Origin of the sequence: Dyadobacter sp. CY312 (assembly GCF_021390535.1) — a bacterium.
Classification (GTDB): Bacteria; Bacteroidota; Bacteroidia; order Cytophagales; family Spirosomataceae; genus Dyadobacter.
This window is the reverse complement of the sequence record NZ_JAJUXG010000019.1, coordinates 115,344-213,438: the sequence shown is the minus strand read 5'-3', so window position 1 is coordinate 213,438 and position 98,095 is coordinate 115,344. Positions and strand designations below refer to the sequence as shown.

100 protein-coding genes (1 of these 100 running past the window's edge) are annotated in these 98,095 nt (G+C 41.7%); 37 read left to right on the top strand and 63 right to left on the bottom strand.

Annotated features, from left to right (window positions below):
* Nucleotides 1–482: 482 nt before the first annotated feature.
* The gene (locus LZG71_RS25265; protein WP_233825186.1) at nt 483–2,057 is read left to right on the top strand and encodes a DUF4394 domain-containing protein; all 1,575 of its coding nucleotides are present in this window, start codon (nt 483–485) and stop codon (nt 2,055–2,057) included.
* Between the two features lie 379 nt (nt 2,058–2,436).
* Here the strand turns inward: LZG71_RS25265 and LZG71_RS25260 are convergent, their stop codons facing one another.
* Both LZG71_RS25260 and LZG71_RS25255 read right to left on the bottom strand, forming a co-directional pair.
* Nucleotides 2,437–4,260 (bottom strand): carboxypeptidase-like regulatory domain-containing protein, encoded by a 1,824-nt coding sequence (locus LZG71_RS25260; protein ID WP_233825184.1) that lies wholly within the window; start codon nt 4,258–4,260, stop codon nt 2,437–2,439.
* Between the two features lie 382 nt (nt 4,261–4,642).
* Nucleotides 4,643–7,087: a ribonucleoside-diphosphate reductase subunit alpha gene (locus tag LZG71_RS25255; protein WP_233825196.1), complete on the bottom strand. Its 2,445-nt coding sequence runs from the start codon at nt 7,085–7,087 to the stop codon at nt 4,643–4,645.
* Between the two features lie 479 nt (nt 7,088–7,566).
* On the opposite strand from LZG71_RS25255, the gene LZG71_RS25250 reads away from it, so the two are divergent.
* The 7 genes from LZG71_RS25250 to hemC all read left to right on the top strand — a co-directional run bounded on the left by LZG71_RS25250 (nt 7,567) and on the right by hemC (nt 14,103).
* Complete coding sequence (locus tag LZG71_RS25250) at nt 7,567–8,478, top strand: sugar phosphate isomerase/epimerase (RefSeq protein WP_233825182.1); 912 nt, start codon at nt 7,567–7,569, stop codon at nt 8,476–8,478.
* Nucleotides 8,479–8,610: 132 nt separating this feature from the next.
* Nucleotides 8,611–8,862 carry a type B 50S ribosomal protein L31 gene (locus LZG71_RS25245; protein ID WP_233825180.1) on the top strand — a complete coding sequence of 84 codons (252 nt, stop codon included), beginning with the start codon at nt 8,611–8,613 and terminating at the stop codon, nt 8,860–8,862.
* Between the two features lie 183 nt (nt 8,863–9,045).
* Nucleotides 9,046–10,251, top strand: coding sequence for a putative sugar nucleotidyl transferase (locus LZG71_RS25240; RefSeq protein ID WP_233825178.1), 1,206 nt, complete (start codon nt 9,046–9,048; stop codon nt 10,249–10,251).
* 43 nt (nt 10,252–10,294) lie between these two features.
* Nucleotides 10,295–11,413 carry a DNA polymerase III subunit delta gene (locus LZG71_RS25235; protein WP_233825176.1) on the top strand — a complete coding sequence of 373 codons (1,119 nt, stop codon included), beginning with the start codon at nt 10,295–10,297 and terminating at the stop codon, nt 11,411–11,413.
* A 90-nt stretch (nt 11,414–11,503) separates the two neighbouring features.
* On the top strand, nt 11,504–12,004 hold the full coding sequence (locus LZG71_RS25230; RefSeq protein WP_233825174.1) for a RimK/LysX family protein: 501 nt from the start codon (nt 11,504–11,506) through the stop codon (nt 12,002–12,004).
* 13 nt (nt 12,005–12,017) lie between these two features.
* Entirely contained in the window at nt 12,018–12,920 is a 903-nt protein-coding gene (rimK, locus tag LZG71_RS25225) for a 30S ribosomal protein S6--L-glutamate ligase (protein WP_233825172.1), read from the top strand.
* A gap of 253 nt (nt 12,921–13,173) precedes the next feature.
* Nucleotides 13,174–14,103, top strand: coding sequence for a hydroxymethylbilane synthase (gene hemC, locus LZG71_RS25220; protein WP_233825170.1), 930 nt, complete (start codon nt 13,174–13,176; stop codon nt 14,101–14,103).
* Nucleotides 14,104–14,175: 72 nt separating this feature from the next.
* Here the strand turns inward: hemC and LZG71_RS25215 are convergent, their stop codons facing one another.
* Complete coding sequence (locus LZG71_RS25215; RefSeq protein ID WP_233825194.1) at nt 14,176–17,088, bottom strand: TonB-dependent receptor domain-containing protein; 2,913 nt, start codon at nt 17,086–17,088, stop codon at nt 14,176–14,178.
* A 315-nt stretch (nt 17,089–17,403) separates the two neighbouring features.
* Here LZG71_RS25215 and LZG71_RS25210 point away from each other — a divergent pair, with 315 nt between their 5' ends.
* Genes LZG71_RS25210 through LZG71_RS25200 form a run of 3 tightly spaced genes read left to right on the top strand, consistent with a single transcriptional unit; the run spans nt 17,404 to nt 19,865 of the window.
* Nucleotides 17,404–18,477, top strand: coding sequence for a sensor histidine kinase (locus tag LZG71_RS25210; RefSeq protein WP_233825168.1), 1,074 nt, complete (start codon nt 17,404–17,406; stop codon nt 18,475–18,477).
* Nucleotides 18,474–19,211, top strand: coding sequence for a LytTR family DNA-binding domain-containing protein (locus LZG71_RS25205; protein ID WP_233825166.1), 738 nt, complete (start codon nt 18,474–18,476; stop codon nt 19,209–19,211). The genes LZG71_RS25210 and LZG71_RS25205 overlap by 4 nt, the downstream gene beginning before the upstream one ends.
* A 12-nt stretch (nt 19,212–19,223) precedes the next feature.
* Complete coding sequence (locus LZG71_RS25200; protein WP_233825164.1) at nt 19,224–19,865, top strand: GDSL-type esterase/lipase family protein; 642 nt, start codon at nt 19,224–19,226, stop codon at nt 19,863–19,865.
* Between the two features lie 113 nt (nt 19,866–19,978).
* On the opposite strand, the gene LZG71_RS25195 is transcribed toward LZG71_RS25200, so the two are convergent.
* Nucleotides 19,979–21,073: a chorismate mutase gene (locus LZG71_RS25195; protein WP_233825162.1), complete on the bottom strand. Its 1,095-nt coding sequence runs from the start codon at nt 21,071–21,073 to the stop codon at nt 19,979–19,981.
* 185 nt (nt 21,074–21,258) lie between these two features.
* Between LZG71_RS25195 and LZG71_RS25190 the strand changes: the two genes are divergently transcribed.
* Nucleotides 21,259–22,461 carry a proline dehydrogenase family protein gene (locus tag LZG71_RS25190; protein ID WP_233825160.1) on the top strand — a complete coding sequence of 401 codons (1,203 nt, stop codon included), beginning with the start codon at nt 21,259–21,261 and terminating at the stop codon, nt 22,459–22,461.
* Nucleotides 22,462–22,510: 49 nt separating this feature from the next.
* Nucleotides 22,511–23,284, top strand: coding sequence for a lipoprotein signal peptidase (locus LZG71_RS25185; protein WP_233825159.1), 774 nt, complete (start codon nt 22,511–22,513; stop codon nt 23,282–23,284).
* A gap of 34 nt (nt 23,285–23,318) precedes the next feature.
* Here LZG71_RS25185 and LZG71_RS25180 read toward each other — a convergent pair whose 3' ends face one another.
* From LZG71_RS25180 to LZG71_RS25145, 8 genes are all read right to left on the bottom strand, one after another.
* Nucleotides 23,319–24,920 (bottom strand): hypothetical protein, encoded by a 1,602-nt coding sequence (locus LZG71_RS25180; RefSeq protein ID WP_233825157.1) that lies wholly within the window; start codon nt 24,918–24,920, stop codon nt 23,319–23,321.
* 280 nt (nt 24,921–25,200) lie between these two features.
* Nucleotides 25,201–25,869: an OmpH family outer membrane protein gene (locus tag LZG71_RS25175; protein WP_233825155.1), complete on the bottom strand. Its 669-nt coding sequence runs from the start codon at nt 25,867–25,869 to the stop codon at nt 25,201–25,203.
* Nucleotides 25,870–25,879: 10 nt separating this feature from the next.
* On the bottom strand, nt 25,880–26,518 hold the full coding sequence (locus LZG71_RS25170; RefSeq protein WP_233825153.1) for an OmpH family outer membrane protein: 639 nt from the start codon (nt 26,516–26,518) through the stop codon (nt 25,880–25,882).
* Between the two features lie 50 nt (nt 26,519–26,568).
* On the bottom strand, nt 26,569–29,097 hold the full coding sequence (gene bamA, locus LZG71_RS25165) for an outer membrane protein assembly factor BamA (protein WP_409013672.1): 2,529 nt from the start codon (nt 29,095–29,097) through the stop codon (nt 26,569–26,571).
* 66 nt (nt 29,098–29,163) lie between these two features.
* Nucleotides 29,164–29,916: an isoprenyl transferase gene (locus LZG71_RS25160; RefSeq protein ID WP_233825149.1), complete on the bottom strand. Its 753-nt coding sequence runs from the start codon at nt 29,914–29,916 to the stop codon at nt 29,164–29,166.
* Nucleotides 29,917–30,235: 319 nt separating this feature from the next.
* Nucleotides 30,236–31,012, bottom strand: coding sequence for a LytTR family DNA-binding domain-containing protein (locus tag LZG71_RS25155; RefSeq protein ID WP_233825147.1), 777 nt, complete (start codon nt 31,010–31,012; stop codon nt 30,236–30,238).
* Between the two features lie 4 nt (nt 31,013–31,016).
* A complete protein-coding gene (locus LZG71_RS25150; protein ID WP_233825145.1) occupies nt 31,017–32,453 on the bottom strand; it encodes a histidine kinase in 1,437 nt (478 codons plus the stop codon).
* A 171-nt stretch (nt 32,454–32,624) separates the two neighbouring features.
* On the bottom strand, nt 32,625–33,257 hold the full coding sequence (locus LZG71_RS25145; RefSeq protein ID WP_409013671.1) for a DUF1080 domain-containing protein: 633 nt from the start codon (nt 33,255–33,257) through the stop codon (nt 32,625–32,627).
* A 98-nt stretch (nt 33,258–33,355) separates the two neighbouring features.
* Here LZG71_RS25145 and LZG71_RS25140 point away from each other — a divergent pair, with 98 nt between their 5' ends.
* Nucleotides 33,356–33,871, top strand: a complete 516-nt coding sequence (locus LZG71_RS25140; RefSeq protein WP_233825142.1) for a fasciclin domain-containing protein — start codon at nt 33,356–33,358, stop codon at nt 33,869–33,871.
* 68 nt (nt 33,872–33,939) lie between these two features.
* On the opposite strand, the gene LZG71_RS25135 is transcribed toward LZG71_RS25140, so the two are convergent.
* Nucleotides 33,940–34,359, bottom strand: coding sequence for a nucleoside-diphosphate kinase (locus tag LZG71_RS25135; RefSeq protein WP_233825140.1), 420 nt, complete (start codon nt 34,357–34,359; stop codon nt 33,940–33,942).
* A gap of 200 nt (nt 34,360–34,559) precedes the next feature.
* Between LZG71_RS25135 and LZG71_RS25130 the strand changes: the two genes are divergently transcribed.
* From LZG71_RS25130 to LZG71_RS25115, 4 genes are all read left to right on the top strand, one after another.
* Nucleotides 34,560–35,594, top strand: coding sequence for a bifunctional oligoribonuclease/PAP phosphatase NrnA (locus tag LZG71_RS25130; RefSeq protein WP_233825138.1), 1,035 nt, complete (start codon nt 34,560–34,562; stop codon nt 35,592–35,594).
* Between the two features lie 53 nt (nt 35,595–35,647).
* Complete coding sequence (locus tag LZG71_RS25125) at nt 35,648–36,547, top strand: FKBP-type peptidyl-prolyl cis-trans isomerase (RefSeq protein ID WP_233825136.1); 900 nt, start codon at nt 35,648–35,650, stop codon at nt 36,545–36,547.
* Nucleotides 36,548–36,634: 87 nt separating this feature from the next.
* Nucleotides 36,635–37,210, top strand: a complete 576-nt coding sequence (locus tag LZG71_RS25120) for a non-canonical purine NTP diphosphatase (protein WP_233825134.1) — start codon at nt 36,635–36,637, stop codon at nt 37,208–37,210.
* 27 nt (nt 37,211–37,237) lie between these two features.
* Nucleotides 37,238–38,128 carry a polyphosphate kinase 2 family protein gene (locus LZG71_RS25115; protein WP_233825132.1) on the top strand — a complete coding sequence of 297 codons (891 nt, stop codon included), beginning with the start codon at nt 37,238–37,240 and terminating at the stop codon, nt 38,126–38,128.
* Between the two features lie 59 nt (nt 38,129–38,187).
* Here LZG71_RS25115 and LZG71_RS25110 read toward each other — a convergent pair whose 3' ends face one another.
* From LZG71_RS25110 to eno, 6 genes are all read right to left on the bottom strand, one after another.
* Nucleotides 38,188–39,141 carry a hypothetical protein gene (locus LZG71_RS25110; protein WP_233825130.1) on the bottom strand — a complete coding sequence of 318 codons (954 nt, stop codon included), beginning with the start codon at nt 39,139–39,141 and terminating at the stop codon, nt 38,188–38,190.
* A 318-nt stretch (nt 39,142–39,459) separates the two neighbouring features.
* Entirely contained in the window at nt 39,460–40,068 is a 609-nt protein-coding gene (locus LZG71_RS25105) for a hypothetical protein (protein ID WP_233825128.1), read from the bottom strand.
* Between the two features lie 99 nt (nt 40,069–40,167).
* On the bottom strand, nt 40,168–41,700 hold the full coding sequence (gene gpmI / locus LZG71_RS25100; protein ID WP_233825126.1) for a 2,3-bisphosphoglycerate-independent phosphoglycerate mutase: 1,533 nt from the start codon (nt 41,698–41,700) through the stop codon (nt 40,168–40,170).
* Nucleotides 41,701–41,754: 54 nt separating this feature from the next.
* Nucleotides 41,755–42,264, bottom strand: a complete 510-nt coding sequence (locus LZG71_RS25095) for a low molecular weight protein-tyrosine-phosphatase (protein ID WP_233825124.1) — start codon at nt 42,262–42,264, stop codon at nt 41,755–41,757.
* A 66-nt stretch (nt 42,265–42,330) separates the two neighbouring features.
* Nucleotides 42,331–42,663, bottom strand: a complete 333-nt coding sequence (locus tag LZG71_RS25090; protein ID WP_233825122.1) for a septum formation initiator family protein — start codon at nt 42,661–42,663, stop codon at nt 42,331–42,333.
* 45 nt (nt 42,664–42,708) lie between these two features.
* Nucleotides 42,709–43,980, bottom strand: coding sequence for a phosphopyruvate hydratase (gene eno / locus LZG71_RS25085; protein ID WP_233825120.1), 1,272 nt, complete (start codon nt 43,978–43,980; stop codon nt 42,709–42,711).
* 128 nt (nt 43,981–44,108) lie between these two features.
* Here eno and LZG71_RS25080 point away from each other — a divergent pair, with 128 nt between their 5' ends.
* Nucleotides 44,109–44,819 carry a thioredoxin domain-containing protein gene (locus LZG71_RS25080; protein ID WP_233825118.1) on the top strand — a complete coding sequence of 237 codons (711 nt, stop codon included), beginning with the start codon at nt 44,109–44,111 and terminating at the stop codon, nt 44,817–44,819.
* Nucleotides 44,820–44,881: 62 nt separating this feature from the next.
* Here the strand turns inward: LZG71_RS25080 and carA are convergent, their stop codons facing one another.
* The 34 genes from carA to rpsL form a co-directional block, all read right to left on the bottom strand.
* On the bottom strand, nt 44,882–45,985 hold the full coding sequence (carA, locus tag LZG71_RS25075) for a glutamine-hydrolyzing carbamoyl-phosphate synthase small subunit (RefSeq protein ID WP_233825116.1): 1,104 nt from the start codon (nt 45,983–45,985) through the stop codon (nt 44,882–44,884).
* A 186-nt stretch (nt 45,986–46,171) separates the two neighbouring features.
* Complete coding sequence (rplQ, locus tag LZG71_RS25070) at nt 46,172–46,918, bottom strand: 50S ribosomal protein L17 (RefSeq protein WP_233825114.1); 747 nt, start codon at nt 46,916–46,918, stop codon at nt 46,172–46,174.
* Nucleotides 46,919–46,991: 73 nt separating this feature from the next.
* Nucleotides 46,992–47,981: a DNA-directed RNA polymerase subunit alpha gene (locus tag LZG71_RS25065; RefSeq protein ID WP_233825112.1), complete on the bottom strand. Its 990-nt coding sequence runs from the start codon at nt 47,979–47,981 to the stop codon at nt 46,992–46,994.
* 130 nt (nt 47,982–48,111) lie between these two features.
* Nucleotides 48,112–48,717, bottom strand: a complete 606-nt coding sequence (rpsD, locus tag LZG71_RS25060; RefSeq protein ID WP_233825110.1) for a 30S ribosomal protein S4 — start codon at nt 48,715–48,717, stop codon at nt 48,112–48,114.
* Between the two features lie 83 nt (nt 48,718–48,800).
* Nucleotides 48,801–49,196, bottom strand: coding sequence for a 30S ribosomal protein S11 (gene rpsK / locus LZG71_RS25055; protein WP_233825108.1), 396 nt, complete (start codon nt 49,194–49,196; stop codon nt 48,801–48,803).
* A 43-nt stretch (nt 49,197–49,239) separates the two neighbouring features.
* Nucleotides 49,240–49,617, bottom strand: coding sequence for a 30S ribosomal protein S13 (rpsM, locus tag LZG71_RS25050; protein WP_233825107.1), 378 nt, complete (start codon nt 49,615–49,617; stop codon nt 49,240–49,242).
* Between the two features lie 4 nt (nt 49,618–49,621).
* Nucleotides 49,622–49,738, bottom strand: coding sequence for a type B 50S ribosomal protein L36 (ykgO, locus tag LZG71_RS25045; protein WP_115830842.1), 117 nt, complete (start codon nt 49,736–49,738; stop codon nt 49,622–49,624).
* A gap of 44 nt (nt 49,739–49,782) precedes the next feature.
* Nucleotides 49,783–50,001 carry a translation initiation factor IF-1 gene (gene infA, locus LZG71_RS25040; RefSeq protein ID WP_015813810.1) on the bottom strand — a complete coding sequence of 73 codons (219 nt, stop codon included), beginning with the start codon at nt 49,999–50,001 and terminating at the stop codon, nt 49,783–49,785.
* 15 nt (nt 50,002–50,016) lie between these two features.
* The gene (gene map, locus LZG71_RS25035) at nt 50,017–50,811 is read right to left on the bottom strand and encodes a type I methionyl aminopeptidase (RefSeq protein ID WP_233825105.1); all 795 of its coding nucleotides are present in this window, start codon (nt 50,809–50,811) and stop codon (nt 50,017–50,019) included.
* Nucleotides 50,812–50,820: 9 nt separating this feature from the next.
* Nucleotides 50,821–52,134, bottom strand: a complete 1,314-nt coding sequence (gene secY / locus LZG71_RS25030; RefSeq protein ID WP_233825103.1) for a preprotein translocase subunit SecY — start codon at nt 52,132–52,134, stop codon at nt 50,821–50,823.
* A 60-nt stretch (nt 52,135–52,194) separates the two neighbouring features.
* A complete protein-coding gene (rplO, locus tag LZG71_RS25025; protein ID WP_233825101.1) occupies nt 52,195–52,641 on the bottom strand; it encodes a 50S ribosomal protein L15 in 447 nt (148 codons plus the stop codon).
* 13 nt (nt 52,642–52,654) lie between these two features.
* The gene (rpmD, locus tag LZG71_RS25020; RefSeq protein ID WP_131961029.1) at nt 52,655–52,834 is read right to left on the bottom strand and encodes a 50S ribosomal protein L30; all 180 of its coding nucleotides are present in this window, start codon (nt 52,832–52,834) and stop codon (nt 52,655–52,657) included.
* Nucleotides 52,835–52,868: 34 nt separating this feature from the next.
* Entirely contained in the window at nt 52,869–53,384 is a 516-nt protein-coding gene (rpsE, locus tag LZG71_RS25015; protein WP_233825099.1) for a 30S ribosomal protein S5, read from the bottom strand.
* 14 nt (nt 53,385–53,398) lie between these two features.
* Entirely contained in the window at nt 53,399–53,752 is a 354-nt protein-coding gene (rplR, locus tag LZG71_RS25010; RefSeq protein WP_233825097.1) for a 50S ribosomal protein L18, read from the bottom strand.
* Nucleotides 53,753–53,798: 46 nt separating this feature from the next.
* Nucleotides 53,799–54,356, bottom strand: a complete 558-nt coding sequence (rplF, locus tag LZG71_RS25005) for a 50S ribosomal protein L6 (protein WP_233825095.1) — start codon at nt 54,354–54,356, stop codon at nt 53,799–53,801.
* Nucleotides 54,357–54,377: 21 nt separating this feature from the next.
* Nucleotides 54,378–54,776, bottom strand: coding sequence for a 30S ribosomal protein S8 (rpsH, locus tag LZG71_RS25000; protein ID WP_138480894.1), 399 nt, complete (start codon nt 54,774–54,776; stop codon nt 54,378–54,380).
* 77 nt (nt 54,777–54,853) lie between these two features.
* Nucleotides 54,854–55,123, bottom strand: a complete 270-nt coding sequence (gene rpsN / locus LZG71_RS24995) for a 30S ribosomal protein S14 (RefSeq protein ID WP_221390098.1) — start codon at nt 55,121–55,123, stop codon at nt 54,854–54,856.
* Nucleotides 55,124–55,150: 27 nt separating this feature from the next.
* Nucleotides 55,151–55,711 (bottom strand): 50S ribosomal protein L5, encoded by a 561-nt coding sequence (rplE, locus tag LZG71_RS24990; RefSeq protein ID WP_233825094.1) that lies wholly within the window; start codon nt 55,709–55,711, stop codon nt 55,151–55,153.
* A gap of 75 nt (nt 55,712–55,786) precedes the next feature.
* The gene (gene rplX / locus LZG71_RS24985; protein WP_233825092.1) at nt 55,787–56,128 is read right to left on the bottom strand and encodes a 50S ribosomal protein L24; all 342 of its coding nucleotides are present in this window, start codon (nt 56,126–56,128) and stop codon (nt 55,787–55,789) included.
* A 48-nt stretch (nt 56,129–56,176) separates the two neighbouring features.
* Entirely contained in the window at nt 56,177–56,545 is a 369-nt protein-coding gene (gene rplN, locus LZG71_RS24980) for a 50S ribosomal protein L14 (RefSeq protein WP_026631237.1), read from the bottom strand.
* Nucleotides 56,546–56,547: 2 nt separating this feature from the next.
* Nucleotides 56,548–56,811: a 30S ribosomal protein S17 gene (gene rpsQ / locus LZG71_RS24975; protein WP_233825090.1), complete on the bottom strand. Its 264-nt coding sequence runs from the start codon at nt 56,809–56,811 to the stop codon at nt 56,548–56,550.
* Between the two features lie 15 nt (nt 56,812–56,826).
* Nucleotides 56,827–57,021, bottom strand: coding sequence for a 50S ribosomal protein L29 (gene rpmC / locus LZG71_RS24970; RefSeq protein ID WP_233825088.1), 195 nt, complete (start codon nt 57,019–57,021; stop codon nt 56,827–56,829).
* Nucleotides 57,022–57,063: 42 nt separating this feature from the next.
* Nucleotides 57,064–57,489 (bottom strand): 50S ribosomal protein L16, encoded by a 426-nt coding sequence (gene rplP, locus LZG71_RS24965; protein WP_138480884.1) that lies wholly within the window; start codon nt 57,487–57,489, stop codon nt 57,064–57,066.
* 46 nt (nt 57,490–57,535) lie between these two features.
* Complete coding sequence (gene rpsC / locus LZG71_RS24960) at nt 57,536–58,360, bottom strand: 30S ribosomal protein S3 (protein WP_233825086.1); 825 nt, start codon at nt 58,358–58,360, stop codon at nt 57,536–57,538.
* Between the two features lie 19 nt (nt 58,361–58,379).
* On the bottom strand, nt 58,380–58,769 hold the full coding sequence (gene rplV, locus LZG71_RS24955; protein WP_233825084.1) for a 50S ribosomal protein L22: 390 nt from the start codon (nt 58,767–58,769) through the stop codon (nt 58,380–58,382).
* 56 nt (nt 58,770–58,825) lie between these two features.
* Nucleotides 58,826–59,104: a 30S ribosomal protein S19 gene (gene rpsS, locus LZG71_RS24950; RefSeq protein ID WP_115830811.1), complete on the bottom strand. Its 279-nt coding sequence runs from the start codon at nt 59,102–59,104 to the stop codon at nt 58,826–58,828.
* Between the two features lie 9 nt (nt 59,105–59,113).
* On the bottom strand, nt 59,114–59,938 hold the full coding sequence (gene rplB / locus LZG71_RS24945) for a 50S ribosomal protein L2 (protein WP_233825082.1): 825 nt from the start codon (nt 59,936–59,938) through the stop codon (nt 59,114–59,116).
* 40 nt (nt 59,939–59,978) lie between these two features.
* Nucleotides 59,979–60,266 (bottom strand): 50S ribosomal protein L23, encoded by a 288-nt coding sequence (rplW, locus tag LZG71_RS24940; RefSeq protein ID WP_025764313.1) that lies wholly within the window; start codon nt 60,264–60,266, stop codon nt 59,979–59,981.
* A 2-nt stretch (nt 60,267–60,268) separates the two neighbouring features.
* Complete coding sequence (gene rplD, locus LZG71_RS24935) at nt 60,269–60,898, bottom strand: 50S ribosomal protein L4 (protein WP_233825080.1); 630 nt, start codon at nt 60,896–60,898, stop codon at nt 60,269–60,271.
* Nucleotides 60,899–60,903: 5 nt separating this feature from the next.
* Nucleotides 60,904–61,524, bottom strand: a complete 621-nt coding sequence (gene rplC / locus LZG71_RS24930) for a 50S ribosomal protein L3 (RefSeq protein ID WP_233825078.1) — start codon at nt 61,522–61,524, stop codon at nt 60,904–60,906.
* A 284-nt stretch (nt 61,525–61,808) separates the two neighbouring features.
* Complete coding sequence (gene rpsJ / locus LZG71_RS24925) at nt 61,809–62,114, bottom strand: 30S ribosomal protein S10 (protein WP_015813787.1); 306 nt, start codon at nt 62,112–62,114, stop codon at nt 61,809–61,811.
* Between the two features lie 141 nt (nt 62,115–62,255).
* The gene (gene fusA / locus LZG71_RS24920) at nt 62,256–64,376 is read right to left on the bottom strand and encodes an elongation factor G (protein WP_233825076.1); all 2,121 of its coding nucleotides are present in this window, start codon (nt 64,374–64,376) and stop codon (nt 62,256–62,258) included.
* A gap of 293 nt (nt 64,377–64,669) precedes the next feature.
* On the bottom strand, nt 64,670–65,137 hold the full coding sequence (gene rpsG / locus LZG71_RS24915; protein ID WP_233825074.1) for a 30S ribosomal protein S7: 468 nt from the start codon (nt 65,135–65,137) through the stop codon (nt 64,670–64,672).
* 116 nt (nt 65,138–65,253) lie between these two features.
* Nucleotides 65,254–65,667 (bottom strand): 30S ribosomal protein S12, encoded by a 414-nt coding sequence (gene rpsL / locus LZG71_RS24910; RefSeq protein WP_015813784.1) that lies wholly within the window; start codon nt 65,665–65,667, stop codon nt 65,254–65,256.
* A gap of 511 nt (nt 65,668–66,178) precedes the next feature.
* Here rpsL and LZG71_RS24905 point away from each other — a divergent pair.
* The 7 genes from LZG71_RS24905 to LZG71_RS24875 all read left to right on the top strand — a co-directional run bounded on the left by LZG71_RS24905 (nt 66,179) and on the right by LZG71_RS24875 (nt 74,283).
* Complete coding sequence (locus tag LZG71_RS24905) at nt 66,179–68,125, top strand: OmpA family protein (protein WP_233825192.1); 1,947 nt, start codon at nt 66,179–66,181, stop codon at nt 68,123–68,125.
* Between the two features lie 175 nt (nt 68,126–68,300).
* The gene (locus LZG71_RS24900; protein WP_233825072.1) at nt 68,301–69,488 is read left to right on the top strand and encodes a deoxyribodipyrimidine photo-lyase; all 1,188 of its coding nucleotides are present in this window, start codon (nt 68,301–68,303) and stop codon (nt 69,486–69,488) included.
* Nucleotides 69,489–69,625: 137 nt separating this feature from the next.
* A complete protein-coding gene (locus LZG71_RS24895) occupies nt 69,626–70,207 on the top strand; it encodes a LemA family protein (protein ID WP_233825070.1) in 582 nt (193 codons plus the stop codon).
* 114 nt (nt 70,208–70,321) lie between these two features.
* Nucleotides 70,322–70,756: a TPM domain-containing protein gene (locus LZG71_RS24890; protein WP_233825068.1), complete on the top strand. Its 435-nt coding sequence runs from the start codon at nt 70,322–70,324 to the stop codon at nt 70,754–70,756.
* 5 nt (nt 70,757–70,761) lie between these two features.
* Nucleotides 70,762–71,550, top strand: coding sequence for a YgcG family protein (locus tag LZG71_RS24885; RefSeq protein ID WP_233825066.1), 789 nt, complete (start codon nt 70,762–70,764; stop codon nt 71,548–71,550).
* A 150-nt stretch (nt 71,551–71,700) separates the two neighbouring features.
* Nucleotides 71,701–72,612, top strand: a complete 912-nt coding sequence (locus LZG71_RS24880; RefSeq protein WP_233825064.1) for a hypothetical protein — start codon at nt 71,701–71,703, stop codon at nt 72,610–72,612.
* Nucleotides 72,613–72,792: 180 nt separating this feature from the next.
* Nucleotides 72,793–74,283 carry a peptide MFS transporter gene (locus LZG71_RS24875; protein WP_233825062.1) on the top strand — a complete coding sequence of 497 codons (1,491 nt, stop codon included), beginning with the start codon at nt 72,793–72,795 and terminating at the stop codon, nt 74,281–74,283.
* Nucleotides 74,284–74,365: 82 nt separating this feature from the next.
* On the opposite strand, the gene LZG71_RS24870 is transcribed toward LZG71_RS24875, so the two are convergent.
* A complete protein-coding gene (locus LZG71_RS24870) occupies nt 74,366–76,006 on the bottom strand; it encodes a M28 family metallopeptidase (RefSeq protein ID WP_233825060.1) in 1,641 nt (546 codons plus the stop codon).
* A gap of 124 nt (nt 76,007–76,130) precedes the next feature.
* Here LZG71_RS24870 and LZG71_RS24865 point away from each other — a divergent pair, with 124 nt between their 5' ends.
* Nucleotides 76,131–78,173, top strand: coding sequence for a M13 family metallopeptidase (locus LZG71_RS24865; RefSeq protein ID WP_233825058.1), 2,043 nt, complete (start codon nt 76,131–76,133; stop codon nt 78,171–78,173).
* A 234-nt stretch (nt 78,174–78,407) separates the two neighbouring features.
* Here LZG71_RS24865 and LZG71_RS24860 read toward each other — a convergent pair whose 3' ends face one another.
* The 4 genes from LZG71_RS24860 to LZG71_RS24845 all read right to left on the bottom strand — a co-directional run bounded on the left by LZG71_RS24860 (nt 78,408) and on the right by LZG71_RS24845 (nt 84,507).
* Nucleotides 78,408–79,571 carry a DNA-binding transcriptional regulator gene (locus tag LZG71_RS24860; RefSeq protein ID WP_233825056.1) on the bottom strand — a complete coding sequence of 388 codons (1,164 nt, stop codon included), beginning with the start codon at nt 79,569–79,571 and terminating at the stop codon, nt 78,408–78,410.
* A gap of 55 nt (nt 79,572–79,626) precedes the next feature.
* Nucleotides 79,627–80,886 (bottom strand): MFS transporter, encoded by a 1,260-nt coding sequence (locus LZG71_RS24855; protein ID WP_233825054.1) that lies wholly within the window; start codon nt 80,884–80,886, stop codon nt 79,627–79,629.
* Nucleotides 80,887–80,990: 104 nt separating this feature from the next.
* On the bottom strand, nt 80,991–81,824 hold the full coding sequence (locus LZG71_RS24850; RefSeq protein WP_233825052.1) for an ROK family protein: 834 nt from the start codon (nt 81,822–81,824) through the stop codon (nt 80,991–80,993).
* Between the two features lie 88 nt (nt 81,825–81,912).
* Complete coding sequence (locus tag LZG71_RS24845; RefSeq protein WP_233825050.1) at nt 81,913–84,507, bottom strand: family 20 glycosylhydrolase; 2,595 nt, start codon at nt 84,505–84,507, stop codon at nt 81,913–81,915.
* 405 nt (nt 84,508–84,912) lie between these two features.
* On the opposite strand from LZG71_RS24845, the gene LZG71_RS24840 reads away from it, so the two are divergent.
* On the top strand, nt 84,913–86,013 hold the full coding sequence (locus LZG71_RS24840) for an acyltransferase family protein (RefSeq protein ID WP_233825048.1): 1,101 nt from the start codon (nt 84,913–84,915) through the stop codon (nt 86,011–86,013).
* 7 nt (nt 86,014–86,020) lie between these two features.
* Here LZG71_RS24840 and LZG71_RS24835 read toward each other — a convergent pair whose 3' ends face one another.
* On the bottom strand, nt 86,021–87,001 hold the full coding sequence (locus tag LZG71_RS24835; protein WP_233825046.1) for a nucleoside hydrolase: 981 nt from the start codon (nt 86,999–87,001) through the stop codon (nt 86,021–86,023).
* Between the two features lie 208 nt (nt 87,002–87,209).
* A complete protein-coding gene (locus LZG71_RS24830; protein ID WP_233825044.1) occupies nt 87,210–87,767 on the bottom strand; it encodes a Crp/Fnr family transcriptional regulator in 558 nt (185 codons plus the stop codon).
* A gap of 245 nt (nt 87,768–88,012) precedes the next feature.
* On the opposite strand from LZG71_RS24830, the gene LZG71_RS30735 reads away from it, so the two are divergent.
* From LZG71_RS30735 to LZG71_RS24820, 3 genes are all read left to right on the top strand, one after another.
* Nucleotides 88,013–88,441, top strand: a complete 429-nt coding sequence (locus tag LZG71_RS30735) for a transposase (RefSeq protein WP_409013670.1) — start codon at nt 88,013–88,015, stop codon at nt 88,439–88,441.
* Nucleotides 88,442–88,542: 101 nt separating this feature from the next.
* Nucleotides 88,543–89,595 (top strand): acyltransferase, encoded by a 1,053-nt coding sequence (locus LZG71_RS24825; RefSeq protein WP_233825042.1) that lies wholly within the window; start codon nt 88,543–88,545, stop codon nt 89,593–89,595.
* 309 nt (nt 89,596–89,904) lie between these two features.
* Nucleotides 89,905–90,675, top strand: coding sequence for a shikimate dehydrogenase (locus tag LZG71_RS24820; protein ID WP_233825040.1), 771 nt, complete (start codon nt 89,905–89,907; stop codon nt 90,673–90,675).
* Here the strand turns inward: LZG71_RS24820 and ribD are convergent.
* Complete coding sequence (ribD, locus tag LZG71_RS24815) at nt 90,672–91,739, bottom strand: bifunctional diaminohydroxyphosphoribosylaminopyrimidine deaminase/5-amino-6-(5-phosphoribosylamino)uracil reductase RibD (RefSeq protein ID WP_233825038.1); 1,068 nt, start codon at nt 91,737–91,739, stop codon at nt 90,672–90,674. The two genes, LZG71_RS24820 and ribD, sit on opposite strands and share 4 nt — an antisense overlap.
* 92 nt (nt 91,740–91,831) lie before the next feature.
* Between ribD and prmC the strand changes: the two genes are divergently transcribed.
* Both prmC and LZG71_RS24805 read left to right on the top strand, forming a co-directional pair.
* A complete protein-coding gene (prmC, locus tag LZG71_RS24810) occupies nt 91,832–92,695 on the top strand; it encodes a peptide chain release factor N(5)-glutamine methyltransferase (protein ID WP_233825036.1) in 864 nt (287 codons plus the stop codon).
* Between the two features lie 54 nt (nt 92,696–92,749).
* Nucleotides 92,750–93,703, top strand: a complete 954-nt coding sequence (locus tag LZG71_RS24805) for a MoxR family ATPase (RefSeq protein ID WP_233825034.1) — start codon at nt 92,750–92,752, stop codon at nt 93,701–93,703.
* Here LZG71_RS24805 and yidD read toward each other — a convergent pair.
* Entirely contained in the window at nt 93,700–93,909 is a 210-nt protein-coding gene (gene yidD / locus LZG71_RS24800) for a membrane protein insertion efficiency factor YidD (RefSeq protein ID WP_233825032.1), read from the bottom strand. The genes LZG71_RS24805 and yidD overlap by 4 nt on opposite strands.
* Before the next feature lie 196 nt (nt 93,910–94,105).
* Here yidD and lgt point away from each other — a divergent pair, with 196 nt between their 5' ends.
* The 3 genes from lgt (at nt 94,106) to LZG71_RS24785 (ending at nt 96,231) form a co-directional block, all read left to right on the top strand.
* Nucleotides 94,106–94,936: a prolipoprotein diacylglyceryl transferase gene (gene lgt, locus LZG71_RS24795; RefSeq protein WP_233825030.1), complete on the top strand. Its 831-nt coding sequence runs from the start codon at nt 94,106–94,108 to the stop codon at nt 94,934–94,936.
* A 93-nt stretch (nt 94,937–95,029) separates the two neighbouring features.
* On the top strand, nt 95,030–95,626 hold the full coding sequence (locus LZG71_RS24790) for a hypothetical protein (protein WP_233825028.1): 597 nt from the start codon (nt 95,030–95,032) through the stop codon (nt 95,624–95,626).
* Nucleotides 95,627–95,790: 164 nt separating this feature from the next.
* Nucleotides 95,791–96,231, top strand: a complete 441-nt coding sequence (locus tag LZG71_RS24785) for a hypothetical protein (protein WP_233825026.1) — start codon at nt 95,791–95,793, stop codon at nt 96,229–96,231.
* 96 nt (nt 96,232–96,327) lie between these two features.
* Here LZG71_RS24785 and LZG71_RS24780 read toward each other — a convergent pair whose 3' ends face one another.
* Nucleotides 96,328–96,867 (bottom strand): RNA polymerase sigma factor, encoded by a 540-nt coding sequence (locus LZG71_RS24780; protein WP_233825024.1) that lies wholly within the window; start codon nt 96,865–96,867, stop codon nt 96,328–96,330.
* Between the two features lie 581 nt (nt 96,868–97,448).
* On the opposite strand from LZG71_RS24780, the gene LZG71_RS24775 reads away from it, so the two are divergent.
* A protein-coding gene (locus LZG71_RS24775) for a PfkB family carbohydrate kinase (RefSeq protein ID WP_233825022.1) crosses the window boundary here: on the top strand, nt 97,449–98,095 show its beginning. The gene runs 1,279 nt beyond the window's last position; only the first 647 of its 1,926 coding nucleotides appear in the window; the start codon lies at nt 97,449–97,451; its stop codon lies beyond the right edge, outside the window.

Here is a 98,095-nt window from a genome sequence, read left to right as displayed (position 1 = left end):
TCAGAACTCGTTGTAGCGATCGTTTTCGCTACCGTTGTTCCCGATTGGGAGTGCAAAAGTGCAGCCTTTATTTTTAATACGCAAGTACAAGGCAAAAGTATTTTTAAAGTTTTTTGATTTTAATTTTCAAAGCGCTGAAAACCAATAACCTAATAAAGAAAGTTTTTTACAAGTTTTTGAAGGCAAGGAGCACAACCAGCACAATAGCGGCAGGAATGCGGTAAATGGTCCACAAGATTGGTTCTCTGCACCACATCATCTCTAGTAATCCTCTTCCCTCTGTGATTTCGGTCAGTGGTCAATCAACATAATAATTGGTTACTATATGTACAGCTGTACAGGGTGCCATCTATATATAGTAACGAGCCATCATTTGAGAGCATTAACTGAAATCTTAAAAAAAGTTACACGTATTTAATCCAAAGCCCTGGTTTTACCGTAGATGATAACATTACTCAGTACTCATCTAATTATTTAAGCTTATGAAATTTTTCAATCTACCAAGTGTTAGAAAGAAATCATTTTGGGGAATCATGCTTTTTGCATTGGCATTCCAGGCATGTGAAGATCACCGACTGCCACCAGCACAGGAAGAATTGCCTGACCAGATGTTTTACGCACTTACTGATAACAATACAATATATGAATTGAATGTTCGTAACACTACTAATGTAATACGTACTTTAACAGTAAGTGAGGGGCTGGTTGATAATGATAAACTAGTAGGGATTGATTTCCGCCCGGCAACTGGTCAGCTTTACGCAATTGGTAAAAACAGCCGGCTTTATAACATTAACTTAAACAACGTCTCCAAACCAGGACTTGCAACACCAATTGGCAGCATGCCTTTCGGTCCTGCTATTACCGCTTCCTCGATAGCTTTTGACTTTAATCCTACCGTGGACAGAATTCGTTTTGTTACCAATGCAGGTCAAAATCTTCGTTTGCATCCCGAAACCGGTGCTCTGGCTGTAACTGATGGTAATCTGAACGGTGTGCCCAATCCAATGGTAGGTGCTGTTGCATACACCAACAGCTTTTCAGGAACCACTTCAACCGGTTTGTACGATATAGATCCGGTTGCCAATAAGCTTTACTTTCAAAAGGATCCTAATGGAGGAGTTCTTGAAGAAGTTGGATCCCTTGGAATGGACATTGCTGATGTAGGTGGATTTGATATAGCTCCGTGGAAAACGCCCGCAGGTAAAGAGTACGCTATTGCATCTGTATTGTTCGACAACAAATGGGAACTGGATTTTGTGGACCTGGGAACTGGTAAACTTCAAAAGCTGGGAGATTTGCCTTCTGGTAACATCATCGGGATCGCAATTCCGTCGCCGGTTGCTTATGCTTTGAGCACTGACAACAAATTACTCATTTTTAATCCGCTAAGCTCCAACATCTCAGTTATTGAGAAAACAATTGGAGGGCTGCCATCAGGCGTATCTATCGAAGGAATTGATTTCCGTCCTGCGGATGCCACCATCTATGCACTAGGCAACGACAGTAAATTATACACTATAAACATACTAACGGGAGCTGCTACTTTTAAATCTACACTTTCGACAATGCTAAGTGGCGGAATGGACGCAAGTTATGGTGTGGATTTTAACCCTTTTGCTGATCGTCTCAGGGTAGTAAGCAATACAGGACAAAATTTGAGAATTGATGTCACAACAGGTGCAACCACCGTGGACGGAGCGCTTAATATAGCAACCGTTTCTCAGGGAGTAAATGGTGCAGCTTACACCAACAGCAATGTTGGATTAACTGCCGGCACACAAACTGTCCTTTTCGATATTGACAGTCAGACTAATAAGTTATACAGGCAGGATCCACCTAATGCAGGTGGACTGGTAAACATCGGAGATCTTGGCGTTGTAATTGACAAGGCAAACGGATTTGACATTGGTGGCATTTCCGGTAAAGGACATGCGCTACTTACAGTTGGCGGCTCCACCGGACTTTATATGATAAATCTATCAACCGGAGCTGCTACTAAAACTTCGAACTTCCCGAAAGCTGCCAAAGGGTTTGCATTAGGCTTTAACCTATAATTAAATTGAACTTTTAGTTTGCAGGAGCAGGTTTTCGGATCTGCTCCTTTTTTATTACAGTATTCTGGCAAATCTGAGTAACAACGTCATGGCAAAATATTTTCCCTTATATCCATGACGCTAAATCACACCATCCATACCTTATCCTAAAAAACTGAAAAGGATTAAAGTAAAAGTATCTTTGAAAAATAGGATTTGTGGGTAGTTGCCATGAATCCCGATGAGAAAATTTCAGGTCTCTTTTGCCATTAGAAATTCCTTTTATGGAAAAATAAATACAAACATTATAATTGAAGACTGATACCTAGTGACATACTATACGGGTTAACTTGTCTTACAAGGTCATCTGATGAAATATGAATTGATTTGTCAGAAAGTCTTATCCATTCTTTCTTGGTAATAAAAAAGTTTTCCTATGCTGTATAATCACATAGGCATCCTTCGTAAAAACTGGGGAGTATCCTCCCGTTATAAAATAAGAATATTTTCCTTTACGGTATTCCACACCTGCTTCCACGTAGCCTTGAATGCCTTTATTCCCAAGATAAACAGCTGCCCTATTTCCAAAATCCCTATTTTTGATAAGAAGTCTACTGTTTGTTTTCAGTTCTCCATATCTCTGCCCGCTTTTCATCCAGGAAGCACCGGCACCAGCGGAAAGAAAAATGGGGTTCCCAAATTCTTTGATCAGGAAGTATCGCGAATAACTCAATCGCTTTATGTCCAAGAGGTCCCTCTTTAAAACAGAATTCGTAATATCCAATCTTACCGAGGATACACGATTTAAAGCATATCCTATTGAAACAGTAAGGGCAGGGGAAAATCTACTATCAGATATTTTTTTCGTAGCCTCCAAACTTTGGTAACGAACAAACCCAGCTTCATTAGCATGCCTATTGAACCCAAGCCCATTGAGAGAATAACCAAGATTAATGCCTTTCAGTACTCTATAAACCTTATCTCTGTTACTTAAAGGAGCCCTTTCGTTAGATTTTTGGTAGTCTATCCCTCTTACATTATTATCCACATAAACGGATTTCGTCTGCTCTTTAAGCGACGAATCCCTTACAATAGTAGTATAAGAGTCCCAGAAATTTTCTGTTGGAGTACTTTCAATTTCCGAAAAAATAGTTCCCGGATCCATTCTTGACTTAACTGGGATGGATGCCAGAATATCATTTCCCGTGTTACACGCTGTGGTCACAAATTCCAGTTCATGAATACTCTCCTTTTGGGTTTTGGAATTTCTCCTACGGGCTGTCATAGAAGTGTAGTTCAACACATATTTTTCATTAACCAATTGGTACATTGTTAAGTACTCCTTTTTGAGTCGCTTTATGGGGCTTAATGGATTTGACTTAGATACTTTATTCTCTTTATATTGAATTTTTCGATAAGCCATGGAATTCTTATCGATCGCAATGCTTCCACTAATACCATCCATCTCATTTTTGGATTGAAATGTTATAGTGTAAAGAGTATCCTTGCCACTGTTATAGGAACTCACATTTTCCAAGTAATAAATATACTTTCTATTATAGGAAGCAGGATTTAAAAAGTCTTGCTTCATTTTTACCGGATCATTCCAGTTACCAATAGAAACGCCCCCATAATAGCGTACATGATCAATGGTGTCCCGGCCAGGAAACTTGCGCGCTCTGGCATGCAATATCTGGATCTGGGCATCTTCAATAGAATTTCCATAGCCGCTTTGTTGTAATCTGATAGCGGCTTCTCCAAAGTATAAGTATTTACCTTCGACTGACTTTTGAGTTTCTCTGTAAAAGCCTTCTAACTCAATGTGACTGAGCGGATAATTCGTATCAATAGCTTCATACGATTTCTTAATCACGTTTTTCAGAAAATTATCCGTAGTAACAATCACTTCGTTAAGATTTCTGGAGTCCTCTTCTAAATAGATGCTAACTCTTTGAGAAGAAGCCATAACTACAAGCTTCCTTTCTTTATAGCCAAGTGAACCAACAAGAATTTCATAATTGCCGTTGTTCCTTTTTACAGTTAACTTAAAAAAGCCACTATCATTTGTAACTGTACCCTCACTAGTTCCCAATACCTGAATGGAAGCAAAGGGAATCCCTTTTTCAGAGAAATTCAATACCTGTCCATGAATTGATACTGTTTGTGAAAATCCATAAGCAGGCATTATTAGTAATAGTAAAATGATTGCATATTGTTGAATCATATAGCCTTAGTTAATTTCATAAGGTCCCTATTGATATGTATCGATGACTAAATGGTATTTAAACAGACCTTAAGAAGAATAATTGAGATTAATCTCTGGTGCGATCAAAGTTAAACGCTTATGAAGCAATGGAATCTGCAAACCAGTTTCGAAATGGATGTTTGTAGTGTAATTCATGAATATAAAAAATGAGATGAAAAAAATCATTCATTTTTCATACGGCCGAGTAGGTAGGTATTAATCAAAATAATTGCATTAATAAAATAAAACTATTTTTAATTTGCAAACAAGGCTGATTTGTGGGATTTTTTATTCTCGTTACAAAAAAAAGGCCATCACTTTTCAGCAATGGCCTCTCGTTATGTCAAATTACTTAAATCAATTATGATCCACACGCTTCGCATCCTTCCGGATCGTCCAGTGAGCACTGCATGTCCGACTTATTGTCGCGTGGCGTCACAGGCTTGGTATGCTCCTCCGCATACTGTACATAATTCAATTCTTTCTCGGCAACAACAACTGTTGCAGGTTCAAGCTGCGGTTCGGCTTGTTTGGTCAATGTAAACTGAACAGGATCGGAAGCCGCACGGGTACGCAGGTAATACATCCCGGTTTTCAGTCCTTTTTTCCACGCGTAAAAATGCATCGAAGTCAGTTTTCCGAAATTGGCCTCTTCCATAAAGATATTCAGTGACTGCGACTGGCAGATAAACGCACCACGATCGGCAGACATATCCAGCAAACTCCGCTGTTTAATTTCCCATGCAGTTTTATAAAGATCTTTTATATTCTGAGGAATATTTGGAATTGGCTGAATCGATCCACTTGCTCTCACGAGATTGTTTTTCATCTCTTCATTCCACAGTCCAAGTTTAACCAGGTCTTTAAGCAGATACTTATTCACCACCACAAATTCTCCTGAAAGAACACGTCTTACATATATATTGGATGTAAACGGTTCAAAACATTCGTTGTTCCCTAGGATCTGGCTAGTAGAAGCTGTTGGCATCGGAGCAAGAAGCAGCGAATTACGAACACCGTTCTGTACTACTTCCTTTCTCAGTTTCTCCCAATTCCAGCGATTGCTCTCTGGTTTCACATTCCACATATCAAACTGAAAAATACCTTGCGAGATCGGACTTCCTTCCCAGGTTTCGTACGGACCATGTTTAATGGCCAGTTCCATAGAAGCTTCCATAGCTCCGAAATAGATGGTCTCAAACACATCCTTGTTCAACTGACGTGCCTCATCTGAATCAAATGGCATGCGCAACAGACAGAATGCATCGGCAAGTCCTTGTACACCAATTCCAATCGGACGATGGCGTTTGTTGCTTTTTTCTGCTTCCGGAACGGGATAATAATTCAGGTCAATGATCTTATTGAGGTTACGCGTAATAACCTTTGTGATTTCGTATAGCTTTTTGTGATCAAAATGCATAAAACCATCTGCACCCTGCTCTACAAATTTTGGCAATGCAATGGATGCAAGATTACAAACCGCTATTTCATCCGGAGCGGTGTACTCAATAATTTCTGTACAAAGATTGGATGACTTAATCGTTCCAAGATTTTTCTGGTTGGACTTGCTGTTTGCATGATCCTTGTACAACATATAAGGTGTACCCGTTTCGATCTGAGACTCCATGATCGCAAACCAGAGATCCTGCGCCTTTATTGTTTTGCGCGCCTTACCTTCCAGCTCATATCTCTCATACAACTTTTCAAACTCAGCACTGTGTGTATCCGACAGTCCAGGGCATTCGTGCGGATCAAACAGCGACCAGGTGTCATTCGATTCTACACGTTTCATGAAAAGATCCGGTATCCACAATGCGTAGAATAAATCACGCGCACGCTGCTCTTCCTTTCCGTGATTCTTTTTCAGATCAAGAAAATCGAAAATATCGGCGTGCCATGGTTCCATATATATAGCGAAAGAACCTTTACGCTTTCCACCTCCCTGATCCACATATCTTGCCGTATCGTTAAATACCCTAAGCATCGGTACGATCCCATTGGATTGTCCGTTTGTTCCTTTAATGTAAGAACCCGTCGCACGAACATCATGGATGCTCAATCCAATTCCACCCGCAGACTGTGATATCATTGCACAGCTTTTCAGTGTATCATATATACCACTGATACTATCTTCCTTCATCGTCAGAAGAAAACATGACGACATCTGTGGCTTGGGTGTACCTGCATTAAACAAGGTAGGTGTTGCATGGGTAAACCACTTTTCTGAAAGCAGGTGGTAAGTTTCTATAGCTGCCTGAACATCTTCCTGGTGAATACCAACAGCTACACGCATCAGCATATGCTGCGGACGTTCTACTATTTTTCCTTCTACTTTGAGCAGGTAAGATTTTTCCAGTGTTTTATATCCGAAATAATCATATGCATAATCGCGGTCGTATATTACGGTAGAATCAAGCAAAGATGCATTCTGACGAATCACCTCATATACTTCCTTGGATATGAGGGAAGCGTTTTCGCCGGTTTTGCTGTCTACATAAGTATAAAGCCTTTTCATTGTTGCTGAAAATGACTTCAAAGTATTCTTATGAAGATTTGAGATTGCAACCCGGGCAGCTAAAATCGCATAATCCGGATGTTTTGTAGTCATAGAAGCGGCCGTTTCCGCAGCAAGGTTATCCAGTTCAGCAGTGGTAACACCATCGTAAATACCGGAAACAACCTTTTTTGCTACTTCAACAGGCTGAACATAGTTAGAATCGAGGCCATAGCTCAACTTTTCAATGCGGGCAGTCACCTTATCGAATTTTACCGATTCGCGGCGACCGTCACGCTTTATGACGTACATAGACATATAATGTGATGTTTTTTAGGAAGAAAAATAGTGATGTTAATATTGGGGTATTGATGAAGATTACCTCTTAAATTTCCCATGAAATAACATCAAAAAAATGGAAATTACAACCTGAATATTAACCGATTTCCACTGGTAAATGCGGAACTTCGGATTAAGAAATTGTTAAAATTCTAGAAACAAGCACGTTACTTCAACCGTTACATTTTATTTTAATCCGATAACAAGGCGAAAAATTATTTTATGGTAGAATAAACGGAAGAAAAATTATTTTTTTGTCAACTTTTTCGTAAGTCAACTGACATTTTTCACTGATATACAGCTTATTGATCGAATATATTTGTAAACTTTATAAAAATAATTCAACGGTAAAATTTTATCAAATTAATAGCCTATATCGCAGGTAGGTATTGAACATTCCTTACTTTAGGAACTCACAACCCAAGGCTTAGCACCTTGAAAATACCAAAAATATGACTCCACAAGACAAATCTGTATCAAGACGGAAGTTCCTGAAAGCATCTTCAACGGCGGCTTTAGGTGTTGCTGTATATCCTTCTGTAATAGCAGCCGCCTCCGTGGGTGAGCACCTCACAGCTTCGGGTATTTCTCTGGGCGTTTTTGCTTCCTATGATCACGCCAATTACCTGCGTAATCTTGGCTGTAACTATATAGAAGAATCCGTAGGCGGCTTTTTGATACCAGCCTCGGGAGAGTCGGGATTCACTAAGAATCTACACGAACTGCATACCTTAAAATTCCCGATCTGGTCGTATGTAATCTTGCTTCCGGGTGAAATGAAAACACTCGGACCTGATGTGAATCACGAAGCCGTACTTGCCCGTACTGAAATGGCCTTGAAACGCGCCAAAGAATGTGGCTCACATTACATTGTTTTTGGTAGCGGCGCATCACGAATGATACCCGAAGGGTTTGATCGGGAAAAGGCCAAACAGCAACATATAGAGGTTACCAAAAAAATGGCACCCCTTGCCGAAAAATATGGTATTACCATAGCCGTGGAGCCATTGAACAGAGGCGAAACCAACTTTATAAATAGTCTGGCAGAAGGCGTAGAGATTGTGGAAGCAGTGAACAGTCCGAAGGTAAAACTGCTTTGCGACATCTATCACATGCTGAAAGAAGATGAGTCTCCTGACGAAATCGTGAAATATGGAAAGTACATTGTGCACTGCCATATAGCAGAAAAAGAGAGCAGAACACCACCAGGAGTCAAAGGTGACGACTTCCGCCCTTACCTGAAAGCTCTAAAGAAAATTGGTTACAAAGGAGGCCTATCCATTGAATGTTTCAAATACACAGATTTCGATAAAGAAATAAAAACAGGGATTGAAGTACTTAGAAAACAGATCAGTGAGGCATAACTGGCACATTTTAACCGTCTATTACAGATACCCTTAAAATATAACTGCCTGATACTTGCGCCGATAAATTTAAATAATTACTTTTGCAATCCTTTTTGAGAATTGTATCGAAACACATAATACCATATACCAATGAAAAAAGATATTCATCCCAACTATAGAGACGTGGTTTTCTGGGATCTATCAAGCGATTTTAAATTCATTACGCGCTCAACTATAGAAACTAGCGAAAACATTACCTGGGAAGATGGAAAAACTTACCCGGTATATAAAGTAGAGGTTTCTTCTCAGTCACACCCTTTCTACACAGGTAAAAATGTACTTGTAGATACAGCAGGACGTGTTGACAAGTTCAGAAAACGTTACGGACAAAAAGACGCATAATTGGCTTATTGCTGTTGGCAATAGTAAAACGCTTGAAAATAGCATTGCTCTTGATAAACAGAAATGCCGGTTATAAACCTATAAAAGAAGCAGTCTCATAGCGAAAGCTTAAAAGAGACTGCTTCTTTTTTGTGCCCTACAAAAAAATGGGCGAACTTTGGTCACACATACTTAAACACAAATATGCCAAGTATTATCCTGTTCGACGACTCAACACTTCGGGCACAACTATTACCATTCACATACACGCGCCCGGTAGCAACCATCCGATGTGGGATTGATACAATTCTTGAAAAATGGACAAAATGGCTTTCCACCACGCCATCTTTTTTAACCCAGCCCTATTTACAAGCAGGTTTTCCATTAGAGACCTCAGACAATAATATTTTCATTAACGGAGCTTTATGTCCTGATCAGACGCTGATAGAAGCTATTGAAAATCTGCCACAAGAAACCGCACTCTATTCAGCACAAAAGGAATTGTTGGTTGTAAAAACGACCTCGTCTGAGTGGAACCCGGAATCAGAATCTACATTTTCAAAAGTTGTTTATGAAGGTTCATTCATGATGATCCGTCACATCTGGGATATTTTCACTTACAATGGAGCTCAAATACAGTCGGACTTTACCAAACTGACCAGCACCAGAAAATCGGAGCCCATCACAGATCCTTTTACGAGATGTTACAATCCTGAAAACATATTCATTGAACCTGGTGCCAATATTAAAGCTGCTATTTTAAATGCTGAAAATGGTCCCATTTACATAGGCAAAAACACAACAATACAGGAAGGAGCCGCCATTCAGGGCCCTTTTGCAATGGGAGAAGGATCTATAATTGCGCAAAACGCGAAGATCCGTGTGAACACTTCTATAGGTCCTTATTGCAAAATTGGTGGTGAAGTAGGCGGTTCTGTCATTTTTGGATATAGTAATAAAGGCCACGACGGTTATCTGGGAAATTCTGTGTTAGGTGAATGGTGTAACCTTGGAGCCAACACCAATAATTCCAACCTTAAAAATGACCATACGAATGTGAAGCTGCACAGTTATGTGACGGGTTCACTGGAAGACACTGGTCTGCAATTTTGCGGTTTGTTTATGGGTGATTATTCCAAAGCCGGAATTTCAACCATGTTCAACACCGGAACGGTTGTTGGCGTAAATGTCAATGTTTACGGAGCCGGCTTTCAGGCAAAACACATTCCCTCTTTTTCATGGGGTGGAAATGCCGAAGGATTTATGGAATACAGATTTCAAAAAGCTCTCACTGTGGCTACGGACACGGTAAGTCGCCGCGGAATCGTTTTTGACCAAAATAAAGAAAATGTACTCAGAGAAGTATTTGAGCAAACGCAGGAGCAACGTTTGCAGGAAGTTAAGATTTAGAATGAAGTTATCAGGGAATTAATCGTTTTAACGAGAACATAAAGTGCTTTTTAAAGATATACCAGGGCTGGACAACATTAAGGCAACATTGAGGCGTTCGGTACAGAATAGCCACCTTGCTCATGCACAGCTGTTCGACGGTACTGCGGGAGGTGGTGGTCTTGCTTTGGCTTTGGCTTTTTCTACCTATATCAACTGCGAAAACAGAAGTGAAGAAGATGCTTGCGGCGTTTGTGCTTCCTGCGCTAAAATGAATAAACTTATTCATCCTGATTTTCATTTTATATTTCCAATTGCCTCATCCAAAAAAATTGAAGGTAAAACCAGTGAAGCTTTCCTCTCCTACTGGCGGAGCTTTTTGCTTGAAAGTCCATACCGCGTACTTCCTGAATGGCTGGATTACATTAATGCTGAAAACAAACAGGGCAATATAGCTGTGGAAGAGGCTCGCGGGATACTGCGTAAACTTTCTGTTAAATCTTATGAGGGCGAATATAAAATTCTGTTAATATGGAAGCCGGACATCATGAATGCGTCATCTTCCAATGCGCTTCTGAAAATACTGGAAGAGCCTCCATACAAAACATTGTTTCTTCTTGTCAGCGACCAGTCAGACCGGCTGCTGACCACCATCATTTCCCGCACACAACGCGTTGCAGTTCCTGCATTTACGGATGACGATGTTCGGGTATTTTTGAAAAAACAAGCTGTAAGTGAAACCATTGCGAATCAGATCGCATATTTATGTGACGGTAACTTATCCGAAGCATTACATCTGGTAAAAGAAACAGAAGACGACAGGTCGGGATGGTTTATAGAATGGATGCGATCCTGTTACAAATATGACGTCGCCTACCTTGTAAAAGCCGCTGATACGTTTGATGTTATGAATAAGGAAAAGCAAAAAGGTTTGCTGGATTATGCACTCCGACTGTTCCGTGATATGCTCGTGTGGAGCCATGGCGCGGGTGAGTTGTTGCGTGTTCCACAGGAAGAACTTACATTCGTACAAAATTTTTCCAAGGCGGTGAACATGGGATCTCTCGAAAATATGATTCAGGAAGTGAACGTAGCTTTTGTTCACATTGAACGAAATGTGAGAGCTAAGATGGTTTTTCTTGACTTATCACTCACCATCGCTCATTTCTTTCAACGCAGATAAGTTCCTAACTAAACTTCTCCGACCGTTCGCAGATCAGAATGCCGGATTACAACAAAATTCAACCAGAGAGGCGAAAGGCAGAAGATCAGGATGAAACACCCCATCGAAATTATTGGTGCTACCGATATTGTTGACATGCCGGAACTGGACTGGTACCACATTCCCGTCCGGGTGGATTCGGGCGCTACGACCTCATCTATACACTGCTCGCGCGTTCGATTGATAACCGAAGGCGATCAGACCATACTGCGGTTTTACCTGGATTCTAAAAAAGGTGCTCCTCAGCAATCATTCTCTGTAAAGGATTTTAAAGAAACCATTGTTCGTAATTCTTCGGGCAAGGAAGAAAAACGCTATGTGATTAAAACGTCGATCAAGCTTTTCGGTAGAAAGATACGCACTGAATTCACGCTGGCCAACCGCCGAAAAATGAGCTATCCCATATTATTAGGCCGGAAACTTCTGAAAGGGCGTTTTATTATTGACGTTGCTCAAAAAGACCTTTCGGCCAATTACCTTAAAAACAAAGTTGGCGACAACCCGTCCAAAAGACGGATTAAGCATGACTTTGATTCTCCCCCGCTTTCCTAAATTACCCAGTTATATGAAAATCGCCATACTTTCTACCAATCCGGAATTATACTCGACACGGCGTTTGGTAGAAGCAATCAGGCAAAGAGGCCATCAGGCCGTAGTGATCGATCATGTCAAATGTTTTGTAATGATTGAAGGCGGAAATCCCTCCATTGTTTACAAAGGAAAAGTCATTACAGGGATCGACGCCGTAATACCCAGAATCGGCACATCTGTGAATGCCTTTGGCTGCGCCGTGGTCCGGCAGTTTGAACTGATGAAAGTTTTTACAACCGTAAAATCACAAGCCATCCTTCGCTCCCGGGACAAACTGAGGAGCATGCAGGTTTTAGCCAAATCGGGTGTAGATATTCCTAAAACAGTTTTTGCCAAAAACCCTTCGCAGGTAACCGAACTGATACAACACGTAGGCGGTCCGCCGGTTATCATCAAGTTATTGGAAGGAACTCAGGGAGTTGGTGTTGTACTTGCTGAAACTATAAAAGCTGCAAAATCAACTATTGAAGCATTCTATGGTCTTCGTGCCAATTTCCTTATTCAGGAATTTATAGCTGAGTCCAAAGGAGCCGATATCAGAGCTTTTGTCATCGGCAACAAAGTTGTAGCAGCTATGAAACGTCAGGGTGCAGAAGGGGACTTCCGGTCTAACCTGCATCGGGGAGGAGAAGGCTACCGTATTGAACTTACTCAGGAAGAGGAGGATACCGCTGTTGCGGCAGCAAGAGCATTGGGCGTAAAAATTGCCGGTGTGGACTTGCTTCAATCGGAAAGAGGGCCATTGGTGATGGAGGTCAACTCATCGCCCGGATTGAGAGGTATTGAAGAAATAAGCGGAGTAGATGTAGCCTCACTGATCGTTGCCTACATTGAAGATAAAATTGTTACTGACGAAGGCGATACCGTTGGAGTTTAGGATCAAGGTTTTAATGCCACGGATACACGAATGTTATATTGATTTCGGTACAATCACTTTCATAAGTCGTATTGTGATTGCATCAGAAAAAATTCATCCGTGATAAATTCGTGCATCCGTGGCAAAAAAGATCAGCACAACGATCATTTGACTCAAATCTGTTTGATTATGGTCATCTAAAGGCAATCTTTGGCATTGAAATAGAATCGGAGCTGGAAGTGAGTAACTGATAGTTCAAAGCTTGAAAGAATCCATGCAAATAAAAATAGGAACCCGCGGCAGTAAACTCGCCCTTTGGCAAGCATATCATATTGAAGCACTTTTGCAGCAAGGCGGAATTGACACCAAAATTGTTATCATTGAAACCAAAGGAGATAAGATACTGGACCGCTCCTTGTCAAAAATCGGAAGTAAAGGCGTCTTCACTCAGGAACTGGAAGATCAGCTTAGAAGCGGCGATATCGACATCGCAGTACACAGCGCCAAGGATCTGCAATCTAACCTGGATGCAGATTTCGAAATATCGGCCTTTACCGAACGGGAAAAAGCCAATGATGTTTTGGTTAGTCACAATACCAGCCTTTCACTGAACAGCGGTGAAACATTTGTTGTAGGAACTTCATCAACTCGCCGAATAGCCATTCTCAAACATTTTTATCCTCATATTAAAACTGTGGATATGCGTGGTAATTTGCAGACCAGGCTTAAAAAGCTGGAAGACGGGCATTGTGATGCACTTCTATTGGCTTACGCAGGTGTGCATCGCATGGAATATGACGATAAGATTGCAGAACATCTTAAACTGGATGAATTTACTCCGGCTGTCGGCCAGGGCAGCGTGGCAATAGAGAACGCTGTATCATTGGCTGAGGATAAAAAAGCAATATTAAAAAATCTGCTTAATCATGAACCTACTGCTACCTGTTTGCGTGCAGAACGTGCATTCCTGAACAGGCTGCATGGAGGTTGCAGCATTCCTGTATTCGGGCTGGCTACATTAAGTGCCGATCAGATCAACATTTCCGGTGGAATTGTAAGCCTGGATGGTAAAGAGCTGATTAGGCTGAATAAATCCGGTTCCTCGTCTACTCCCGAACATTTGGGATTCGCTCTTGCTGATGAACTGATTGCATCGGGAGCAGATCGCATTCTTAGCGAAATAAGACTTGCTCAGGCTCAGTAGAAAAAAACATAAGGCAACAAAAAACCTCTTCGGGCTGGCCCGAAGAGGTTTTTTTATCTTTTAAACTAAAATTTAGTTTCCTTTTGGAATCGTACCTGTCGAATCGCGTTTCACCGGTACAGAGGTTGAATCCGTTTTAACTGGTACCGCTGGTATAGCCGGTTTAGCTGTTGAATCCACAGGAGTAGCAGGAATCGCTGGTCTTGCCGTTGAATCGGGTTGTACCGGCATAGCTCTTCTGATTGAGTCAGACTGTGCAGGAGCAGCTGGTGTTGCTGTCGGGTCTGCCGACTGTGGCTTGAAAGAACCGGCTGGGCGAGCAGGTCTCGCTGAACTATCCGCATTCATCGTCGCTGCACCTTGAGGTCTGGCTCCGCCCGGTCTTACAACTGGTGCTGTAACAGCTGGTTGTGCAGATTGTACGGCTCCACCGCCACCATCCATACCGCCGCCGCCATCACTTTTCTGGTCGTCGTTATTGATCGATTTTTTCTTCCTTGTTTTTTGCTCAACAAAAGTCATTTTACCTAAGCGGTACGAGAAGTTAACTCTGAATCCTCTGTTGTAAAGGTAATTGTTATTAACTCTACTAAATTCTGGAGTTTGCAAACTGGTTTTCATATTGAACCTTGGAGCAAGGAAGTTTTCCATTCCAAAGCCTATGCTACCTCTTTTGTTAGCAAAATCCTTTTTCACACCGAAGTCATACATACGGAAACCAGCCTGAGTACCTTGCAATTGTACCTCCCGACCTCTTAAGAAACCGCCTGCCTGTAAGCCCCATCCGTTCCTTAATGTCAAACCAGTTCTGAAACGGCCACTTACAACTACTCCACTTTGACTATTATTGGTTCTTCTATCCACAAGGTTGGCATAATAAGCATCAAAACCTCCACCAACTTGCCATTTCTTAAAGAAGGTAATGTTTCCAAAAATGTTCGCACCAAAGTTTTCTTTCTTACCAATGTTACCATAAGTGGTTTCTAAAACATTAGCCTCACTATTGGATGGTGTAGTTATACTCTCTATTGAATTATTGGTAAAACGCGCAAAAGTAGAAACGTTCACATACAGTGTGTTCTTGAAAAAACTAGTTCCTAATTCAACCTGGTCAGTCAACTCGGGATCCAACTCGGGATTACCTTTAATAATAAGCGCCGGGTTTGATCTGTTCTCATTCGGATTCAAAAACTGAATACCAGGTCGTTGCAGACGGCGGTTATAAGCTAATTTGATCGTTTGTCCCTTGCCGAAAGTTTGAGATAAGTTTAAGCTTGGTACAAGGTTACCGTAACCCAGAAGATTGAGGTTTACCTTGTTTTCTCCCTGTACGGCATCAATGCTCGTGTATTCATACCTCGAACCGACCTTTACTGTAAATTTACTTTTTGTTGTATAGGTATAAGAGAAATAACCTGCCGCCACGTTCTGATCGTAATTCAGCATATTTCTGACCGGAATAACTACATCACCAGTTCCTGAATAAATGATATCACTCACCACTTGACGAAAAATTCCTTTTCCACCAACTTCAAGCATCTGGTTATCTTTAATTGGCGTTTGATAATCAACCTGTATCGTACTTTCCTGATTATGACTTGCATTGTCATTAGACTGACTTCCAATACGATTACTACCTATAATTTCAGAATTAGTCAGATCATATATATTCGAGTCGAAATCGTTGGTTCTATTGTTTCTGCTATATTGTCCCGAGATGCTAAGCTCCTCATTCGGTTTACTCAAAGTTCTGATGTAGTCCAAATTCACATCCCAAGTGCCCGATAAATCCTTTGTTTTTACATCACGGAAAGTACTTGTGAGTGAATCATTTGCAAAAGTGTTATACGTTTTCAATTCCTGCGAATTCCTCATATTACGCATACCATATCTCACACCCGCAGAAAGAGAAGTTTTTGAGTTTATTTCATAATCCCATCCCAAGTTGTAAGAACCAAATGCCATTTTGTTATCAGTATCAGCAGTTTGTCTGGTTTCCGTACCTCTTGAAGGATATGTCTGAACGTTTTCCGATTTCCCTGGCATATTGTAGTTAAATCTTCCAAATCCGCCAAGACTGAAACCCATTTTACCTACTCTGTAATTTCCTCTTAAACCCAGGTTAGAACCTCTGTTTCCAATACCTGTGTCCAGATTAAGCGTTCCACCTTGTATTGTGCTTTTCTTTGTGATGATGTTGATAATACCTGCTGAACCTTCCGCATCGTATTTAGCAGATGGCGAAGTGATAACTTCAACAGATTTGATCATATCTGCAGGAATTTGCTTCAATGCATCTGCAACGCTGGTTGCTATAATGGTTGAAGGCTTGTTGTTGATCAATACGCGGACGTTGGAACTACCACGAAGGGATACATTCCCATCCAAATCAACCGTCAACATCGGCACTTTTCTCATAATATCCGATGCATCTCCACCTTTACTTGTAATATCTTTCTCAGCGTTATATACCAGCCTGTCCACTTTTTCCTCAATCATCTGAGCCATCCCTACAACCTCAACCTCTCTAAGCTGAACCACATCTGCCGATAATAAAACTGAACCCAGATCAATCTCCGTTTTTCTGTCAATTTTAATATCACTGATGGTTTTTGTTTTGTAACCTATAAAAGAGATCAAAATCTTAAAATTTCCGGAGGCCACTTTGGTAAGGCTAAATTCCCCTTTTTCATCCGTGGTTGTTCCGTCAATCGGATTATTTGTTTTGGTATCCACCAACGCCAGTGAAGCAAATTCAACAGGCATTTTGGTCGTTGAATCAACCAGTATACCTTTAATTTTGCCGTTTCCCTTCGGCGAATCTTCCGCAGTCCCGGGGATAACCGTCTGCCTTTGTCTCTCGCCACCAAAATTTCCGCCGCCTCTGTTACCGCCTCCACCTCCACCACCAGGGAACTGGGCATATGCGGTAGAAACGAATGTTAACATCAAGAGCAGGGCTGTAAATCTTTTCATCATTTTCATGGTAATCATCGAAAAATAGTAAATACAATTTCAAAATAAATACCTTCTCAACACTTCTCTAAACGCATTAGATGGAAAGGTCATACTCACCGATCAATTGTACTTTTTACACGATGAAAACAAAAAGAGAAGCGGAATTTTTAAAGTATAAACAGACCGGCAATAACACCGACTTTGTCACCAACAGCTTCATAGATCATTTACGGCATACTGTCGGTGTTTGTCCAATATTGATCGACTGCGTTATGTGCTTTGAAAATTAACCTTTAAGATTGTAATTGCATATACTGTAGCAACGCTATAAACACGACTTGAATGGATTCCCGAAAGGTTAGAAAGTATCCGCCATTGTTTCTTCATTTGCTCGGCTGGGGTTTCCTGGTTTTGTTTCTGATGTGGCAACCATTAAGCTGGCAAATTGAATTACCAGCCACTTTCTGGATAAAACAGCTTGTATTACTGGTCATGCTGGTTTCTATATTTTATCTCAATGTATATTTCTGGTTTCCGCGTTATCTGGCAAAAAATAAGTACCTCAAATTCATCCTGTTTAATATTGTATCGGTGATTATGCTTGCTGTTATTATCGAACAGGTGCAAACAGCAATAAACCACCGGGAATACATGGACAAAGCCTGGAAGGCAGCGCATGACGACATGACACGTCCTAAAAAGAAAAAGGACAAACTTGATTATTTCGCCCTGCTGACCGCGCTGATCGTAATAGGTATAAGCACCAGTGTGGCGGCAGTGCAAAATGTGCAAAGAGACAAACAATATCGTCAGGATCTGGAACAGGAAAAGATAAACTCAGAACTGTCTTTTCTAAAAGCCCAGATAAATCCGCACTTCTTTTTTAATACACTCAATAACATTTATGCACTGACGGTGATTGATGTGGAAGCTGCACAGCAGGCTTTACACAAACTCTCGCGTCTCATGCGTTATGTATTGTATGAAACACAAAATGAAACCGTACTGCTAAGTCAGGAAATTGCCTTTGCACAGGATTACATCCAACTCATGCAACTCCGGCTTACCGACAAAGTGAGTGTACATCTTTCACCGCCGGAGCCTTTGCATGACGTATCCATCGCCCCCATGCTCTTCCTGCCATTTATCGAAAATGCATTCAAACATGGAGTCAGTTCTGTTGAAAAAAGCAGTATTGACATACGTATCAGACAAGAAACAAACAAGATTTTTGTAGACGTTAGAAATACGCTCTTTACAGATAAAAGAACTGTTCTGGATGAAAGTAATGGCATCGGGATTAACAATACCCAGCGCCGCCTGGATCTTCTTTATCCCGGAAAATATTCTTTGCAGATGAATGAAAATAAGGAAGACAGAGAATTTGAAGTACATCTCGAACTCGAAACCGCATGAACCCATTGAACTGCATTGCAGTAGATGACGAACCACTTGCTCTGGGTCTTGTTGCTGCTTTTATTGAGAAAACGCCGTTTTTACAGCTCGCCGGGAAATTTTCCAGTGCTGTCGAAGCCCTGGATGTAATTCATCAACAACAGGTTGACATTGTGTTTCTGGATATACAGATGCCCGACCTGACAGGAATAGAGCTGGCCCGGGTTATAGAAAAAGCTGGCCCGGGTGCCCCACGAATCATCTTTACAACCGCTTTTAATCAATATGCACTAGATGGCTTCCGGGTTGACGCACTTGACTATCTCCTAAAACCCTTTAACTACGAAGAATTCCTCAGAGCTGCCTCCAAAGCAAAGACCTATGTGGAACTTGTTCGAAAAGCAGCACAGACAGCGGCTCCGATCGAAACCAAAGATGAATATCTGTTTTTGAAAGTAGAATATCAGTTGGTGCGGATCGCTTATGATGATATACTTTACATGGAGGGTCTGAAAGATTATGTGAAGGTTCATTTAAAGTCCGATACTAAACCTGTACTGTCTCTCACAAGCCTTAAAGCATTGGAAGAAAAGCTTCCTGTTTCCAGGTTTATGCGTATTCACCGCTCTTTCATTGTCAATCTCGATCAGATTGGAGCCGTTACCCGCAATTCCATACAAATCGGCAATACTACAATTCCGGTTAGTGATCAGTATAAAGAAATTTTCAGCCAGTTTTTAAGCAAATGGATGTAAAAGTTCTTTGGCATGAAACTAAAAACACGCTTGACTATTTCCGTTGCCCTTAACCTGGCATTTTTATTTTGCTTTATCCTGCTTGCGTACACTTATCGGGACAAACTCTACCAATCGTTTGTTTCAGTAAAAGGCAAACCTAAAATCATCATGTTTGGAAATTCTATTACTGCCCAGGGAAAATGGGTGGAACTTTTGGGACGTACCGATGTGATGACACGTGCTTTACCAGGACAATGTACTTACCATTTTCTGAATGCCATAAAACCTATGGTGACCGATCTTCACCCTGAAATTTGTTTTGTAATGGGAGGGATCAATGATATTACAATTGGTGTATCACCAGAGAAAATTCAGGAACATTACAGATTAATCCTTGAAAATCTGGTGCAAAACAAGATCATTCCTGTTGTGACGCTGACACTGTATGAACAAAATGATCCTGCAAGCAAAGCGAAGGTAAAACAACTTAACGATTTCCTCATCAGCTATTGTAAAACAAACAATATAGACTATCTGGACATCAACCCACTTCTTGCTGACTCAACTGGTCTTAAACCAGAGTACGCCGTCGACAAAACGCATCTTAATGAAAAAGCCTATAAAGTTTGGGCAGTTGAAATAGACAGGGTTTTGAAGGAAAAAGGAATGTAACTTTTTGTGAGATGTAAAGTGAAGATGCACGCATCGCGGCAGATTCTCTATCCTGCTCATACAAAAAAGGCTGCTCCTTTTCAGAAACAGCCCTTTTTAATAATTATAGATCCTTATGCACTCACCTGGTTCATCACCTCAGTTTGCTTACGGATTGATTCCATGTGTACCAGCTTGAAAAGCTCATCCACCAGATTCGGATACAGATTAAGGCTTTTACCCCATCCTGCCCGTGTTTCCAATACTTCGCGGAAACGATCAACCTGATAGGCCGCTACGTTGTTATCGCGTTTGTATTCAGCAAGTTTTTCAACCAACGACATACGCGCCGCAAGGTTTTCCAACAATTCACGGTCAAGGTTATCTATTTTGCCACGAACTACTTCCAATTGTGATTGGTAGTCGCTGCCATATGATTCTTTGCGAACGTGCAAGTCATGTAGCATTTGTCCCAAAGCGGCAGGAGTGAGCTGCTGTGATGCATCTGACCACGCTTTATCCGGCTCACGGTGCGATTCGATAATCAAACCATCATAGTTCAAGTCAAGTGCACGTTGCGCAAGCTCATACAAGTAAGCACGTTTTCCAGCCATGTGACTAGGATCACCGATTACAGGTAGATTTGGCAACAGTGTTTTCAGTTCGATAGCAATATTCCACATTGGAGAATTGCGGAATTTAGTTTCCTGTGCATTTGAGAAACCACGGTGGATAGCACCTAATTTCTTAACACCAGCCTGGTTCAAACGCTCAAGAGCACCGATCCAAAGCTGCAAGTCAGGATTAACCGGGTTTTTTACCAATACAGGCACATCCACACCTTTCAGTGCATCAGCAAGTTCCTGTACGTTAAAAGGGTTTACCGTTGTTCTTGCACCGATCCACAGAATATCTACTCCGTATTTCAAAGCAAGTTCAATGTGCTGCGGATTAGCAACCTCCACTGCAACAGGCATACCAGTTGCCTCTTTGGCAGCTTTTAACCACGGCAAAGCCGCTTCACCCATACCTTCAAAACTACCGGGACGTGTTCTTGGTTTCCAAATTCCCGCACGTAAAACGTGCGCAAATCCTTCCTCTTTGATCTGGGTTGCGGTTTCTAACATTTGTTCCTCGGTCTCTGCGCTGCAAGGCCCGGCGATTACCAAAGGTTTTCCTTCGGTATTGATCCAACTGCTAAGCGGAAGGATATCTAAAGAAGCATTCATATTCAAAAACTGTCCTTAATAAAAAATAGATAATGGTAATATTTCCAATTTGTGTTATGCGTATTTCAGGGATTGACGTACATTTGACAGCAAAATCTAAGTTTACTTCTTATACGTTTTACTTTTATTTCAATGATTTAAGAATAAAATCATTGAACGCTTATTCAGGAAAACCTTTCATCACAATGGCATCCCCTTTACCAAAAGACAAAATACCTGTATTTTTTGAAGACACCTCTGTCGCATTTGCATCCAAATCCGACTCCCGACTTCGCAAAACATACTGGCTATTCAGTCTTATGAATCAGGCTCGAGTGGTAAATTTAGGCACTTTTTTTCTAAAGCTTGCACTAAAGCTTCACTTACCTATAAAAAATCTTATTCGTGTTACAATTTTTGAACAATTCTGTGGCGGTGAGACAATTAGCGAATGTGACGATACAATTAATACGCTGGGAAAATCGGGCATAGGAACGATTTTAGACTATTCGGTCGAAGGCGAAGGCAGTGAGGCCAGTTTCGATGATACTGCACAAGAAATCTTAAATACGATTAACAAGGCCTCTCAATCAGAGCATATTCCGTTCTCTGTTTTTAAAATTACCGGAGTTGCTTCTTCCGAGTTGTTGGAGAAAGTGCAACGTAAAGAAAGGCTGTCTGACCAGGAAGCGGAGCTGTTTAGCAAAGCCAGGCAACGGGTCGAAAACCTGTGCAGTCATGCCCACAAACTGAATGTCCGGATATTTGTTGATGCAGAAGAGAGCTGGATACAGGGAATTATTGACGAACTCGCCTACGAAATGATGGAGAAGTTCAATAAAGAAAAAGCAATTGTTTACAATACCTATCAGCTTTACCGCCATGAAACGTTAGATGCCCTCAAAGGGGCATATCTTGTTGCACGCCAAAAGGGATACGTACTTGGCGGCAAGCTAGTGCGGGGAGCCTATATGGAAAAAGAGCGGTTGCGTGCGCGGGAAAATGAATACTTTAACCCGATTCACGTCAACAAAGAAGCAACCGACTCAGACTATAATTCAGCGATTGATTTTTGTATCGAAAACCTTCATCACATTTCAATTTGCCTGGGTACGCACAATGAGTATAGCTGCCAGTACTGCGCTGCGAAAATGGAAAAATTGGGCATTGACAAAAAAGACAGCCGGATTTGGTTTGCTCAGCTCCTTGGGATGAGTGACAACATTTCCTACAATCTTGCAAAAGCTAATTACAATGTGGCCAAATATGTCCCATATGGCCCCATAAGTGCTGTGTTGCCTTACTTGATGCGAAGGGCGGAAGAAAACACGTCCATTGCCGGCCAGAGCAGCAGGGAATTCCTCATGGTTAAAAGCGAATTGAAGAGGCGCGGAATCAGTTCTTTATAAGTATCTTCTTAATTTAGCGTTTCGATTAAAGTTATTACCTATTTACCGAATGAACCAATCCAGAAATCCAGCACCATACTTACTCCTCAGTATCTTTCTGATTATTATTGATCAGGCATCCAAACTTTTGGTTCATGAATACATGGAACCCGGTTTTTCCGGACAAATCGCTTTAATAGGCAACTGGTTCAAGCTACATTATGTGTTGAATCCCGGAATGGCTTTTGGCATGCAGCTTGGCCACGAATATGGGAAACTTTTCCTGACGCTTTTCCGGCTCGTTGCCATGTTTGCTATTGGATGGTACCTGGTCCACCTGGCAAGAGAAGGAGCTTCCAAAGGTTTACTTTGGGCTCTATCCATGATTCTGGCTGGCGCGGTAGGTAACGTGATTGACAGTACTTTCTACGGTGTGTTCCTCGATAATGCTCCTTACGGTTCGCCTACTCCGTGGTTTCATGGTCAGGTTATAGATATGATTTTTGTCGATTTCTGGGAAGGTTTTATCCCGGAATGGGTGCCACTTTGGGGTGGACAGTATTATTCGACACCTATATTCAATATTGCCGATTCATGCATTTTTCTTGGAGTATGCAGTATTCTGATATTCCAGGGAAGCTTCCATCCCGCACCGCAAGAACCAGAACCAACTGACGAAGATGAATTGCAAGAGGAAAACGAAGTATCCGAACCGGCAGCTACTACTGTGGATGCTGCTGAACCACATACTGACTCAGCACCTCATGATGTGGTTGTAGACCCCAACCTACCCGACCCGGAAGTTGAGCAGGAAGAAGACGAAAACAAAAAAGAGAACATATAGTTCTCTTTTTTGTTTAATAAGCTTATTAAAACACTTAATTCTCGTCTTTCGAGAATGGCATAAAATCTTTAAATGCTTTTTTTATTGCTGCGTCATTCGATTCCCGTTTATTTTCCCAATTAGCATCCAATTCCAAAGCAACCAAACCGTTTAGGTTCATTAACGATTTGAACTCATCCAACTTCTTGATGAAATCTGGTGAGCGCCTACTTGACTTCTGAGCATATTCCCGGGCAAAAACATCACCTTTATTTTGTAGTTCATTTTTCTTCTGAACCACATAGTTAAAACGGTCAAGTAAACCATTAGTCGACTTCCCAATAACCTCAGTAGCTTCCAGAGTCCCAACCGTTGCAACAGTTGTACCTCCGATCGTCGTAATGTAACCTCTGTTCGTTAGGTCATTTGGAGAAATTACAGATGCCAGACCCGTGGTAACACCCAAAGAAGCATTCAGGAGCGAACGTCCACGTTTCCCTTTTTTAGCTCTCGTATATGCCCTCTTCAATTCACCTTCCTTCTCCCTCATCTGTTCCAACAATCCCCAGGCATTCACAAGTGCGCCCTTATAAAGACCGTAGACATACGCATCCCGCTGCGATTCGTCAACAGTATTTTTAATAACAAATTTAACTGTCTTCTCCTTTTTATTCTGAGACTTATCTAAGACATAGAAAGTAATGTTAAAGGCTAGTGTATCAAAAGGATCCTTTACAAAGTCATATCCCGGCTCCCAGATAAATTCGTAGCTGGTTGGTGTATTCTTTACCAATGCTTCCTTAGGCACATTCTTATTTTCAGAGATAAAATTGAAAGTAGATATGTCATCCTCTCCATTGGGATCCGACAATGAGAACCTGAGGTTAATACGGTTATTTTCAGCACTACGAATTACCTGATTTTGCGGAATGATCGTAAAGTCCGGAGCCAGGTCCATTTGTGTGATTTCCAGCCGTAGCTTCCCCTTCGTTCTAGCCTTTGATGGCTGATCTTCCACATAAAATTCCATGTAACGCGCTCCCTCTTTCAACAGATTGAACTGTTTTGTGGACAGCTCCCAGATCACTTCACCACCAGCCGTCAATTTCATACCCTCCGGCATACCTCCATCCAGAATAGGAATAAACACCACAGGATCGCCATCAGGATCACGAACCGAATTCATGTCAATCTGATACAGATTCTGCGTCTTATACTGTACGTAAAAAGGTTTTAGCTCATCGACCTGAGGCGGACGATTTACATGGTTCACCTTAAATATGATTTCGCGGGAAGCCGTTTCCCCTCCAAGCGTTTGTGCTTCAAAAACTACGGGAAAAAATTTGGTTGTATTGATACGATCTGCAACGTCATAAGCCGGAGTCCAGACGAAATGACCCAATGAATCGAATTTCATGTCTTTGGCAAGTCCGCTTACAATATTGTATCGTACAGAATCTCCTTTTCCACCTTTTGTCTGCAAATGGAAATTAAGCTCCTTTCCTTCGTCAAGAATGTTCCAATCTGCTTCCTTAGGGAAAATAATCTGTAAAGGTGCTACTGAATTTGTTTTGGAATTATCCTGTGCCCGAACCCCTTGAAAAGCCGATATGATCGTCAGGACAAAGAATATTTTGTGAATATTTTTTAAAACCATAACGTCAGAAATATAATTAATTCTATGGGTTGAATGAGACATTGATCTTAACGCAAAATTAGTAAATACTGTATACTTAACGTTGAGAATACTTCCCAAATTTCAATTGATACCACTACCAGAAATCTGAGACTTTTCGTTTTGTATTTTTTTTATACTGAGATACTCCTGGTATAACTTAAAGGGTGCTGTAATAATTTCAATATCAACCCTATTTCAACAGAAAACCGGAGAGCAGTCTTTTCAGACTTCTCTCCGGCAATAATATTCTCTGACTTACTTACTTCTTCTTAGGCGTAGCAGCTGGTGTTGTAGCAGGCTTCGCAGGGGTTGTTGTTGCAGGAGCACCCAATGATGGAACCGTAACCGGTTTCGCATTAGCAGGAGCAGCTTCTATTTTGTCAGGATCTACACCCAGTTTACGAAGGATCAGGTTAGATACTGCGTATTCCTCTGAACCTACATAAAGGATGATAGGCGTAGAGTTCATACCTGCATCCATATTCAGGATGTAAAGGTATCCGTTTTCTTTTCCAACAGCCTGGATCGCCTCGTTCACTTTCGTAAGGATTGGTTCAAGCAATTGCTGTTGTTTCTTTTGCAAAGACGTTTGTGCACTTGTTTGATACTCCTGAATACGAGTCTGAAGTCCCTGCAATTCTTTTTCTTTGTCAGCACGGATCACGTCAGTCATGTTCGCACCGTTTTTCTGATAAGCCTCATACTTATCCTGCGCTTCTTTGATCATATCGCCCAAAGATTTATCCAACTGAGCTTTGGTAACTTCAAGCTCATTCTGCATTTTCTTTGCTTCTGGCAATTTGTCGATTATATAGTCAACATTGGTATATCCAATTTTTGTAAGTCCGCTTGCAGGAGTTGTTTGCGCTAACAGAGGGGCACTAACGAAGGTCATTACGACCAAAAACGCTATCAATTTTTGTTTCATTGCTTTTTACTTATTTGAGTTTATTGGTTGTACTTTTTTGTTTTGGTGAGTTTTTTCCAGCCGTAGGCGTCGTCGCCGCTGGCGCCGGTTCCGTCGTTGCTCCTATTTTTTCTTTGTTCAACGTTTTCGCCGGTTTCAGATCTATTCCTAATTCTTCAATTATGTAATCCGAATAGTCATGTTTCGGGTTGGTATAAAGTAACCCTGAGTCGCTCGACTTATCAATCAAAATATCCAGACGGCGTTGGGCGCACACTTTCGAAACAGCTCTCTGCACCCTTTCCATTACTGGTTTCATCAGTTCCTTTTTCTTTTGAAAGAGTAAACCTTCCATTCCGAAAATCTTACTGTTGTATTCTCTAGCTTCCAGTTCTTTTTCCTTTATCTCATTCTGCCTCTTTCTTTTCAGCTCATCTGTCAGCAACATTTCTTCTGCCATGTAGGCCCGTTGCATCCGGTCTATCTCTCCATATTTGTCTTTTACCTCTTTTGCCCACTTTTCGGAGAACTTTTTCATCTCGTCCTGAGCAAGCTTATATTCCGGCATCTTACTGGTAATGTATTCCATATCAGTATAGCCGAACTTCTGTGCCCAGCCGGGAAACACTGCTATTAAAGACAAAACTAGTAAAATTAAAAACTTCTTCATGTTATGCGGGTAATAATTTGCACCCCTTTAACGAAAACTGTCCGACAATATTATCTAATCTGCTGCCCAATTGTGAAGTGGAACTGAGCACCACTTTTCTTACCCTGGATCTTATCAAAACCATATCCCCAGTCAATCCCAAGAAGACCAAATGCAGGCATAAAGATACGTGCACCAACTCCGGCAGATCGTTTCAGGTCAAACGGGTTAAACTCTTTGTAGCTACCCCAGTTATTACCACCTTCTGCGAATCCAAGGACAAAGATTGTTGCCTGTGGATTAAGAGAAACCGGATAACGAAGTTCCATTACGTACTTGTTGTAGGCAACACCACCACCCGAAGCAGGAAAACCATTCTGAGCAAGAGGCCCTACCTTCTGATCTTCATATCCACGAAGACCAATAATGTCCTGATCCGCAAGAGAGAAAGATCCTTGTCCTGCAAGTCCTGATCCACCGACGATAAATCTACCAAACGGACTGTATCCAATCTTCTGGTTGTAAGAACCAAGATACCCCATGTGCGTACGGGCACTCAATACCAGCTTTCCGGTGATTGTTGCGTAGTAGCTCATATCAAACATCCATTTGTGGTATTCAACCCAGCGGTATGTATCCGTCTTATCTGTAAATTCCTTGTTTCTCAATGCCGAATATGGAGGCGTGAAAGTAGCGCTCAGCGAGATATTACTACCGCTTCTTGGGAACTGGAAATCACTTAATGTATTTCTTGAAATCGTTGTATTGAATGAAATATTATTTGAAACACCAGTGCTATATCCGATACGGAATATGTCAAGACTGTCCAAACGGTAGCGTTGGTAAGACAACGAATGGGTCATAACAAGATTCCTGTCTGGTTCTTTCAAACGACGGCCAAGTGAAACTGTAATACCGTTGTTGAAATACCCACCACGATAGTTGATTCCACCATTACCTCCGCCCATATTTCCATAAATAGAGCTATAATCAGTCATACGGTACACTGTGCGTTGAAGAGAAACACCAAAATTGATTGGTTTTTTACCTCCCAGCCAAGGCTCACTAAACGACATGGAATAAGTCTGATACTGCTTCCCGTTAGCCTGGAATCTCAGAGATAATTTCTGTCCGTCTCCGGAAGGTAATGGTCTCCATGTTTCGCGGTTTGGTATGTTTTTCAACGAAAAGTTATTAAACACAAGGCCCAATGTACCTACGAAACCAATGTATCCACCCCATCCACCGGAAAGTTCGATCTGGTCGGAAGGTTTTTCTTCAACTGTGTATTCGATATCCACCGTTCCGTCAGCCTGGTTAGGAATCGGGTTGATCTGAATTTTTTCAGGATCGAAGTAACCCATTTGGGAAAGCTGACGCTGGGTGTTAATAATCTCAGTTTTACTGAATTTTTGTCCGGGCAGCGTGAATAGCTCGCGCAAAACCACACGGTCACTTGTCTTGGTATTCCCGTTCAGAAGAATACGGTTAATTGTCGCCTGTTTCCCTTCATACAAACGAAGCTCTATGTCAATGGAGTCTCCCTCAACTGCCTTTTCGGTTGGATCAATTCGGAAATACAGATAACCGTCATCCATGTATTTCGAGCTAACGTCGGCACCAGGAATCCCGTTGATTTTCTTTTCCAGCTCCTCAGGATTGTATACATCCCCTTTCGAGATTCCAAGAATTTTACCAAGCAAGGCAGACGAATGCAGGTAGTTACCCGACCAGGTGATATCCCGGTAGTAATACTTAACACCTTCATCAATTTTCATCTCAATGCTGATCGTTTCACCATTGTTTCTAATGGTATCAAATTCGATCACAGCATCACGATATCCATTTTTACGATAGAATGCGATTAATTTCTCTTTATCCTCATCATACTTTTTAGGAATGTATTTTGAAGGATTAAATAAACGACCCAGCATTTTCTGCTTGGTACCTTTCATTTTCTTTTTCAGTGTACGATCACCTACAGCGGTATTGCCTTGAATATCAATCTTATCGATCTTAACTTTTTTGCCTTTTGCAATTGTAAAGTTAAGCGAAGCCTGGCCTCTTGAAGAATCAGGGATCTGCAACACCTTCACTTTTGTGTTGTAAAAGCCTTTATCCATGTAATATTTTTTGATAACAAGCTGCGTGTTCTTAATTACAGTAGGCGTAATTACACGTCCTTTGATCAGCTTCACCTTGTCGTTAAGTGTTTCGCGCTCTCCCTTACGGATTCCGGAAAAAGATACCCTGTTTAGACGTGGACGCTCTTTAATATGAATATTCAACCAAACTTTCTCATTCTCCACTTTGGTCGCCATAATTTCTACGTCATCCAGTGTACCAAAGTCCATCATGCGTCGCACAGCAGAAGGAATAGCAGGTCCGGGAATGCGAACTTTATCCCCCGGTTTGAGACCGGAGATCGAGATCATTGAATTGGGGTCCAGAAATTGTGTACCGGATACGGTTACTTCGGCAATTGTGTATTCCTTCGGTTCGGCAGGGTCAAATGTTATTGCAGAGGAAGTGGGTTTGGTCGTATTTGCACCTAAGCCAACTCGTTGCGCATCGGCATTGGAAAGCCAGCAAAGCAACATTATTGACAAAATACCATTACGATGTGCTAATGATCTAATCAAATTTTTCACAAGGTTCATATTATTCTACTTAGCACTATTCGCTTTTATTTGTTCACCTGTTTTCCCAAAACGCCTCTCTGTGCCCTGGTAAGCCATTATTGCCTGATAAAGATGTTCTCTTCTGAAATCCGGCCAAAATAGGTCTTCGTAAAAATACAATTCAGCATAAGCGAGTTGCCACAACAGGAAATTACTAATCCGATGATCGCCACCAGTCCGAAGCATCAGATCCACTTCTGGTCTTGCTCCTGTGGACAATTGTGCTGCTAAAACATCTTCATTGATATCTGATGGACTTAAAACGCCGCTTTTTACATCAGCAGCCAGCTTTTTAACAGCCTGAGTAATGTCCCATTTGCCGCTGTATCCCAATGCCAGAATCAAGTTAAGACCTGTATTGTCCTTGGTAGCCTCCGATGCCTCTGCCAATTGTCTCTGGCAACTACCGGGAAGGCTATTTATGTCACCTATCGTATCCAGTTTTACGTTGTTTTTCATCATCGTAGGCAACTCGTTACGGATTGACTGCACCAGCAGTTCCATCAAAGCGCGTACTTCAAACTCGGGACGACCCCAGTTTTCTGTTGAAAAAGCATAAAGAGTCAAATAAGAAATACCGAGCTCGGCACAGCCTTCTGTAACTTCTCTAACTGCCTTGATAGCATTACGATGCCCAAAAATACGCGCTGCTCCCTGGTTTTGAGCCCATCTTCCGTTACCGTCCATGATAACGGCTATGTGCTTTGGCAGATTGCCTACATCAATGAGTTCCTTCATTGTACCTGAACTCTTTAACCTTTTTTAACAAAACAAATTGACCCTTGACTGCAAAAAATAAAATTCTGGTCTATTTTTTTGTTTTCGCGCCTTTTAGGCACCTGCTTTGTCAGGAACAGATACGCACGTTGACGTCCTTTTGTGTCGAAAGAAGTAAATTTCTTAACGATAAAAACGAACATTACGCCCCAAACATCCTGATTAACAGCAAATTAATAGCCAAAATTTAATTGCATATTTTTAACAGGGGCGCAATTTAGGAATAAGTACGGCGTCTTCAAAATCTATATGTAAAGCAACCGAAAATATCCGAATCCGATTAATTATCAAGAAGATGGCGTATTACTTCACCGTAAGTGCTACCACTTGACAACTGAGAAGATTTGCGGTCGCGCATCAGAATGGTGAACTTACCATTGAAGTGCTTCTGGATTTCTTTGATATGGTGGGAATTGACAATACCTGCCCGGCTTATTCGCAGGAAATGATCGGGAAGTTTTTCTTCCAGTGAAGTAAGCGTGTAACTGAGCAGATACTTTTGCCCGTCCAGTGTATTTAAAAAGACGTATTTTTCTTCTGCCTCGAAATGCGTAATCTCCGTCAACTGAATTAGTAAAATCCGGTCACCGGTTTTCACCGATAAGGAAAATATCTCCTTCCTGGGTTTCATTTCTTCAAGCAGCCTCAGCAAGTTGTCCGCATAAGGATTATGAACACTGGTGTTTCCTGCCAGGGGCATATTCCGTAACTTATCGATGGTTTTAAGTAACCTATCATTCTCAACCGGTTTGAGCAGGTAATCAACAGAGTTTTCTTCGAACGCACGTATGGCATACTGATCAAAAGCGGTGGAAAAAACAACCATTGGCATCCTGTTTAGTTTCGACAACATCTCGAATCCGTTCAGAATCGGCATTTCGATATCCAGAAAGATAAGATCGGGCTGATATTTATTGATCTGCGCAAGCCCTTCTCCACCATTCTGAGCTTCTGAAACGATTTGAAAGGTTTCAGGATGTTTTTCCAACAACCTTCTGAGCCTGCTCAGTGCAAGTGATTCATCATCTATCAGAATCGTTTTCAATGGAAAGTTCATGACTTTAATGATGTTGTTTAATTATAGCTGACTTTTTAATAGAAATAGAAACCATTTTTTCCGGTTCATTCAACAGTTCTACTTTGGCGTTTTCACCATAAAGCAATTTAAGTTTTTCCTGAATGCTGCGAATACCGTAGCCCGTTCCCATTTCTTCTGTAAAACGAGGACCGTTGTCGTGTACACACAGGTACAGCCAGCCAGCCCTCTCATAAATTTTCACCACAATTGTACCCGTGTCAGCCAGTTTAGAAACGCCATGTTTGATTGCATTTTCAACAATAGGTTGAAGGATAAATTTGGGGACCTGCAAGTCGCTGAGTTCCGGCTGGTCTACCTTCACTGTAAATTTCAGTCTGTCGCCAAACCGCACTTTTTCTACCTGAAGATATGTCTGAACCATTTCCAGTTCATTCTTTATTGAATCGTAATAATCATCCGTTTTTCGTCCTGTTGTGTATCTGAACAGTTTAGACAACAGCAAAGTCATTTCCTCAGCCTTGTCCGGATTCTCATGAACCAGACTGGCAATACTGTTAAGTGCGTTGTACAAAAAATGAGGATTGATACGTGCCTGGAGAGCGTCAAGTTCGGCTTTGGTTTTGAGTTTTTCCAGATTGAGTAATTGATATTCCTGATCAGAAATTTTTCTGGATATCTGTTTACCCTGTGTGATAAGGAAATAGAACACATTTGCCACGATGATGGGGCCTAGCGCATACCAGTATCCCGGTGCGTTTTTCGCAGCTTCATCAGGGTAGCGTTCTGCGAACCGCATCACAGCCTTTATCCCAAACTGAAAATACACGACCATACTTACCAGGATATTTGCGAAGAACATGATTGCGGAAAGTATCAGATAGCGCAGCGGCACTTTCGAAAAACGATCAAGCCAGCCCGCCAGAAATTTGGAAAGTAGTACGGCAACCACGCCGGCCACCAAATTCTGTAAAACCAAATACTGGTAAAGCCCTTCCCTTACCGGCTCCGAGGTGTGATATATTTCAGATGTAAAATAGGTTATGGCATTGAGTCCATACAGCATAATTGCGCCAAGAATTACTGCAACCACGGTACCCAACCATCCAGGACTCTGAATCAATCCGATCAGACTAAAATCTTTCCAATCGGCAGAGTTATCCCTGGTGGTAAAACTAAAATTGGCCCCTTCAACTTGCGCTTCTTTAAAATCTACATCTGTGAGTGCACTATAACTGAGGTCAGCATTACGTAAGTCTGCATTTTTGAATGTAGTGCGATCCAGTACACAAAACCTCATTTTGGCACCTTTCAGGTTGGCTCCGTCAAAATTGGTTTGCTGCAAGCTCGAAAAACTGAAGTCAACATTTTCCAAATCCATATTACTGAAATCACGGCCATCGAATGATGAGGCAGTCATAGAACCTTTCGATGCTGTAGCCGTTGCGTCCCTGTCCTTCATTTTGTTATGCTAAGTATGTTCGGGCATTAAAAAAAGCTCCATGATCAACAGTATTTGCGATTATCCACACAAACCTATTAAGCATGAAGCTTCTCTGTAAATGATTTCCGACGAAAGTAATCTTTTATCGAATGAACCGGTGTAAATACGGAATGAGTATAAACCCGAATTTTACAGTTCCTCTACCAAAATATCTTTCCAACGGACTTTTATCCCTCCTCCGTCATGAATCTGAAGCGCTAATGAGCCATCAGCAGCACCGATTTTTGCATCAGAAAAATCGACCATCGCATTGCCATTCAGCCACGTTTGCACCTTATCCCCCATCACACGAATACGCAAGGTGTTCCATTCTCCCATTTTCAGAAAACCTTCCTTTTCATCCGGGATTTGTACCAGCCAGCCTCTGCCATAGGATTCATATACACCACCCGTATCATGATTCGGCGGCGCAACCTCTACCTGCCAACCCGCCACTTTGGTCCCGTCCACAGTTGATCGAAAGAATACGCCGCTATTCCCATTGGCATCCTGTTTGAATTTCAGAGACAAATCGAAATTTTTGTAAAATTTATTGGTTGTCAGGTATCCGTACGCCTTATCCGGACCACTTTCGCAGATCAGCTCTCCTTTTTCCACGTACCATTTTTCGGTTCCGTTAATCTTCCAACCAGTCAAATCTTTCCCATTAAATAGTTTAACTGGTTTTGCTTTTTGTACTTTTTGACGTTCGTTCAGCACCAAAAAGGCTGAATTGATAAACAGGACTGCAATACAAACAGCCATCACACGTTTAAGTTTCATCATTGTCATTAAGGGATTAGGATTAAAAAAATATTGGCTTTTCAATTCATAAAACTTCATTTTACATTAGTTTTACGAAAATTAACAATGCGTAAGTTATGAAAGAAACCTATTTCACAGGCCGGTACAAGGCATTTTTATTTGCTCTATTGTTTTCGGGAGCCCTTCTTTCCTGCCAGGAAAATGATAAGGACCTTGTGAAGCCAAAAACGGTTACTGATGTAATATCAGAAAATGAGCAGTTCAGTACGCTAAATGAAATTATTACAGGGATAAAAGGAACTGATGCATTTCGGACTGAAAATTTTACTTTTTTTGCTCCAAATAACACCGCATTCCTACGAGCAGGTCTGTCGTCAACCCAAGTGTTGGGTTGGTCTAAGGATTCGGTCAATTCTTTTCTCAAATATCACACTCTGGCGAAGAGAAAAACAGCTGCTGATCTTAAGGAAGGAAAATACACGATGCTTAATGGACAAGAGTTGACCATTCAGAAAGGACTAGACACTACAACTGTAACAATTAACAACAATGCGGTTATTGTTCAGAAAAATGTAAATACCGACGGAGGTATAATTCAGGTGGTAGATCAGTTACTCATCATAAAGAAATAAGTATTTTATAAAACAAGAATAGCCGTTCGGTCCACCGAACGGCTATTCTTGTTTTATAAGCTCGTATATCAGAATTGCTCTACATTTCCAAAGAAGAAACTGCCTTCAATTTGTGCATTTTCATCGGAATCCGAACCGTGTATTGCATTAGCTTCAATCGATTTTGCAAACAATTTGCGGATTGTACCTTCATCTGCATTGGCAGGGTTGGTAGCGCCTATAAGGGTACGGAAATCTGCAACAGCATTCTCCTTTTCCAAAATAATAGGAATGATAGGTCCCGACGACATGTATTTACATAAATCGTTGTAGAAAGGACGCTCTGCATGTACCGCATAAAACTGTCCTGCACGCTCAGGAGTCAGTTGTGTTTTCTTCAATGCTACGATACGGAAACCTGCTTCCTCGATCATTTTAATTATAGCACCTGAATTCCCGTCTGCAACGGCGTCAGGCTTAATCATTGTGAATGTTTTATTCGTTGACATATGCTCTCTAAATTTTATTTCTCACAAACTTACTATTTTTCAATTATAACCTCGACAATTACTGACTACAACCATGTATGTCAGAAAAAGGCATAAAGAGATTAAGCCTTTAGTAATCAAGATTGAACAAATCCCAACAGTTTTGTTAATTTTGTGCCTTAATCTAACGTCTAAGAAGCCTTCTTCCGAACCAAAGAACTGTGAATCAAACTGTTGAAGAGTTAATTACTTTTTTTTCCACTCCTCAAAATATCGTCATCACGATGCATAGAGATCCTGACGCTGACGCGCTGGGCTCTTCGCTGGGATGGGCGAGCTATTTGATACAAAAAGGTCATGCGGTAACGGTTATCAGCCCTACCGACTATACAGCCAACCTTGCCTGGCTTCCTGGTATTGAGCAGGTTTTAATTTACGAAAGAGCTGGTGATCAGCGAATTTGTAAAACAAAAATTGAAGAGGCTTCCCTCATTTGCTGTCTTGATTTTTCGGTACTATCTCGTCTCAAAGATCTGGGAAAAGTAGTGCAGGATGCCAAGGCAGATAAAATGATGATAGATCACCATCTGGAACCTGAGCATTTTGCAAAGTGGATGATCTGGGATACATATGCTGCCGCTACGGCTCAGCTTGTATATTCCTTAATAAGAGAAATGGAGCCGGGTGCTGCTGTTACAGATGTAATAAACAAATCCATGGCTGAATGTTTGTATGCGGGCATCATGACCGATACCGGATCTTTTCGCCATGCAAATGTGACACCGGAGGTACACCTGGCAGTAGCCGACCTGATGCTAACAGGATTTGACGCAAGCAGGGTGCACAGGCTAATCTACGACAATGCCCCTCTTTCCAGATTACAGTTTTTAGGATACGTACTTTCTCAGAAACTGATTGTAATACCGGAATTTCGTACCGCCTATATGGTGCTTACCGAAGCGGAACTGATCAGGTATAACTCGAGTCCGGGTGAAACTGAAGGCATTGTAAACTATGGCTTACAAGTAGAGAATGTGGTGATGTCGGCACTTTTTATAGAAAGAAAAGGCGAAATAAAGATTTCTTTCCGATCGGTGGGTGGATTTTCTGTGCGTGATCTTGCGAGCAGCCATTTCAGCGGCGGTGGGCACAAGAATGCGTCAGGAGGAAGATCTGAACAGTCTATAAAAGAAACAGTAGATCGATTTTTATCCGTATTGCCATCATACCGGGAAGCACTTTTAAGCGTTGACTAACGATAGAATTTCATAATATTCAACTTTATATTTTTTTAATTTACAATTATCCAATGAATCTTAAAACAATCGGTTATGCGGTAGGCATAACTATTCTCGCAGCCGCTTGCAACCAATACCGTACTCAGGTTACAGAAAATGGCCTGAAATACCAGATCTTCGAACACGACGACAAAGCAAGAAAAGCAAAGCTTGGTGATATCATGACTTTCCATTTTGTATTGAAAAATGGCAGTGATTCAACACTTCGCGATACTTATAAAGAAGGAACCCCACAGAAAATGGTTTTGCAGGCGCCTCAGTATAAAGGAAGTTTTGAAGAGGGCCTTGCTTTACTTGCAACGGGTGACAGTGCTAAAATTACAATCAGCGCCGATACACTTTATGCCAAAATTATGCAGCCAATGCCTCCTATGATCAAAAAAGGATCGGAATTGAGCTTTACTGTTAAGGTTGTCAGCATTCTTACTACTGAGGAATTCCAGAAGGAGCAATCAGAAGCAGGAACCAAGCAAAAAGCAATTGAGGCAAAACTTATTGAGGACTATCTTGTTAAGAATAATCTGAAAGCGAAAGCTGTAAAAACGGCATCTGGCTTGTATTACATTCCTGAAGTTGAAGGAACAGGGCCAAATCCTGCGCCTGGTGACAACATTAAAGCCCACTACACAGGAAAGTTGCTTGATGGAAAAGAATTCGATAGCTCAAAAGGCAAAGAACCTCTTCAATTAACAATTGGTGCAGGCATGGTAATTCCGGGATGGGAAGAAGGACTTACATTGATGAAAAAAGGATCTAAAGGTGTTCTTATTATTCCTTCGGGAATGGCTTACGGGCCCGAAACAAATGGTCCTATCCCTGGAAACTCAGTATTGAAATTTGATATGGAATTGCTGGATGTTGTAAAAGGACAAGCACAGCCTGCTGGTGCAGGTGCTCCTCCAACCAGATAATGGACACAACGATCTGAAATCTAAACGGCTGCTTCGCAAGAGTAGCCGTTTTTTATTAATATGCATCTTTATTAAAATCACAAGGCTATGAAACTTTGCTTTGCTACGAATAATATTCACAAACTTCAGGAAGTTCAAACGATGCTTGGTGACACGTTTTCGCTTGTTACACTTGCCGAAATAGGCTGCACCGATGACATTCCTGAGACAAGAAGTACCATCGCAGAAAACTCTGCTCAGAAAGCTGAGTACATTTGGGAGAAGTACGGTATCAATTGCTTTTCCGACGACACGGGACTGGAAGTGGAATCACTCAATGGGGAGCCGGGCGTGCTCTCTGCCAGATATGCGGGTCCCCAGAGAAACGCAGACGACAACATGGATCTTTTACTCACTAAGCTGGTTACCTCAGATAATCGTAAAGCGAAGTTTAAAACTGTTATTACCCTTGTTCTTGACGGTAACTACAATCAATTTGAAGGAATTGTTGAAGGAGAGATTATTGCCGAAAAAAAAGGAGACCAGGGCTTCGGCTACGATCCAATATTTTTACCCAGTGGGTACGAACGTACGTTTGCCGAAATGACAATGGTTGAGAAAGGCAAACTAAGTCACAGAGCTCGCGCTTTCGAAAAGCTCAACAAATTTTTAAAGGAACTGTAATTCAATTAAACCATCAATTTCCTGTATATGTCCAGTTTCAATTCAGATCAGTATCGCGTTGACGGAACGCAAAAGTTTGATATTACGAAAGCCAAAACGCGCTTGAAGGATATTTACGACAACAAGCAGGAGTACGAATCCATGCTGGCAGAATCTGCACGGGAAATGGATGAATTACAGAGTATGATGTATGCACACAACCGATACGGTCTGCTGGTGATATTCCAAGCCATGGATGCTGCCGGAAAAGATGGCACCATCAAACATGTTCTTTCCGGGGTCAATCCCGTTGGCGTAAAAATTCATTCATTTAAAAGACCGTCAGATACCGAACTGGGTCATGACTTTCTATGGAGAACCAATGCTGTACTCCCACAACGTGGCACAATCACTATATTTAACCGCAGCTACTATGAAGAAGTGTTGGTAGTGAAAGTGGATCCATCCATATTATTGAACTCGCAGCGTCTTCCGCTGGAACTGACTTCTGATTTAGATAAGGTTTTTAAACATCGTTATTCGGACATCAAGAACCTGGAAAAATACCTTCATCGTAATGGTATAAGGGTAGTAAAATTCTTCCTTAATGTATCCAAAGAAGAGCAGGCCGAAAGGCTGATTGAACGGATAGAAGACCCTTCTAAAAACTGGAAATTCGAAGAACAGGATGTCAAAGTGCGGGAGCAGTGGGATGAGTATATGAAAGCCTATGAAGATTGTATCAACGAAACTGCTTCGAAAAAGGCTCCATGGTTTGTTGTACCAGCTGACGATAAGAAGAATCTCAGGTTAACCGTCGGGAAAATTATCGTGGAAGAATTGAAAAAGATGGACATGAGCTACCCCGATTCCAGCCCCGAACGTGCTTCCGAGCTTCATCATTTCATTGATGTGATTAAGGAACAGAATACGAAATAAAAAAGAAAGACGGCCGGAATAATCCGGCCGTCTTATTGTGGTGTATCGTGTGGTATTAGTTATTTGATAGTAAAGTTGGTATTACCAATTTTATATCCTTCCGCGTAAAGTTCCACGTTGTATTTACCAGGACGGAATTGAGATGCATTGTCATAAAGCATTTCAACCTTTTGATTGTTGTTCTGGTAAGCAATTGACTCACGTGATGTGAATTTCGAAGGAGCACCATTGATCTCAAACTCTCCTGAACCTGTTGCATCGTCTGCTACCACAGCTCCCGAAGGATCAAGAACGCGGACATAAATATCTTTTGGCTCTTGAGCTGTCAAAGCATTTTCTGGCAGATTGAAAGTCAATTTTAGTTTATCAACGCGTTTCGCTTTGTACTCTTCTTTGTCTTTTACCTTACCTCTTGAATTAACAGTAAGTACTTTCAGGTTAGCAGCTTTAAGTGCAGCAGCCTGGCTCACTTTTTCTGAAAGTTCCTTATTCGCAGCAGTGAAAGTAACCACGGAGTCAGATAGTTCTGCCTGACGCTGAACAAGTCTTTCTCTTTCACTCGTTAATGAACCTACATGTGTGCTAAGTGAATCGTTAGATGCTACCAGATGTTCGTTTTCTAATCTTAACTGGGCGATTACTTCATCCTTTTCAGTCAGGAACTTCTCGTATTCCTTGATTTTGGCAAGATACTTACCTGTCTCAACTTTTTTGCTTCTGCTGAACGCAAGCTTGTCTTTTTCAAGTTGCTCTTTCACTTTGGTAAGCTCCGAAATGTCTCCTCCCAGTTTCTCTATTTCAGCAATTTTCGCGTCCAAAACTGTTGAGATAGAATCCAACCTTGTTTTTGTAAGTGCCAGTTCTCTGGCCTTTTCTACCACTAAACTTTCCTGTTGTGTCAGTTCACTCTTCTGAGTGGTAAACAGGTAGCCGAACATGGCCGTTGCGAGCCCAAGGACAACTACCATTGCCCAGGCTATGCTTTGCTTGTTTTTCTGTTCTTGTTGCTGCATTGATAAACGATGTTATAGTTTTGATTTAGCTTTAAAATAACCGGCAGCCTCAAACCCGGTGCCGTGTTACATTTTTGGTTACACTTCCCTTACTAAAACACCAATACTATGCCGAACCCGAATAAATTGGTAACTGAAACAGCAGAATAGAAATACAAATAATACTAAAAAAGCCCTTGGCAATATGCCGTGGGCTTTTTTAGTAAAAAAACTTTGAAAGTTAAAGTAAAACCCACTGATACCTTTCCTGACTAAATTCTGGGTAATCTTTACCCAACTTATGGTATAAGCGTACAGCTTTAAATAATGCAAATAATGCTAGTAACTAATTTGAGCTTCGATGAGAAAAGGCTTCTTATCCATCATTACAAGCTTTTGAAATCCTTCTACCCGGTAAGATTTTATCATCAGCATATTTCCGACGTTTGAGCAGCGCATCGAAATGCTTTTTTCAGAAGTATACAATTTGTTGTCTGATTTTATAAATGCCTCAACTACCAAAGGTGCGTTGGTCGAGTCAACAACAATCTGCAACCGTCTTATTGGCAACCGATCTCCTTCCTTCGAAACATACAGAAAGGTTGAAGAGTCTGGTCGACTTACGGAATAACTCTGGCGAAAAGCTGGCTTATTGATGTCTGCCTGTGAAAACAATTCAAGCTCTTTTTGCCAATTGATATCAGAGGTCTCAATTTGATTGCTTTCCACACCCATAATAGTCATTTTTGTAACGGCTGGCTTAAGCTTGTTAAGCTCTGATACCTGTTGATTAACGAAACCCGCAAGATCATAAAATATCTTTTCGTTATTCTGGTCATCTTCAACTTTGGAATCGCAGGAGAGAATTAGGAAAACAGCCAGAAAAAGAAACAATCCGACAATCTTATTTTTAATTATCGGTCTAAATATTTGGGATTTACCAGTCATGATGCAATAAAATGAATCGGCCTTGAAGGCAGCCAACAATAAAAAACAGAGAGCCTTTGAAAGACTCTCTGCAAAATTAACACATTAAATAGTGTCTGCTTATAAAATACTGGTTCCCGTCATTTCTTCCGGCTTAGCAATTCCCATTAATGCAAGAATAGTTGGAGCAATATCAGCCAGTTTCCCGTCGTGGATAGGATTCTGATATGTATTGTCAACCAAAACGCAAGGCACCAGATTCAAAGAATGCGCTGTATTGGGTGACCCATCGTCGTTGGACATGTAGTCGGAATTGCCATGATCCGCAATGATTATAGAAGAATACCCGTGATTCAGACCCGTCGTTACAACCGCTTCCACGCATTGATCCACAGTTTCACATGCCTTCACAGCAGCTTCGAAAACACCTGTGTGACCAACCATATCCGGGTTGGCGAAATTAAGACAAACGAAATCAACCTCACCTTTCACCAATTCAGGAACGATGGCATCGCGAATTCCAAAAGCCGACATTTCTGGCTGCAAATCATAAGTAGCAACTTTTGGAGATGGGCACAACAGACGGTTTTCACCTTCAAATGGTTTTTCACGACCACCGGAGAAGAAAAACGTTACGTGAGGGTATTTCTCTGTTTCTGCAATACGAATCTGCTTTTTACCCGCTGCTTCCAATACCTCACCAAGTGTATTATTCAGGTTATCTTTATCAAAAATGACGTCGACACCTTTATATGTATCGTCATAGTTTGTCATCGTGATGTAACGAAGATTGAGCTTGTGCATGTTTTGCTCATGGAAATCCTGCTGCGTAAGCACTTCGGTAATTTCACGGCCACGATCCGTACGGAAATTAAAGCAAAGCACTACATCTCCATCCTGAATTAACGCCAAAGGCGCTCCATTCTCGTTCACCGCCACTATCGGCAGAATAAACTCATCCGTCACACCTTCTTCGTACGAATCCTCAACTGCCTGCAATACGCCACCAGCTGCAACGTGTTTGCCTTCTCCATGTACCATGGCATCGTAAGCGAGCTTAACACGTTCCCATCTTTTATCACGATCCATTGCATAATAACGCCCGGTAACACTTGCCAGCTTTCCGGTTGTGGATGCCATGGAGGTGGTCAATTCGGTTAGGAACCCAAGACCGCTTTTCGGATCACAATCACGACCATCTGTAAATGCGTGAACATACACATCTTCCAAACCTTTATCTGCCGCTATTTTGCACAGCCCTTTCAGGTGATCGATGTGAGAGTGAACACCTCCATCAGATACCAGACCGATAAAATGCACCTTTTTATTATTGATTTTGGCGTAGTCAAGCGCGTCAATTAAAGCCTTTTCCTTTCCCAGGGTTCCTTCTGTTACCGCAAGATTGATTTTAACAAGATCCTGATAAACAACACGTCCTGCCCCCAGGTTCGTATGCCCAACTTCCGAGTTACCCATTTGTCCATCAGGAAGCCCAACGGCCAATCCACTGGCGGCAAGTTTGCTGTGTGGGTATTTTTGCAAAATACTATCGTAAAACGGTGTATTGGCCGCAACCACAGCTGAACGGTTTTCCTCGCCTATTTTGGCGATTCCCCAACCATCCATGATGATAAGAATTACTTTCTTGCTCAAAATATATAATGTTTAGTATTCAAGTTCTGATTTATTAACAAACAAATCTGCACGTTAGTCTCCGGAAGCGGGGGATAAATTATGCTTCTCAATCAGATAATCCAGAAACTGTTCGCCACTCCTTTCCACAATTTCGTATACATCCACAAAGCCAGAAATTTCTCCATAATAAGGATCAGGAACAATCACTGATTCGCCTCGTAAAGGATCAAACAAACGGTACAGATACAATTGCTGTTCAGGTAAATAAAATCCATTCACTCTGAAACTCTCCTCACGAATGTTAGCAAAATTGGCTTCATCCATTGCCATGATGTAGTCAAAGCGGGTGAAATCTTCATAACAGAGCTGGCGTGCAGAATGTGTCAGGGAAATTCCTCTATCTAGTGCCGTTTTTCTCATACGTTTGTCCGGGAGGCTTCCGGTATGGTAGGCTGCTGTTCCGGCAGAATCGCAAAGAATGATGTCGTCCAGGCCCTTTTTTACCACCAATTCCTTAAAAACTCCTTCTGCGATCGGTGATCGGCATATGTTGCCAAGGCAAACAAAAAGAACCTGAATCAATGTTTAATTTTTTATTTTTAATATCCTCATATCCCATTCCGTCATGTTGCAGGAAATTTATGAAGATTATTCCTTTTTACTTTCTAACAAAGTGTTGTTTTCGTCTACGATGACGTAAACGTCTTCATTAGGTCTCCTCATCAGGTATGTTTCCCGCGCCCATTTTTCAAGCATCTTAGGATTTCCCAATACCTCCTCACGCTCCTTGTTAACAAGCTTAATTTTTTCGTTTAAGATGCTTTTCTCCTTTTCCAGAGCCATCATCTTCATTCTGTTCGAGATAACGATCCTCATATTGTTATTATCAAGACCGATCACCCACACCAGCCATGCGACCAGTGTTGCGGTATAAAAGTTACGGAAAGGTTTTAGTAACCAATGGTTCTTCAGCTCCGACATATAAAAGGAAAAACCGGGGCAAAAGGCCCCGGTTAACATTATTATTTAGAATTTCAATCCTGGGAAGTATGCACTTTCCCCCAATTCTTCTTCAATACGTAGTAACTGATTGTATTTAGCCATACGATCAGAACGGGAAGCCGAACCAGTTTTGATTTGACCGGTGTTCAATGCCACAGCAAGATCCGCAATAGTAGCATCTTCTGTTTCACCTGAACGGTGAGACATGATCGTTTTATAACTGTTTCTCTTAGCAAGATTCACAGTATCGATTGTTTCAGTCAAAGAACCGATTTGGTTTACTTTAACCAAAACAGCGTTCGCAATCTGAGACTCGATACCTTGTTGCAAACGTGTAACATTGGTTACGAACAAGTCATCTCCAACCAACTGGCATTTTTTACCAACCGACTCGGTAAGTGTTTTCCAACCAGCCCAGTCATCTTCGTCCATACCATCTTCAATTGAGATAATAGGATATTTGGCAACCCACTGTGTCCAGTAATCAGCCATTTCATCAGAAGTCAATTTACGTCCGTCTGATTTTTTGAAGTGGTAAAGACCATTTTCGTAGAATTCAGAAACAGCAGCATCCATAGCGATGAAGATATCTTCACCTGGCTTGTATCCTGCTTTTTCGATAGCCTGAATTACTATTTCAATCGCTTCTTCATTTGATTTGATATTCGGAGCAAAACCACCTTCGTCACCAACGTTGGTTGAGTAGCCTTTGCTTTTCAAAACAGTTTTCAAAGTATGGAATACCTCAACACCCATTCTCAATGACTCAGAGAAAGTATCCGCCTTTGCAGGAAGAATCATAAATTCCTGAAAATCGATAGAGTTGTCAGCGTGGCTTCCTCCATTAAGAATGTTCATCATTGGAACAGGAAGTGTATTTGCATTAACACCGCCTATGTAACGATACAAAGGAAGATTCGCTTCCTGAGCAGCAGCTTTTGCAGCAGCAAGAGAAACACCAAGAATAGCGTTTGCTCCCAATTTGCTTTTGTTAGGCGTACCATCCAGTTCCAGCATGATCTTGTCGATCAGATTTTGCTCAAATACTGAACATCCGATCAATTCAGGGAAGATAATGTCATTTACATTTTCAACGGCTTTCAAAACCCCTTTACCAACATAGACACTTTTATCATCATCGCGAAGCTCAACTGCTTCATGTTTTCCTGTGGAAGCTCCTGATGGAACTGCCGCACGACCTAAATAACCATTTTCGGTACGAATATCTACTTCAACTGTTGGGTTTCCTCTTGAATCAAGAATTTGTCTTGCATGTACTGACTGAATCGTACTCATTTGCAGCTTGGGTTTTGATTAGAAATGTATTATGTTAACGATACAAAATAACACAAAAAAATTGTCATCCATAAACGACAATTCATTTTAGCGTAAATTTACAATACTAACAGGTTAATTCACCAATCATGAAAATTAAGTTCTTATTAATACTTGCAATGGTTTGTACTGGTTTGGCTGCTCAGGCCCAAACCAAGTTAAGCCCCGACGAATTTGAAAATAAACTAAATGCTACGAAACAGGGGCAGTTACTGGATGTACGCACTCCGGGCGAATACAAAGACGGGCATTTACAAAACGCAAAAAACATAGACTACAAGAGCCCGGCCTTTAAAGAGCAGATCAGTAAACTCGATAAATCCAAACCTGTGTTCGTGTATTGCCTCGGAGGAGTACGAAGCGCCGCTGCGGCTGATATACTTCACGAAAGCGGCTTTACCGAAATCTATGATATGACAGGAGGATACCTTAAATGGACTTCTGCCGAGAAACCCGTTGACGGAGCATCCGACCTTGCTGCAACCAGTGCAATTAGCATGAATGAATTTAACAAGCTGGTTTCGGAAAACGGTATTGTTCTTGTTGATTTCTATGCCAAATGGTGTGGACCTTGCGTAAAGATGCTTCCCGTCATCCACAAACTTACCGACGAATACAAGGGCAAAGCAAAGATTCAGACGATCAACTATGACGAGAATAAAGCGCTTGCGAAACAAATGGGTATTGACGAAATTCCCGCCTTTCTGTTGTACAAAAATGGGAAGCTGGTAAAAAGAGTATCAGGAGAACTTTCCGAAGCGGAGTTTAGGAAACTTCTTGATGGCAAGTCAGCCAAATAACTTAAACGAAAATACCAGTAAAAGAAAAACCCATCGGCAGCCGATGGGTTTTTCTTTTAACTTCAATTATCGGATAACAATCCCGCAAACTGATCAAATAAATACCGGGAATCGTGAGGTCCAGGCGACGCCTCCGGGTGATACTGTACCGAAAACGCAGGATAATCCTTTCGTCTGATCCCTTCAATTGTTTTATCGTTCAGGTTGATATGCGTCACTTCCACGTCAGGATGTGTTTCAATTTCCTCTTGCTTCACAGCGAAGCCGTGATTTTGAGAAGTCACTTCGCAAAAACCAGAAATCAGGTTCTTAACGGGATGGTTAAGTCCCCTGTGCCCATGGTGCATTTTATAAGTGCTTATTCCACTGGAAAGCGCAAGCAGCTGATGACCGAGGCAAATACCAAACAAAGGTTTTCCGGTGAGCACCATCTGGTTCACATTATCCACTGCATATGTCATAGCAGCAGGATCACCAGGTCCGTTAGAAATAAAGAATCCATCCGGCTGCCACTGCATTACCTCTTCAAACGAAGTCCTTGCAGGAAACACTTTGCAATAACATCCACGGGACGTTAAATTGGTCAAAATACTCTTCTTAATTCCATAGTCCATCACAGCCACTTTCCATTGGCTGGTGGCTTCATCTCCTACAAAATATGCTTCGGGCGTGGTTACCTGGGAGGATAATTCAAGTCCGTCCATAGATGGCACCTTTTTCAACTCGGCCATCAACTCAGCCTCATCCAAAATTTGAGATGAAATAATGGCATTCATTACCCCCTTCTCACGTACATGACGTACAAGGTGGCGCGTATCTACATTACTTACTCCAACTATTTTAGCACGTTCGAAATATTCCTGTAATGAAAAGTCCGCAGTATGGCGCGAGTAAATATTCGAAAAGGTATTACAAACCATTCCTTTAATCTTCACGGATCCCGACTCCTCTTCATCTTCCAACTGTACCCCATAATTTCCGATGTGGGAAGTTGTGTTAACTATTATCTGTCCATAATACGAAGGATCCGTATAAATCTCCTGATACCCCGTCATACCGGTGTTGAAACAAATCTCTCCTCCGGTAGTACCGTCTATCCCCAAAGCCAATCCTCTGTATGCTGTTCCATCTTCCAGCAATAGTAGAGCTTCTTTTTTCTGATTCATATATGGTTAAAATCTTTTTACTGGTATAACGTTCAATTCGCCAATCCGCAATATTTCACTAATGGACAACACTCAATTTTATCGCTTTCACCTAAAGTGGTGCAAAATTAATGAATATTGCTCAAAAAAAGGGGCTAAACGAAAACGTTTAACCCCTTTTAATATTATCAATACATTGTTAACATATTATTCAGCACTTTCGCGTCCGCCTAAAAGGTCGTCCTGTAATGTTTTCAACTCATCCCACTTACCGTCAGCAGCCAATTGAGCTTGTGCTGGCCATGTAGCAGGGCTGTGAATGTTGTACTGAGGTCCTGCTGCTTCAAGAATTTCCTGAATAGCTTCCGGAGTAGAAGCTGCCAATTGAGCGAAAGTAGAAATTCCACCATCAATCAAAAGATCAGCAATTTTAGGTCCAATACCTTCGATCACTTTAAGATCATCTCCTTCTGCAACAACGGCAGTAGTTTCAGCTTTCGCTTTAACCGGTGCTGCGGCATCAGAAGCTCCTTTACCACCACGACGGCTACGACGAGTTTTCGCCGGTTTGTCTGCGTTAGCAAGAAGCAATGCATCATTGAAGTCTACAAGTTCGATAAGTGCTACTTCAGCAGCATCACCAAGTCTTGTTCCTAATTTAATGATACGAGTATATCCACCCGGACGATCTGCGATCTTGTCGGAAACTGCTCCGAAAAGCTCTTTCGTAGATTCTTTGTCATTAAGATAAGAAAAAACGATACGTCTGTTGTGGGTTGAATCATCCTTAGCGCGGGTCAGAAGAGGCTCAACATATTTTCTGAGTTCTTTTGCTTTTGCCAAAGTCGTTTCGATTCTTTTGTGAATAATCAGAGAAGAAGCCATGTTTGACAACATTGCCTTGCGGTGAGATGCTGTTCTTCCTAAGTGATTATCTTTCTTTCCGTGTCTCATTATTGTTTTGTTTAGTTGCTTCGAGCTGCGTCACACGCGCTACAGAATACATACTTATTATGGAATACTTAAATTATTCTTCGTCCAAACGATATTTGGCAACATCCATTCCAAATGTGAGTTGTTTATCAGCTACAAGCTGCTCCAACTCAGTAAGAGACTTTTTACCAAAATTACGGAATTTCATCATATCCGAAATTTCAAGTCTTACCAAATCACCCAACGATTTAACATCCGCTGATTTAAGACAGTTATAAGCACGAACTGAAAGATCAAGTTCAGATAGTGACGTTTTGAGAAGTTTTCTCATACGTAACATTTCCTCATCAACCTGATTGTCTTCTTCCGCTTTCTGCTTCTCAAACGTCATCGTTTGATCAGAGAACAGCATGAAGTGTTGAATCAAAATATTAGCTGCACCTTTCAATGCGTCCTCAGGGTGAATAGACCCGTCAGTTTGAATATCGATCAACAGACGCTCGTAATCCGTACGCTGCTCAACCCTTGTATTTTCAACGCTATATTTAACGTTTTTAATCGGCGTGTAGATTGAATCCACTGCAATGTATCCAAAAGGCAACTCGTTTGCTCTTGGTTCATCAGCAGGAACGTATCCTCTGCCTTTATCCAAAAGAAGTTCCATTTCGAACTCTTTCTGATCGTCAATATGGCAAATTACCTGATCCGGATTTAAAACCTCAAAAGCGCTTGTAAACTTGCCAATGTCTCCGGCTGTAATAACCGATACATTTTTCAGGTTTACAACGATTCTGCTTTCGTTTAAATCCGTAACTTTTTTAAAACGAACCATTTTCAGGTTCAGGATGATTTCTGTAACATCCTCAACGATACCTTCGATAGAAGAAAACTCGTGAAGTACACCTGGTAGCTTCACACTCGTGATGGCGTAACCTTCCAAAGAGGAAAGGAGTATTCTACGTAACGCATTACCAATTGTTACGCCGTACCCTTTCTCTAAAGGCTTAAACTCAAACAACCCGTGGAAGTCGTCTGCTTTTTCCATGACGACCTTATCAGGCATTTGGAAAGCTAATATTGACATAGTCCTTGCTCCTTTTATAGTAGTAAATGATAGTTGATCACGCTACCGTTACCTTTGCGATCGCAAAATGCCGTTTCCGGCTAAAAGCACGCCCGGTAAACCGAGGCGTGCCCATATTAATGAAGTACTGTTATTTAGAATACAATTCAACGATAAGTTGCTCGTTGATGTTTTCAGGAATCGATTCACGGTCTGGGAAAGTGACAAACTTACCTGACAATTGCTGACCATCCCATTCAAGCCAGTTGAATCCTTTGGAGCTGTGACCTGCCAAGCTATCAGTAACAGCCTCAAGAGATTTAGACTTCTCACGAACTGTAACTACCTGACCCGGACGTAGTGAATATGATGGAATGTTTACGATCTCACCGTCAACAAGAATATGTTTGTGAGATACCAACTGACGTGCAGCACGTCTTGTAGGTGCAATTCCTAAACGATAAACGGTGTTGTCCAGACGAGCTTCGCAATATTTAAGAAGGTTCTCTCCGGTAATACCATCTTTAACAGATGCCTTTTCAAACAAGTTACGGAACTGTCTTTCAAGGATACCATAAATAAACTTCACTTTTTGCTTTTCCATCAACTGTAAAGCATATTCCGATTTCTTAGAGCGGCGACCCTTTCCGTGTACTCCCGGAGGGTAATTTTTCTTAGCAAGCGCTTTGCTTGGACCCATGATGGGCTCTCCATAACGTCTTGCAATCTTTGATTTGGGACCTGTGTAACGTGCCATTAAAAACTATTTAATATTCAAAAAATTAGATAAACCATTCTGTAACCCCAGTGTCCAAATTACGAATGGGCATTAAATTAGTACTATACTCTCCGACGCTTTGGAGGGCGACATCCGTTGTGCGGAAGTGGAGTAATATCACGAATCGTTGTTACCTCGATTCCTGCATTTTGGATCGTACGGATAGCAGACTCACGTCCTGAACCCGGTCCTTTCACAAAAACTTCTGCTTTGCGCATTCCTAAGTCAAAGGCTACCTGAGCTGCGCTTTGTGCTGCGGTTTGTGCTGCATACGGAGTGTTTTTCTTAGATCCACGGAAACCCATTTTACCGGCCGATCCCCAAGAAATAACCTGTCCGTTGTTATTTGTTATAGAGATGATGATGTTGTTGAAAGAAGCTTTGATGTGTACCTGACCCACCGCTTCTACAACGACAACTCTCTTTTTAGCTTTATCTTTTCTTTTATTTTGTGCCATTGCTTCTGGAATAAGTTATGGGTATGAACCCATTTCCCATTAATTATTTAGTAGCCTTTTTCTTGTTCGCGATAGTTTTGCGTTTACCCTTACGAGTACGAGAGTTATTCTTCGTTCTTTGTCCACGCAATGGCAATCCTTTACGATGACGAAGACCACGATAACAAGCAATGTCCATAAGGCGTTTGATGCTCAATTGAACTTCTGACTTTAATGCGCCTTCTACTTTATATTCTCCTGCGATAACCGCACGAACTGCACCAGACTCTTCATCGTTCCAATCGATCACCTTTTTATTGATGTCAACTCCTGCTTTGCTCAGAATTTTTTTCGCTGAACTGCGTCCAATTCCGAAGATGTAAGTTAGTGAAATTTCGCCTCTTTTACGGTCGGGAATATCAACTCCTGAAATACGTGCCATATGATTAACCTTGTCTTTGTTTATACCGTGGGTTCTTCTTGTTAATTACGTAGATCTTCCCCTTCCGGCGTATAACCTTGCAGTCTTCACTGCGTTTCTTTACTGATGCTTTGACTTTCATCTCGAATGTTACTTATTTGTTAATATTTAGGTGGTCTTCTCCTACTATTTGTACCGGTAAGTAATTCTTGCCTTTGATAAGTCGTAAGGAGACATTTCCAACTTAACACGGTCACCCGGTAATATTTTAATATAGTGCATTCTCATCTTCCCAGAAATGTGGGCAATCACTTCGTGTTTGTTTTCTAAAACCACACGAAACATTGCGTTAGAGAGTGCCTCTAAAATTACTCCGTCTTGTTCGATTGATGCTTGTTTTGCCATTCTTAGCGTTTATTACTATGCTTCAACCATTAAGCTGGTATTAGCCGTCACTTTTTCTATATAATCGAACGTTGTCAAAATTTCAGCTTTTCCTTTTCTTACCACAACAGTGTGTTCAAAATGCGCTGAATATTTCCGATCACTCGTGCGGATGGTCCAGCCATCACGTTCCTGCATCACCGATTTGGTTCCTAAATTAATCATGGGTTCAATGGCAATTACCATGCCCTCTTTCAATCTTATCCCCTTTCCTCGCTTACCATAGTTAGGTACTTCCGGCCCTTCGTGTAAATCTCTTCCCACCCCATGACCAACAAGTTCTCTCACAACAGTATATCCTCTCTCCTCTACATAATTCTGAACTGCAAAGCTTAAATCTCCCATTCTTTGCCCGTCAAATGCTTGCTCTATTCCTTTATAAAGCGATCTTTTCGTAGCTGTAAGAAGATCCATCACTTCTTTTGACACTTCTCCTATTGGATAGGTATAAGCACTATCACTATGAAATCCGTTTAGCTTAACGCCGCAATCGATTGATACGATATCTCCGTCTTTTAAAATGTAATTGCTTGGAAAACCGTGTACAACTACTTCATTAACAGAGATACAAAGTGAAGCAGGAAAGTTATTAAAACCTTTGAAAGAAGGTATTCCTCCATTGTCTCTGATATACTGCTCTGCAATTGTATCCAGCTTTTTTGTTGCAACACCCGGTTTCACCCATTGAGCTACTTCGGCATGCGCTTTTCCCAAAACCTGGGCACTTACTTTTATGAGGTTAATTTCCTCTTCGGTCTTCAGATAAATCATTCCTAATTATCAGATAGCAACGCTTTCTGTTCTACCTTTTACACGTCCTGACTTCATTAAACCTTCGTATCTTCTCATCAACAGATAACTTTCAACCTGCTGCAATGTATCCAAAACAACTCCTACCATAATAAGCAACGACGTACCACCAAAGAAGTGAGCAAAGTCGGTTGATATACCCAAAAGGCTGGCAAAGGCTGGCAAAATAGCTACTAGAGCAAGCATTAATGATCCCGGGAATGTAATGCGGTCCAAAATAGAACTGATATACTCCGAAGTCTGCTGACCTGGCTTAACACCAGGTATAAAACCACCGCCTCTTTTCATATCATCAGCTATTTGCTGTGGGTTCACAGAAATTGCTGTGTAGAAGAAAGTGAAAACAATGATAAGGAATGCAAACAACAGGTTATACTGCCATGTTGTGTAGTTAGCAAAAATGGTAGCTACATCACTGGCGAAGTCACTTTTCTCTGCAAAGTAAGATGCCCCTAAGGAAGGAATAAACATTAAAGCCTGAGCAAAAATGATTGGCATTACACCAGCAGCATTAAGTTTCAATGGCAGATATTGACGCTGTCCACCCATAACCCGGTTCCCTACAACCTGCTTGGCATACTGAATAGGTATTCTCCTAACAGCCTGCGTAAGCATTACGGCACCCATGATTACAAAGTATAGCGCAACTACTTCAAGTACAAACAACAAAATCGAACCACTTCCTCTGGATACGAATTCTTTGTAAATAGCTCCTGGAAAACGAGAAACAATCCCGATCATGATCAGCATTGATATACCATTTCCAATACCCTTATCAGTAATACGTTCACCCAACCACATACAGAACATCGTTCCGGCAGTAAGGACAAACACTGAAGATATAGAGAACATCGCACGAGGAACTAATAAAGCTTCATCTGGTACAGTAGTATTCAAATAAGCCGTTCCTTGAACAAGGGTAACTATGATGGTAAGAACTCTTGTAATCTGATTTAATTTCTTACGTCCAGATTCACCTTCCTTCTGCATCTTCTGAAAGTATGGCAGCGCCATTGTCAAAAGCTGAATCGCAATCGATGCAGAAATGTAGGGCATGATCCCTAATGCAAAAATGGAGGCTTTACTAAAAGCTCCACCTAAAAATGTATCCAACAAACCTAAAAGGCCTTGTGTGGATACATTCATTTGATCAGGCTCAACACCTGGCAAAGCTACATAAGACCCTAAACGGAATATTGTTATAAACAAAAGAGTGTTGAGAATACGTGTTCTCAACTCCTCTATTGAAAATATATGCTTTATCGTCTCAAAAAATCGTTTCATGTTATGGGCTTACAATAGCTATCCGATAATAAACGTTGATGCTTAACCGAACAACAAAAGTTATAACTTAACTGCTTTTCCTCCCGCCTTTTCGATCGACTCAATAGCCGAAGAAGAGAACCCATGAGCTTGAACTTCAACCGCAGACGAAATAGCTCCACGATTAAGAATTTTAACAAGATCTTTTTTAGCGCAAAGCCCATTTTCACGAATCAATTCCAATGTAATAACAGATGCATTGGTTTTTTCCGCTAAAGCCTGAATAGCATCCAGGTTTAGAGCCTTGTACTCAATCCGGTTAATGTTGTTAAACCCGAACTTAGGTAAACGTCTTTGAAGTGGCATCTGGCCCCCTTCAAAACCAGCCTTACGGCTATATCCTGAACGGGATTGAGCACCTTTATGTCCACGTGCAGAAGTTCCTCCTTTACCGGATCCCTGACCACGTCCAACTCGCTTTCCAACTTTAACGGAGCCAGCAGCCGGTTTTAATGAACTAAGATTCATACTATCGTATATATTAAATTTCTTCAACTTTAACCAAATGGCTCACTTTGCGGATCATTCCTGCAATAGCTTCGCTGTTTTCCTTTTCAACCGTTCTGTTCAGTTTACCAAGACCTAACGCTTTTATCGTCAGCTTCTGCTTCTCCGGACGGTCGATTGTACTTTTAACTTGTGTAATACGTACTTTTGACATGATTACTATCAGATAGAGGATGCTCCCGAAAGGATTATCCGTTAAAAACTTTATCCAGTTTAACACCACGCTGGAACGCAACCTGATGCGGAGCTCTCATCTTTAAAAGCGCATCAATAGTAGCCTTAATTACGTTGTGTGGGTTCGACGATCCTTTTGACTTAGCCAAAACGTCTTTGATACCCGCACTTTCTAGCACAGCACGCATAGGTCCGCCAGCAAGAACACCTGTACCAGGAGCAGCTGGTTTGATCAATACGAAACCACCGCTGAATTTACCTTCCATTTCGTGAGGAACAGTATGTTTCAGCATTGGAATTTGAATAAGATTCTTTTTCGCATCATCAATTCCTTTTGCAATAGCGTCAGTAACCTCATTGGCTTTACCAAGTCCGTGACCAACAGTTCCGTTTCCGTCACCTACTACAACAATGGCTGAAAAGCTGAAACGGCGACCGCCTTTTACTACTTTTGCTACCCGATTAATCGCTACTACGCGTTCTTTCAGATCCGATTCGTTAACCTTTGAAGGTCTTGTATTTGTAGACATAGTCTTTGTTATTCTTAGAATTTCAGGCCACCCTCACGAGCTCCTTCGGCCAATGCTTTAACTTTACCGTGGTACAAATACCCGTTACGGTCAAATACAACCGCCTGAATACCTGCTTCCTGTGCCTTTTCAGCTATTTTCTTACCAACTTGAGTAGCAACTTCGATATTTGAATTCTCTTTTCTGCCTCCCAAGTCTACGGAAGATGCACTCACAAGAGTAACACCTTTTATATCATCAATAATCTGAGCGTAAATGCTGGTGTTCGAACGAAAAACCGACAATCTCGGACGTTCTGCACTTCCAGCCACTTTCTTGCGAATGTGGTATTTAAGTCGTTGTCTTCTATCTACTTTTGACGTAGCCATTTTTAATCTTATCTAACAGTTTATAACATTATTCTGTGGCTACGCACTACTTCTTAGAAGCAGACTTACCAGCTTTACGACGAACGATCTCGCCAACAAAGCGGATACCTTTTCCTTTGTAAGGCTCTACTTTACGTAATGACTTAATCTTAGCAGCAACAGAACCGATCAATTCTTTATCAATTCCTTCCAAAATAACTTTTGGATTCTGACCTTTCTCAGAAGTCGTTGTTAATTTAATCTCCTCAGGGATCGCCATGAAAATATTGTGAGAGTAACCCAACTGCAGTTCCAACACATTGTTAGCAGCAGTGGCTTTATAACCTACCCCAATAATTTCCAATTCCTTTTTATATCCGGCATCAACACCAATGATCATGTTATTGATCAATGAACGATACAAACCATGTAATGCTTTGTGACGCTTTTGCTCTGTTGGACGCTTTACTTTCAATTCATTTCCCTCCACCTCAACGATGATATCGCTATCAACAGCCTGAGTAAGTGTTCCTTTCGGGCCTTTTACCGATACTACATTGTCTGCTGCTACTGAAACAGAGACACTAGCTGGTAAAACAATTATTTTATTTCCTATACGTGACATTTCCTGAATAACTTTAAAATATTAATACACGAAACATAACACTTCTCCACCTACATTCAGCGTCTTAGCTTCTTTATCCGTCATTACTCCTTTAGAAGTAGAGATAATTACAGTACCTAATCCACCCAATACACGCGGAAGCGTTGATGAACCTGAATATTTACGTAGTCCAGGCTTACTTACTCTCTCCAATTTCACAATTGCAGATTGTTTTGTCACAGGATTGTATTTCAAGGCTATCTTGATTGTTCCCTGAGGCCCGATTTCGTCGAATTTATAACTCTGAATGTACCCTTTATCGAAAAGTACTTTGGTTATTTCTTTTTTTATGTTGGACGCAGGTATCTCTACGACTCTGTGCTTCGCTTTAATGGCGTTTCTGAGTCTGGTTAGATAATCTGCTATTGGATCCGTTAACATCTTTATGCCTGGTTTTGTACACCCCTTTCAAACGGGAGTGCAAAGTTAAGTAATTGAAATCAGAATTGAAAGTATTCTTACCAACTTGATTTAGTAACACCCGGAATTTTACCATCTGAGGCCATATCCCGGAATAATACTCTTGAAATTCCGAATTTCCGCATATATCCACGTGGTCTTCCTGTGATTTTGCAACGATTGTGCAGACGTACAGGTGAAGAGTTACGTGGTAATTTATCTAGACCAACCCAATCCTCAGCAGCTTTTAATGTTTTACGCTTTTCAGCGTAACGAGCTACCAGTGCTTGTCTTTTTCTTTCCCGTGCTTTTACTGATTCTTTTGCCATTGTCGGTAAATATCTTACTCTTAAGAATTATCCTTGTTTGTTCGCGTTAGTGAAAGGCATTCCGAGTGCTTTCAACAATTCGTAACTTTCTTCGTCCGAATTGCTTGAAGTAACAAACGTAATATCCATACCTGTAATCTTGCTTACCTTTTCGATACTGATTTCAGGGAAGATGATCTGCTCCTTAACACCCATTGTGTAGTTACCACGTCCATCAAAACCTTTATCACTGATACCTTTGAAATCACGAACACGTGGCATCGCAATAGCAGTAAGACGGTCTAAGAACTCATACATGCGATCTCCGCGAAGGGTTACCTTTGCTCCAATCGGCATGTTTTCGCGTAATTTAAAGTTAGAAACCGCTTTCTTAGAAATGGTAGCTACCGCTTTCTGTCCAGTGATCAAACCCAACTCTTCAACACCTACGTCAACAAGTTTCTTGTCAGCAACAGCTGCACCAATCCCCTTGTTGAGTACAATTTTAGTCAAACGCGGAACTTGCATGATTGACTTATACTGAAATTTCTCTCTCAGTTGCGAAACGATTTCGCTCGCGTATTTTTCTTTTAATCTAGGCTGTGCCATTTTCTAAAATAGTTACTGTGGATTGCCGACCCACCTGCTTATTTATAACAACTCAACTGTTACAAAACTGAAACCTTATAAAAGGTTTCCAGTCTTTTTGCTGTAACGTTGCAATTTTCCTTTGTCATCTGCTTTGCGACCGGTACGGGTTGGCTCCCCGCTTTTAGGATCTACAACCATCAGATTACTGATGTGTATAGTACCTTCCAGTTTCTCAATGCTTCCTTGCGGATTTTGTGCGTTAGGTTTCACATGTTTTGTAATCATGTTAACACCTTCCACAGTAGCTCTTGATTTCTCAACAAGCACTTTTTTAATCACTCCTGTTTCACCTTTTGCGTTACCAGAGATCACCTTTACAGTGTCTCCTTTACGTATGTGTAATTTTGCAGGTGCTTTTTTATTTTTACTTTCCATTTGAGGTATTCTCTTAACGGTTCAAAGAAATACTATAATTCTGATTTCTTACAACACTTCAGGTGCCAGTGATACGATCTTCATAAATTGCTTTTCGCGCAATTCCCGTGCAACCGGGCCGAAGATACGTGTTCCGCGTGGTTCATCATTGTTGTTCAATAAAACCGCAGCGTTATCTTCAAAACGAATGTATGTACCATCCTTGCGTCGTACTTCCTTTTTAGTCCGTACTACAACGGCTTTTGATACCGTTCCCTTTTTCATATTGCTCGAAGAAAGAGCAGATTTTACTGTTACGACGATCTTATCGCCTACTGAAGCATAGCGTTTGCCAGTTCCGCCAAGTACTCGGATAACGAGTACTTCCTTCGCTCCACTGTTGTCTGCTACCGACAGTCTTGATTCTTGCTGTACCATGGTTACTTAGCTCTTTCAAGGATTTCTACTAATCTCCAACGCTTATTCTTGCTAAGCGGACGGGTTTCCATCACGCGGATCGTATCACCGATACCTACCTGATTTGTTTCGTCGTGCACCATCAATTTGGTAGTTTTAGTCATAAACTTACCGTATTTCTCGTGCTTAACTTTACGTTCAACAGTGATCACACAGGATTTCTCCATTTTGTTGCTCACTACTTTACCTACTCTTTCTTTACGTAAATTTCTTTCTGTTGCCTCCATAATTTCTAAACTATTTTACTGTTGGTTATTTTTAGCCGACAGCTCGGTTAAGAGTTTAGCTACTTCCTTACGTGAGGCGCGAATACGCAAAGGGTTCTCGATAGGAGAAATAGCGTGAGCAAATTTCAACCGTAGTAAGCGCTCTCTCTCTTGGGCGATCTGCTCTTTAAGCTGATCCTGCGACAGATCCTTAATTTCTTTACTAGTCATTGCTTTTAATAATTAGCGTTCTTAATACGTTCGGGGTTGGTCCTATTCCTGATAATCCCGACGTACCACGAACTTTGTTTTGATTGGCAACTTTTGTGCAGCCAAACGCAATGCTTCGTTCGCTGTATCCAGTGCAACACCAGTTGCTTCGAAGATAATTGTTCCTGGCTTAACAGGTGCTACCCAATATTCAGGAGCTCCTTTTCCTTTACCCATACGAACCTCAGCAGGTTTTTTGGTAATAGGCTTATCTGGAAAAACACGAATCCAAACCTGGCCTTCACGTTTCATAGCACGGGTTACTGAAATACGGGCTGCCTCAATTTGACGTGCAGTCAGCCAACCTGGTTCAAGCGCCTTGATAGCGAATGAGCCGAAAGCGATTTCATGTCCACGTGTAGCCAGACCGTTGTATGAACCCTTTCCCTTTTGTTGCTTGCGAAATTTTGTTCTTTTCGGCTGTAACATGATTCTAATCTATTTGAACCGATTTAAAAAACCGGAAAATGTCGGATTACTTCTTCTTATTTTTGTTGTTGTTTCTCTTGCGACGATCTGCTTCGCTACCGCCGCCGCCTTCGCCACGTGGAGCACCATCACGAGCACCTCTTCTGTCACGTCCGCCACGGTCATTACCACCACGGTCGTTACCACCTGCGCTTCTATCCGCTCTGTCCGATGCAGCTGTTGCAGCACTTGGAGTCAAATCACGCTTGCCATAAAGTTCACCTTTGAAGATCCAAACTTTAATACCTATTTTTCCATAGATCGTTTGTGCCTCAGAGATTGCGTAATCAATATCCGCTCTCAAAGTATGAAGAGGAATACGTCCCTCTTTGTACTCTTCCGTACGAGCCATCTCAGCACCGCCTAAACGACCAGCCAAACGAATTTTGATTCCTTGCGTTCCTACACGCATTGCAGAAGCGATTGACTGCTTCATTGCACGACGGTAAGAGATACGTGCCTGCAATTGTTGAGCGATTGCCTCGCCTACCAATTTAGCATCGATTTCAGGTCTTTTGATTTCGTAGATGTTAATCTGAACATCTTTACCTGTAATCTTCTTAAGCTCTTCTTTGATTTTATCAACCTCGCTACCACCTTTACCGATTACAATACCCGGACGAGCCGTGTGTATAGTAAGGGTGATACGTTTAAGAGTGCGCTCAATAACTACTTTTGAGATCGATCCCTTAGGGATACGTGCTTTGATGTAGTTACGAATTTTTTCGTCTTCAACAAGTTTGTCAGAAAAGTCCTTTCCTCCGTACCAACTCGACTCCCATCCTCTAACAATTCCCAGTCTCAGACCTATAGGATTAACCTTTTGTCCCATTCGATATAGATCGTTTTACTTATGATTCGGTGATTACTGCTTGTTTATCTGCGCTTGCGGTAGAAGCCGCTGCGTCGTCTATCACGATTGTGATGTGATTCGAACGCTTACGAATTCTGTGTGCTCTCCCTTGCGGTGCAGGTCGCAAACGCTTCAACATACGTCCACCGTCGATAAATACGGTTTTTACAATAAGATCAGCGTCTTCCAGCTTTGCATCTTCATTCAGTTGTTGCCAGTTGGCTACTGCAGAAAGTAAAACTTTATGCAAAACAGGTGAAGCTGCTTGTGGTTGAAACTTTAAAAGCGCCAACGCTTTGCTGACCTTTTGTCCGCGAATCATGTCGGCTACTAATCTCATCTTGCGAGGAGAAGTAGGCACATTTCTTAATATAGCTCTTGCTTCCATGTTCTTTCAGATATAGGCTCGTTTTACTCAGGGCAAAACCAGCTATCGTCGACTAATTATTTTCTACCTTTATCTTTTTTTGCAGTGTGACCACGGAAGTTACGCGTTGGCGAAAATTCTCCCAGTTTGTGACCTACCATGTTCTCAGTTACATAAACAGGAATAAATTTGTTTCCGTTATGAACCGCAAATGTGTGCCCGATAAAATCAGGCGAAATCATTGAGCGTCGAGACCAGGTTTTGATAACTGACTTGCGAGCAGCGCTGTTCATCACAGTCACTTTGTTCTCAAGACGAAAGTCGATATATGGTCCTTTTTTTAATGAGCGTGCCATGTTATTCTATTATTTTTTACGACGGCTGATAATCAATTTCTCAGAATGCTTGTTACGATCACGAGTCTTAAGTCCCTTAGAGAACTGTCCGTTTCTTGACCGAGGCTGTCCACCGGACGAGCGGCCTTCACCACCACCCATTGGGTGATCGACTGGGTTCATTGCCACACCACGAACGCGGGGACGACGACCTAACCAACGTTTACGGCCTGCTTTACCAATACTCACATTCATGTGACTTGAATTGGAAACTGTTCCAACCGTTGCGATACAAGTAGAAAGTATCATACGCATTTCACCAGATGGCATTTTCAATACTGCGTATTTCCCTTCACGTGCTACTAATTGAGCGTAAGCTCCTGCACTACGTGCAAACTGTCCACCTTTACCAGGAGTAAGTTCAACATTGTGAACGATTGTACCGATTGGCATAGAACCTAATGGAAGTGCATTACCTACTTCCGGTGCTACTGAACTACCAGAGACGATAACCTGTCCTACTTTAAGTCCGTTCGGTGCGATTACGTATCTTTTTTCGTCATCTGCATATTGTACCAGAGCGATACGTGCAGAGCGGTTTGGATCGTATTCAATTGTAAGAACTGTGGCTGGTGCGTCGAAACGATTTCTTTTGAAATCAATCACACGGTATTTCCGCTTGTGACCACCACCTATATGTCGCATGGTACGGCGTCCTGAGCTATTACGACCGCCAGTTCTTTTGACGGTTTCTAAGAGACTCTTTTCCGGTTTCGCTGCGGTTATCTCCTCAAAAGTAGGAGCTGAGCGAAAACGTTGACCAGCACTTGTTGGTTTTAATTTTTTAACTGCCATTGCTATTAACTCGTCAAAGATTTAAGTCGTTCAACTATTCTTATGCTTCACCGTAAATATCGATGATCTCGCCTTCTGCTACCGTTACGATAGCTTTCTTGATAGTTGACGTTTTTCCACTTACAAATTTACCTCCCGATGTGCGGGACTTGCTTTTACCAATGCTACGCATTGTGTGAACGCTTTCTACGGTAACCCCAAACAGTTTTTCAATAGCCTTTTTGATCTCAACTTTGTTTGAAGTAAGGGATACTTCAAAGGCATATTTTCCTTGACCACCCTGAGCCGTTACCTTTTCGGTTATAATCGGACGTTTCAGTACACTCATGATTATTTGTTCAATTGGGTTTCCAAAATAGACAGAGCAGATTCACTTATTAAAAGACGGTCTGCATTCATCAGGTCATAGGTATTGACCGCATCCACCGTTGTAACTTTCGCCTTAGGAATGTTACGGCTTGACAGATATAAATTGCTGTCAATTGATGGAAGAATTAATAATGTTTTTGTGTTCACTAATGCAAGTGAGTTTAAAACATTCAGATACGATTTTGTCTTAGGTGCATCAAATGAAAATGCTTCAAGAACTGAAATTGAATCTGCTTTTGCTTTGACAGAGAAAGCTGACTTACGAGCCAATGCTTTAACTTTTCTGTTGATTTTAAAACCGTAGTCACGTGGTCTTGGACCAAAAATACGTCCACCACCTACGAATACAGGAGATTTGATACTACCTGCACGAGCACCACCAGTACCCTTTTGTTTTTTAATCTTACGTGTAGAATGATTAATTTCTGCACGTTCTTTTGACTTGTGCGTTCCTTGGCGCTGATTGGCCAGGTAAAGCTTAACGTCGAGATAGATCGCGTGCGTATTAGGTTCGATGCCAAAAATATCTTCTGACATGTTTACCTTCTTGCCGGTATCTTCTCCTTTTATATTTAATACGGACAGTTCCATCGGTGCTATTTCTCTAGGATTAGAAATGAATTCTTTGAACCAGGTACCGAGCCACTTACTACAATAAGATTTTGCTCAGGGATCACTTTCAGAATACGCAAATTCTGAATCTTTACACGATTGTTACCCATGCGTCCACCCATACGAATGCCTTTAAATACGCGCGATGGGAATGAACAGGCACCAATCGAACCCGGGTGACGTGCACGGTTATGCTGACCGTGAGTTTGACCACCAACCCCAGCAAATCCGTGGCGTTTTACAACACCTTGAAATCCGCGTCCTTTGGCATTGCCAACAACATCAATGAATTCACCTTCCTCAAATACATCTAGTACTGATAGTGAAGTACCAAGTTCGTGTTCCACGTCAAATTCCTTAAACTCAACAACCTTTTGTTTTGGTGTTGTGTTGGCTTTTTTGAAGTGGCCAATCAATGGCTGAGACGAGTTCTTTTCTTTCTTCTCGCCAAAACCTAACTGGATAGCTTTATAGCCATCCTTCTCTTCGGACCTAACTTGTGTAACAACACAAGGACCAGCTTGGATAACCGTACACGCCAGAGCCTGCCCGTCAGCGTTGTACAAACTAGTCATTCCGATTTTTTTACCTATTAAACCAGACATGTAAATTAATTTAAATTAGCAGGTAAAACCCCTTAATCTTTAAAACGGACTGCAAAGGTAGAAAATTTAATTTTTCAATCCAAGCAGTTCTTATTTATTTCTCGCTGATAATCAGCAAAAAAGGTCAGATGTTTTTACACATCTGACCTTCGTTTCTTTCAGAACTTTGTCCTTGACAATAAACGACAAGGATTGTCTGATTTTTCGAGCTCAGATGTGGTTTCCAGAATTCCGGACCTTCATCCAACTTATGTCTTTGACCTGGCTTAAACAGGTCTCAATCACTATACTTTGATCTCTACGTCAACTCCGCTTGGCAATTCAAGCTTCATAAGTGCATCAACTGTTTTTGCACTTGTAGAGAAAATATCTACCAAACGTTTGTAAGTACAAAGCTGGAACTGCTCACGTGATTTCTTGTTAACGTGTGGAGAACGCAAAACAGTGAATTTCTCAGTTTTTGTTGGCAATGGAATAGGGCCACTTACTACTGCTCCTGTTGCCTTTACCGCTTTTACAATCTTCTCAGCCGACTTATCAACCAAGTTGTGGTCGAATGACCGAAGTTTGATACGAATTTTTTGATTCATGATTTGTTTTTATTTCCGGTTCTGAAATTACTTGAACGAAACGTATTCCGACAATCCACAGCTGAAAGAACCATTTACTTCAACCGCTTAATGCTATATAAAAAAACAGTGTGTGTTAAGTAAATAACACACACCATCCCATTATGCTTTAACTAATCCTTTTGCTTTTTCAATCACCTGCTCTGCAATGTTGTTAGGAACAACCTCGTAGTAAGCAAACGTAAGAGAAGCAGTAGCACGTCCAGAGGACATTGTACGAAGGTCTGTAACATAACCGAACAACTCAGAAAGAGGAACATCACATTTGATAACTTGTGCACCATTACGTGTATCCATACCTCTCATCAAACCACGACGACGGTTAAGGTCACCAGTGATAGGTCCTGTGTATTCGTCAGGAGTAAGAACTTCTACGTGCATAACTGGTTCCATCAACTTAGAACCTGCATGACGCGCTGCTTCTTTGAAACCGATTTTCGCTGCAAGTTCGAAAGAAAGTGCATCTGAATCGACATCGTGGAATGAACCGTGGAATATACGCACTTTCATAGAATCCAATGGATATCCCGCAAGAGCACCATTAGCCATAGAAGCTTCAAAACCTTTCTGGATCGGTGCGATAAATTCACGAGGAATAGTACCACCTACGATCTGATTCACAAACTGCAAACCTGTTTTTGGTTCTTTGCCTTCTTCGTTATCATCACGTGGTCCGATTTCGAATACGATATCGGCGAACTTACCACGACCACCAGTTTGTTTCTTGTAAACTTCACGGTGTTCGAAATTCTTGGTAAGAATCTCTTTGTAAGCAACCTGAGGAGCACCCTGGTTTACTTCCACTTTGAATTCACGACGCATACGGTCGATGATAATTTCAAGGTGAAGTTCACCCATTCCTTTGATGATCGTCTGACCAGTTTCTTCGTTACTTTCAACCTGCAACGTAGGATCTTCTTCGATCAATTTCGTGATTGCCTTAGAGAAGTTATCACTATCCGCAGCTTTCTTAGGCTCGATAGCGTAACCAATTACAGGCTCAGGGAATACCATTGATTCCAAAACGATCGGGAATTTTTCCTCAGAAAGTGTATCTCCTGTTTTGATATCTTTGAAACCAACCACAGCACCAATATCACCAGCTTCAAGTCTGTCGATCTGATTCTGCTTGTTAGCATGCATTTGGAAGATACGAGAGATACGTTCCTTATTACCTGAACGGTTGTTCAATACATAAGAACCTGAATCCAAATGACCTGAGTAAGAACGTATAAAGCAAAGGCGTCCTACGTAAGGGTCAGTTGCAATTTTAAATGCCAAGGCACAGAAAGGATCTGTATCAGTAGGCTGACGTGAAATTTCTTCGCCAGTACGTGGATCAGTACCAATGATGCTTTCACGATCTTGTGGTGAAGGCAAAATAGCCATCACGTAATCAAGCATCGTTTGAACACCTTTATTTTTAAATGAAGAACCACAAACCATAGGAACGATTTTCATGCTGATCGTTGCTGCGCGCAAAGCTGCAAGAATTTCGTCTTCTGAGATTGAAGTAGGATCTTCAAAATATTTCTCCATCAAAGTGTCGTCGAATTCGGCAACAGCTTCAAGCAATTTTTCTCTCCATTCAGTTGCTTCTTCAAGCATATCGTCAGGAATAGGAACCTCTGTAAAAGTCATACCTTTATCAGCCTCATTCCACTCAATACCACGGAAGTTAACAAGGTCAACTACACCACGGAAAGTATCTTCTGCACCGATTGGCAACTGAAGAGGAACTGCGTAGCTTCCCAGCATTTCTTTAACCTGTGCACAAACTTTAAGGAAGTCTGCACCAGAACGGTCCATTTTATTTACGAATCCGATACGTGCTACGTTGTAGTTATTAGCCAAACGCCAGTTCGTTTCAGACTGAGGCTCAACACCATCAACTGCACTAAAAAGGAAAACCAAACCATCCAATACACGAAGAGAACGGTTTACTTCTACTGTGAAGTCAACGTGTCCCGGAGTATCGATGATGTTGATGTGATATTTTTCATTGCGGTAGTCCCAGTTAACTGTTGTAGCCGCCGAAGTGATAGTAATACCACGCTCCTGCTCCTGCTCCATCCAGTCCATTGTAGCAGCACCATCATGTACTTCTCCAATTTTATGGCTAACCCCTGCGTAATAAAGAATACGCTCAGTTGTAGTCGTTTTACCTGCATCAATGTGAGCAGCAATTCCAATGTTTCTTGTTAATCTTAGATCACGTGCCATGACAAATGGTGATGTGTTTATTTATTCGATGTGCAATGCTAAACCTGAAGCAATTCGGAACTTTAAAGTAGGCATACTATTGCACCATTTTAAAAATTCAGAGCGCAAAAGTATAAATTGTTGATTATAAAAGCAATGAAGCGGAGATTATTTTTTGAAAAAATTTATATGCCCTGAATTTTACCCTCTGTGTTAAAAAATATATAGCTAAGTCAACAGGTCAAAAACAAAAAATCCGGTTACTGCAAATACATGCAATAACCGGATCAATATATTCAAAGAAAACGCTTTTCCTAGAACCTGAAGTGCGAGAATGCTTTGTTCGCATCCGCCATACGGTGGGTATCGTCTTTCTTTTTAACAGCAGCACCTTCACCTTTTGCAGCAGCGATAATTTCACCTGCAAGGCGGTCTACCATTGTTTTTTCACCACGCTTACGTGAATAGTTGATCAACCATTTCATTCCCAATGACTGCTTACGTTCCGGACGTACTTCAGTTGGAACCTGGAAAGTTGCACCACCTACACGACGGCTTTTTACTTCAACAGATGGAGTTACATTGTTCAATGCTTTTTTCCATGTTTCAAGACCACTTTCGCTGGTTTTTTTCTCAACTAGCTCAAGAGCATCGTAGAAAATTGTGAAAGCGATGCTTTTCTTGCCTTGAAGCATCAGGTTGTTAACAAATTTAGTAACCTGTACATCCCTGAACTTAGGATCAGGCAGGATATATCTTTTCTTTGGTTTGGACTTTCTCATTGTAGTACTTAATGTTTAACGAGGTTTCGTTTTGCAACTTATTCACCCCGGATCTGCTCCGGAATTACTTCCCTTTTATCAGAGTATTCTTTAATAAAAGCAGAGAGAGTTACTTTTTATTTTTTCTTACCTTTTGTTGGTGCTGCTGGCGCTTGTCCTGGCTTAGGGCGTTTAGCACCATATTTCGAACGACGTTGTTTACGTCCGTTAACTCCTGCAGTATCCAATGCACCACGAATAATGTGGTAACGAACACCAGGTAAGTCTTTCACACGACCACCACGAATCAATACGATCGAGTGCTCTTGCAAGTTGTGTCCTTCACCAGGGATGTAAGCATTTACCTCCTTGTTATTTGAAAGACGAACACGCGCTACTTTACGAAGTGCAGAGTTCGGTTTTTTAGGCGTTGTGGTGTACACACGTGTACACACCCCCCTACGCTGAGGGCAGGAATCCAAAGCCGGTGACTTTGATTTCCATGTAATGGTCTCTCTACCTTTACGGACTAATTGTGAAATAGTTGGCATTTAACAAATTGATTTTGATCTGGTTAATGCACCAGTCTATTGTTTTGAAAACAGTTTTCCCGAAAAATCGGACTGCAAAAGTAAAACATTCGCATTGATTTCCAAAAGGTTGTCAGTTTTTTTTGGAGCCAGGACTGATTTTTAAGCAGTCACAACGCAATTAAAACTAAAAAAATCTATACATTCGACGAACAACGTGCCTGTATCGTCATGCTCCCAAAGAGCTGTTATCCAATCCGGCGATTCGTAATCAGAGATTGTTACACCCAAGAAGTCAGGAGTTGGTAAGAGGTTGGGAAGTTTTTTTTAATTTTTGATTAAAAATATATCCCGGTTACACCCGGAATTTTATTTCAAAACGTTGTTTATTAGTATTGTCTTTCAAAAACCCAAAGTGCGAGTCGGATCGTTTGATTTTATACATTAAATTATGAAAATTTTGCGGTATCATTTTACCCTCCTTATTAGCTTTCTGGCCATTGCCCTGTTTCTCTCAAGTTGTAATTCTGCCATGCAGGCGTACAAGGACGGGTACAAAAAATTCAGCAACGGAGAGTACGATCTCGCCATTAAAGGATTTCAAAAAGCAGCCGCTGAAAACTACGAACCCACTCAAACCAGCTTTCTGATCGCGGAATCATACAGACTATCCAATCGTTTCAAAGAAGCTATCCCGTATTATAAAAAAGCGCTGGATGAAGGTTTAACCAATCCAGAGGCCCAGTTCCAGTATGCCTATGCGCTGAAAACAGCAGGACAGTACGAAGAAGCTTCCAATCAATTCGCACTTTTTGCCAAGGCACCAGGCAGCCCTAAAAATCTTCAGGAAAGAGCATTAAGAGAAGTAGAGATTCTTAAAATCGCTGACAGATTGCGCACGCAGAAAATGGAAGTGCAACTCAAAGAAATCCCCTTGAACACAGCAAGTGCCGAGTTCTCTCCGGCAATCCTGGGCAACGAACTTGTTTTTTCATCTTCCAGAAAAGAAATTGTATACAAAAACAATGGACAGCCGATGCTCGGCTTGTACAAAGTGAATATTGCTCAGGACGCAGGCTCTACACAGGGCACTCCGGTTTTGTTTAGCCAGGAAATTTTCGCACCCGATGCCAATGAAGGTTCTCCCGCATTCTCTCCTGATGGCAAAACGCTGGTATTTGCCCGTGGTAATACAGGCAAGAAAAAAAGTGCAGCAGATGTAGACCTTTATCTGAGCCGCAACGTGAACGGACAATGGACTGCTCCGGCAATCCTACCCATCAACGACTCTCTTGCGTGGGATGGATCTCCGGCGTTTTCGAGAGATGGCAAAACGCTTTATTTTGCATCGAACCGTGCCGGTGGTGTTGGCGGAATTGACCTGTACCGCACCAACATGGATGCATCTGGTCGTTTTAGCAAGCCGGTTAACATGGGCAAGGACATCAATACGGCGGGTGACGATATGTTCCCATATGTTGCAGAAGGCGGAAAACTCTATTTTGCATCGGATGGACACCCGGGTCTTGGAAAACTGGATCTTTTTTCAGCCACACGTACGCAGGGTCTGATCACGATTGAAAACATGGGATTGCCTTTCAATAGTCCACAGGATGACTTCGGCCTCGTTTTTTACAAAGATCTGAATAAAGGATTTTTCTCCTCAAACAGAGATGGTGGCAAAGGTGACGACGACATCTACTACTTCTATGGACCGGAAGAAGAAGATACAACTACGATTGTAAAAAGAGATGATCCGAATGATCCGCTCAATCCTAAAAACCCAAATTACATTGAGGGTAAATTAAAAACGGTACGCTACTTCCTGGCAGGTAATGTGATTGAAAACAGCACCGAATCTCCGATAGCATTAGATTCAGCATTGGTGCGGATCTTGCCCGATACATCTGATACACCCATCGCCGAATATACTTCGGGCAAAGACGGTATGTTTGGAAAGCAAGCTGTTCAAGAGGGAAAATCTTATGTGCTTTATGTAACCAGAAAAGGATACATCAGCAGAAGAGAGCCTTTCACAATGGATGGTAAAACAATTCCTCCTATTTTCCTGAACAAGGTTCTGACAGACACAACTTATCAGGTTACGCTTAAACTGGATAAACTGGAATTGAACAAAACCTTTGTTCTTGAAAATATCTATTACGATTTGAACAAATATAACATCCGACCGGATGCCGCCATTGAATTGGACAAACTGGTACAGATACTTAAAGATAACCCTACCGTGAATATTGAGCTCAGCTCACACACGGATGCCCGTGCTACGGATGCATACAACATGACCCTTTCTCAAAACAGGGCCGAATCTGCGGTAGACTACCTGGTTTCGAAAGGAATTGATGCCGACCGGATGACCGCGAAGGGTTACGGTGAAAGAGAACTCATCGTCCCTAATGCCAAAACCGAAGAAGAGCACCAGCGAAACAGGAGGACAGAATTTACAATCCTGAGTTATTAATAATACTGCACTCCGAAACAGGGCCTGATTTCGAAAGAAGATCAGGCCCTGTTTTATGTAGTTCTTCGGATGAACTGATACACCTCACTTACAGTTTACTCTTACAAATCGACCTTCCAAAGGAACGATTTCAGACTTTTTGCAACAACAATTAATTATATCAAGCTTATTACCAATGGCTCAACGAATCGTTTATTGGTTTCGAAATGACCTTAGACTGAATGATAATGAAGCATTTCTCTCAGCTACATTAACAGCAAAAGAGATTGTACCTGTGTATGTATTTGACCCCCGATTGTTTAATAATACAAAACTAGGATTTAGGAGAACCAGTGCGCTGCGTGCACAATTCCTGATTGACTGTGTTACTGACCTCCGGAACCGGCTTCGTGAAAAAGGTGGAGACCTGCTGATCCGTGTCGGAGACCCCGAAAAAATTGTGGCACAGCTTGCAGAGATGTATCAGGCTGAATACGTTTATACCAGTAAAGAAATTGCCCCGGAAGAGACACGTATTGAGTCGTCGCTAAGCAAACAGCTTAAGGTAAGCAATATTGACATCAAGTTATTCTGGATGAATACACTAAGTCAGGTTACGGATCTCCCCTTCCCGATTTCAAAACTTCCTCTTGGTTTTAACGTGTTTCATGATGAAGTTAAAAGTAATCTGAAGGTAAAACAACCACTGCCAGAACCGGATCAAATCACCCTGCCACAGGAATATGAAGCAGGAACAATTGTCTCGCTACCTATGCTCGGAATAGATCCTCTTGAAATTTCGGTTCGCAGTTCACAAGCAGAGAGCCTGCACAAGGGAGGTGAAACGGAAGCAATGTCTGCATTAAAAAATTATATCCACGCATTCCCGACTCAGGATGAAAATTCCGACGACCTGTTAACAGACTCTGCGCTCACCAACTGGCTTTCTGTTGGAAATCTTTCGTCCCGTACCGTATATCATGCCATATCTGATATACGCAATACTGACAGAGACGGTTTCTTGAAAAATATGCTGGAAAGGGATTATTTTAACTGGACCTTATTGCGATATGGCCCACGGATGTTCAAACCGAGTGGTGTGCTTCACAATTTTCATCATAAATGGCTTAATGACAAAGCTTTGTTTAACAAATGGGAGAAAGGACAGACAGACGACAACGAGGTGAATGCCATCATGAATAAAATTGCAGCAACCGGAAGCATATCTGCTTCGGAAAGGTTGAAAGCTGCCAACTACCTGATACAACATGATCAAGTCAACTGGACTTGGGGAGCCATGTATTTTGAGAGCTTCCTTACTGACTATAATGTGTCGGTAAACTGGGGTAAATGGAATAATCTTGCCGGAGTAGGAGCTAATTAAGCATATCTCTTTTTCCTGCTATCCTGCACAAGTACATGATGTAATGGCAGAAAACCGGCCATGTAGTTTTTGTTCAGGATTTTGTTAGCTTTGAGCAACTTTGAACCAAGTTAATTAACACTAAACGATTAAAAAAAATGTCAAAAGGACTAATTGCAGTAATTGCTGTTCTTCTAATTCTGGGATTTGTAGGATGTGGTAAATATAACGGCCTTGTAGGTAAAGACGAGGTTGTAAAAGAATCCTGGGCTAAGGTAGAGAGCCAGTATCAGCGCCGTGCTGACCTTATTCCCAACCTTGTTAGTACTGTTAAAGGTGCTGCGGACTTTGAAAAAAGCACACTGACGGCTGTAATTGAAGCCCGTTCAAAAGCTACCCAGACTACCATCAATGCTGATCAGTTAACTCCTGAGAACATTGCTAAATTTCAGGGTGCGCAAGATCAGTTGAGCAGTTCGCTTTCCCGACTACTGGTATCGGTTGAGCAATATCCACAGCTGAAAGCGAATCAGAACTTCCTTGAACTTCAGGCTCAGCTGGAAGGTACAGAAAACCGCATTACCGTAGCACGTAACGATTTTAACACCGTTGTGAAAGACTACAACCAGGAAGTACGCACGTTCCCGACAAATCTGTTCGCAGGTGTATTCGGTTTCTCGCAAAAAGGATACTTTACTGCTACCGCCGGATCTGAAAAAGCACCATCTGTTCAGTTCTAAGTCATAGAATACTGGTAATCCATTTGCGCAGGCGAATGGATTACCAGTACCTCGCCTCTCTTATTATCTCATTACCTTCATTGCGGCACCACCGCTGATCAAGTTTATAAAAACATGGCAGCACTTTTTTTCTCACAAGAGGAACAGCAGCAAATTATTGCCGCTATCCGTGAAGCTGAGCGGCAAACATCGGGTGAAATAAAATTACACATAGAAAAGAAATGCCCCTCCGACGTTTTAGAAAGGACCAAGGAAGTTTTCGCTTTTCTGCATATGCATCTTACCAAAGATCATAATGCGGTACTTTTCTACCTGGCTTACGAAGACCGGAAGTTTGCTGTATTTGGAGATAAAGGCATCAACGACAAGGTACCGGAGAACTTCTGGAACAGTACCAAAGATTTGCTGCGCAGTAATTTTTCTAATCAACGTTTCACCGAAGGATTGTGCCTTGCCATCCGGGAAGCCGGACAACAATTAAAGATACATTTCCCTTACAGCTCCGACGATGTCAACGAACTGCCTGACGATATTTCGTTCGGACAATAATCATTATGAAAAAATACCTCGTTTTTTCTTTTTTACTGACTTTACTTTTCTTTCGGACGCTCGCTCAGGATATTCCTCCGCAGCCCAACCCGCCAAGATTGGTAAACGATTTTGCCAAACAGCTTAATCCAACAGAAGTTGAAGCACTTGAACGTAAGCTCGTTGCTTACAACGACTCGACTTCTTCGGATATCGTTATTGTAGTAGTTCCTACAACAGGAGATTATCCCATTGCGGATTATGCCTTAAAAATAGGACGGGAATGGAAACTTGGACAAAAAGGTAAAAATAACGGTATTGTTTTGCTGTGGGCGTCCACCGACAGAAAGATATTTATCAGCGTTGGAGATGGTATGGAAGGTGTGATCCCGGATGCGATAGCTAAAAGGATCATTACGCAAACCATCACACCCGATTTTAAAAACGGAATGTTTTATCGCGGATTGGATCGTGGTATCGACGACATATTTAAATATGCAACAGGAGAATATAAAGCCGAGCCCCGAAGTCAGGATGACGGAGACGGCTTCCCCCCTATCCTGATCGTTTTGGTTATCTTCGGAGTCATTTTGTTTATTGTTTATAAAAACAGAAACAATGGAGGCGGAGGTGGTGGCGGAATGCGAAACATGGGCGGACCTATATTCTGGCCATATACGACCTACTCCGGCAATGGCGGCTCGTCAGGAAACTGGGGCGGCGGCGGAAACTGGGGAGGTGGAGGTGGCGGAAGCTTTGGCGGGTTCGGCGGAGGCGGAGGATTCAGTGGAGGAGGTGCCGGAGGCGATTATTAATCCTAAGTTACAAAACATACATTTGGTAAAACCCCATTACGACATCAATCGTAGTGGGGTTTTCTCTTGTACCGGCAATGGCAACGTATAGTACTGGCATACTTTTTTATTCATATTTAAAATTAACATTTTAACCTAAATTGAATAACAATGGAAAACAGGAATAACAACACCGGTATGCTGATCGGTCTCATTCTAATGACTGTCCTGGCTGCCGTTTTTGGTTACCTCTATTATCAGGAGCGCGCCATAACCAACAAACAGGAAACAGACCTGGAAGCACGAGTAAGTGAACTGGCTGCGTCGGAAATTAAACTTGACTCCATCTCGAAACAACTTGATGCACGAATTCTGGAAGTTCAGGGACTTGGCGGAGATATTGCCGAACTCCAAAAAATGAAAGAATCCCTGGAAAGCGACCGTATCGCTCTTCGCAAAGGAAATGTTACAATGGGCAAAAAGATCAAAGAATACGAAGATTTCTTAACCAAAAAGGATGAAGAGATAGCAACGTTGAGAGAAGAAAATCAGCAGTTGCTTAGCCAAAACGAAACATTGGTACAAACCAACACTGAGCTACAAACCAGCAAACAAGCTGTTACTGACTCTCTTGCAGGTGTAGTTACCAAAAATACCGAGCTGGAATCCAAAGTAACTATGGCGGCTGCACTCAGAGCCAGGAATGTGAAAGTATATGCTATTTCTTCAAAAGGAAAAGTACGTGAAGGTGAAGAAGTGAAAGCGAAAAGAGTGGATAAGGTAAGGGTTGATTTCATTCTTGAAAAAAATCCGCTGACACTTACTGATAACAAAACAGTGTATCTGAGAATCATTGATCCTTCCGGCGCAACCATTTCGGATGCTGCAACCGGTTCAGGAGAATTTGATTACAATGGACAGAAACAGGGTTATACCATCAGTCAGGACATTGTTTATGGAAACAACAATCAGGATGTAAGTATCCTTTACGATAGAGCAACACCATTTTCGAAAGGAAAATACGTCATTCAGCTATATTCTGAGGGCTTTTCAATTGGTGAAGGTTCGTTTTCAGTGAAATAGAAGAAGCAAACGATAAGTTATATAGAGGCAGGACGTTAAAGACGTTCTGCCTTTTTTTGTGGTCAGCCAAAATCATTGTTTAAACAAACATGTGTTTATTATAAGTCATAATTCCTATCTTGCGCCGTTAAAATCACCTGACTAAACCATCAATCACCAAATAAAACACCTCTCTTTTTTATGACTGAACAATTATCGCAAAAACACCCGAGAGGGTTATATGTACTATTTTTTGCAGAGATGTGGGAGCGATTCAGCTACTACGGGATGCGGGCCATTCTCTTATTATTTCTGCTTGATAACATGAGAGGTGGTATGGGGCTAGCTGCTTCTGAAGGAACTGCCATTTACGGTTTATATACCGCATCTGTTTATTTGCTCACCTTGCCCGGAGGTTGGCTTGCCGACAATATTTTCGGTCAAAAGAAGGCTATCTGGTATGGCGGGATTGTGATCATGATCGGACACATCGTACTCGCCATACCGGGCGGTACAGCACTATTCTTCTTCGGCCTGGCCATTGTTGCCATGGGTACAGGCATGTTGAAACCCAACATCAGTTCTATTGTTGGGGAATTATACCCCGAAGGTGGGGCAAGACGCGACGCAGCGTTTTCTATCTTTTATATGGGTATTAACCTTGGATCGGTGCTTGGAATTACTATTGTCGGATATCTGGGCCAGAAAATAAACTGGCACATGGGTTTCGGTGCAGCCGCTGTAGGTATGTTAATGGGTCTGATTGTCTTTAAATATGGAAGCCAGAAGTATCTCCAGGGATATGGAGAAGTACCCGCTGCCAAAGTTATTACTCCGGAATCAGAGGCTAAATCTGGTCAAGAAAGAAAACTTGGCTATGGTCTTGTAGCTCTTTTGGTTGGATTTCTTGCAGTTCTTCAACTGACTGGTACTATTGATATGACCACCGCGCAAGGGCTTGCTCAGGGTGCAGGTGTTATTATCGTTACTGTTTCACTTTTCTACTTCCTGTTTATACTTATTGCAGGAGGGTTAACCACCGTAGAAAAACGCCGCGTTATGGTTCTGATCGTCTTCTTCCTGGCAGCAGCCATATTCTGGTCGGGCTTTGAACAGGCAGGATCTTCATTACAAATTTTCGCAGAAAGATATACGGAACGCACATTCGGTGGATGGGAAATGCCATCAAGCTGGTTTCAGAACTTCAATGGAACGTTCATTCTGATCTTCGCCCCTATTATGGCAAGTCTTTGGATTTTCCTTTCTGCAAGAGGCCTTAATCCTTCTACCCCTGTTAAGTTTGCATTAGCCCTTCTACTGGTTGGTGCAGGATTCTTCATCATGGAAATGGGAGCGAAAGTTGCCGTAACTGGTCAGCTTGCTTCGCCTTTATTCCTGACCTTTACCTACATGGTCCATACAATCGGAGAATTGTGTTTAAGTCCGGTGGGATTGAGCTCTTATACTAAATTGGCTCCTAAAAGATACGTGAGTCAGCTAATGGGAATCTGGTTTGTGGCAGCTTCTTTGGGTAACCTTATAGCTGGTTTGTTTGCAGGCGGATTCGACGAAGAGAACCTTCAGCAAATGCCTGCCTTGTTCAATCAGGTAACATTGTTCTCTGTTGGTTTCGGTCTTCTCCTCCTTATTTTCTGGAAGCCTGTTAAAAAATGGATGGGCGGAATCAGTTAATCTGCATAATCTTATTTGAATACAAACGAAAAGAGCTCCCGTCGATCAGGAGCTCTTTTCGTTTAACGAGAATTGGGGTATCTTATTTGCCCATTGATTTATCTCTGATTGCTTTAAACTCTGAACCTTCTTTCCAGCCCGGGAAAGTAGATTCGTTACTCAGTTTAGACCCTACTTCAAACAGCAGTTGCATGTCTTCTACAATTCCGGACAAATCCCAATCCGCTGAATACTCATCCGTTGGAGCATGGTATCTTTTATCATTATACTCTTTCTTCTGAGCTTCTCCCCACTCCTCTCCATGTTCCAATGATACCGATCCGTTTTCAATATACATAGACGGAATCCCCACCTTGGCAAAATTGAAATGGTCGGAGCGGAAATACCAGCCACCTGATGGATCCGGTTCGCCACGGGTTACTCTGCCTTGCTTTTTGGCAACTTCATCAGCATAAGCATCCAGCTCCGACTGACCTTTACCTACCAGAATAATATCTTTCATCCGGCCAAATGGCTGTAACACATCCATATTGATATCTGCTACTGTTTTATTAACCGGATACACGGGATGCGAAGCATAGTAATCCGATCCCAACAGTCCCTGCTCTTCCGCTGTAACCGAAAGGAAAAGGATAGACCTGGAAGGTTTTGTTTTTAGTTGTATAAATGCATGAGCTAGCTCCAGAAGTGCAGCTGTTCCGGAAGCATTGTCTGCCGCACCGTTATAGATTGAATCACCATTGATAGGTTCTCCTTTTCCAAAATGATCCCAGTGTGCGGAGTATATAATATACTCATCCTTTTTATCAGTACCCGGCAACAGCGCCAATACATTATTGGATTCTGATTTTTTGATGGTATTGTTAATTGCAATAGAAGCATTCACTTTAAGGGGAACAGGTTTGAAACCTTTCTTACCTGCTGCCTGAAGCAATGTATCAGAAACTCCCGCAAGCTGGAAAAGTTTCTTAGCAGACTCCATCGTAATCCAACCTTCCACGGCTGCCCTCGACATATTATCATCTTCTGCCTGCAGGTACAATTTCGACTTAGACCATCCGCTCCGTACTACTGCCCAGTTGTAACTTGCCGGTTTTGTATCATGAATGATGATGACTCCGGCAGCTCCCTGGCGAGCCGCTTCTTCAAACTTGTATGTCCAGCGACCATAATAAGTCATTGTTTTGCCTTTGAACAATGTGCTGTCCCAAAAGCCCGGATCGTTTACAAGTACCACTACCGTTTTGCCTTTAACATCAAGACCTGCATAGTCATTCCATCCATATTCCGGAGCTACAATACCGTAACCTGCAAAGATCATTTCTGAATCTTTCAAGTCCACCTTTTCACGCACCCGGCGGGAAGCAGCTACAAAATCATCGAGATAATTAAGTTCGATATTGGATTTTGCTCCTTTGAATACCATCTTTCCAGTCGGCTTAGACATGATATCCACCAACGGAACTTTCTGAAAATAGCTGTCTCCGTTTCCTGGTTGCAAACCCAGCTTTTCAAATTCTGTTTTGAGATAATTGATCGTTTTTACCTCTCCTTCTGAAAACGGCTTACGCCCTTCAAGTGAGTCGGAGGCCAGCACGGCAATGTGTTTCGCAAATTCCTTCCCTGTTATCAGGCTTTCATCTTTGGTTTCTGCTTTGTCACCACATCCCGCAAAGAATGAAGAGGCTCCAAGCAGTGCAATGAGCTGCAATTTTAATTTCATAAATAAATGGTGTTAAATGTCAGAATCGATTTGAGATCAGTTGTGTGAAATTAGTTATTTAAGTCCTATAACTTTACAGGTAACTACCTACTTTTGTTTATCAACCTCACAAAAAACAAATAATATGAGATTAGTAAAATTAAGTTATTCTCTTGTTGCACTCGGTCTGATAACCACCGCTTGCAACAAAGGGAAAGAAGAATCCGGCGTTGCGAAGGTTCCCGGTTATGACGTTAGCTCGCTTGATTCGGCATTTAAAGCGTGTGACGACTTTGATGGCTTTGCCAATGGAGGCTGGAAAAAGAACAACCCTATTCCGGGTACAGAAAGCCGCTGGGGTGCTTTTGGAATTCTTGACAAGGAAAATAAGGAAGTTCGTCTGAAAGGTATTATTGAAGAGATAAGCAACCAGAAGGACAGGAAAAACGGTAGTGAAGAGCAACAGATTGCCGATTACTATCAGTCGTTTTTGGATACCACTACCATCGAAAAACGCAATATTGAGCCTCTGAAACCATATCTTGACAAAATAGAAGCGGTTCAGTCATTAAATGACCTGGCTTCTGTTACAGGAGAATTACAGAAGCTAGGTGTATCAACCGTATTTGGCTTTTATGTAGATGGAGATTTAAAAAACAGTAAAGTAAACGCACTCTACCAGGCACAGGACGGACTTAGCTTAGGTGAAAAAAGCTATTATGAAAGAACAGATTCGAGTACGGTTAATGTGCGTAATGAATTTGTAAAACATGTTGATAAAATGTTCGGCCTCGCGAATTTCAAAGATGTGGCCCCGGGAAAAACGGTTCTTGACTTTGAAACTAAACTTGCCAAATTGCAGCTATCCAACGTAGAGTTGAGAGATCCTGTGAAGACCTATAACAAAACTTCCTACAAAGATTTTAAAGCGCTGTCGCCCGACTTTGATCTTGATGCTTTTGCCGCAAAACAGGATATTAAAGCAGATACTGTTATTCTTCAGAATATCCCATACATCGTCAATACCAATAAGCTGCTTAAAGCTACGCCGCTGGCAACTTTAAAACTGTATACCCGCTGGCAGGTACTTTCCAACTTTGCCGGTTTTTTACCAAAAGGGTTTGACGCCGAAGATTTCCGCTTTTTCAGTGGTGTAATGCGCGGAACCAAACAGCAAAGAACACGCACCGAACGCGCAATACGCTCTACGGATGGTTTGTTGGGGATGCCTTTGGGAAAACTGTTCTCTAAAAAATACTTCCCCGAGGAGGACAAAAAGAAAGTTTCTGAAATGATCGAAAACGTACGTACCGTTTACGGTGAGCGTATCGACAACCTGACCTGGATGAGTGATTCGACCAAAGCCAGGGCTCACAAAAAGCTTAAAGCATTTACCTACAAAATCGGTTACCCTGACAAATGGAAAGACTACTCTTCCATAAAAATCGAAAAGGATAAACTGTTCGAAAATGTGGTTGCTGCTTCTTTATTCCAACATGAGGAAACGGTTAAGAAAATCGGCAAGTCAGTTGACAAAAGTGAGTGGCACATGACACCTCAAACAGTGAACGCTTATTACAATCCGTTAAATAATGAAGTTGTTTTCCCGGCTGGCATTCTCCAACCGCCCTTTTACAATCGTGATGCGGATGATGCAATTAATTACGGTGGCATTATAGCGGTAATCGGGCATGAGTTCACACACGGATTTGATGATCAAGGATCACAATTTGATGAAGAAGGCAATCTTAAAAACTGGTGGACTGCCAGCGACAGAACCAACTTTGACAAGCTGACTAAAAGGTATATCGACTATTTCAGCGGTATAGAAGCGTTGCCTGGTTTCAAAATCAACGGAGCACTTACCATTGGTGAAAACGTAGCCGACCTTGGCGGACTAACCTTGGCATATTACGCTTTGGAAAAATCATTGAAAGGTAAACCAGAGCCGGCACTGATAGATGGCTTCAATTGGAAACAACGGTTTTTCCTTGGCTGGGCGCAGGTATGGCACATGAATACCACGGATGAGGCGCTGCGCAACCAGGTTCAAACCGATCCGCACTCTCCTGCAAGAACCCGTATCAACGGACCGCTGCCCCATCTTAAAGAATTCCAGAATGCCTGGAACTGCGGCGCCGGAAATAAAATGGTATTGCCAGAAGCTTCGAGGGTGGTTATTTGGTAGGGAAGAGAGAAGTTAAAAATAGGAGTTAAGGAGGTATAGTAGTTAAGAAGTTAGAAAATAGAAGTTAAGGTAAGTTGAGAAGTTAAAGAAGTCACCGGCACTGGAAGCTAACTACTTAACTCCCTCCTTAACTACCTAACTACTATACTCTTAACTCCTTAACTACTACATTTTTCACTTCCCTTAACTACTCTAACTTCCAAACTCCTTAACTTCTATAACTTCTACCTCCCCCTACTTCCCAGCCATATACTTATTCCGGTACACACTCGGACTGCATCCTTTTACCTGCCTGAACTGCCTTGCGATGTTTTTGCTATCGGTGAGTCCCATATCGAGGGCAATTTCAAAAACCGACATGTCCGTATCCAATAGTTTTTGGGTAAACTTTTCTATTCGCAGATTGAAAATGTATTTGTAAACCGGATAGCCGGTTATTTCAAGAAACCGCTTTTCCAATGCTCTTCGGGACAATGGAACCTGTTTTACAACTTCCTCCACATGCAGGTTTTTATCTATATTTTGATGTATAAATTTCAGCGACGTGGCGATGTGATCGTCGTTGGTGGCATAGATGTCTGTTGAATGACGTGTGATCACCTGCGTCGGTTTTACTACAATATCATGGTAATCAGCCACGCCATGTTTGATCAGTTGATCCAATAATTTGGCTGCATCGTATCCTCCCTTTTCCACATCCAGTGCTATGCTCGAAAGTGGCGGATCGGACAGATCACATATCATTTCATCGTTATCCACTCCCAAAACAGCTACTTCTTCAGGAATCCGTATTCCCAAATGTCTGCATGCCTCGGTTATATGTTGCCCCTGGTTATCGTCACAAGCCATGAGACCAATTGGCTTCGGTAATGATTTCAACCAGCGGCTCAGCGAACTTGGTTTGTAATACCACAACTCCGTTGACCTTGCCTTTTTGTGTTCAAAATAATGAACATTGTGTCCGGTACTTTTAAGCCGTTCTTCAAAACCTTCGGAACGTTCCCTCGACCATACAATGTCACTAAAACCATAAAAGGCGAAGTTGGTAAATCCTTTTTTCAGGAAATAATCAGCACCCAGCTGGCCGGTTTCATGATACGCTCCGGTGATGTTGGGTATTTCAGAAAATCTTTCTTTAAAATCCTGTGCGATGACCGGTATTCCTGCCTGCACAAATTTGCTGATTTCTTTGTCGTTATACAGCTGACCAATAATGCCGTCGGCTCCCCACTCCAAAGCCCATTTGAGAATACCATCCATGCCAACCGTTTCGCGGTGAAACAATGGCATCCGACAAAACACCCAGGGACCAAATTCTCTTGAATAGGTATTTATACCCTTCATAAGGCTTTTGCTGTACTCCTCGGCAAAATCTAGAAGAAGGATAATTTTATACATGAGTAGCGAGGAATTAGAAAAGCAATAGTAGCTAAAATGTATATCAAAATGCTACTTATGCTTTACTTTCAAAAAGTTCTTTCAAGCTTCCGACCCGATCGTTCGTAACCAAAGGGCGAGCCCATAATCCAATGCTCAATATATAACCCAGCGGAATAAGCAGGAACAGCATTGCGAGTTTTAAACCAACCATTTCTCCCAAACCGCCCACAATTAACGGCACTACCGCCCCACCGCATATACCCGCACAAAGTATACCTGAAAACGTACCGTGATGATTTGGAACAGAATTTAACGCAAGAGAAAAGATTACCGAATACATCACCGAGGCAAAGAAGCCTGTTGCGGGAAACGCAAGCAATGCCATTTCTTTTGAACCAAACAATGCCAGCAAAAGAGATAGAATGGCCCCGGTTGTGAATATGATCAATACATGCCGGCTATCAAAAATTTTAAGCAGCAACAGCCCCAATAAACAGCCAATGGTTAACAATCCCCAGAAATAGGAGATAACCGATGCTCCTGTCGTACCGGGATCAGCACCGTGATAGGTTTGCAAAAACTGAGATATCCAGTTCGCTATGCCCTGTTCGGTTCCTACATAACAAAATATACCAAGAAAAAACAGCCATACATATTTGTTTCTGACAAGCTCTTTGAAAGAGTTTCCTACATCAATACGTTCATCATCCCGAAGTTCAACTTTTGGAAACCGGATGACCGCGATAACCACTACCATTAACAGAGCGATCACTGCAAATACCCAGTAAAGCGAAACCCATTTCAAGTTTTCAGGCACCAGATTATTGAGAATACCAATGATAAATCCGTCCCCTCCACTATGTACGTTACGGACCAGATAGCTGTACAACATGGGACTCAGAAACGAAGCCGCACCAAAAAACAGCTGAGCCATCACCGAATTAAACGCAAACTTTTCTTCTCCCCCTGCAACACGCAACAGCGGATTAATCACCACCTGAAGCATCGCCATTCCTATACCAATCAGAAAAAGAGATAGTAGTGCAATTGAGAAACCAGGAATAACAGCAAATAGGAAAGCACCCGCAAAGGCAACCATAAATGCCCAGAGCAACACTTTCTTTTCTCCGTATTTCTCAACGAGTAGGCCGGATGGAATAGACATGACACCGTAAGCCACAAAAAATGCAAAAGGAAGAAAACCGGCCAGTCCCAGACTCAGATTAAAATCCCGTACAATATCGGGTATAATTGGTCCAAGAATGTTGGTCAGGAAGGAAATGACAAAGAAAATAACGAGGATCAGTATAACAATAAAGGAGTTTCTCTGCATGACAATTTTTTGTAACCGGTTGTTGTGCCCAAAGATGAGAAAAAAGCAGATTTACCTTACTATTTCGTAGTGATTTGCATTGTAAAGACCCCCGAATACGAGTATTATGCCTTTTCCATCAATGCTGCTGCTCCCAAAAGTGCTATGTTTTCGTTTTCCGACAATAATAATGTCAGATTGCTTATTGACCTTGGATACGCGAAATCTTTAAGACTTGCCAACATACTTTTTGTAAAAAGTCCGCTCGCCTTAGTGATTGATCCACCAAAAACAATTGCCTCCGGATCGTAGGTGTACATGATCGTTTTCACTACCGCACCCAGATGCACACCAAACTCTTCCCATGCAGCAAGTGCTGTTGTGTTCCCCTGCAATGCCAACCGATGCGCAGCGTAAGCATCCATCTGTAAGGATTCTTCAAAGAACCGGTTGCATACATAATCCTCAAGAATGGAGTCTTTGTAAGGCAACATCCCTATTTCTCCGGCTCCGCAATTATTGCCACTGTATAGATTGTTATCGATGATGATACCCGATCCAAGTCCGGTTCCTATCGCCATCCCAACCACAGATTTGTATTTTTGAGCAAGACCAAAACGGTGCTCGCCGAGAATAAAGCAATTTACATCGTTATTGATAAAAACCGGCAAATTGAATTCGCGTTCCACGATGTCCCTTAGTGCCACTTCTTCCCATGATGGGATATTCATTACATTGTACACAATCCCCTCATCGACATTTACAACCGACGGGACACCTATACCAATGCCTTTTACGGGATATTTTGTAAGAGGTCGTATCACATCCATCAGCTGAGATAAGGTGGAAGACAATGATTCTTTGTTTTCCAATAGTACCTTGTTCTGACGTGTAATTGCTCCGCCCAATTCTATTCCAGCCCTGATGTTGGTACCGCCAATGTCTACCCCGATGTTCATTAATTAAAAAAATTGAGTATTAAGTTATTTCTCCATCTTTCCACAACGATTTGTGGAAAGACGAAGGTCAAGAGAAGGGATTACAATATTATTTTGCATTGATAACGCAAGTCCTGCTTGCGCTTCCTGCGCTGTCAAATGATTTCAGTTTTACGGTACCCGTCACTTTTACGGCATCATTGTACAATTCAGATTTCGTAGTAGGTTCCGATCCGTCGGTGGTGTAACGGATAGCCAAACCTGGCAACTCTGTATTTGCTTTCAAAAGTCCATTATCTATGATTGCTCCCGGCATCGGCAGTCTGTAATTATATCCGCCATTCATAAATTTCAACTTTGGAATGTTGCGCTGTGCAATGGTGTTAGCAAACACATTCCATCCTTCCTGTATCATTTTATTCCGGGAATCGGCATCAGCAACATTTTCCCACTTACGTTCCGGAGCCCAGGCGCTTTCCGAAAAGCCCATCAGTTTAGGTAAAATGGCATACTCCATCATATCCCGACCTTTGATCATCTCACTCCAGAGCTGCGCTTCTACACCATATACATTCTTTCTTGCTTCCGGTTTAAGCAGTTCTTTTCCTACAAATTCCTCTTTCATTGGTTTACCCATAGAAGTTTCTTCCGTAGTCCGGAACATATTAAAGGGAGCAAACGCCCAGTTATCACGGGTATCAATAAAACCACCCCAGTACAATCCCGGCTCTTTGGGATCATTGTTATAGGCCATATCAAAATAGAAATTGGTCACATTACAAAACACCACCTGATATCCGGCATTGGCAAGCCTGTTACCCAAATCGACATCGTATACATTGTTCCAGATATAAGGTACAACCGGACGGTTGGCAAATTCAGGATTGGCATTGTAAATTCCGGCAGGTGTTTTGTTGAGAGCAACTTCTTCCCAGCCATGTACTTTCAGATTACGTTTTTCCAACCTTGGCAAAAGCTTGCGGAAGAAATAGGTCTGCAAATATCTGGCTTCTTTAATCTCCGGATGTTCTTTCATCAGCTGCGCGGCCATTGGTGATTTTGTCCAAACGCCTTCGGCAACTTCATCTCCACCTGTATGGAAAGCATCCATCGTTAAACCTGCTTCCTTATACAGTTTGCCAATTTCATCCACCACCTTTTCAAAGAAATGATAGGTAGATTCCCGCGCAACACTCACCACGTTATTCTTGTAACCCTGTGCCGAAATGTATTCCGACTTATCATCCGGATCGATCAAACGGTATTCGTTAGCTTCCTTTTCTTTACCTTCTTTCATGAGACGCTCATAACGTGCCTCCATGGACTTGATCGCCGCCATGGCGTGCCCCGGGAAATTGAGCTCAGGAATTACCTTAATATGTCTTTCATTCGCATATTTCAAGATTTCTATGAAGTCTGCCTTAGTGTAATAGCCACTACCATGTTTGTTTTTATCCCTGGCAAACGGACCTGATCCATAAGCCGGATGTATCGCAGACGCATCCTTGCCGGATGTGTGCTGGCGTTGCGCGCCAACTTCTGTCAACTCAGGAAGACCGTCAATTTCAATACGCCATCCTTCATCTTCCGTTGTGTAAAACAGGAAATGGTTCACTTTATAAGAAGCCAGCAGATCCAGAACCCGCTTCACAGATTCCTTTGTCTGGAAATTACGGCTTACGTCAAGATGCATACTTCTGAAATGAAATCGGGGAGCGTCCTCTACCTTTACAAAACCAAGATTAATGGCATTAACAGGTTTCTGAAAGTTTTCAACAGGCACCAGTTGCATCAGACTTTGAACTCCGTAAAAAGCGCCTGCCGCGTCACTTCCTGTTATCACAATACCGTTGGCATCTATATTTAAGGTATATGCCTCTTTCGAAATTCCGTTCACATTTACCTTACCGCTTTTAATAACAATAGCAGGATTAGTAAAACTTCCTTCCGCAGGCAATCCTTTTTGAATAGGGAAATCGGTACCGGTTACTTCTTTTAATTTCTGGATCAGGTAACGTGCTTCATTTTCCAGTCCTTCTTCGTAAAATATCTGATTGCGATTTGTCAGGGAAACAGCTCCCGGTGTGGAAGTCATCTTCACCGGACTAGGGATAATTTTCAATAACTGGTCGGCTCCTAGTTTTGTAAAAGCCAAATTGTGTTGATAACGTGTTTCGGCCGTGTTTACTTTATTCCGATCCATTTTACCTCTTAATATTTGCTCTTCCGTCGTAAACGGCTCCAACACATAATCCGTCACTTCCGCGATTTCTTCCTCTTTACCGTCTTTGTCGTAAAAAACAAAATACAACCCAACCGGCGCATCCGTCTCTTTAACCACTCCTTCGGTACCCGAGTATTGAATGACAAGAGAATCGTCTGGTCTTAATTTGAAATCCTTTGCGGCCACCATTTTGTACCAGTCGCCATTGATATGCTCAATAGTGGCTGGTTCAGCGGTTTTGTTTGAATGAATAGGTCGGGGTGACATGTTGAAAAACAGAGCCCAGTTACTCCCGTCAAGTGTAATCCCGCTATTGTTTTTTAGGGTAAATTGGGCCGAAAAGCTGCCATCCGGCTTTATAAAATTGCTGTTCAGTTTCCAGGATACTTTTATTTTCTGTGCTTCTTCCTTGGTAATTCTCGAACGGCCACAGCCTGCAAGAAGCAATAGCACAGCAAATAATAGAAATAGGTTCTTCATAATTGGTCTTGAATAGGTTCCGAATAAATACCCGGCAATTTATGATTTCGTCGTTTCTAATCCTCAATTTTTTCAGCTCCTGAGTAATTCGTTTATAACCATCATCTCAGAGCGCAGTTGTAATACTGCCATCACCCCAAAAGATACCATTGGAATTTCTTCTGTATTTTTAGTTGAATGGTATTGATATATGGTAAGAGCACGAAACAGGCAGTTATCAGCAGTATAGCAGATCTGGCAATCAAGAATTTACTTTAACCTCTACCCGATACAAGCTAAATAGCCCTTCCAAGGTATATCTGCGTATTTGTAGTTATACAAAATACTAACCACAAAAAACACAACAGTAAAAAGGAGAGGACTTTGTTGTCTTTTGTTCCTTTTGTGGTTCATCATCAAAGTCAAATGGATATTTCACCGAAAGCGCCGATACGTCTTATTTCACTGGATGCCATGCGTGGATTCACCATAGCCGCCATGATCATGGTGAATTTCCCGGGTGATGAGCAACATGTTTTCCCCACGCTCCAACATACCAAATGGAACGGGCTTACTTTCACCGACCTTATTGCTCCCGTTTTCCTTTTTATTGTGGGTGTGTCCATTGCATTTGCCTATTCCCGCCGATTAACTGAGCACAAACCAGCATTGTACAAGAAAATTGCGATACGTTCTGTGAAGATTTTTGCAGTGGGGATGTTTCTCAATATGCTCCCCTATTTCGACTTTTCCGATCTGAGATATACGGGTACATTGCATAGAATAGCCATCGTATTCTTTTTCTGCGCTGTATTGTTTTTGAATACAAACTGGAAACAACAGGCCATTACCGGTGCAATTATTCTTATTGTATACTGGCTTGCTATGATGCTTATTCCAACACCCGGAATGGGTCAGGTGATGCTGGAACCGGGTAAAAATCTGGCAGCCTGGATTGACCAGCAATTTTTACCAGGAAAAATGTGGCAGGGAAACTGGGATCCCGAAGGTATACTAAGCACCTTCCCAGCCACAGTTTCGGGCATAAGCGGAATGCTTGCGGGAAGGCTATTACTAAGCGATTTAACTCCTGAAAGAAAAACGAATTATCTGATGGCAGCAGGTTTGTTAGCTGCTTCCGCAGGATATTTTTGCGGACTTGTTTTCCCTGTAAATGAAAACCTTTGGACAAGCTCATTTGTTTTGGTCACTTCGGGTTTTGCCTGTATGCTGTTGGGTGCAATGTATTTTGTTATTGATATTTTGGGCAAAAAGCGAGGAACTTCATTTGGAATTATTTTCGGTGCAAATGCCATCGCAGCATACGTACTTGCCGATATACTCGCCTTGATACTTTACATCAGTCACTTTGGCGAAAAAACACTAAACCAACACGTTGTAGACACCTTCATCACGGCTGGCGTGGAACCCCGACTTGCGAGTTGGTTTTACGCTTTAATTTTCGTTGGTATTAACTTTATCCCGGTTTGGCTTCTGTATCGTCGCAAAATATTCATCAAATTATAAAACGAAACTATCTCTTACCTTCCCACATCATCAATCCCTCAATGAGCGCTGTAATCTGGCTTATGGGCATAGCTTCCGTCAGGTAAGCATGCGGTCCCATTGAGTCATCTTGCCATTTATTGCTACCACCTTCGACTATTATTTTACCTCTTTTCATTCCAAAATAAGGCTGCGCTCCGCGTACTGCAACAAGTACTGCCGTCTGATCCCAACTCATTCTCCCGTCCGCATCCTCTTTGCTTTTCGGCATAGCCAATGCATACACATCCTTCACTGGGCTGTCGAGCCGCTCGTTTACGATTACCTTCGCTCCTGTTTTTATTTGTTTTCCGATCTCGAATCCACTCAGGATAATTTGTGTTGGCCAGTTAGCGAATACCTTTTCCGACGCAACAGAATCGGTCAAAACGTTATATTCTCGTCCTTCCGGAAAAGCACCAGCCATAGAAACCAGTTCTTTCACTTTACGCTTCACCAGCTCAGCGCCAGGCAATGGAGAAATTTTATCAGGCTCCGATTCCAGCAAATTTTTCAGATTTGTCAAAAAACCTATGGTAACGATTGTCACACTACGGTCTGGCTGCGAGGCCAGTATTTTTCGGTAGGTTTCCACTGCGTCCGGAGCATCAGATGTGTTTTTGATCTTGTGTGGATATTTTTCAACCAACATCTCCGGCCATTTTTGAGAAGCTCCATAGCCCGGGCCGGCTCCTTTAGGTGCACCAGTCGGCAATTCAGCTCTGCCAAACCAGGTATTGATCACATCTATGGAAGGCACCACAAGTTCATTTTTGTTGGAAGAGATCACTGCCAAAGGCCTTACTTCTCCCCTATCGGCAAGTGCGTGCAATACAGCCATGGCGCCAACGTCATCATAGTCAGGACCTATATCTGTGTCCAGTATCACAGCAACGGATTGTCTGTTTCCTATTTGAGCGTAAACTGTGGATATAGTAAGAAGGGTAAAAAGTAAAGCTAATTTATACATTATTATATTTTTGAATCTGTACTTGTAACTGAACAGTGATTTGAAATTTTTCGTCTCAAAAACGAAGTTATGTTTAAGAGAAATGTACGTTTAAGTGAGCAGCTTTGCTGCGTTGGGAGGGAAAAAATTGATCTATTTCGACAAGAGTCTCGTTGTGCCTGCACCTTCTACCTACATATTGTTCTTTTGTCGCAAGTAATTTAATGCACTACTTGTTGAATTCTCGTCTGATACGAGAAAGGTTATAAGGACTTATGTCAAGATAACTTGCGATGTGCTGAATTTGAATTTGCCTGCTTAAAATAGGATTTTGATTCACGAATTGATGATAGCGCTTAGCCGCTGATAACATTCGGCAGCTATACATCCTATCATTATTTTCTTTTAAGCGTTTGCCCGCAATGTCTTTTGCAACGATATTAAGTTCAGGAAAATCCAAAAATAAATTTGTATAATCCTTCTTCGAAAACCTAATTATCTCTGCCTTTGCGCATGTTTCAATAAATTCATTACAGGGCAAATTGAACAAGAAATTATCAATGGATAACACAAAATCCCCCGCTTCGGAAAAACGGCTGGTCCACTCTCTCAAATCTTCCTTATAATAGTTTCGAATGATTCCACTGACCAGGAATATCAACTCTTTTTGCTCCTGTGCGGGAGCCAACAGTTCTATAAGCGCTTTAATTTTACACTTTGTAACTATTTGGTTTAAACGATGTCTTAACTCCTCTGAAACATTAATATGTTGTTGGAGTTTATTCATTAAAATTTTTTATTTTGCTGATACGAAGTAAAGAAAATACTTAACGATGCAAATTTCACTTCCGTTTAATAATATTTTGAATTAGGTACTTGATAGAGAATGTAAAAATACTTAACTATACTGTAAATAAGTAAGTTATACAAGAAAAAGATTCAAGAGACTATCGTTATTTGAGTTTCATCGGACCGCCGAAGCGAAAAGATTATGGTTCTGACTATTGAAAGGAAGGGAAAGTCGGACGGCCGATGCCGGTGTCTCGATGTATGTACGTGTTATTAAAACAGCGAGCAATCGGACTGAAGCGGAAAAACCTGAAAAAATTCATAGATGAGCATATCAGAAAGTACGCTCAGGTGCGTACTGACGGCTGGACTGGATACAAGGGCTTGGAGTCAGAATTCGCGAAACTAACATGTGAAAAATCCGAGAAAAAGGGCAAAAACGTCCCGCAATTGTGTCGAAGTATTATGCGGCGGGCGTTCCGCGTGTTTAAATTCTGGCTTAGAGGCGTTCACCACTCAGTGCATTACTTGCAAGCTTATATTAATGAGTATACCCTACAGGTTCAACCGTCACAAAATGAAGAAAGCGGACGCCGCGCGGGAATATTTGAGAATTTAATGAAACGAATGGTATCAAAACCACCGCATCCTTACAAATTAATTATTCCGTAAGGGCCTAATTCAATACTATTTTTTCAACATCAAATTTCTTGCTTTAAAGCAATAGATAGTTTTCATAATTTGCAATACATTTATCCACATTTGAGTAAACTATGAATAAACACCTTTACTCCTTAGATTATTTAAGAGGATTTGCCGCCATTTCGGTTTGTTTGTTCCATTTCACTGATAAGCTCGATTATCTTCCCAGCACTGATATTTTTAAGAATATTTTTAGTTGGGGACACTATGGAGTAGAGATTTTTTTCATTATCTCGGGTCTCGTCATTCCCTATTCAATGGAAAAAGGGAAATACACCTTGAGTAAAATCGGGATCTTTTTTAAGAAAAGAATTATAAGAATTGAGCCTCCGTTTTTGATTTCAATTCTTCTGGCTCTTGCTTTGAACTACGCAACTACCTTATCCCCTGTGTACAATGGAAAGCCCTTTGACATTGATTATCTCCAATTATCCTATCATATAGGTTATTTGAATGCATTTATGGGAAAAGACTGGTTGAATCCGGTCTGTTGGACTTTAGCAATTGAATTTCAATACTATATATTGATTGCACTGCTCTTCCCATTATTCAGTAATAAACGCCTACTGGTCTGCGTTGCCAGTTTAATTATTTTCAATGCACTCTCTCTTATATTCACGAGAAACTTTGTTTTTAATTTTGCTATTTTCTTTACAGTCGGCATTCTATTATACAGATATCTTGTCAATAAATTAAACATTTTAGAAGCATTTATTTTATCAGGAGCTGTACTCACTGTACTTCTTTTTCAGTATACATACAAAGAAATTGTAGTTGTAGTAGTTACCTGTATATTTGTTTTGCTTCCGATGCGACGTACATCCATAGGGGTATTTTTAGGAAATATCTCTTTTTCCCTGTATCTCCTGCACTTTCCAATAGGGCTTAGAGTAATTAATCTTACCCAAAGATTTTTGGAGACACAATCATTACGCCAACTAATGGTGATAGCTGCTTTAATTATCTCAATTGCAGCAGCATACATTTACTATATATACATTGAAAAACCATTTAAAGAGTTAGCGCAGCGCGTTCAGTATACTACCACTGAATCGGCAAATGATAATTTTAAATGGCAAAAGCGTGTCAAGAAACCTCCCTATGAAGCTATTGATGTAGTTTAACATTTGAAACCATACATTAAAATTCATTCGGGTTACAGGATTATCACACTCTCGCCCCGATTTTCGATCAAGGTCCATAATTGGTTCGTAGTTTGCAAAGCGTACTGCGATCAGTCGCGTTGCAAACTACGAACTATTTCAACCCCGATTCCAAAATCCGGATTAGCCGAAACTTTGCGATTCCATCACAAGTCAGCTAACTTCGCCTCCGGAATAAATCTTGTCATCGGGGTGAATCCTCTTTATTTACGTCAGATTTTCAACTTCCCCATTCTTCGGTAACGTTATCGAAACAGAATTTTCAACAATATGAATTTATACGGCTTAATAGGGTTTCCACTCACCCATTCTTTTTCCAAACGCTATTTTACTGACAAATTTAACCGGGAAGGAATCAAGGAAAGCAGCTACGATCTTTACGAAATGAAGTCGCTGGAAGAACTTCCGGAACTTCTGAAAAAAGGGGATCTCCGCGGACTGAACGTTACAATTCCGCATAAAAAAGAAGTAATGGCTTATCTGGACGATCTGGATGACTCATCTGCAGAGCGAATTGGAGCTGTTAACACGATCAAGATCTTTGCTGACGGAAGCACCAAAGGTTTCAATACCGACTACTATGGATTTCGCCAGTCACTTTTGGAATGGTTTGATCGCCGGGGAGAAACTTGTGACGGTTTCAAAGCGTTGATCCTTGGCAACGGAGGAGCGGCAAAGGCAGTTCAGGTAGCTTTGCAGGATTTGGAGATAGAATACCAACAGGTGTCCCGCAGTGCCGGTAATGATACTCTACAATACGAAGATCTGACACAGGAGGTGATGGAATCGCACCGACTGATCATCAACACTACACCGCTCGGTACCTTTCCCAATGTAGAAGGATGCCCTGAGATTCCGTTCCAGTACATCGGCAAACAACATTATTTGTACGACCTGGTTTACAATCCCGAAGAAACAACCTTCCTTAAAAATGGAGGTGAAAGAGGTGCTGCTTTGCAAAACGGTCTTAAAATGCTCGAACTGCAGGCTGAAAAAGCCTGGGATATCTGGACGAGCGAAGACGACATGTGGAGCGTTTAGCTCTTTTTGTAGTACGTCCAAAGATCATCCTGCACCTTTTCGGAGCCCATTAATATTCCACGGGGTGCAGGAGCCATAATTCCCTCTTTCAGAACCTTATTACTCTGGCAACGGCGTATTTCGTCCCAAAATCCACTTTTCAAAAAAGAATTAATTACAGCAGGCCCGCCTTCTACAAACACTGAATACACCTTCCGTTTCACCAGCTCACCAAGCAGCTGTTCAATTTCATCCTTTCCCGGTATGAGTTTTACCAATGCGGTTTCAAAAGTTTCTTCATATCGCTGAGGAAACGATGGCAACTCGGTTTCGTCTTTGTAGTTGGCAACAATGGTAGGTTGTGTTTGATCAAAAAAGTGAAGTGTTTCGGGTAAAATCCTGTTTCTGTCCAATACAATCCGCACCGGATCCCGCCCTTCCCACTTACGCACATTCAGCCGTGGGTTATCCACAAGCGCTGTATTAAAGCCAACCAGAATTGCATCTTCCTCACTGCGCCATTTATGAACACGCAGGTTCGAGAATTCTCCACTAATGGCCACCGGAGCTCCATTGGTATGTCCCAAAAAACCGTCAGCAGTTTCTGCCCACTTCAATATAACGTATGGACGATTTTTATTCAGGGCCAGGAAAAAACGCTTATTCAGTTCCAGTCCTGCTTGCGAAAGCACATCCTGGCAAACCTCTATTCCCGCTCCTTTCAATTTTTGAATACCACTTCCTGCCACCAACGGATTAGGATCCGTATTGCAGATCACAACCCGCTTCACATTTTTACGAATCAGTAAATCCGCACATGGTGGTGTTTTGCCTGTATGCGAGCAGGGTTCAAGCGTAACGTATACCGTCGCCTCAGACAGCAAAGCAGCATTTCCCCTTCGTTCAACATCTTCAATTGCCCTCACTTCCGCATGCGGACCGCCGTATTGACGGTGCCAGCCTTCGCCAATAATCATGTCGTTATGTACAATTACACATCCCACCATAGGGTTAGGGCTCACACTGCCCCGGCCATATTCTGCCAGTTGCAAAGCCCGCTGCATCCATTGAATATCTCTCTTCATGTAGTAAAAATACGAAGCCGATACGAAACTCAAGTTTCGGGAGTTCTTATAATTTGTTAACTTTCCGACATTGGAATAAAAACTCATAAAAAATGACTTCGGCACGTCAGCTATATCAGAATATTGTAAGTGGCATAAAAGTATATCCCGAGAAAGAAGCGCAGGCAATTACATTCATGTTGCTGGAACATTATATGCGCTTGCGGAACATAGATGTTCTGGTAGACAGACCGGTTCCTGAAAATTCCGCTCAGCCCGACTGGCTTTCTATTATTTCCCGTCTCAATAATAATGAGCCTGTTCAACATATCATCGGTTCCACCGAGTTTTGCGGTCTCGAATTCCGCGTTTCATCATCAGTATTGATTCCTCGTCCGGAAACGGAAGAACTCGTACGCATGGTTACCCGCGACTACGCTGAACCAGATAAAAACATATCCATTCTTGACATCGGAACCGGTAGCGGATGTATTGCTATTGTTTTAGCACGATTCCTGCCACATGTAAGTGTTCATGCCTGGGACGTTTCCGACGAAGCCCTTGAAGTAGCACGTGAGAATGCGCGTCAGCTAATTGCAGATGTACATTTCGCCAAACAGGATATGCTAAACGTCACTTTCCCGTTGCCGGGAGACGTCATCAAGTTTGACTGTCTGGTAAGTAATCCGCCGTATGTCACCTATTCGGAGGCTGAACACATGCGTCCGAATGTTTTGCGTTTTGAGCCGCACGAAGCCCTGTTTGTTGAAGACAGCGATCCGCTCCTGTTTTACAAAGCCATTGCAGATTTCGGGAAACATCACCTGAAAGAAGGCGGTAAATGTTACGTGGAAATCAACGAGCATTTTGGAGCTGAAACCAAAACAGTTTTTGAAGAAAGAGCCTATAAAAACGTAGAGATTCTGCGTGATATTCATGGTAAGGACAGGTTTGTTCGTGCCATTTGGGATAATTAGGATTGAAGCAAGCACAAGATTGAAATCAACCCTTGCTGCTTTAAACGGAACACAATGTATTTAGAGAAAATAAAGGATGTACTCAATGAACTGGGGAAAGTAGTTGTTGGGCAAGACAAACTACTGAACCGTCTTTTGATAGGCCTCTTCACTGGCGGACATATTCTGCTGGAAGGAGTTCCAGGTCTGGCGAAAACGCTGACGATCAACTCCATGGCAAGAGTTCTTCATCTGGATTTCAAAAGAATCCAGTTCACACCGGATCTTTTGCCCGCCGATTTGATCGGAACGATGATCTACAAGCCGAAGATCGGGGATTATGAAGTAAAAAAAGGACCGATCTTTTCCAACATCATTCTGGCCGATGAAGTGAACCGCTCTCCTGCCAAAGTACAATCTGCCCTGCTGGAAGCTATGCAGGAAAAACAGGTAACCATAGGGGACGAAACATACCTGCTCGACCGTCCGTTTATCGTTCTTGCAACCCAAAACCCGGTTGAACAGGAAGGAACATATCCGCTACCCGAAGCGCAGATTGACCGGTTCATGATGAAAGTGTATGTTGATTATCTCGACAAACAGGAAGAATTGGAGGTAATGCGCAGGATGTCGGATATTAACTACGATTACAAAATAAAGCCGATCCTGAACAAAGAGGATATTTTTGCGATTCGTAACAATGTCAACAATGTCAATATTTCTGATACCCTGGAACGTTACATCATCGAACTGGTATTTGCAACGCGCAGACCGCTCGATTACGGTTTGAGAGACGAAGCGAGATACATTCAGTTTGGCGTTTCACCCCGTGCCACCATTTATCTCAACCGTGCAGCCAAAGCTTTGGCATATCTGGAAGGCAGGGATTATGTGTTGCCCGAAGATATTAAAGAACTGGCACCTGACATTATGAACCACAGGATTTTGCTCAATTACGAAGCCGAGGCAGACAATGTACGGACAACATCAATTATTGATTCGATACTCAGAAAAGTAGCGATTGGCTAAGGAACCGGATCGTGGCCGTGACCTCCCCAGGGATGGCAACGACCAACACGTTTCATTCCCATCCAGCCGCCTTTGAAAAATCCGTGTTTCTGAACAGCCTGAATCATATACTGTGAACAGGTTGGTGTATAACGGCACGAATTGGGCAGGTAAGGCGATAGCACACCCTGATATATCCGAACCAGTCCGATGAGTAAAAATTTCATTTTTTTTCTTGTAGTATCATGAAATCGAGAGCAAAATGACCTCTGTTTAGTACAAGGAAAATCAATTCATTATCGTTCCCCGCATAATTTTCACCAATATAACACAGCTGAATAGGACAAGGACTAAATTTTCATTCATCTTTGTGTATTGAATAAATCTTACATACCGCCTTTTGCCAATTAACATCATAGACAAATGATTTCCTACATACTTTGGAATGTGAATCCCGAAATTTTCACAATACCAGAATTTGCCGGTCTCGGCCCTTTCCCCGTACGCTGGTATGGGCTTCTTTTTGCAGCAGGCTTCCTCATCGGCCAGCAGGTTATGATACATGTTTTCAAAAAAGAGAAAAAACCACTCGAAGATATTGATGCACTGACCTTGTATATGGTGATATCGACGGTTTTGGGAGCACGTATTGGTCATTTTCTTTTTTATCAGCCAGACGTATTGTTCAAAAATCCTTTGGAAGTGATTTTACCACCGTATGCTGGTCTGGCAAGCCACGGCGCCATCATCGGGATCATTACCGGATTGTTGCTATATTCAAGATCCAGGAAATCTACGGGACAGAGTTTTTTATGGGTTGCCGACAGAATTGTTATAGTCGTAGCCCTCACAGGCTGTTTTATCCGTTTCGGAAATTTGATGAACCACGAAATTGTAGGTAAACTAACCGAAGTTCCGTGGGGCTTTATTTTTATGCAAAACACAGAGTTTTCTCAGAATCCCCGCCATCCTGCCCAGCTTTACGAATCCATTTCCTGTCTTGTGCTGTTCTTTATTTTACTGGGACTTTGGAATAAATTCAAAGAGAACACCCCGCGCGGATTATTGGTTGGGATATTTTTTGTTTGGGTGTTTACACTCCGCTTCCTATACGAATTTGTAAAAGAAAATCAGGAAGCTTTCGAAGCTGATTATACCCTTAATATGGGACAATTATTGAGCATTCCGGCAGTTCTGTTGGGCTTTTATTTCATCTGGCAGTCGCGCCAAAACCCCATTCAAAAATCCGTTTAGGCAGCCAAGTCAACCGAATAATCATTTGAATGAAATTTCGCTGTTGGTTTGTGCTAACTTGCTGTATCTCTAAAATTTTAAATTAAACCTCAAATGAAAAAAAGTTTAATTTTAGCGTTGGCTATAACGACCTTCTTAGTGGGTTGTGGTAAAAAAGAAGAGAAACAGGAAGAACCCAAGAGCGGTATGGAAGCCTTGCAGCAGCTTGCCGACAAAGCAAAGGAAATGCAAACCCGTGAACCGGTTGATCCTGTTGATTTCAGAAAATTAAAGGAATTGCTTCCCGAAGCAATAGCTGGTTTCAAAAGAACGGAAGCTTCAGGTGAAAAAGAAGGTGCAATGGGTTTTACCATCTCACGATCAGAAGCCAGTTATAAGGGAGACGGAGACGCATCTCTAAAACTCGAAATATTGGATACGGGTGGAATTGCAGGAGTGGCAACAATGGCACTTGCTGCCTGGACCATGGCGGACATAGATAAAGAAACGCCAAACGGGTACGAAAAAACGACCACTCTGGAAAGTTACAAAGCGTATGAAAAGTACAGCAGTCAGGATAAGTCGGGGGAACTGAATGTGCTGGTTGCCGACCGTTACGTTGTCAACGTGAGTGGAAACAATGTAAGCATGGAGCAACTTAAAAGTGTATTGGCCGACCTGGATCTTGAAAAGCTTAGAGAACTGAAATAGATTTCAAACAGCATTATTTGTGCAAGGGAGCTTCGGCTCCCTTTTTATTTGCCCATTAGTAAAAATAATTCTACCCGATTCCGAAAAGTAAGATAAATCACAGTTTTATTTTTTTAAATTCCGCACCAAAACTCATCCATCATTTTATCAGTAGCATTACCATTATGAAAGTATTGTTTTTCGCTTGCGTTCTCTCTTTAATTTCCCTATCCATCAGTGCACAGGACTTTGCTCCAGATTCATCCGTATCAACAAAGAAGGAGCAATTGTATACCCTGGCGCCAACAGAAAATCTTTCGGTAAAAGGTCAGATTGACGCTGAAAGAAATTACAAAAAATACAAAGGAGCGGCAACAGGAACTTTGATAGCAAGTCTTGTTTCTCCGCTTATCGGGCTTATACCTGCAATTGCAACTTCGGCAACAACTCCAAAAATCCAAAACCTTGGCTATCCGGATGAGGCTCTTTTCAATCAGGCAGAATACCATTCAAACTATACCCGCAAGGCAAAAAAGATAAAACAAAAGAAGGTCTGGACCAATTGGGGAATTGGATTCGGGGTAAACCTGGCGTTGGTACTGGTAATAGCCGCAGGTGGTAATTAACTATCAATAACTTACCATAAAAAAGACAGGAGCTGGCCAACTCCTGTCTTTTGCATTTTAAAGCATTACATAACGTATAATTCCTGACAAAACTGGCTACGCTGTTGCTACATCCACTTTTTCGCGAAGTATTTGTTTTGCTTTCACAAGCTGGTTTTTTACTGTATTCTTTGATATTCTGAGAAATTCAGCAATTTCCTGATAAGACTTTCCTTCCTCAATATTGAGTTTCAAAATGAGCTTGCGTTTGAGTGAGAGTGATTCCACCGCGCTTTGCACAAGGGATATACGTCGCTCTTTTTCCTCTTTTTCCTCATCTCCTGCAAGCATCATCCCCTCCATAAACTGCTTTCTGAGCTGCTCGCTTTTTTCTACCTTTTTAAAGTAGTCAAATGCCATGTTTCTCAAACAGGTGAAAAGATAAGAGCTAAAATTGTGATCAGGTTTGATCTGCTCACGTTTGATCCAAAGCTTCACAAATACGTCCTGTATCATGTTTTCTGCTTCTTCCTCATCCTTCAAAAGAGAGATGGAGAACCGCAGGGCAGGACCCTTGTAATAATTATAGAGTTCGGCGAAGGCAACTTCATCGCCCTGGGTAACTCTTCTTAGGATATTCTCGTCAGGATGGGCCACAGTAGTAAGGGTTTAATCGATAATTTTTGGTTAATTTTTTAGAACAACATAAAAGCCGTAATGCGCAAAATGCTATATCTATTATTTACTTTATTCTTTATTTAATACCATTTAATGATTCTTCGAAAAATATTCTTGAAAATCTATATTATAAGGATATTATGGTCAATGATATTATAAAATACTGCGAAACATTAAATGCGTAATTGTTAATTCTGGTATTGAAATTAGCTTTAATGTTTTCTTCTGTGCGGCGTCATGAATTTCTGATGATAAATTTACCGGATCCTTTTCTAATTCAAATCGCAACTTGCGTAAATTTATCTTCATTTTGCGCAAAAGATCTTTATTTAACAATAAGGAAATAATTATTTATCAAATTGATCATAAATACTCAGTATCAGGATATTCCGTAGCCTTGAATAGCTGCATTTAAACACTGCAGCAGGATAAGCGATTTCCCTGAAACGTTCCAAACGGTAACACAAGCAATAGCCTGCCTTTTTGCATTGGGAGTATATATTGAAACGGATTCTGATCCGCTATTCCCAAACCTTTAAAAATAATTGACCCTTTCAGAAATGGACCATAACCGCATAGAAGACATTCTTGAAAAGATATCAACAGTCAAAATTGCTGTCTATGGCGATTTTTGCCTCGACTGTTACTGGATCATGGATCAACAGGGATCCGAAGTATCCATTGAAACCGGACTTATGACCGAAACCGTAAGCCGACAGTATTACACACCGGGAGGCGCTGCCAACGTGGTGGCTAATCTGGCTGCGTTAACCCCTGCTTCTATTAAAGTGATAGGCACAGTTGGGAATGACATGCACGGCAGAGAACTCACTTTCCAGTTGCATGGCCTGGGTACGGATGTATCTTCACTTTTTATCCAACATGAAACTTTTGATACCTATACATATTTAAAGAGACATCTTGACGAAAAGGAGCAGCCAAGGATCGATTTCGGAGTTTACAACAAACGAAGCATAAAGACCGACGAGCTTATTCTGGCTGCACTGGAATCCGCTTTGCAGGAATATGACGCAGTTATTTTTAACCAACAGGTAACTGGCAGCATTACCAACAGCAGTTTTATCGATGCTGCAAATGCGTTGTTTGCTAAATACAGCGACAAAATTGTGATGCTGGATTCCCGGCACTTCAATGACCGTTTCCACAATACGTATCTCAAAGCCAACGACCGTGAAATAGCATCCCT

Bases quoted from the DNA above. Each gene is read 5' to 3' on its own strand.
- LZG71_RS25265 (WP_233825186.1), top strand. From the start codon at position 483: ATGAAATTTTTCAATCTACCAAGTGTTAGAAAGAAATCATTTTGGGGA.
- LZG71_RS25260 (WP_233825184.1), bottom strand. From the start codon at position 4,260: ATGATTCAACAATATGCAATCATTTTACTATTACTAATAATGCCTGCT.
- LZG71_RS25255 (WP_233825196.1), bottom strand. From the start codon at position 7,087: ATGTACGTCATAAAGCGTGACGGTCGCCGCGAATCGGTAAAATTCGAT.
- LZG71_RS25250 (WP_233825182.1), top strand. From the start codon at position 7,567: ATGACTCCACAAGACAAATCTGTATCAAGACGGAAGTTCCTGAAAGCA.
- LZG71_RS25245 (WP_233825180.1), top strand. From the start codon at position 8,611: ATGAAAAAAGATATTCATCCCAACTATAGAGACGTGGTTTTCTGGGAT.
- LZG71_RS25240 (WP_233825178.1), top strand. From the start codon at position 9,046: ATGCCAAGTATTATCCTGTTCGACGACTCAACACTTCGGGCACAACTA.
- LZG71_RS25230 (WP_233825174.1), top strand. From the start codon at position 11,504: ATGAAACACCCCATCGAAATTATTGGTGCTACCGATATTGTTGACATG.
- rimK (WP_233825172.1), top strand. From the start codon at position 12,018: ATGAAAATCGCCATACTTTCTACCAATCCGGAATTATACTCGACACGG.
- hemC (WP_233825170.1), top strand. From the start codon at position 13,174: ATGCAAATAAAAATAGGAACCCGCGGCAGTAAACTCGCCCTTTGGCAA.
- LZG71_RS25215 (WP_233825194.1), bottom strand. From the start codon at position 17,088: ATGAAAATGATGAAAAGATTTACAGCCCTGCTCTTGATGTTAACATTC.
- LZG71_RS25210 (WP_233825168.1), top strand. From the start codon at position 17,404: ATGGATTCCCGAAAGGTTAGAAAGTATCCGCCATTGTTTCTTCATTTG.
- LZG71_RS25205 (WP_233825166.1), top strand. From the start codon at position 18,474: ATGAACCCATTGAACTGCATTGCAGTAGATGACGAACCACTTGCTCTG.
- LZG71_RS25200 (WP_233825164.1), top strand. From the start codon at position 19,224: ATGAAACTAAAAACACGCTTGACTATTTCCGTTGCCCTTAACCTGGCA.
- LZG71_RS25195 (WP_233825162.1), bottom strand. From the start codon at position 21,073: ATGAATGCTTCTTTAGATATCCTTCCGCTTAGCAGTTGGATCAATACC.
- LZG71_RS25190 (WP_233825160.1), top strand. From the start codon at position 21,259: ATGGCATCCCCTTTACCAAAAGACAAAATACCTGTATTTTTTGAAGAC.
- LZG71_RS25185 (WP_233825159.1), top strand. From the start codon at position 22,511: ATGAACCAATCCAGAAATCCAGCACCATACTTACTCCTCAGTATCTTT.
- LZG71_RS25180 (WP_233825157.1), bottom strand. From the start codon at position 24,920: ATGGTTTTAAAAAATATTCACAAAATATTCTTTGTCCTGACGATCATA.
- LZG71_RS25175 (WP_233825155.1), bottom strand. From the start codon at position 25,869: ATGAAACAAAAATTGATAGCGTTTTTGGTCGTAATGACCTTCGTTAGT.
- LZG71_RS25170 (WP_233825153.1), bottom strand. From the start codon at position 26,518: ATGAAGAAGTTTTTAATTTTACTAGTTTTGTCTTTAATAGCAGTGTTT.
- bamA (WP_409013672.1), bottom strand. From the start codon at position 29,097: ATGTTGCTTTGCTGGCTTTCCAATGCCGATGCGCAACGAGTTGGCTTA.
- LZG71_RS25160 (WP_233825149.1), bottom strand. From the start codon at position 29,916: ATGAAGGAACTCATTGATGTAGGCAATCTGCCAAAGCACATAGCCGTT.
- LZG71_RS25155 (WP_233825147.1), bottom strand. From the start codon at position 31,012: ATGAACTTTCCATTGAAAACGATTCTGATAGATGATGAATCACTTGCA.
- LZG71_RS25150 (WP_233825145.1), bottom strand. From the start codon at position 32,453: ATGAAGGACAGGGACGCAACGGCTACAGCATCGAAAGGTTCTATGACT.
- LZG71_RS25145 (WP_409013671.1), bottom strand. From the start codon at position 33,257: ATGAAACTTAAACGTGTGATGGCTGTTTGTATTGCAGTCCTGTTTATC.
- LZG71_RS25140 (WP_233825142.1), top strand. From the start codon at position 33,356: ATGAAAGAAACCTATTTCACAGGCCGGTACAAGGCATTTTTATTTGCT.
- LZG71_RS25135 (WP_233825140.1), bottom strand. From the start codon at position 34,359: ATGTCAACGAATAAAACATTCACAATGATTAAGCCTGACGCCGTTGCA.
- LZG71_RS25125 (WP_233825136.1), top strand. From the start codon at position 35,648: ATGAATCTTAAAACAATCGGTTATGCGGTAGGCATAACTATTCTCGCA.
- LZG71_RS25120 (WP_233825134.1), top strand. From the start codon at position 36,635: ATGAAACTTTGCTTTGCTACGAATAATATTCACAAACTTCAGGAAGTT.
- LZG71_RS25115 (WP_233825132.1), top strand. From the start codon at position 37,238: ATGTCCAGTTTCAATTCAGATCAGTATCGCGTTGACGGAACGCAAAAG.
- LZG71_RS25110 (WP_233825130.1), bottom strand. From the start codon at position 39,141: ATGCAGCAACAAGAACAGAAAAACAAGCAAAGCATAGCCTGGGCAATG.
- LZG71_RS25105 (WP_233825128.1), bottom strand. From the start codon at position 40,068: ATGACTGGTAAATCCCAAATATTTAGACCGATAATTAAAAATAAGATT.
- LZG71_RS25090 (WP_233825122.1), bottom strand. From the start codon at position 42,663: ATGTCGGAGCTGAAGAACCATTGGTTACTAAAACCTTTCCGTAACTTT.
- eno (WP_233825120.1), bottom strand. From the start codon at position 43,980: ATGAGTACGATTCAGTCAGTACATGCAAGACAAATTCTTGATTCAAGA.
- LZG71_RS25080 (WP_233825118.1), top strand. From the start codon at position 44,109: ATGAAAATTAAGTTCTTATTAATACTTGCAATGGTTTGTACTGGTTTG.
- carA (WP_233825116.1), bottom strand. From the start codon at position 45,985: ATGAATCAGAAAAAAGAAGCTCTACTATTGCTGGAAGATGGAACAGCA.
- rplQ (WP_233825114.1), bottom strand. From the start codon at position 46,918: ATGAGACACGGAAAGAAAGATAATCACTTAGGAAGAACAGCATCTCAC.
- LZG71_RS25065 (WP_233825112.1), bottom strand. From the start codon at position 47,981: ATGTCAATATTAGCTTTCCAAATGCCTGATAAGGTCGTCATGGAAAAA.
- rpsD (WP_233825110.1), bottom strand. From the start codon at position 48,717: ATGGCACGTTACACAGGTCCCAAATCAAAGATTGCAAGACGTTATGGA.
- rpsK (WP_233825108.1), bottom strand. From the start codon at position 49,196: ATGGCACAAAATAAAAGAAAAGATAAAGCTAAAAAGAGAGTTGTCGTT.
- rpsM (WP_233825107.1), bottom strand. From the start codon at position 49,617: ATGGCACGTATTTCAGGAGTTGATATTCCCGACCGTAAAAGAGGCGAA.
- ykgO (WP_115830842.1), bottom strand. From the start codon at position 49,738: ATGAAAGTCAAAGCATCAGTAAAGAAACGCAGTGAAGACTGCAAGGTT.
- infA (WP_015813810.1), bottom strand. From the start codon at position 50,001: ATGGCAAAACAAGCATCAATCGAACAAGACGGAGTAATTTTAGAGGCA.
- map (WP_233825105.1), bottom strand. From the start codon at position 50,811: ATGATTTATCTGAAGACCGAAGAGGAAATTAACCTCATAAAAGTAAGT.
- secY (WP_233825103.1), bottom strand. From the start codon at position 52,134: ATGAAACGATTTTTTGAGACGATAAAGCATATATTTTCAATAGAGGAG.
- rplO (WP_233825101.1), bottom strand. From the start codon at position 52,641: ATGAATCTTAGTTCATTAAAACCGGCTGCTGGCTCCGTTAAAGTTGGA.
- rpmD (WP_131961029.1), bottom strand. From the start codon at position 52,834: ATGTCAAAAGTACGTATTACACAAGTTAAAAGTACAATCGACCGTCCG.
- rpsE (WP_233825099.1), bottom strand. From the start codon at position 53,384: ATGTCTACAAATACAAGACCTTCAAAGGTTAACGAATCGGATCTGAAA.
- rplR (WP_233825097.1), bottom strand. From the start codon at position 53,752: ATGGCTACGTCAAAAGTAGATAGAAGACAACGACTTAAATACCACATT.
- rplF (WP_233825095.1), bottom strand. From the start codon at position 54,356: ATGTCACGTATAGGAAATAAAATAATTGTTTTACCAGCTAGTGTCTCT.
- rpsH (WP_138480894.1), bottom strand. From the start codon at position 54,776: ATGTTAACGGATCCAATAGCAGATTATCTAACCAGACTCAGAAACGCC.
- rpsN (WP_221390098.1), bottom strand. From the start codon at position 55,123: ATGGCAAAAGAATCAGTAAAAGCACGGGAAAGAAAAAGACAAGCACTG.
- rplE (WP_233825094.1), bottom strand. From the start codon at position 55,711: ATGGCACAGCCTAGATTAAAAGAAAAATACGCGAGCGAAATCGTTTCG.
- rplX (WP_233825092.1), bottom strand. From the start codon at position 56,128: ATGGAAAGTAAAAATAAAAAAGCACCTGCAAAATTACACATACGTAAA.
- rplN (WP_026631237.1), bottom strand. From the start codon at position 56,545: ATGGTACAGCAAGAATCAAGACTGTCGGTAGCAGACAACAGTGGAGCG.
- rpsQ (WP_233825090.1), bottom strand. From the start codon at position 56,811: ATGGAGGCAACAGAAAGAAATTTACGTAAAGAAAGAGTAGGTAAAGTA.
- rpmC (WP_233825088.1), bottom strand. From the start codon at position 57,021: ATGACTAGTAAAGAAATTAAGGATCTGTCGCAGGATCAGCTTAAAGAG.
- rplP (WP_138480884.1), bottom strand. From the start codon at position 57,489: ATGTTACAGCCGAAAAGAACAAAATTTCGCAAGCAACAAAAGGGAAAG.
- rpsC (WP_233825086.1), bottom strand. From the start codon at position 58,360: ATGGGACAAAAGGTTAATCCTATAGGTCTGAGACTGGGAATTGTTAGA.
- rplV (WP_233825084.1), bottom strand. From the start codon at position 58,769: ATGGAAGCAAGAGCTATATTAAGAAATGTGCCTACTTCTCCTCGCAAG.
- rpsS (WP_115830811.1), bottom strand. From the start codon at position 59,104: ATGGCACGCTCATTAAAAAAAGGACCATATATCGACTTTCGTCTTGAG.
- rplB (WP_233825082.1), bottom strand. From the start codon at position 59,938: ATGGCAGTTAAAAAATTAAAACCAACAAGTGCTGGTCAACGTTTTCGC.
- rplW (WP_025764313.1), bottom strand. From the start codon at position 60,266: ATGAGTGTACTGAAACGTCCGATTATAACCGAAAAGGTAACGGCTCAG.
- rplD (WP_233825080.1), bottom strand. From the start codon at position 60,898: ATGGAACTGTCCGTATTAAATATAAAAGGAGAAGATACCGGCAAGAAG.
- rplC (WP_233825078.1), bottom strand. From the start codon at position 61,524: ATGTCTGGTTTAATAGGTAAAAAAATCGGAATGACTAGTTTGTACAAC.
- rpsJ (WP_015813787.1), bottom strand. From the start codon at position 62,114: ATGAATCAAAAAATTCGTATCAAACTTCGGTCATTCGACCACAACTTG.
- fusA (WP_233825076.1), bottom strand. From the start codon at position 64,376: ATGGCACGTGATCTAAGATTAACAAGAAACATTGGAATTGCTGCTCAC.
- rpsG (WP_233825074.1), bottom strand. From the start codon at position 65,137: ATGAGAAAGTCCAAACCAAAGAAAAGATATATCCTGCCTGATCCTAAG.
- rpsL (WP_015813784.1), bottom strand. From the start codon at position 65,667: ATGCCAACTATTTCACAATTAGTCCGTAAAGGTAGAGAGACCATTACA.
- LZG71_RS24905 (WP_233825192.1), top strand. From the start codon at position 66,179: ATGCAGGCGTACAAGGACGGGTACAAAAAATTCAGCAACGGAGAGTAC.
- LZG71_RS24900 (WP_233825072.1), top strand. From the start codon at position 68,301: ATGGCTCAACGAATCGTTTATTGGTTTCGAAATGACCTTAGACTGAAT.
- LZG71_RS24895 (WP_233825070.1), top strand. From the start codon at position 69,626: ATGTCAAAAGGACTAATTGCAGTAATTGCTGTTCTTCTAATTCTGGGA.
- LZG71_RS24890 (WP_233825068.1), top strand. From the start codon at position 70,322: ATGGCAGCACTTTTTTTCTCACAAGAGGAACAGCAGCAAATTATTGCC.
- LZG71_RS24885 (WP_233825066.1), top strand. From the start codon at position 70,762: ATGAAAAAATACCTCGTTTTTTCTTTTTTACTGACTTTACTTTTCTTT.
- LZG71_RS24880 (WP_233825064.1), top strand. From the start codon at position 71,701: ATGGAAAACAGGAATAACAACACCGGTATGCTGATCGGTCTCATTCTA.
- LZG71_RS24875 (WP_233825062.1), top strand. From the start codon at position 72,793: ATGACTGAACAATTATCGCAAAAACACCCGAGAGGGTTATATGTACTA.
- LZG71_RS24870 (WP_233825060.1), bottom strand. From the start codon at position 76,006: ATGAAATTAAAATTGCAGCTCATTGCACTGCTTGGAGCCTCTTCATTC.
- LZG71_RS24865 (WP_233825058.1), top strand. From the start codon at position 76,131: ATGAGATTAGTAAAATTAAGTTATTCTCTTGTTGCACTCGGTCTGATA.
- LZG71_RS24860 (WP_233825056.1), bottom strand. From the start codon at position 79,571: ATGTATAAAATTATCCTTCTTCTAGATTTTGCCGAGGAGTACAGCAAA.
- LZG71_RS24855 (WP_233825054.1), bottom strand. From the start codon at position 80,886: ATGCAGAGAAACTCCTTTATTGTTATACTGATCCTCGTTATTTTCTTT.
- LZG71_RS24850 (WP_233825052.1), bottom strand. From the start codon at position 81,824: ATGAACATCGGGGTAGACATTGGCGGTACCAACATCAGGGCTGGAATA.
- LZG71_RS24845 (WP_233825050.1), bottom strand. From the start codon at position 84,507: ATGAAGAACCTATTTCTATTATTTGCTGTGCTATTGCTTCTTGCAGGC.
- LZG71_RS24840 (WP_233825048.1), top strand. From the start codon at position 84,913: ATGGATATTTCACCGAAAGCGCCGATACGTCTTATTTCACTGGATGCC.
- LZG71_RS24835 (WP_233825046.1), bottom strand. From the start codon at position 87,001: ATGTATAAATTAGCTTTACTTTTTACCCTTCTTACTATATCCACAGTT.
- LZG71_RS24830 (WP_233825044.1), bottom strand. From the start codon at position 87,767: ATGAATAAACTCCAACAACATATTAATGTTTCAGAGGAGTTAAGACAT.
- LZG71_RS30735 (WP_409013670.1), top strand. From the start codon at position 88,013: ATGCCGGTGTCTCGATGTATGTACGTGTTATTAAAACAGCGAGCAATC.
- LZG71_RS24825 (WP_233825042.1), top strand. From the start codon at position 88,543: ATGAATAAACACCTTTACTCCTTAGATTATTTAAGAGGATTTGCCGCC.
- LZG71_RS24820 (WP_233825040.1), top strand. From the start codon at position 89,905: ATGAATTTATACGGCTTAATAGGGTTTCCACTCACCCATTCTTTTTCC.
- ribD (WP_233825038.1), bottom strand. From the start codon at position 91,739: ATGAAGAGAGATATTCAATGGATGCAGCGGGCTTTGCAACTGGCAGAA.
- prmC (WP_233825036.1), top strand. From the start codon at position 91,832: ATGACTTCGGCACGTCAGCTATATCAGAATATTGTAAGTGGCATAAAA.
- LZG71_RS24805 (WP_233825034.1), top strand. From the start codon at position 92,750: ATGTATTTAGAGAAAATAAAGGATGTACTCAATGAACTGGGGAAAGTA.
- yidD (WP_233825032.1), bottom strand. From the start codon at position 93,909: ATGAAATTTTTACTCATCGGACTGGTTCGGATATATCAGGGTGTGCTA.
- lgt (WP_233825030.1), top strand. From the start codon at position 94,106: ATGATTTCCTACATACTTTGGAATGTGAATCCCGAAATTTTCACAATA.
- LZG71_RS24790 (WP_233825028.1), top strand. From the start codon at position 95,030: ATGAAAAAAAGTTTAATTTTAGCGTTGGCTATAACGACCTTCTTAGTG.
- LZG71_RS24785 (WP_233825026.1), top strand. From the start codon at position 95,791: ATGAAAGTATTGTTTTTCGCTTGCGTTCTCTCTTTAATTTCCCTATCC.